Origin of the sequence: Consotaella aegiceratis (assembly GCF_036541425.1) — a bacterium.
GTDB classification, from domain to species: domain Bacteria; phylum Pseudomonadota; class Alphaproteobacteria; order Rhizobiales; family Rhizobiaceae; genus Consotaella; species Consotaella aegiceratis.
On record NZ_JAZHFT010000004.1, the window covers coordinates 57672 to 171036 of the forward strand.

The window sequence follows — 113365 nt, forward strand, 5'->3', positions numbered from 1 at the left end:
CACCACCGTCGAGGATTGCGGAATCTCGCGCTGGGGACGCGCTTCCTTCTCGCCGACGCTGATCAGCTCCGTCGTATAGCTGTCGGATCCCTCGGTCTCGTAGCTCGACCCGGTGATCAGGATGCCGCCGAGCTCGACGGTCCCGTCCGCTGCGGCATCGCTCCCCGCCAGATCGGCCGAGGTCTGCGCCGCATCGGTGTCCTCGTCCACCTCCTGCGCCGAAGCGGACAGAGCCCCGCACCCCACCAGAATCGTCGACGCCAGAAGCGCGCGCAGCCAGCGCGCCCGGTCCCCCGACCGGATCGCGGAAATCGTCATTACCATGGTCCCCTCTTACCCCTCACGCAGCCGCCGCCAGCCGGCCGCCACAACTGCAACACAAAATTTTCCTCTGATTGTCATGTTTTAATTTGACGGCCGGCGGCATGCCACCGCAAAGAGTTTTGGGAGGCAGTCAAAGACGTTTGCGCGGTGGGCAAACCGCGACGGTCTGTCCACGATGCGCCGAGATGAGAAAGGGCCCCTCGATGAGCGCAGAACCGCCGAGCGGGGCATCCCTGGTGGAAGCGGGAACGATCGCCAGCGCCTCTCGGATCATCGGCCGCGGGTTCCAGCTCGGATCGGACATCCCGGCGTCAAGCGCGACGCTGGCCGGACACTACCGGCTGATACGGCTGCGATCCGGCCTGCATCTGCACTCGTCCGATGCCTTCGAACTGCATGATCTCGAGACCCGGATCGAGCAACAGCCGGGCCTGACCGTCTATCTGTTTCTCAAGGGACGTGTCGACGCGCAGATCGGCGGCCGTCCGGTCATGCCGCCGATCGGAGAGAACGACGAAGGCCCGCGCGCGGCGATGATGGTTCGCGCGCGCCCTGCCCTCTTCGAACGGCATTCGCGCCGCGGCGAGCACATTCGCAAGGTGAACGTCACGGTCTCCCCCGACTGGCTTGCCGATTGCGACCTCGTCGGCGCAGATCAGGCAAGCGCTGTGGAGCGCTTCACCGGCTCGCATCTCGCACAGCGGAGCTGGAAGCCCGGTCGAAGCATGATCGCCATCGCCGAGCAGATCCTGAATCCGCCGCCTTACCAGCCGGCCCTGCAAAAGCTCTATCTCGAAAGCCGAGCGCTCGAACTCGTCGCGGAAGGTCTGGCGCAGCTGTCGCACCAGAGTTCCTGCTGGGCGACGGGCATCGTCGGCACGCGGGACCAGCATCGCATGCGGATGATCGAAGAGTATCTGGAGACGCGCCACCAGCCCGCGGATTCGCTCGACGATATCGCCCGGCAGGCCGGCCTCAGCGTCAGCACGCTTCAACGGCTCTTCCACAGCGTGCATGGCATGAGCGCGTTTGAATGGATTCGGCGCCGGAGCCTCGAACGGGCGCGCTTCGCCCTGGAGAAGGACGGCCTTTCCATCGCCGAAGCGGCGCACCTGGCCGGCTACAGCAACCCCGCGAATTTTTCGACCGCGTTCAAGCGGCTGTTCGGCGTCTCGCCGAAAAGCGTGCGATGAGCGGGTTGCCACGCAGCCGGACCGGTGTGTTGCAGGCCGAGCCCGAAATCGGCGGCGACCGGCCATATTCGCAAGGTTGAAAGATGCCAGCGCCGGCTCGCCCAAGCGGCAGGCGCCGGCACGTCTCAGATGCTCGCCTGCGCCTTGTAGAGCATGGCATAGACGCCGTCGGCCGCGATCAGTGCGTCGTGGGTTCCTTCCTCCGCGATGCCCCGTTCGGTCAGCACCAGGATGCGATCGGCGCGGCGAACCGTCGACAGCCGATGCGCGATGACGATCGTCGTGCGGCCTTTGACGAGATCGAGCAGTGCCGTCTGGATCGCCCGTTCGCTTTCGTTGTCGAGGGCGCTGGTCGCCTCGTCGAAGATCAGGATGGCAGGGTCCTTGAGGAAGGCGCGGGCGATCGTCAGCCGTTGCTTCTGGCCGCCTGAGAGCTTGACGCCCCGTTGGCCGATGTCGGTCTCGTAGCCGCTCGGCAGGGCCATGATGAAGTCGTGGGCGTTCGCCGCCTTGGCGGCCGCAACGATGTCGGCCTCCGAGGCATCGGGTCGCCCATAGCGGATGTTCTCGACGACCGAGCCGGCGAACAGATAGACGTCCTGCTGCACGACGCTGATGCTCTGCCGCAGCGATTTCAACCTCACGTCGCGGATATCGATGCCGTCGATGCAAATCTCGCCCGCCACGACGTCGTAGAAGCGCGGGATCAACGAGCACAGCGTGCTCTTGCCCGCGCCCGAGGCCCCGACGAGCGCGACGAGCTCGCCGGCGGCGACCTCGAACGACAGCTTGTCGAGAACGTCCCGTCCATCGTCCTCATAGCGGAACCGGACATCGCGAAACGACACGGCACCGCGCGGCCGGATGAGATCGGCGGCGCCCGGCCGGTCCACGACGTCCGGAGCGACTTCGAGAATCTCCATGGCTCGCACCAGCCCGGTATAGCCGTCCTGATAACGCTCCATGACATTGGCAAGCCGTTTGACCGGATCGACGAGCACGCCGACGCACAGCAGGAAGGTCAGCATGTCCGCGATGCTTAGTTGCTCGTCGACGATGCGGACGGCACCCAGCACGATAACAGAGATGGTGATCAGCTGCGTGAAGGTCGTGTTGCCGACCGAGAACAGCGCCATGTTCCGATACTCGTCGCGGCGGCTGTCGAGGAACCGCAGGTTCTCCGTCTCGAAGCGGTCGATTTCCAGCGTCTCGTTGGCAAAGGACTGCACCACGCGGATGCCGGCCAGCGAATCCTCGACCTGCTCATTGACGCGTCCGATCCTCCTCTTGCTGCGTGCAAGCGCCTTGTTCATGCGCATGTTGAAGTGGAGCGCGTAGACCAGAGCGATCGGCGTGAGCCCGAGGATCATAGCCGTCAAGGGCAGGTCCAGCGTGGACAGGATGGCGATCGCCCCGGTGAACTTCAAAATGGCGATCACCAGATCCTCCGGCCCGTGGTGGCAGAGTTCGCCCAGCCAGAACAGGTCGTTGGTGATGCGGCTCATCAACTGCCCCACCCGCTGCCGGTCGTAATAGCTGAACGACAGCTTCTGGCAGTGTTCGAACACGTCCCTGCGCAGCGCCGCTTCGATCTTGGCGCCCATGAGGTGGCCCTGATAGTCGACGAACAGCGTGCCCAGCGCTTCGACCACCAACAGGCACAGCATGGCGCCGCCCATCAGGTAGATCTGATGGAGAGCGTCCGGAGCTTCGGGAAGCTGCACCAGCCGTTTGGTGACGTAGTTGGCGCTGAGAGGCAGAAGCAGCGCCGTCATCGACACCAGGAGCGCGCAGCCGAGGTCGGCCGCCAGCAGAGGCAGATGCGGTCTATAATAGGACAGCACCCGTCGAACGCGCGACCAGCCCGTTGCAGAACGTCGCGGCGCTGCGTGCGGTGCGCCGTCTATAGCCCTGTCTTCGAAAGCATCCGCCGCCTCGGCGGCGATGGAAAAGGAGGGAGGAAATCCGTAGCCGTTACGGCGCAAGCCTCCGCGAGAGTTGGCCCGTTGAAACGGTGACCACATGATGCTTCATATCCTGTTGAAAATTCTCTCCTTTCTGCTCGGATAGGAAGCTTCTCATCGGTCTCTCCTGGCCTTTGGCTCGTTTGGCGGGACGACTATGCCGTCTCCCCTTGTGAAAGACAACGTCGAACCCCGGTGCCACGAGACGCTGTAGCTGTCGGCCCCTGGAAGGCCCCAACGAAAAACGCCGGCACGAGGCCGGCGTCCTGAACGTCGATCGAAAGGATGGTCAGCCGACGATCTCGGTCTCGGAAAACCAGTAGGCGATCTCGACCTTGGCCGTTTCGGGCGCGTCGGATCCGTGTACCGAGTTCTCGCCGATCGACATGGCGTGGGTCTTGCGGATCGTGCCTTCGGCCGCGTCCGTCGGGTTGGTCGCGCCCATCACCTCGCGGTTCCGGGCAATGGCGTTCTCGCCCTGGAGTACCTGCACCACCGTCGGCCCCGACGTCATCGTCTCGACCAGTTCGCCGAAGAACGGCCGCTCCTTGTGCACGGCGTAGAAGCCTTCCGCCTCGCGGCGGCTCATCCACACGCGCTTGGAGGCGATCACCGTCAGGCCCGCGTCCTCCAGCATCTTGGTGATCGCGCCAGTCAGATTGCGCCGCGTCGCGTCCGGCTTGATCATCGAAAAGGTGCGTTCGATCGCCATGGTCGGTTTCCTCTCTGTTTGAGCGTGCCGGCTCTATAACGGGCGCCCTGCGGCGCGGCAAGGCGCCGCGTCTCGTGTCAGGCGGCCGCCGCGACCGTACGAGCGTAGCCCTCATGAAGGCCAAGGCAGCGCTCGAACCACTCGGCCACGGGATCGCCGTCCGGCAAGACACGGAACGGCGAAGCGATGCGCAGCCACTGGAACGCGCCGAAGACGATATAGTCGGCGAACAGCGGCGCTTCTCCGCCGAGGAACGGCTGGCGCTGCAGCGTGGCCCGCAGCGGCTCGATCGCCTTGAGAAAATCGTCGACCCGTCCCTCGCGTCCGGCCTGCACATCTTCCAGTGCTCGCCCCAGCTTGGCTTCGCGGTCGCCGCGGAAATAAGCCTGATCGACGTCACCCAGGATGTCGTGAATGTCGAGCACCGCGAACGTCGTGATCCGCGAGTGGATGGTGCGCTGCGACCACGATTCGACGAAGCGCGACAGGGCGCGACCGCCCTCGCCGCCGAACAGCGTCGGCCGTTCCGAATAGGCTTCGTCGAGATATTCGGCGATGGCAAAGGAGTCGACGACAAGGCGGTCGCCGTCCCTGAGCAGCGGAACGGTCTTGGTCGCGCCGCCCTCGATCGCCGGGATCTGGGTAAACGGCACTGGCACGGTCTCGAACGCGAGACCCTTGTGCTTCAGCGCCATGCGCACCTTCCAGCAATGCGGCGAAAACGGGCGCGCAGCATCGCGGCCAACGAGATCGTAGAGAAGGACGGACATAAGCGGGATCTCCGGCGGTTAGCTTGCAATCGGATAGACGCGCAGCCCAAGGGCATCTTCCATGGCGCGCAAGTCGCGATCGTTATGGATGATCTGGGCGTCGTTTTCGATGCACCATGTGGCGATGATAACGTCGATCGTGCCGCGAACAATCACGCCCCGACGACGAAGGGAACGATAGTTCTCGGCCGCGATCGGCGCCAGGGTAGGCCCGCAGAGGGTTTCCTGGCGACAGCGGCCGATGACCTCGCCGATTTCAGCCCGATGCCGGTCGTTCCGGATTCCCTGCAGCAGTTCGACGGCAACGAGGTCGCCGACAACGATCACCTCTCTACGCAGAGCGGCTTCAAGGGCGCCCGCGACAGGCGTTCTGGATCGCGCGAAGAATTCGATCCAGGCCGACGTGTCGGCCAGGATCACCGGCCGCCGAGCGCATGCGATCGGTCGCGCCGCATGGCGGCAAGGTCTCCCTCCCACTCGACCTTGCCGCGCAATCCGAGAAGGTCCTGCTGCGCCCGAAGGTGGCTCTGCTCTTTCCGACGCATTTCCACGACCTGACGAAGGGCGGCTTCCACGGTTTCGCGCTTGGTCTTCAGGCCGGTCGCCTCCATCGCGTCCTTCATCAGGTCGTCGTCGATTACGATGTTGGTGCGCATGGCCATCCCGATGTGTATATCTGGCCGCAATATACACATTCCCTCGTGGTCCACCAACGCCTCTTTCGCAGGGCCGCAAAGGATGGCAAAAGCCGACGATGCTGCAGATCACCGACCTTTCGGCCCGCATCGCCGGCCGCCTCCTGATCGACCACGCCAGCCTGACGCTGCCGGCGGGGGTGAAGGCGGGGCTCGTCGGTCGCAATGGTGCCGGCAAATCGACGCTCTTCCGGGTCGTGACGGGGGAACTGGCGGCGGAAAGCGGCTCGGTTTCGGTGCCGAAAGGGACCCGGATCGGACAGGTCGCGCAGGAGGCTCCGGGCACCGAAGATTCGCTGATAGAGATCGTGCTCGCCGCCGACGAGGAGCGCGCCGCATTGCTCGCGGCCGCGGAGACGGAAACCGATCCGATGCGGATCGCCGAAATCCAGATGCGGCTCACCGACATCGACGCCCATTCGGCCGAGGCGCGCGCCGCCGCGATCCTGTCCGGCCTTGGCTTCAACCACCAGGCGCAGCAGCGCCCCGTCGGGTCGTTCTCCGGCGGCTGGCGGATGCGCGTAGCGCTGGCGGCGGTCTTGTTCTCGCGGCCCGACCTGCTGCTCCTTGACGAGCCGACCAACTATCTCGACCTCGAAGGCACGCTGTGGCTGGAGAATTTCGTCGCGCGCTACCCCTACACGGTGCTGCTCATCAGCCATGACCGCGACGTCCTCAACAACGCCGTCCAGTCGATCGTCCATCTCGACCAGAAGAAGCTCGTCTTCTATCGCGGCGGCTACGACCAGTTCGAGCAGCAGCGTGCGGCCAAGTTGGAGCTTCTGGAAAAGCAGATCGTCAAGCAGCAGGCCGAGCGCGCCCATATGGAGGCGTTCGTCGCGCGGTTCCGCGCCAAGGCGACCAAGGCCCGCCAGGCGCAATCGCGCTTGAAGGCGCTGGAGCGCATGAAACCGCTGGTCTCGGTGGTCGAGGAAGAGGTCATTCCGATCCGCTTTCCGGCACCGGAAAAGACGGCGGCCTCGCCGATCATCCATATGCAGAAGGTGGCGGTCGGCTATCAGCCTGACGAGCCGATATTGTCGCGCCTCAACCTGCGGATCGACACCGACGACCGGATTGCGCTTCTCGGCGCCAACGGCAACGGCAAGTCGACCTTCGCCAAGCTGCTGGCCGAACGGCTGGAGGCGCAGGACGGCACGATGACGCGCGCGCCGGGGCTGAAGATCTCCTATTTCGCCCAGCACCAGATCGACGACCTGCGACCCGATGAAAGCGCCGTCCAGCACGTGCGCCGGCTGATGCCGGAGGCGCCTGAGGCCAGGGTGCGGGCCCGCGTCGCCAACATGGGGCTGAGAACCGAGAAGATGGACACGGTCGCCGCCAATCTTTCGGGCGGCGAGAAGGCACGGCTTCTGATGGGGCTCGCCACCTTCGAGGGACCGAACCTCCTGATCCTCGACGAACCGACCAACCACCTCGACATCGAGGCGCGCGAGTCGCTGATCCGGGCGCTCAACGACTTTGCCGGAGCGGTCCTCCTGATCAGCCACGACCGGCACATTCTGGAGGCCACCGTCGATCGCCTCTGGCTGGTCGCCGACGGTACGGTCGGCCCGTTCGATGGCGACCTCGACGACTACCGAAGGCTGATCCTCTCCGGCAACAAGGACCAGGGCGGCAACGCCCCCTACGCCGTCGAGACCGCGCCCCAGGCTTCCAAGGCCGACCAGCGCCGCGCTGCGGCCGAAAAGCGCGAGGCGCTGAAGCCGCTCAAGAAGAAGATCGACGCCACCGAGATTCAGATCAGCCGGCTGCAGCGCACGATCGCCGGTCTCGACGACCAGCTCGCCGACGCAGGGCTCTACACCAAGGACCCGGCCAAGGCCGCCGATCTCGCCAAGCAGCGCGCCGATGCCGCCAAGACGCTGGCGGCGGCCGAAGAGGAATGGCTAGCGCTGACCGAGGAACACGAGATGGCGATGGCCGCCGAGTAGCGAGCGCCTGCCATGATCGCTGCCGTGCGGCCCGGCGTGCGATGGCGATCGATGACCGCAGTCAGTCGCTCGCCTGCGCGGTCCAGTTGCTCGGCGTGGTACCCGTGACGCGCGAGAACTCACGATTGAAGTTGGATTTGGTGTTGAAGCCGCTCGCCAGCATCGCGGCGGTGACACTGTCGCCGGCAACCAGCCGCTCGCAGGCGTGGTGAATGCGAAAGCCGTTGATGTAGCGTGAGACATTGTCGCCGGTCGTCTGATTGACCGCTGCCGAGAGTTGCTTGGCTGGAACGCGCAGCCGCTTGGCGAGACGTGCAAGCGTGAGATCGGGATCGAGGAAGAGCCTTTCGCAGCGGATCATCTGCTCGAGCCGTGGCATCAGATCGGGATCGGGAGGCCGAGCGACCGATGCCTTCGGCTCGATCTCCTCCGGCGCCTCGCCCATCCCGTCGCGTGCCAAGCTCAGGATGCCGACGGCTGCCAGCGACGCCGACGAGAACAGGCTGATGAACCACGGCCGCAGCCATGCTTCCCCGCCGGCTAAGGCAAGCGCGATCAGAGCATCGGCGAAGGCCGAAAGGATCAGCGCGCAGGCGATCGCCTTCCAGATCAGGGCCGGCTGATCCCCGGCCTCGAGACGCGTGAACGCCAGCGCATCGCTGCCCCGGCGCAGATGCCAGAGGATCGCGGCGCCATAGCCCAGAAAGATCGCGCAGACGACGACGTCGACCGTCATCGGGGCAAAGAGGACGCAGAAGGCGGTGAAGGCGGGCGCGGCCAGATGCACGAGATCGCGCCGCCGGATGATCGCCGACACCGCCGCCGAGCGGAAGGCAATCCAGGCCAGCGGCGGAATCAGCGTCGCGGTGACCGGCTGAATCCAGGACAACTGAGCAATTCCGTAATACTGGCGCAGGGAAACGATCACCGACTGCAGCGCGCAGATCGCCAGGAGCGAGGAAAACAGCCAGGGACGCTTGTCGACGATCCACGACCGGACGAAGAACATACCCAGCACGAGCGCCACGATCATCGGTATCGGCAGGACAAGCATTCGAAATCCAAGACGGTGTTGGCTTCCTGTGAACTTGGCTTCCTGTGAACGAAGTCCGGTTCCAGCACGACCTCGAACCGGTTTCAGGACGCAAAAAGCCAGCGGCCGGTCAAGTGTACCGCATTCCCGTTCCAAGGAGACATGGACATGAAGCGTGCACTCACCGCCCTGCTGCTGATGCTGGCCGGCTCGACCGGCGTCCTCGCCGATCCGCTGGCCGGCTACGACCGGATCGCCGTGGAAGCACCCCACCGGGCGCGCCTGGTGGATGCCTCGATCTGGTATCCCGCAGCCACCGCCACCTACCGCGTTCCGATCGGCGAAAACCTCGTGTTCAAAGGCACCGATGGGCTCGTCGGCGCGGGAATCGCGGACGGCAAGTTTCCTCTCGTCCTGCTCTCACACGGCTCCGGCGGCAACATGGACGGGCTGTCATGGCTGTCCTCCGCGCTAGCACTGAAGGGCGCCCTGGTGCTCGGCGTCAATCATCCGGGCAGCACGTCGGGCGATTCCTCGCCGCGCCGCTCCTTGCGTCTCGGCGAACGGGCGGCGGACCTGAGCCGGGCTCTCGATCAGATCCTGACCGATCCCGACTTCGGCCCGCACATCGATCACTCGCGGATCGCCGTCCTCGGGTTCTCGCTCGGCGGCACCACGGCGCTCAATCTTGCCGGCGCCCGTTTCGACCCGGCGGGCTTCCGCGACTATTGCGCCCGGCTTCACAACGACGCGGCCGACTGCGCCTTCTTCGTCAAAGGCGGCGTCGACTTTGACCATTTGCCGGATGATTTCGCGGCAGCGGCTGGCGATCCTCGCATCACGAGCACCATCGCCGTCGATCCCGGCATGACCGGCACAATCACGCCGGAGAGCCTTGCCGCCATGACGCAACCGATCCTCCTGATCAATCTGGGCGACGAACACCGCTGGCCGGCGATCGACGTCAGCGCGGCAGGCAGCGGGTTGGTCGACCACCTGCCGAACGCGACCTACGACGTCGTCCAGCCGGCCATCCACTTCACCTTTCTGGCCGAATGCAAGCCTCAGGCAGCAGCTCTGCTGGAAGAGGAACACGACGATCCGGTCTGTACCGACCCCGCGGGCGCCGACCGGGCCGAGATCCACAAGGAGATCATCACGGATGTCGCCGGCTTCCTGAACCTTTGAACGCACATGGCCGGATCGGCGCGATCCGGAGGCGGCGGACGCGAATGAGTTCCGCCCGCCGCTCTGCTGTCACTTGAGGAAGGGCTCGATCAGCGACAGGTCCGCCGGGGACAGCCGGTCGCGCGCCGTCTTCGCCTGATGCCAGTAGGGATATTGCAGCGGCATTTGGCTGGCTTTGTCGAGCTTGGCGCGGGCTTCGTCCGGCAGCTTGAGATCGGCCGCAGCCAGATTGTCCTTCAGCTGCTCCTCCGTACGAGCCCCGATGATCAGCGTCGCTACGCTTTGACGCCCCAGCAGCCAAGCCAGTGCCACCTGAGCCGGCGTCGCGCCAAGTCCGTTCGCCACCTCGACCAGCGCGTCGACGATATCGTAGAGCTTCTCCTCGTCGTGGACCGGCGGCTCGTTCCACTGGCCGGCATGGCGGGTGCCGTCCGGTTGCGGCTGATTGCGGCGGTATTTGCCGCTGAGCAGACCGCCGGCGAGCGGCGACCAGACCACCAGCGGCACGTCGGCGTCGATGGCGATCGGGATCAATTCGTTCTCGGCGTCGCGGGCCTGAAGCGTATAGTGGATCTGCTGGGCGCACGGGCGCGGGAGGCCGAGGCGCTCAGAGGCGCCGATCATCTTCATCAGATGCCAGCCGGAGAAGTTCGAGACGCCGAAGGTGCCGATCTTGCCGGCCCTGACCAGATCCTCGATGGCGCGGAGCATCTCCTCGACCGCCACCTGGCCGTCCCACTCGTGCAACCAATAGAGATCGATGTGGTCGGTCTTCAGCCGCTTGAGGCTCGCCTCGCAGGCCTTGACCAGGTGATAGCGCGACAGGCCGGCGTCGTTCGGCCCTTCGCCCATGGGGAACCTGGCCTTGGTGGCCAGGACGACCTGGTCGCGCCGGCCGGCGATCACCTCGCCCAGAATCTCCTCCGACTGGCCGCCCGAATAGACGTCGGCCGTGTCGATGGAGTTGATGCCGGCATCCAGACACATGTCGATCTGCCGCCGGGCGCCGTCGACATCCGTTGCCCCGACGTCGCGAAAAGGGCCGCTGCCGGCGAAGGTCATGGTGCCGAAGGTCAGCGTCGAGACCCGCAGACCGGTGCGGCCGAGCGTGCGATATTCCATTTCGATGTCCTCTCCCTGTCTTGCTTCCGTTCGCCCTGGCGGAATCGTCCGCCAGGGATCCTCTCGATGGGCGTTCAGGCGCCGTCGACGACGGAGACTTGGCCTTCGAACGGCAAGGGTTTTCCGATGCCGGTCACAGGGTGCGGCACGTAAGGCGCTTCGAGCCGCGCGATCTCCTCGGGCGTGAGCGTGAGGTCGAGCGCCGCGACCGCGTCGACGATGTGACGCTCCTTGGTGGCACCGACGATCGGCGCGGTGATGCCGGGTTTGGCGAGCAGCCAGGCCAACGCGACCTGAGCCATGGGCACGCCGCGCTCGGAGGCGACGGCCTGAACCGCCTCCACCACCTTGCGATCCTGTTCGGTGGTGGCGCCATAGATCGATTTGCCGAACTGGTCGGTCTCGGAACGTGCGGTGGACTCGTCCCACGGTCGCGTGACCTTGCCGCGACCGAGCGGGCTCCACGGGATGACGCCCACGCCTTGGTCGATGCAGAGCGGGATCATCTCGCGCTCCTCTTCGCGATAGATGAGGTTGACCTGCGGCTGCATGGTGACGAACCGCGTCCAACCGTTCTTTTCGGCGACATGCTGCGCCTTGGCGAAACGCCAAGCCTCCATGGAAGAGGCGCCGATATAACGCGTCTTGCCCGCCTTCACGAGGTCGTGCAGCGCCTCCATCGTCTCTTCTATAGGCGTAAAGAAGTCCCATCGATGGATCTGGTAGAGATCGACATAGTCGGTGCCGAGACGCTTCAGGCTGTCGTCGATCGCCTGAAAGATCGCCTTGCGCGACAGGCCGCGAGTGTTCGGTGCGTTGCGCCAGATGCCATGGACCTTGGTGGCCAGCACGATCTCGTCGCGCCGGGCCATATCCTTGAGCGCCCGTCCGGTGATCTCTTCCGATGTTCCGGCGGAATAGACGTTGGCGGTGTCGAAGAAATTGATCCCCGCTTCCAGTGCCTGACGGAAGAATGGCCGGCTCGTCGCCTCGTCGAGGGTCCATTCGTGGGTTCCCATCGACGACACGCCGAAGCTCATGCATCCGAGGCACAGACGCGAGACTGTCAGGCCGGTTCGGCCCAAATTCGTATATTGCATGGTGAAATCTCCGCTTGGAGATGAAACGAAGGCCGCCGGCGAGCGAGAAGCGTACGGCGCTGACGCCGACGGCGCACATTGAGCGGGATCAGACATAGGGCGGCCGGACGAGCCGTCTGCCCCGGAAAGCCACCCTCGCCTATTTTTTGTCAGACAGATGAATCGCGCCGATTATCGACATCCGGTCGTCCAGACCTCGGACGACGCTCAGGCCTTCTTGACCCAGCGGCGATCCTCGGTCTGCTGCCAGTAGGTGACGGTGTGGCCGGCGGCCTTTTCCGCAGCCCAGCGCAGGCGCGCGGACGCCACCTGATCGGGATCGTGCCCGTCGAACATGTAGACGCCACGGTCGTAGGCGGACAATGACGCGGGCACGGCGCCGTCGACCATGAAACGCACCTGCGGATCGTTGGCTGCCTGGTCGTCGGAGACCGTCAACAGGATCGGCTGCAGCGCCCCGCTCGTCTCAGTGTCGGTGCCGTGCGGCAGAAAGGAATCGTCGCGAAACGTCCAGAGGAGATGGTCCAGAGCGTCCCGCCGCTCCTCGCTCGCCGTCTGCACGACGACGCGCCAGCCGCGTGCCAGGCTGCGCTCCAGAAGGTCCGGTAGCGCCTCCTCCATCCGGCTCTCGGTCAGATGATAGAACAGAACCTCCGCCATGCACTGACGCCCCGAAATGCCATGCGATGTGTCCCGCATAGCATCTATCACAAAGAAGCGCCGAGCCGATACGGGCCGGCCCGGCGCTCGTTTCATTCTGTCGCGGCGATCCCGCCCGTCAGGACCGGATGACACTGCAATCCGACGGTCTCACAACCGCCAGGCCGAGATCTACCGGCCCTCGTAGTATGCTTCGATCATCCGGTTCAGCAGTCGCACACCGAAGCCCGAGCCCCACGACTGGTTGTATTCGTTGGCCGGCGAGCCCATCGCCGTGCCGGCGATGTCGAGATGAGCCCAGGGCACCTTGTTGACGAAGCGCTGCAGGAACTGGGCCGCGGTGATGCTGCCGCCCGCCCGGCCGCCGCCGATATTCTTGATATCGGCAAACCGGCCCTCGATCGCTTTGTCGTATTCGGCGCCGAGCGGCATGCGCCAGACCTTTTCGCCGGTCGCCCTGCCCGCCGCCGTCAGATGCTCCGCCAGCATGTCGTCGTTGGAGAACAGGCCCGCATGGTGATGGCCGAGCGCGACGATGATCGCGCCCGTCAGCGTCGCCAGATCGACCATCAGCCGCGGTTTGAAGCGGTCCTGGCAGTACCAGAGGGCATCGGCCAGAACCAGCCGGCCCTCGGCATCGGTGTTGAGCACCTCGATGGTCGTGCCGGACATCGCCTTGACGATGTCGCCCGGCCGCTGGGCTCGGCCGTCCACGGCGTTTTCCACCAGACCGACGATGCCCACAACGTTGACCTTGGCGTTGCGCCCGGCGAGCGCCCGCATCAGTCCGGTCACCGCCGCGGCGCCGCCCATGTCCCCCTTCATGTCCTCCATGCTGGCCGCCGGCTTGATGGAGATGCCGCCGGTATCGAAGACCACGCCCTTGCCGACGAAGGCGAGCGGCGGCTCGTCCTCGTTTTCGGCGCCGTTCCAGCGCATGATCGCCAGAAGCGGCGAGCGCGGAGAGCCTTGTGCGACGCCCAGCAGAGCATTCATGCCAAGCTTGCGCATTTCGACTTCGGTCAGCAGTTCGACATCCACGCCGACCTGCGACAGCTCGGCGATCCGCTCGCCAAACTCGAGCGGCCCCAGCGCGTTGGCCGGTTCGTTGACGAGATCGCGCGCCAGCGCCACGCCGGACGCCACGGCTTCGCTGATCTCGAAGACCGGGCCGGCAGCCTCCGGCTCGGCAACCGCGAACACCACCTCGGCAGGCATGCCGTTCGTCTCGTCGGCCTCGCCCTCCTCCGGCTCCTTCACCGATTTATATCGTTTGAATTCGTAGGCACGCATCAACAGGCCTTGGGCGATCTCGGCCACCGCTTCGGCGGGAATGGGCCCACCCTGCGGCCGATCGATCCACAACGTTGCCTCTTCGCTCCCCTTGACCCGGGCAGCGATCAGTCCGCCGAGCTTCAGCCAGTCCTCCTCGCCATAGTCCTTGTCGCTCTTCGTTCCGACCACGAGCACCCGGTCGAAAGGCACGCCGGCCGGCGCGATGAGGTCGAGCGTCGAAAGGCTCTTGCCCTTGAACTTGCCAATCCTCGCGGCGCGGGCGACGAGTTCGGCGAGATCGCCGGGCAGCGACGAAGCCAAAGTGGCGTCGCTGCCCGCCAGGATGACGAGCACGCCCCTGGACGGCAGATCGAGCGGGGTGAAACGGACAGTGGGAAGCACAGCCATGAAAACTCCAGTGCGGATGGCGGGGCGGCGTCGGGGGTCAGCACGTCAGCGTCGTTGCGCGTTACCGCCGCCCGGCCGAAACAGCCTGCGCGGTCGCACCTATGATGAGGACGCAACACACGCATTGCAAGATCGCCTCAGGGCGGTGACATCCCGTTAACCGCGTTCTTTTGCCCTTCTTTAGCCAAGCTGTTTCACTCTAGGCTGCTGAGAGCCAGAGGAGTCGGCCGAACACAAAACGCGTCGGGTTCTTGTACAACACCGCGGATTAAATTACCGCAAGCTTCTTCGAGCGGATTTTCGGCTTTATGACGCCTTTTGAGAGATCAGAGCACTCTTTCGAGACCCGCCGACCGCTGATCGCGCTGTGCTGTGGCCGGATGGTCACGGGCGCTGACGTTTCGGTTAAACCGAGGACGGGGATCTCTTGGCGAATCTGATCCTTAGCCGGTACTTCCTGCGGCGATATCTGACCAGCGTGTTGTCCACGCTGGTCGGCGTGTTTGTGCTCATCTACCTCATTGACATGATCGAACTCAGCCGGCGAAGCGCCTACAACGAACTCGGTCTGGTGGCGCTGGCCACCATTTCCGGCCTTCGGATTCCGGCCTTTCTTCAGCAGGCGTTTCCCTTCGTGATCCTGTTCTCCTCGGTCTTCACGCTGCTGTCGCTGAACCGCCGTCTCGAACTGGTGATCGCGCGCGCCGCCGGTGTGTCGATCTGGCAGATCCTGGCGCCGTTCATCGCCGGCTCGCTGATCGTCGGGGTCGCCGCTACGACGCTCTATAGCCCGCTGGCGGCCTGGGGACTGTCGGCCTCCGAGCGGTTCGAGGCGCAGTTCACCGGTCACCATGCGAGCAGCAGCGCGGAAGACCGCATTCCCTGGTTCAGGCAGAACGCCGACGGTGTCGTATCCGTGATCGGCGCCTCCACTGTCGCCAAGGAAGGCCTGCAGCTTCGCAACGTCACTGCCTTCATTCTCAACGACAACGATATCGCGCGCGAAAGGATCGACGCCCCGGTCGCCGATCTCGACCAGGGCGCCTGGGAGATGAAGAATGCGACGGTGACGCGGATCGGCTATGCGCCGGAGCGCCGCGACGTCGTGCGGCTGCCCACCAGCTTGCGCCCGGAATATGTCGAGCAGCAGCTTGCCAATCCCGAGACCATTCCCTTCTGGGCGCTTTATTCGAAGATCGACGCGGCCCGCAGCCTTGGCTACAACGCCGACGCCTTTTCGATGCAGTACAACACGTTGATCGCCATGCCGGCTCTTTTTGCAGCGATGACGCTGGTGGCGGCCACGGTTTCCGTAAAATTTGCCAGGATGGGGCAGTCTGCCAGGACGGTTGTCGGTGGCGTCGCGGCCGGCTTCGTGCTTTATGTCGTCACGTTTCTGGCGAAGTCGCTGGGAAGCCACGCCGTCGTTCCTCCTGTGGTGGCGGCATGGTTTCCCGCAGTTGCGGCAGGGCTGTTTGGGGTAACAATCCTGCTGCACCAGGAGGATGGGTAATGACATCGAGGGGGACTGACCGACTGGCGCCGCGCGGGAAACCGCGCTTTGCGGCCGGTGTCCTGTTGGCGGGTGTCGCCGCCGGCGCCATCGTCGCTGCCGCACCGCTTTATGCGCAGGAGACCGCCGACAGCCTGGCCGCGGCCGTCAACGTGCCCGCCGGCGCCCAGATGTTTCTGGAAGCCGACACCGTCACCTACGACACAAAGACGCGGGTGGTGACGGCCTCGGGCGGCGTGCGGATCGACTATGGCGGCTACAAGCTCGTTGGACGCCAGGTCGCTTACGACCAGAACACCGGCCGCCTCGTCGCTACGGGCGACATCGAGCTCGTGCAGCCCGACGGCAATCGCGTTTATGCCGATGTCGCCGATCTGACCGAGGATTTCGCCGAGGGTTTCGTCACCGCGCTCAGGATCGAGACGCCCGACAACACGCGCTTCGCGGCAGCCAGCGCCACCCGCCAGGGCGGCCGGGTCACGACGTTCGAGCGCGGCCTCTACACTGCTTGCCAAGCCTGTGCCGAGCACCCGGAACGAGCCCCACTCTGGCAGGTCAAGGCCCGCCGGATTGTCTGGGACCAGCAGGAGAAGGAAGTTCGGTACTACGGCGCCAAGTTCGAGCTGTTCGGCGCTCCCATCGCCTATATGCCGTATTTCCAGTCGGCCGACCCGACGGTGAAGCGCAAGAGCGGCTTCCTGACGCCCTCGTTCAAAAGCTCGAGCGATCTGGGCTACGGCGTCAGCGTTCCGTATTTCCTGGTGACCTCCGACAGCACCGACGCGACGTTCACCGGGACCTACTATTCCAAGCAGGGCTTCCTCGGCGAGGTGGAGTGGCGCCAGGCACTGGAGAACGGCGGCTATACGCTCCAGATCGCCGGAATTTCGCAGCAGAGCCCTGGGGAATTCTATGCGGATACGGCGGATGACACCGATACCCGCGGGATGATCGGAACTACCGGCCGGTTCGAGCTCAGCGACCGCTGGACACTGGGCTGGGACATCCTTGCGCAGACCGATCAGGACTTTGCCAACACCTACGACATCAATCGCTTTTCGAGCACCTACCACACGTCCGAGATCTATTTGACGGGGCTCGGGGATCGCAGCTTCTTCGACCTTCGGGCTCAAAAATTCGACGTTCAGACTTACAAGGAAAACGCTGACGCACAGCGACTGGACGAAGATACCCAGCCTACGGTGCTGCCGGTTCTCGATTACGAATACATTGCCGAAGATCCGGTGCTCGGCGGTGAAGCCGGCCTGCGCGCCAATCTCACGAGCTTGCATCGCGATGACAGCGATCCAACAAGTTCTCTGGTTTGCCTGGAACGTAGCGAAAACAACAAATGCACGCGTTACAGCACAGAGTATTTCAGGCGGAACGCGCTTGAAGGCGACTATACGCGCACGTCGCTAGAGGCCTATTGGTCTCGCACTGATGCGGTTCTCGGCGGACTCCTCATTACGCCAACGCTACAATTGCGTGGCGACCTCTACAGCGCCGACATGAGTCTTGACGACTATAATAGCACGTATACGTCGAGCACAGATGTAGACTCTTCCGGAGCGCGTTTCATGCCGACGGCGGCCATCGAGGCGCGCTACCCCTATCTGATCCAGACCGCATCGGCTTCGCATGTGATCGAGCCGATCGGTCAGTTGATCGTCCGACCCGACGAGACCGATATCGGCGTGCTGCCGAACGAGGACGCTGAAAGCCTCGTCTTCAATACCGGCAACCTGTTCGAGCTCGACAAGTTCTCCGGCTACGACCGGATCGAAGGCGGGACGCGCGCCAATGTCGGGCTGCGCTATGTCGGAACCTACGAGACCGGCTATACGGTCGACGCGATGGTCGGCCAGTCCTACCATCTGGCCGGCACGAACTCGTTCGCCGAGCAAGATCTGGCGCTCGTCGGTTATAGTTCAGGTCTAGAAACGGACATTTCCGATTATGTCACCTCAGCTTCACTGACGACCCCTTTCGGCTTTTCGCTGGGTGTGCAAGGGCGCCTCGACGAAGAGGACTTCGACGTCGAGCGAATGGATTGGAAAGCGGGATGGAATCGCCCCGGATATTCCGCATCCGTGACCTATTCCGACATCGCCGCGCAACCCCTCTACGGCTTTGCCAACGATCGGCGCCAGGTCACGACAAGCGGATCGGTGCGATTTGCGGATCATTGGACTGCGGCTGCATCCTTGTCCTACGATCTCGAGTACGAAGAACTGATCTCGCAGAAATATGCCCTCAGCTACGCCGACGAGTGCTTCAGCCTGAGTGCGACCTATAAGGAAACGGCTGATCGGTACACCAATGAGACCAATTCCAAAACGGTGCTGTTCCGGCTCGGCCTGCGCACAATCGCCGATTTCGACTATTCGTACGATCTCGATGACGACGATGACGATTAAAGCGAAGAGGCTTCACGGTTTCGCCAAAGCTGCGGTATAGACGCTCTCGAATCTTGGGCTCGAAGGGCCCTGGAGCTACGGGAGATTGGAGCTGGCCCCGCGATGAACGTCCGCACCTTCGTAATCCGCGCCGCTTTGGCAGGCCTATTGGCAGCGCCTCTGGTTCCGGCGTCGGCCTTGATCGACGGAACCAGCTGGGCTGCGTCCGAGGTCAAGGTCGTCGTCAACAGCACCCCGATCACCAGCTATGCCATTCGGCAGCGCACGGCCTTTCTGCGCTTGCGGCATGTGAGCGGCAATCTCGAAGCCGCTGCTGAAAAGGAATTGATCGACGAGGCCTTGAAGAAGCAGGAGATGCGTCGTCGCGGCATCACGGTGCCCGACGCGACCGTCGACCAGGCCTTTGCGAAGTTCGCGTCCGACAACAAGCTGACGCAAAGCCAGCTCGGTCAGGTCCTGTCTCAGGCCGGCTTCTCCGCCGATGCCTTCAAGGACTATATCCGCGTTCAGATCGGCTGGGGCGAAGCCGTTCGGCTGCACGTCCGTTCGGAGGAACAGGTCAGCGAGCGCGACGCCGTCCAGCGTATGCTGGCCCAAGGCGGACAGAAGCCCTCGACCACCGAATACACGCTACAGCAGGTGATCTTCGTGGTGCCGGAGAGCGAGCGCGGCACGATCCCGCGTCGCATGCAGGAGGCCAACGCGCTTCGCAACCGCTTCACCAACTGCCAGTCCACCTACGACTTTGCCAAGGGCTTGCGCGACGTCACCGTGCGCGAGTTGGGACGCATCGCTCAACCGGAGCTGCCGTCGCTCTGGAAGGATGCGATCATCGATACGCCGGTAGGCAAGGCGACGCCGCCCAAACAGACCGACCGTGGCGTCGAGTTCATCGCCGTCTGCGACACCCGCACGGTTTCCGACGATCACATCGCCGCCATGGTCTACGAGCAGCAGGACCTTGAGGCGCTCGGCAAACAGGAGCCTGCCGAACAGTTCCTGAAAGAATTGAGAGACAAGGCGCAGATCGTCAAGAAATGACCGTCAGCCGCATGCCGCCGGCGCCGTTGGCGGTCTCGGTGGGCGAGCCGTCTGGCATCGGCCCCGACGTGGCGCTCGCTGCATTCCGAGATCGTCAGGAGCTCGACCTGCCGTGCTTCTTCATGCTGGCCGATCCGGAGATGCTGCTCCGGCGGGCGCAGCGGCTGGGCATCGACAGCCCGCTACAGGTAATTGAGACGCCACGACAGGCTACCGCCACCTTCGCGCATCGGCTGCCGGTCCTGTCCTTGGACAATCCACACCGGGACGCACCCGGCCGGATCGACCCGGCAAATGCCGCCGGAACCATCGAGGCGATCGACCGTGCGACCAGCCTCGCCTTGTCCGGCGAGGCTGCGGCGGTCGTCACCTGCCCGATCGACAAGAAGGCGCTCTATGACGCCGGCTTCCGCCATCCGGGCCATACCGAATATCTGGCCGATTTGTGCCGCCGGCACACAGGCACCGATGCAATGCCGGTCATGTTGCTCACCGGACCCGAACTCGCCTGCGTGCCGCTGACCATCCACATTCCGTTGGCCGACGTTGCGCGCTCGATCAGCCGTGAGCTCATCGAGGAAACAGCAGGCATCATCGACCGGGATCTGCGTCACCGCCTCGGCATCGCTCAGCCGCGCATCGCCGTCTCGGGGCTCAACCCGCATGCCGGCGAGAAGGGTGCGATGGGAGCCGAGGACGAGACCGTCATCCGTCCCGCCGTCGAAGCCCTGCAGGCGGCCGGGATCGATGCGTTCGGCCCGCTTCCAGCCGATACGATGTTTCACCCGGCGGCCCGTCGTCGCTACGACGTGGCGCTGTGCATGTATCACGATCAGGCGCTCATTCCGGCCAAGACACTGGCCTTCGACGAAACGGTGAACTGCACGCTCGGCCTGCCGATCATCCGCACCTCGCCCGACCACGGCACGGCCGCCGATATCGCGGGGACCGGCACCGCGCGCCCCGACAGCTTCGTCGCTGCCTTGCGGCTGGCCGCGCGGATGGCAAGCCACGCCGCCGCTGAAGACGGCTCGTCATCGGCCGACCGCTCGTGAGCGCCATCGACGATCTGCCGCCCTTGCGCGCCGTCATGGCCGAGCATGGGCTGGAACCGAAAAAGGCGCTCGGACAGAATTTTCTGCTCGACCTGAACCTGACGTTCAAGATCGCGCGTCAGGCCCAGCCTTTTGATGGAGCCACTGTCGTCGAAGTGGGGCCCGGCCCCGGCGGTCTGACCCGCGCCTTGCTGGCAGCGGGTGCCGAACGCGTCGTAGCCATCGAGAAGGATCAGCGGTGCCGTCCGGCGCTCGACGCAATCGCCGCGCGCTACGACGGCCGCCTCACCCTCGTCGATGCCGACGCGCTGACGGTCGATCTCGACAGCGTGGCCGAAGGACGCCCGATCAAGGTGGTCGCCAATCTGCCCTACAATGTCGGCACCCGATTGCTCTTGAACTGGATCGCCGAGCCGGATTGGCCGCCGGCTTGGAGCGATCTCACCTTGATGTTTCAGCGCGAGGTGGCCGAGCGCATCGTCGCGGCGCCAGGCTCGTCCCACTATGGCCGGCTCGGCGTTCTGGCCGGCTGGCGAACGCAGGCGCGCATTCTCTTCGACGTCCCGCCCCAGGCCTTCACACCGCCGCCCAAGGTGGTCTCGTCGGTGGTGCGGATCGAACCCCGGCTGTCGCCCCATCCCGCTCCGCTGGCCGGACTGGAGGCGGTAACGGCCGCCGCGTTCGGCCAACGTCGAAAGATGCTGCGCCAGAGCCTGAAAGCCCTCGGCGGCGAGGCCCTGCTCGACAGGGCCGGCATCGATCCCACACGGCGCGCCGAAACACTGAGTGTCGATGAATTCTGCCGATTGGCCAATCTGGTTCAGTAGCGCCTTGGCCGGATCAGCCGTTGTCTTCGGCGAGCAGCTTGGCGGTGAAGTCGAACAGCCCGGGCCGCCGGTCGCGACGCAGGCGCTCCGCCTCGATGATCGCCCGAACTGATTGGAAGGCGCGGTTCAAGTCGTCGTTGACCACCACATAGTCGTAATCGCGCCAGCGCTCGATCTCGACCTTGGCGTTGTTCAGACGGGTGGCGATGGTATCGCCCGAGTCCTCGGCACGGCGCAGGAGACGGGTCTTCAGCTCGGCCATGTTCGGCGGCAGGATGAAGATCGAGACGACATCGGCCGTGGCCTGCTCCTGCAGCTGCTGCGCGCCTTGCCAGTCGATGTCGAAGAGCATGTCCCGGCCTTCGCGCATGGCGGTCTCTGCCGGCTCGCGCGGGGTTCCGTAGAGATTGCCGTGCACTTCGGCCCATTCCAGCAGGGCGTCGTCCTTCCTCAGGCGGTCGAACTCGCTTGGCGAAATGAAGTGATAGTGCACACCGTCGATCTCGCTGCCCCGCCGCTTGCGCGTGGTCACGCTGACCGACAGCGAAAACTGCGCATCGGCCTCGAGCAGATTGCGCGCGATCGTCGACTTTCCCGCCCCCGATGGGGACGAGAGCACGAGCAAGATGCCACGGCGGGCGATGACGGCGGCAGGCGCCACCTCGGTGTCTGACCTCATTCTATATTCTGTACCTGTTCGCGGAACTGATCGACGATGACCTTCAGGTCCAGTCCGATGGCGGTCAGCGACGCGGCATTGGACTTGGAGCAGATCGTATTCGATTCGCGATGAAATTCCTGTGCCAAAAAGTCGAGACGACGGCCGATCGGACCACCCTTCGCCAACAGATCGCGCGCCGCCGCGACGTGCGCCGCCAAGCGGTCGATCTCTTCGCGAATATCCGCCTTGGCGGCAAGCAGGGCGGCCTCCTGATGCAGGCGGCCCACATCCAGGCGGTCGTCGGCGTCGAGCAAGAGAGCGACCTGGACGGCAATCCGCTGGCGGATGGCCTCGGGCGTGCGGGCTTCGTCGGCTTCGGCTTGCGCCACCAGGGCGCCAATTTCCGAAAGCCGCGCCTCAAGCACGGCCTTCAGCGCCTTGCCCTCGGCCTGCCGGGCGCCGACGAGCCGGTCCAGCGCCGTCTCGAATCCGGCAACGGCAACGCGTTGGCGCTCCTCCTGCACCTCCGGCGCGACCTGCCCCTCGACCACGTCGACCACGCCCTTGATGGAGAGAAGGCCGTCGGCCGTCGGCGCCGCCGCATGCCCGTCGGAGACAAGCGTACGCGACAGGGCCAGAATCTGGCCGAGCATCGGCTGATTGATCGAGAAGGCCGGCGCCTCACCGTCGCGGCGCAGCTGGAGCGACACCTGGACGTTGCCGCGCGCCAGGCGCGAGGCAGCGATCCGTCGCACGTCGAGTTCGATCGCTTCGAAACCTTGCGGCAGCCGAAGCTTGAGGTCGAGCCCCTTGCCGTTGACGGACCGGATCTCCCAGGCGAAATCGAGGCCTGCCGCCTGATCCTCGAACCGGGAGAATCCGGTCATGCTCGCGACGGACATCGCCGTACCTCCGATCGTCATTGGATGGCCTTACTGGCCCGCTGCGTCTTCGCCGGCCGCCCGCTGGCGCTCGACTTCGCGGTAGCGCCGGACGTTGGCGTTGTGCTCGTCCAGCGTGGCCGAAAAGACGTGCCCTCCGGTGCCGTCCGCAACGAAATAGAGAGCGTCGGTGTCGGCCGGGTGCGCAACCGCCTCCAGCGCCGCGCGGCCCGGATTGGCGATCGGCCCCGGCGGCAGACCACCATGGACATAGGTGTTGTAGGGATTGTCGTCCTTCAGATGTGACTGGCGGATAGGTTCGCCCGCCGGCTTTCCGGCGCCGCCCCACACACCATAGATCACCGTCGGATCGGATTGCAGACGCATCCCCTTGCGTAGACGGTTGACGAAGACGGCAGCAACCTGAGGCCGCTCGCCGGCGATGCCGGTCTCGCGCTCGACGATGGAGGCGAGGGTCACGAACTGATTGACGTCTTCGACCGGCAGATCGGGATCGCGATCCTGCCAGATCGATTCGACCAGAGCCCGCTGGTCGGCCGCCATCTTGTCGATCAGCTCCTTGCGGGCCATGCCGCGGGTGAAGGTATAGGTTTCCGGCCGCAACGATCCTTCCGCCACTTCCGGAGGCATGTCGCCGGACAAGGCCTCCTCGGCGGCGACGCGCTGATAGATCTGATCGACGGTCCAGCCCTCGGGCACCGTCAGCGTATGCAGGATCGACTGGCCGCTCTTCAGCTTCTCCATAACGTCGCGCATCGAGGCGCCCGGCGCGAAGGCGTATTCGCCGGCCTTGAGCTGGCCACTCGCGCGCGAAAGGCGGACGCCGTACTGGAAGATCGAGTCGTCATAGATGATGCCGGCGTCTTCCAGACCCGTCGCGATGGTGGACAGGCCGGCATTGCGCGGCACCAGATAGGTCGCTTCCTGCTTGAGCGGGCCGGGTCCCTGGAAGGTCCAATAGAAGCCGGCCGCAGCCAGAGCCGCGAACAGCGCCACCGTCAGGCAGAAACTGAGGAAGATGACCAGGCCGTTGTTGCGCCAGTAGCGGGACCGACGCCGTCGCCGGGGCTTGGCTTCGATCGCCGGGTCCTGGCTGGGGGGCTCGTGCGGTCCCTCGGTGCCGTTCGTGTGGTCCGTCACGACAGTCTCCCATAGAAGGTGCTTCGTTCGCCGAAGCACCATTCCATTATGGCAAAAGGCAGGATGTCAGAGCGCCGCTAGGCCGCCCTCAATCCTGCAGACGGCGAAGCACCAGCGAGGCATTGGTGCCGCCGAAGCCGAAGGAATTCGACAGGGCGACATCGATCTTGCGCTCACGCTTGGTGTGCGGCACCAGGTCGATCTTCGTCTCGACGGACGGGTTGTCCAGATTGAGCGTCGGCGGCGCGACGTTGTCGCGAATCGCCAACGCGCTGAAGATCGCTTCCACGGCGCCGGCAGCGCCCAGCAGGTGGCCGATCGCCGACTTGGTGGACGACATCGACACAGTCGACGCCGCATCGCCGAGAGCCCGCTCCAACGCGCGCAACTCGATCTCGTCACCCATCGGCGTCGAGGTGCCGTGAGCGTTGACGTAATCGATATCGCTCGGCGAGATGCCCGCGCGCTTCATCGCCGCCGAAATGCAGCGATAGGCGCCATCGCCGTTCTCGGCCGGAGCGGTGATGTGATAGGCGTCGCCCGACAGGCCGTAGCCGATGACCTCGGCATAGATCTTGGCACCGCGCGCCCGCGCATGCTCCAGTTCCTCGAGCACGACGACGCCGGCGCCCTCGCCCATGACGAAACCGTCGCGATCGCGGTCGTAAGGCCGCGATGCCCGGTCGGGCTCGTCGTTGAAATGGGTCGACAGCGCCTTGCAGGCCGCAAAACCGGCGACCGACAGACGGCAGACGGGCGATTCCGCACCGCCGGCCACCATGACGTCGGCATCGCCGAGCCCGATCAGCCGCGACGCGTCACCGATCGCATGGGCGCCGGTGGAACAGGCCGTCACCACCGAGTGGTTCGGCCCCTTCAGCGAGTGGCGGATGGAGACGTGGCCCGAGGCCAGATTGATGAGGCTGCCCGGAATGAAGAACGGGCTGACACGGCGCGGCCCCTTCTCGGCAAGGATCAGGGAGGTCTTTTCGATTCCCTGAAGCCCGCCGATGCCGGAACCGATCAGCACCCCTGTCGTGGCCTGGTCCTCATAGCTCTCGGGATGCCAGTCGGCATCGTCGAGAGCCTCTGTGGCAGCGGCCACGGCATAGACGATGAAATCATCGACCTTACGCTGCTCCTTCGGCTCCATCCAGAGATCCGGATCGTAGGTGCCGTCGCTGCCATCTCCCCGCGGGATCTGGCAGGCGATCTTGCAGGCAAGGTCGCTGGTTTCGAAGTTTTCGATACGGCGACCGGCGCTTTTGCCCGCCAGCAGCCGCTTCCAGGTCACATCGGCGCCAACACCCAGAGGGCTGACCATGCCGACGCCGGTGATGACGACTCGTCTCATGCGTCTCCCTTGTGCATTGGCAGACCGGGCTGCCGCCGCCTCAGGACTGGTTCTTCTCGATGAAGGAAACGGCGTCGCCGACCGTCAGGATCGTCTCGGCGGCATCGTCGGGAATCTCGACGCCGAACTCTTCTTCGAAAGCCATGACGAGTTCGACCGTATCGAGGCTGTCCGCGCCGAGATCATCGATGAAGCTGGCGTTGTCGGTAACCTTTTCCGGCTCGACGCCGAGATGCTCGACGACGATCTTCTTCACCCGTTCAGCGGTATCGCTCATTGTCAGTCCTCTGTTTGGTTATGTGCCCTCGTTAGACGCGAGCAGGCGTGGAATCAAGCTACCGGGCCACGCGCAGATTCGTCTGCCTGAGTGACCGTCCGGATTTGCGGTTATCATGATGGCTGGATATGGCCAAGCGCGAGCGTTGCGCACCCCTGGCCGGCGAAGGCGGCTGATGGCCGCACATGCTGAATCAAACCATGGCCATCCCGCCGTTCACATGGAGCGTCTGGCCGGTGATATAGGACGCCTCGTTGGAGGCGAGAAAGACCGCCGCGGCGGCGATCTCGTCAGTGTTGCCCATACGCCGCATCGGAATCGCGGCCATGATCGAATCGCGCTGCTTGTCGTTGAGCTTGTCGGTCATGGCGCTGGCGATGAAACCGGGCGCGATGCAATTGACGGTGACGTTGCGCGACGCGATTTCCTGCGCCAGCGACTTCGAAAAGCCGATCATGCCGGCCTTGGCGGCGCAATAATTCGCCTGACCGGGGTTTCCGGTGACGCCCACCACCGAGGTGATGTTGATGATCCGGCCGAAGCGGCGGCGCATCATCGGCTGCGTGAGGTCGCGCGTCAGCCGAAAGGCGGCGGTCAGATCGACTTCGATCACGCTGTCCCAATCGGCATCGGACATGCGGACGAACAATCCGTCCTTGGTGATGCCGGCGTTGTTGATCAGGATGTCGATGCCGTCCATCGCCTCGACGGCCGCTTCCGCCAGCGAGGACTGTTCGTCGCGGGACGAAAGGTTGGCGGGAAAGACGTGCACCCGTTCGCCGAGCTCGCTCGCCAGCGCGTCGAGCTTCTCCCTGCGGGTTCCATGCAGGCCGATCACCGCGCCGGCGCCATGAAGAGCCTTCGCGATCGCCTCGCCGATGCCTCCGCTGGCACCGGTCACGAGAGCCTTGCGGCCGGACAGATCGAACATTGGGTTTGCCTCCTCGCTAGGCCGGTTACGCCCACAAATGGTTCGCCCGGGGGGCAATTGCCAGAAAATCGCCGTGGCGCGATCGGCTCAGTCCTGGGACGAAAGCGCCGTTTCGATATCCGCAGGCGTGCCCACAGGGATCGCCTTGAGACTGCGGTCGATTCGTTTGGCGAGCCCCGAGAGCACTTTGCCGCTTCCCATCTCCCACAGCGTATCGACGCCCTCGCCGGCCAGATATTCCATGCTCTCGCGCCACCGCACCTGGCCCGTCACCTGCTCCACCAGGCGCCAGCGAATCTCGTCCGGATCGCGGATCGGAGCGGCAAGAACGTTGGCCACGACCGGCAGGGCCGGCGCGGTCACCTCGGCCGCCGCCAGAGCCTCCGCCATCCTGTCGGCAGCCGGCTGCATCAGCCGGCAGTGGAACGGAGCGGAAACCGGCAAAGGGATGGCGCGCTTGGCGCCGCGCTCGGTGGCCAGCGCAACGGCCCGTTCGATCGCTCCGCGATGCCCGGAAATGACGATCTGGCCACCGCCATTGTCGTTGGCGAGTTCGCAGACGTCGCCCTCGGCCGCATCGGCACAGAGCGCGGCGACCGCGTCGTGATCGAGGCCGATGACCGCCGCCATGCCGCCCTCACCCGCCGGCACCGCCTTCTGCATGGCCTCGCCGCGGATGCGCAGGAGCTTGGCCGTCGTCTCGACGGTGAGCGCGCCGGCCGCCGCCAGCGCCGAATATTCGCCGAGCGAATGCCCGGCCACGAAGCTGGCGCTGTCGAGCTTGAATCCCTGCGCTTCGGCGGCTCGAACGCACGCCAGCGAAACCGCCATTAGCGCCGGCTGGGCGTTGGCGGTCAGCGTGAGCTGGTCCTCAGGACCATTCCACATCAGCTCGGAAAGCTTCTCTCCCAGCGCCGCGTCGACCTCGTCGAAGACCCGGCGGGCTTCTGGAAAGGCCTCGGCCAGCTCCCGACCCATACCGACCGTCTGGCTGCCCTGTCCCGGAAAGATCAATGCGAGTTTCATCGGACCCGTTGTTCTGTCTGACGCAATGTCTACGATTGGCGCCGTGAATGATCACCAGCCGGCGGCCTGTCAAGGCGAAAGCGCGAATGTCACAGGCAAGTCTTGTCTTTCATGGCGAAATCGTCTAACTGCCGCCCCGTCAATGCCCGGTCTCAGCCGGGGGCTGAACGGAAGGCGGCCGGATATCGTCCGGCTGAAGGTGTGGTGAAGATCGCGCCGGCTTCCCGTGTCTCCGCTCTCGACCGTTCTCAGACGCGCCTTTCCTGCTCTCGTCCGTCCGGACGATCGCTTTCACGGAGAGTCGCAGAGGCTTAGCCGCTGAACCCGGGCAGAATGCGAACGAAGCAACGGAAAGGCATAGCGATGGCTCTTTACGAGCACGTATTTCTTGCCCGCCAGGATGTCTCGAGCCAGCAGGTCGAACAGCTCGTCGACCAGTATCGTGGCGTCATCGAGGGTCTGGGCGGTTCGGTCGGCAAGGTCGAGAACTGGGGTCTGAAGACCCTGACCTACCGCATCAAGAAGAACCGCAAGGCGCATTATACTCTGATGAACATCGACGCACCGTCGGAAGCGGTGCAGGAGATGGAGCGTCAGATGCGCTTCAACGAGGATATCCTGCGCTACATGACGATCCGCGTCGAAGAGCACGAGGATGGTCCTTCCGCGATGATGCAAAAGCGTGACGACCGGCCGCGCCGCGGTGGCCGCGACGACCGGCCGCGCCGGGATGGCGATGACCGCCCCCGTCGCGATGACGATCGCCCGCGCCGCGACAGCGACGATCGGCCCCGTCGTTCCCGCGATCAGGATTCGGAGTAAGCCCCAATGGTCGATATCGCTCAGCTTCCCACGCGCCGCCCGTTCCACCGTCGCCGCAAGGCCGACCCGTTCTCCGGCAGCGATTCGCCGAAGATCGACTACAAGGACATCCGGCTGCTGCAACGCTATATCTCCGAGCGCGGCAAGATCGTGCCGTCGCGCATCACCGCCGTGTCGCAGAAGAACCAGCGCGAGCTGGCCCGTGCCATCAAGCGGGCGCGCTTCCTGGGCCTGCTGCCCTACGTTCTGAAGTAGCGGACACGAGGCGGCATCCGGCGCACCGCGATCGGCCCAAGGGCGATTTCGCGGGATCGGCGCCGGAGCCGCCTCCTTCTCCCGCGGTCGGGCCGCGAGAGAAACTTCAAAGTCCCGAGTTGGGGCCTGCTGCACCCGGTTGCGCTCGCCCCTAACTGCCGTGTTCGAGCAGGACAGCGCATTCGATGAGACCGTCCACCATCCTGATCGGCCTTGCTGCCGGCGCCGCCAGCGCTCTTCTGTTCGCGGGGCTGGTGCTGCAGTCGTGGACGGCGTTCAGCCTGGCGCTCATCTCTCCCGTTCCGATCTACATCGCCAGCCTCGGCTGGGGCTCCTGGGCCGGCTTCATCGCCGCGGCCTCCGCAGCCATGGTTCTAGGCCTGATCACGCTCTCGCCGCACGGCGCACTGATTCTGCTGGCCGTCATGACGCTTCCGGCCGCCATCGTGGGTCATCTGGCGGGTCTTGCCCGCCCGACCGTCGGCCGTCCGGCCACTGACGCGCCATCGATCGCCGTCACGCCTCGGCAGGCGCCGGAGCCCCGCCTCGACTGGTATCCGCTCGGCCGCGTTCTCTTCGCTCTGGCGCTCTGCATCTCGGCGGCCTGCCTGTTCACCGGCTGGCTCGTCGGCATGAGCCTGGAACAGTTGGCCGACAAGGTGATGGAGGCCCTGCTCGCGCGGGATGCCGGCGAGATGCAGGCGGCCAGCGAGATGCAGGCGGCCAGCGAGGAGCAGTTGCGCGAGTTCGGGCGTCTCCTGATGGCGTTGATTCCGTTTCTCCAGCCGGCCGTGCTGTTGTTCGTGCACGTCGCCGGCCTCTACATTGCGGCGGCGGTCGCCCGTCAGTCCGGACGGCTGCCACGTCCTCGCGACGATATCCCGACCGCCGTGCGCCTGCCGGCCGTTAGCCTGGCGATCCTAGCAGCAGCGTTCGCCGGCTCGTTTCTGTCGGGATTCGTAGGCGCTGCCTTTGCTGTCGTCGCCGGCGCCTTTTTGGCGGCCGTGACGCTGATCGGGCTGGCGACCCTCCATCGCTCGACGCGCGGACGATCCGGACGCGGCCTGCTTCTGTTCACGAGCTACGCGGCCATCGTCGTTCTCAATGCCCCCATCCTGATCTTCACCGTGCTCGGCGTCGTCGAAACGGCCAAGCATCCCGGTGAGGTCGGACCGAACTAGTCGAACCCTCAATCGAAAGGACCATCCCATGGAAGTCATTCTCCTCGAACGCATCGCCAAGCTCGGACAGATGGGCGAGACCGTCAAAGTCCGCGACGGCTACGCCCGCAACTACCTTCTCCCCACCGGTCGGGCGCTGCGCGCCAACGACGCCAACCGCGCCCGCTTCGAGGCCGAGAAGACCCAGCTGATCGCCCGCAACGAAGAGCGTCGCGGCGAGGCCCAGGAGATCGCCGAGCAGCTCAACGGCAAGCACTTCATCGTCGTGCGCTCCGCCGGCGAGACCGGCCAGCTTTACGGCTCCGTCTCCACACGCGACATCTCCGACCTGCTCAAGCAGGAAGGCTTCGCGGTCGGCCGCAACCAGGTCGAGCTCAACAGCCCGATCAAGACCATCGGCCTCCATCGCGTGCTGATCGCGCTCCATCCGGAAGTCGAGGTGACGATCCAGCTCAACGTCGCCCGCTCGCAGGACGAAGCCGAGCGCCAGGCACGCGGCGAGGACCTGACCTCGGCCGAGGCGATCTACGGCGTGGAGGAAGAAGAAGAGGACCTCGAAGAGGGCGCCGAAGACGCCGTCGAAGCGGAAGCCGAGACCAGCGAGGAGGCTCCTGCAGAGGAAATTTGAGACCTCGCTTGATCAGCGAATTTGATGCAGCATGTGTCATAAATTGGCCCCGGAGATGACTCCGGGGCCTTTTCGTTTTCGCGGATAGAGCTAAAGTTGGCTTATTGAAGGCGCGTCGTTTGTCGAAAAGCGTTGTAATTTGTTTGTTTGTCCTGGAGTAGCAATCCCATGAATCGGCTCCTTGATTTCTACCTTGACCGGCTGATCAAGGTCGGCAGCCTCACCATCACAGATGCAAACGGGCGAGCGAAAAGTTGGGGAGACGGTACGGGAGAACCGGTGCATGCCCGCTTCAGCAGCAAGGCGGCAGAACGAAAGGTCGCGTTGAACCCCGCCCTGCAGTTGGGCGAATGCTACATGAACGGAGAGATCAGCTTCGTCTCCGGCTCCATTTTCGAGCTGTTGAAGGTGGTCTTCCAGAATGCCGGCCGTGATGCCGCCAACGCCACCTGGATGCGTGCCATCGAGCGGATCCGGCTTACCTATCGCCGGCTCATCCAGAACAACACGCCGGTCCGTGCCCGCCGCAACGTCCAGCATCACTACGACCTGTCCGGCGCCATGTACTCGCTGTTCCTGGACGCCGACCGGCAGTACTCGTGCGCCTATTTCGAGACCGCCGAGGCAAGCCTCGACGAAGCGCAGCTGGCCAAGAAGCGTCACCTGGCCTCCAAGTTGCTGATGGACCGTCCGGGGCTGAAGACGCTCGACATCGGCTGTGGCTGGGGCGGCCTGGGGCTCTATCTCGCACAGCGCTGCGAAGCCGATATCACCGGCATTACCCTGTCGGATGAGCAGTTTCGCGTTGCCAACAGGCGGGCCGCGGAGAACGGATTGACCGACCGCGCCCAGTTCAGGATCGAGGATTATCGCAAGACCGAGGGTCCGTTCGACCGAATCATCTCGGTGGGCATGTTCGAGCATGTCGGGCGCGACTTCTATGACGAGTATTTCAGCCAGTGCGCGCGGCTTTTGGCTAACGACGGCGTCGCGCTGATCCATTCGATCGGCCAGTTCGATCCGCCGTCGAACACCAACAGCTTCATTTCCAAGTACATCTTTCCCGGCGGCTACATTCCGTCGCTGTCGGAGGTGCTGCCGGCGATTGAGCGCTCGGGGCTGATGGTCACCGACATCGAGATCTTGCGCCTGCACTACGCTGAAACGCTGCTCCATTGGCGCGAGCGCTTTCTCGCCCATTGGGAGCAGGCCAAGGCGATCTACGACGAGCGCTTCTGCCGCATGTGGGAGTTCTATCTCGCGGCATCCGAAAGCGCCTTCCGCTGGCAGGGCCTCATGGTTTTCCAGATCCAGCTCGCCAAGAAGGTCGATGCCGTCCCGCTCACCCGCGACTACATGTTCAAGGCGGAGCAGGTGCTGCGCGCAGCTGATTCGCAGCTTGACGCCGGCGCATGGACCCAGGCCCACGCAGCCGAATAGCGACCGAACGTCGCCCTGCCCTTCCACGTCGTCTTTCCCCGATTTGCACAAGACAGGTTGTGGGTGAACCGTGAACATCGGCCGGACCGGTCGCATCCGGGTTTTGCCGGTCACGGGAATTCATTCTGCCATTTGACGGTGCCTCGTCCTCGGGTATGACGAGGGTTCAACCGAACGGGAGACGACGCGGCATGGCGGATGCGGCGCGCAAATTCGAGGAAGAGGCCGCGCTCTATCGCGAGGCCCCCAACAACATCGAGGCCGAGCAGGCTCTGCTCGGCGCGATGCTGGTCAACAACGACGCCTATTACGTCGTCCACGACTTCCTGAAGCCGGATCACTTCTTCGAGCCGCTCCATCGGGAGATTTTCGCCAAGACCGGCGAGATGATCCGCATGGGCAAAATCGCCAATCCGGTGACGGTGAAGACCTTCCTGCCGGCGAACGACCGGGTCGGCGATCTGACGGTCGCCCAGTATCTCGCGCGGCTCGCGGCAGAAGCGACGACCATCATCAACGCCAGCGACTATGGCCGGGCGATCTACGATCTGGCGCTTCGCCGCTCGTTGATTCGCATCGGCGAGGACATGGTCAACATCGCCTACGACGCGCCGCTCGACATGGAGCCGAAGGCGCAGATCGAGGATGCCGAGCGTCGCCTGTTCGAGCTCGCCGAGACCGGCCGCTACGACGGTGGCTTCCAGTCCTTCACCGATGCGCTGACGCTGGCGGTCCAGATGGCCACTGCGGCCAAGGACCGCGACGGCGGCCTGTCCGGTGTTTCGACCGGCATTCAGGGCATGGATGCACGCATGGGCGGCCTGCAGCCGTCCGACCTGATCATCCTCGCCGGCCGCCCAGCCATGGGTAAGACGTCGCTGGCCACCAACATCGCGTTCAACATCGCCAATGCCTACGAGGCCGCCGATCAGTCCGATGGCACCTTCGTCGCCAAAAACGGCGGTGTGGTCGGCTTCTTCAGCCTGGAAATGTCGGCGGAGCAGCTCGCCACGCGTATCGTGTCGGAGCAGACGGAAATTTCCTCATCCAAGATCCGGCGCGGCGAGATCAACGATACCGAACTGGTGAAGCTCATCGCCTGTTCGGAGACGATGCAGAAGATCCCGCTCTATATCGACCAGACCGGCGGCATCTCGATCGCCCAGCTCGCCGCCCGTGCACGGCGGCTGAAGCGCCAGCGCGGGCTCGACGTGATGGTCATCGACTACGTTCAGCTGATGCAGGGCTCGTCGAAGGCCTCGGCGCAGAATCGCGTCCAGGAAATCACTGAAATCACCACAGGTCTCAAGGCCTTGGCGAAGGAACTTAATGTTCCGATCATCGCCTTGTCGCAGCTCTCGCGTCAAGTCGAGGCGCGTGACGACAAGAGGCCGCAGCTATCCGACCTTCGCGAATCCGGCTCGATCGAACAGGACGCCGACGTCGTTCTGTTCGTCTATCGTGAGGAATACTACCTGCAGAGCCGCGAGCCCAAGGAGGGCACGCCCGAACACCAGCAATGGGAGCTGGACATGAACGCGGCGCGCGGCAAGGCCGAGGTCATCATCGCCAAGCAGCGCCACGGTCCCACGGGCTCGGTGCCGCTTGCCTTCCAGGCCCAGTTCACCCGGTTTTCGGATCTTGCCGATGAAAGCTATCTGCCCGAACGTTTCGAATAGCGCGACCGCATGCCTGAACTAACCGTGCCCGCTACCCCCGCCACGGAGCGGATGCCGCATGTCGCGATCGATCGCGACGCGCTCAAGGCGAACTGGCGGCTGCTGGCCTCTCGCACGCCCGACGCGCGCACCGGGGCGGCAGTCAAAGCCAACGGCTACGGGCTGGGCGCGAGCGATGTCGCCGAGGCGCTTTACGAGGAGGGATGTCGCGACTTCTTCGTGGCCTGGGCGAGCGAGGGCGCCGAAGTGCGCCGACGGCTCGCGCATCGCCCCTGCCATATCTTCGTCCTTCAGGGCATGGACCGCAGCGCCGCCGCGCTTTGCCGCGAGGCGTCGCTGGTGCCGGTTCTGTCGACCCCGGACGACGTGGCGATCTGGATCGAGGCCGGCGGGTCCGAGCGCCACGCTCCTGCCGCGCTTCAGCTCGAGACCGGCATGAACCGCCTGGGTCTCGACGAAGCGGAGGCCCGTCGTGCATCCGAACTGGCCCGCGACGGCCGGCTGCACCTCGATTTGGTGATGAGCCACCTGGCGTCGGGCGACGATCGCGCCTCGCCGCAGAGCGAAGAGCAGCTTGTCCGCTTCCGCGATCTGGTGCGGCTTTTTCCCGGCGTCTCGCGCTCGCTCGCCAACTCGGCGGGAGTGTTTCTCGGCGAAGCCTTCCATTTCGACGTCACCCGGCCCGGCATCGCCCTCTACGGCGGAGAAGCCGGGCTCGCCGAGACCGGCCTCATCCGGCCCGTCGCCACGCTGACCGCGCACGTGCTCCAGGTCCGCACGGGGCGCAAAGGTGAGGCTGCGGGCTATGGCGCCGCCGCCAAACTCACGCGCGACACGCGGATCGCCACGGTGGGTCTCGGCTACGCCGACGGCTATCTGCGTGCGGAGTCCGGCGCCGGCACGCCGATCCGCAGCCAATTGGAAGGGCCGCACGTCTTCGTTGCTGGCGCCAGGGCGCCGGTGCTCGGCCGCATCTCCATGGACCTGACTTTGATCGATGTGACCGACCTGCCGGAAGGCGCCGTCAAGCCGGGCGATCCGGTGGAGTTTTTCGGCCTGAATATCGCGATCGATACCGTCGCGCGCTCCGCCGGCACGATTTCCTACGAGTTGCTGACGGGGCTCGGCCCTCGCGTCAAGCGGCTGTGGACCTGAAGGCCCATGGCGAGGACCAAGACGAGCTTCATCTGTCAGAACTGCGGCTCGGTTTACGCCCGCTGGCAGGGCCGCTGCGACGCCTGCGGCGAATGGAACACCATCGTCGAGGAAAACGCCGGAGCGGGCATCGGCGGCGGTCCGCAGCGTTCGCGCCGCAAGGGCCGGCCCGCCGCGCTGCTGCCGCTGGCCGGCGAGATGGAGGAAGCGCCGCGCATCGTCACCCGCATCGAAGAGTTCGACCGGGCCACCGGCGGCGGTATCGTGCGTGGTTCGGCCCTCTTGGTGGGCGGCGATCCCGGCATCGGCAAGTCGACGCTGCTGATGCAGGCCTCGGCGGCGCTCAGCCGTGGCGGCCATAAGGTCATCTACGTTTCCGGCGAAGAGGCCGTGGCGCAGGTCCGCCTTCGCGCCCAGCGGCTGGGCGCCGAGGACACCGGCGTCCTGCTGATGGCCGAGACCAACGTCGAGGATATCCTGGCGACCCTCGGCGAAGAGCGGCGGCCGGATCTGCTCGTGGTCGACTCGATCCAGACGCTGTGGACCGATCTGGCGGAATCGGCGCCGGGCACCGTCACCCAGGTTCGCGGCGCCGTGCAGGCGCTGATCCGCTACGCCAAGTCGACCGGCGCGGCGGTGATCCTGGTCGGCCACGTCACCAAGGAAGGCCAGATCGCCGGCCCCCGCGTAGTCGAGCACATGGTCGACGCCGTGCTCTATTTCGAAGGTGAAGGCGGCCATCACTACCGCATCCTACGTACCGTGAAGAACCGCTTCGGGCCGACCGACGAGATCGGCGTCTTCGAAATGTCCGATATCGGTCTGCGCGAGGTGTCGAATCCGTCCGAACTGTTTCTGGGAGAGCGCAACGCCTCGTCTCCCGGCGCCGCGGTGTTTGCCGGAATGGAAGGCACGCGCCCCGTGCTCGTCGAGATCCAGGCCCTGGTCGCGCCCTCGACTCTCGGCACGCCGCGACGGGCCGTCGTCGGCTGGGATTCGGCGCGTCTGGCGATGGTGCTGGCGGTGCTCGAGGCCCGCTGCGGGGTGCGGATGGGCCAACATGACGTCTATCTCAACGTGGCCGGCGGCTTTCGAATTTCGGAGCCGGCTGCCGATCTGGCGGTGGCCGCCGCGCTCGTCTCGTCGCTGTCGGGCCTTGCCCTGCCGAGCGATGGCGTCTATTTCGGCGAGATCAGCCTGTCGGGTGGCATCAGGGCGGTCTCGCACACCGCTCAGCGGTTGAAGGAAGCGGCCAAGCTCGGCTTTCGGCGAGCTGTCGTCCCCTCGGCGGCGGTGGATCTTCCGAAGGAATCGGATGTCGCTGCCCGACCGATCGATGCTCTGCAGCAACTGGTGGACGCCGTAGCCGGCGAAGTCTCGATGGGATCTTGATTTTGTCCTGTTGTGCGAGTGTAACACGTCGATGATCGACCTTCGGACGAGGCCGCTGCTTTAGATGACCGTCACGCTTCTCGATGCGATCCTGATCGGGATCATGCTGGTCTCGGGCTTTCTGGCGATGGTCCGCGGCTTTTCCCGCGAGGTCCTCTCGGTCCTGTCGTGGCTGGCGGCAGCCGTTGCCGCCTACATGTTCTATGGGCCGGTGATGCCCTATGCCCAGCGCTACATCTCCAACGAGATGGTGGCGATGGGCGTTTCGGCGCTCATCGTGTTCCTGGTGACGCTGATCATCGTCTCCTTCATCACGCTCAGGATCGCCGATTTCATCATCGATAGCCGGGTCGGTCCGCTCGATCGGGCGCTCGGCTTCATCTTCGGCGCGGTGCGCGGCCTGCTGCTCGTGGTCGTGGCCATTCTGTTCTTCAATTGGCTGGCTCCGGCCGAAACCCAGCCGGCCTGGGTTGCGAACGCTCAGTCCAAGCCCTGGCTCGACGATCTCGGCCAGCGTCTGGTGACGGCCCTGCCCGAAAACCCCGAGCGAATGATCCTGGGTCGCCTGGACGACGACGCCGAAGGCTCCGACGAGCCGACGTCGATCGAAGGCGCGATCGAGAACGGCACCCCGGCGGAAGGCACGACCGAGTGACGGGTCGCTGACACATGGCCCTGCCCTGGCCGCAGTTGAATGCTTTTACGGCTGGGCAAGCATGACTTGTGAATCGCGGGGCATGGAGCCTTGCGGCATCGTCCGGTGCATGGCTGGATAGGTCCTGCCCACGCCGGCGCGGAACGAGTGAGCGAATGGACGAAACGCCTTTTGGCGACACCGACTCCTTGCACGAGGAGTGCGGTGTCTTTGGTATTTTCCAACGGACCGACGCGGCCGCGCTGGTGACGCTCGGCTTGCACGCCCTGCAGCACAGAGGGCAGGAGGCGGCCGGCATCGTCGCCTTCGACGGCAGCCAGTTCCATGTCGAGCGCCATGCCGGCCTGATCGGCGACACCTTCACGCAGCAGTCGGTCTTGGAGCGGCTGCCGGGTGAATGCGCCATCGGCCACACCCGCTATTCGACCACCGGCGGCGGCGGCCTGCGCAATGTCCAACCGTTCTTTGCCGAGCTCTCGGCCGGCGGGTTCGCGGTCGCCCATAACGGCAACATCACCAACGCCCGCACGGTGCAGCGCGAGTTGCAGCGGCGCGGCTCGATCTTCTCCTCGACGTCCGACACGGAGACGATCCTGCATCTGATCGCCACCAGCGGCGCGCGGCTGTTCGTCGACAAGCTGATCGATGCGCTGTCGCGCCTGGAAGGCGCCTTCTCGCTGGTCGGCCTATCACCCAAACAGATGATCGGCGTGCGCGATCCGCTGGGTATTCGGCCCCTGGTTCTGGGCGAACTGGAAGGCTCGCCGATTCTCGCCTCGGAGACCTGCGCGCTCGACATCATCGGTGCCGACTTCGTGCGCGACATCCAGCCGGGCGAACTGGTGGTCATCACCGCCGAGGGCATCGAGAGCCTGTTCCCCTTCCAGGCCCGCCGGCCGCGGCTGTGCCTGTTCGAATATGTCTATTTCGCCCGTCCCGACTCCATCGTCGAGGGCCGGAACGTCTACGAGGTCCGCAAGAGGATCGGTGCGGAACTGGCGCGGGAAAGCGCGGTCGAGGCCGACGTCGTGGTTCCCGTGCCCGATTCGGGCGTGCCGGCGGCCATCGGCTACGCCCAGGAGGCGAACCTGCCGTTCGAGCTCGGCATCATTCGCAACCACTATGTCGGGCGCACCTTCATTCAGCCGACGGACGCCATCCGCCACATGGGCGTGAAGCTCAAGCACAATGCCAATCGCGAAGCCCTGGAAGGCAAACGCATCGTGCTGGTCGACGATTCGATCGTGCGCGGCACGACCTCGCAGAAGATCGTGCAGATGGTACGCGAGGCTGGTGCCCGCGAGGTGCACATGCGCATTGCCAGTCCGCCGACGCGGGGCAGCTGCTTCTATGGCGTGGACACGCCCGAAAAGGCCAAACTGCTCGCCTCGCGCATGAGCATCGAGGAAATGGCGGAGTTCATTCACGCCGATTCGCTGGCTTTCCTGTCGATCGACGGCCTTTACCGGGCCGCCGGAGAGCTGGAGCGCCATGCGATCGCGCCGCAATTCTGCGATGCGTGCTTCACTGGCGACTATCCGACGGCGCTGACCGACCACGACGACACAGAAAACAACGTCCATCAACTGCCGCTCTTGGGAGGGATCGTGTAGATGACCGGCCGCCTATCGGGACGCGTTGCGCTCGTCACCGGCGCTTCGCGCGGCATCGGGTTTCAGCTGGCGCGGCTTCTCGCCGCCGAGGGCGCGCATGTCCTCGCCGTGGCGCGCACCGTGGGCGGGCTGGAAGAACTCGACGACATCATCAAACGCGAAGGCGGCAGCGCCACGCTGGTGCCGCTCGACCTGACGGACATGGGCGGCATCGATCGCCTGGGTGGCGCCATCGCCGAGCGATGGGAAAAGCTCGACGTCCTGGTCGTCAATGCCGGCCTGCTCGGCGTTCTGGCGCCGATCGGCCACATCGAAGCGAAGACCTTCGAGCAGACGATGGCGGTCAACGTCACTTCGGCCTGGCGGCTGATCCGTTCGACCGACCCGCTGCTGCGCCGCTCCGACGCGGGCCGCGCGATCCTGATGTCGTCCGGCGCCGCCCACTCCTGCAAGGCGTTCTGGGGGCTATACGCCTCGAGCAAGGCGGCGATCGAGGCGCTGGGCCGCTCGTGGGCGGCCGAGACCGAGAACCTGCCGCTGCGCGTCAACATGGTCAATCCGGGCGCCACGCGCACCGGCATGCGCGCCCAGGCGATGCCCGGCGAGGACCCGAAGACGCTGCCGACGGCGCGCGAGGTGGCCGAAAAGATCCTGCCGCTCGCCCTGCCAGACCTCACCGAGACCGGCATGTATTTTGAGGTGCGCGAAGACCGCTTCAAGGCCTATCGCCAACCGGAATGACGGACGTCGGAGGGCCGGTTTCACCGCCCTCCGTTCAATGCACCATACCGTGGCATTTCTTGAACTTCTTGCCCGAGCCGCAAGGGCACGGATCGTTGCGCCCGACGCCGTCGAACTGCGACAACCTCGAATTCGGATCGGGACCTGCGACGCTCATGCGGTGGTCGTACAGCATCTGAACGCAGGGGGGGATCAAGTCCGGTGCATCGCGCGTCAGCCCATCGGCCTCGTCGTCCGGCAGATTGCTCTCGCCTTCGGCGATGACCGTCATGTGAACCAGCATCGAGACAGACGCCCCCACATCGTCCTTGACCGCGGCCAGCTTCTTCCAGCTGTCGAGGCGCAGGGCCATGGCCTTGCCGAATCCCGACGCCCAGAGCTCCCACATCGTCTCGTCATGCCGCAGATCGTAGTCGAGGATCGGCGAATACCGGCCTTCGTTCAACTCCGTGACGATCGAGTTGTAATGCTCCATCACGAGGCGGATCAGCTTGTTCGCCTCTTTCTCGTTCTCGAAGACCGGCTCCGCTTCGTCGTCGCCCTCGGTGTTCCAGACCAGACGCAGCCACTCGCCGGGCATGATCATGTCGGGGCATACGATGATCCCCGCCAGGAAGCCGTCGAGTTCCGACAGGAGCATCGGCTCGCACCGGTCGAGCAGGGCGGAAAGATGCTTGTCGAGAAGCTTCGCGTGACGCGGTATCTCGTCGGCCATCATATGTTCTCCGCGGGGTGTCCCGACCGCTGTTCTGCGGTCTCCTCAGCCTCGGGCATGCCGGTCGGCAGACCGTCCATGCTGACGGCGTTGTTCTTGCAGCGGTAGGCGACAAGGCCGTCGGGACCCTTGTTCTCGGCCCAGCGCGCCATGGTCGGCCGTTCGCCAACATAGTCGAAGAACGGCACTCCGTAGCCGCACGACGTCTGGACCAGATCGACGTCCAAAAACACGACCTGGCGCGCGCCGAGCGGCGCGACGCCGCCATAATGAGCGTCAAGAAACGCCTCGTACTCGTCCGAGCCATGAAAGGCGCTATGGCCGCGGCCATAGAGCCGCAGGATCAACGGTGCTCCCTCAAAGGCGCAGAACATCAGCGTCAGCCGCCCATCGGCGATGAGATGGGCCGAGGTCTCGCTGCCGCTCCCGGTCATATCGAGATAGGCGACCGCATTATCGGACAGGACATGCAGGTGGTCGGTGGAACGCGGCGAGATGTTGACCCGCGTTCCAGCGGCCGCCGAGGCGGTGAAAAAGATCTTCTGGCGCCCGATGAACTCGCGCCGGGTCGCATCGATCGCGGCAAACTGCTTGGCCATGGCGGTCCCCCTTGTGCAAGATCTGGCGCAGCCGCCGCATCTCTCAATATCGGAGGATCGTCAGTGGCCGTGTTCGCGCTCCCGCAAGGCGCGCTTGCGGTAGGCGCGCACCGAAAAACCGATCGAGATGAAATAGGCGATGCCGGTGACCACCAGCGTCTGCCACAGGAAGCTCATCAGCAGCGCGACGTAGAGCACGACGAGCAGGATCACCGGCATCACGATGTCGCGCCGCAGACGAAGCGCCACGGTCTTGCCCGACCAGGTCGGCAGTCGGCTCGCCATCAAAAGGCCGATGAAGACCAGGTAGATCGACGACAGCGTCGCGGTCACGGGATAGTAGCCGAGGTCGACGCCCATGAAGCTGACATACATCGGAAACAATGCCAGCCCAGCGCCAGCGGGCGCCGGGACGCCGACGAAGAACGCGGTCTGCCATTTCGGCCGATGCGGATCGTCGAGCATGGTGTTGAAACGGGCGAGCCGCAGCGCGCAGGTCGAGGCATAGAGCAGCGCCGCGATCCAGCCGATGGAGCCCGCCGGGCTCAGCGTGTGCGCATAGAGCACGAGCGCCGGCGCCACGCCGAAATTGACGATGTCGGCGAGTGAATCCATCTCGGCGCCGAACCGGCTCTGCCCTTTGAGCATCCGAGCGATGCGGCCGTCGATGCCGTCGAGCACCGCGGCGCCCAGCACCATGGCCACCGCGATCTCGAACCGACCTTCGAAGGCCAGCCGCACGCCAGTCATCCCGGCGCAGATCGCCAGGATCGTCACGACATTGGGAATGACGCTTCGGAAGGCGATGCGCCGCTTGGCTTCGGGCGTATCGTCGGGAGCGTCAAACGGCTGGAAGGGAGACGGGCCGGCCATCAGTCGCGCCGCGCCGGCCAGGAGGACAGACCGTCCCCGAATTCGGCAATGACGGTCTCGCCGGCAATGGCGGTCTGCCCTTCTGCGACGCGGGCCACCGCGCCATCGGGCAGATAGACGTCGAGCCGCGATCCGAAGCGGATCAGGCCGAAGCGCTCGCCGGCCTCCAGACGATCGCCAAGGCTGGCCCAGCAGACGATGCGGCGGGCGACGAGGCCCGCGATCTGAACCACGCCGATCTCGCCCTGGGCGGAGTCGATCACCAGCGAATTGCGCTCGTTCAACTCGCTCGCCTTGTCGAGTTCGGCATTTTGAAACTGGCCCTCGCGATAGACGATCCGGGCCACCTGACCGCGCATCGGCATCCGGTTCACATGGCAGCTGAAGACATCCATGAAGATCGAAATGCGCAGCATGGGGTCACTGCCGAGATCGAGTTCCTGCGGCGGCAGGACGTGGCCGACCAGCGACACGCGGCCATCGGCCGGGCTGACGACCAGTTGGTCGGCGAGCGGCGTCACCCGCTGCGGGTCGCGGAAGAAATAGGCGCACCAGAGCGTCAGGAGGAAACCGATCCAGAACAGCGGCTGCCAGAGGAAGCCGAGCACGATCGCCACGACGAAAAAGCCAGCGACGAACGGCCAACCGGCCCGGTGAACGGGCACCAGCACGTTGCGGATGGATGCAAGGATATGCAACGAGCCCTCCTCTGCTTGCGGGCCGGCCGGATGGCGCCGTCCCTTGATTGATCGCCGCATTGGGCGCCGTCAGACGATCTCCGGGCGCTTGCGTCGTTCTATAACGCCGAATTCGTCCGTTTCGCGAGCACGCCGCAGGGCTTCCTCGGCCTCGCTGGCCTCGCGCTGCATGGCCCACATCTCAGCATAAAGCCCCCCGGCTGCCAGAAGCGCCCGGTGATGGCCGCGTTCGACGATCTCGCCGTTGCGCAGAACGATGATCTCGTCGGAATCGATGATCGTCGACAGCCGGTGCGCGATGGTGAGCGTGGTGCGCTCTTGCGAGACCAGCGTCAAGGCGGACTGGATCTCCTGCTCCGTGTGCGTATCGAGGGCCGAGGTCGCCTCGTCGAGGATCAGGATCGGCGGCGCCTTCAAGATGGTCCGGGCGATGGCCACCCGCTGCTTTTCGCCGCCCGACAGCTTCAACCCGCGTTCGCCCACCATGGAATCGAAACCGGCAGGCAGGCTTTCGATGAAATCCGAGATCTGGGCCAGTTCGGCCGCCCGGCGCACCTCCTCGTCGCTGGCCTCGGGACGGCCGTAGCGGATGTTGTAGGCGATCGTGTCGTTGAACAGGACCGTGTCCTGGGGAACGATGCCGATCTTGGCGCGGAGGCTCTTCTGGCCGACCTGCGAGATGTCCTGGCCGTCGATCGTGATGCGGCCGCCGTGGACGTCGTAGAAGCGGAAGAGCAGGCGCGAGATCGTCGACTTGCCGGCGCCGGACGGACCGACGATGGCGACCGACTTGCCCGACGGCACCTCGAAGCTGATGCCCTTCAGGATCTCGCGGCCCGGCTCGTAGCCGAAGCGGACATCGTCGAAGCGGATGGCGCCGTCTGCGACCATCAGATCGGGTGCCCCTGGCCGATCCTTAACCTCCTGCTCGACGTCCAGCAGGTCGAACATCTGCTCGATATCGGTCAGGCCCTGGCGGATCTCGCGATAGACGAAGCCGATGAAGTTCAGCGGGATCGAGAGCTGCATCAGCAGTGCGTTGACGAAGACGAAATCGCCCAGCGTCTGCGTTCCGGCCCGCACCTCCAGGGCCGACATCACCATGACGATCGCCATGCCGACGCCGAAAATGACGCCCTGGCCGAAGTTGAGCCAGCCGAGCGAGGTCCAGATGCGCGTCGCCGCGACCTCGTAGCGCGCCATCGAGCGGTCGAAGCGCTCGGTCTCCATCGCCTCGTTGCCGAAATACTTGACCGTTTCGAAGTTGAGCAGCGAGTCGATCGCCTTGGTGTTGGCGTCGTTGTCGGAATCGTTCATGTCGCGCCGGATGCCGATGCGCCAATCGCTCGCCTTGACCGTGAACCAGCCATAGAGCCAGACCGTCACGGCGACGACGACCAGATAGGACACGCCATAGGCGAAGGCGAAGATTACCGCCGTCAGCGCGAATTCGAGGATGGTCGGCAGCGTGTTCAAAATGGTGAAGCGGACGATCGCCTCGATCCCCTTGGTGCCGCGCTCGATGATGCGCGACAGGCCGCCGGTGCGCCGCTCCAAATGAAAGCGCAAGGACAGCGCGTGCATATGTACGAAGGTGCGCCGCGCGAGTTGCCGGACCGCGTACTGCCCGACTTGCGCAAACAGAGCGTCGCGCAGCTGGTTGAAGCCGAGGGCGATGATCTTGGCGATGTTATAGGCAACGACCAGCGTCAGTGCCCCGGTGAGCGCCAGCGGCAGCCAGTCGCGCGCCGTGTTGCTGCCGTCGAGCGAATCGGTCGCCCATTTGTAGAAATAGGGAACCAGGACCGTCAGCACCTTGGCGAGAACCAGGAACACCGACGCCCAGAGAACCCGCGCCCGCAGGTCGGGCCGGTCGGCTGGCCACATGAAGGGCCAGAGGTTCCGCAGGGTCGAAAGCGTGGCGCCGCCCTCGGCCGATACGGTCTTGCTGGTTGCTGATGCCAAGTCTTCGTTCCGTCAAAATAGCGACGCGGCGAACCCGGCCGCCGCGTCGTATCGCACTCTCAAATCAGGTGGGCTCGGCGCTACTGCGAACGGACCGCGTTGCTGGCTTTATCGCCATCGTCGTGCGGCAGCCGAAACACCTGGCCGGGATAGATCAGGTCCGGATTGCGTATCTGGTCGTCGTTGGCCAGATAGATCACCGTATAGCGCCTGCCAAGGCCGTAGGTCTCCCGGGAGATCGCCCAAAGCGTATCGCCGCGACGAATGAGCGCCCTGCCCTCGCGAGGCGTCAAGGCCGGCTGACGGTAGACCGTCACCGTCTGACCATCGTCCGGCGCGGCGGCGTCCGGCGCCACATCCCGGGCGGCATGCCCATCGGCCGTGGGCCGCTGCGGCGCGGGCGACAGCGCATTGTCGCGTCCGGCGTCGAGCGTGGCGACTTGCTCGTTCGGGGTGGCCGGCGCATCGGCCGGAGGCTGCCCGCTCTTGGCGGTGGCCGGGTGGTCACTCCCCTGTGCGGCGCTCTCCACCACCGGACCGGACCGGTCACCTGCCGCATCCGGCGCCGTCGTTCTGTTCGGCTGCGAGGCGGCGGCGATCCGCGTCTCGTCGGGCGCCGGCGTGACGTTGGCCGCAGGCGCCGGCTCGCTCGGGCTCGGCGCGACCGCCGCCATCGAGCCATCCTGCGGCTTGAAGAACGGCACCTCTGCCCGTGCCGAAATCGACCCGTCGGGGCCGAGTTCATCGGCCCGAATCATGTGGTCGCCCGTCTCGATCAGCGCCTCGCCCGAAACGAGGAAGCGGCTGTGCGCCGATGCCCGGTCTTCACCCAGCAGACCGTTGTCGACATAGACACGCACGGTCGACCCACGGCTCGCCGCTCCGGCGACGAAGACATTGCCGTTTTCGACCTCGACCGCCTCGACCATGAGCTGGAGCACCGCTTCCGCATGGGCGTCGGTGGCGGCCTGGGCTTCGGTGGAAGGCTCGTTCCCATCGGCCAATGCCGCAGGATCGCCCGCTGGGCTCCGATCCAGAGCGGCGATGTCGGTCGAATCGTCTTGCGGCGCGGGTTCGTCCCCTGCCGCGATACCTTCGGCCGGCTCGGCCGGGGCCAGCGCACGATCGGCGTCCGCTGTCGCGGGCTGATCCACCGTTTCATCCGTCGACGCGACGAGGGACGGCTCTTTCTCCTCGCCGGCTCGGGCCGACCGGTTGGCGGCTTCGCCCGAGCTAGAGGAAGGTTGCTGCGACTCGGGGCCGGCTTTGGCTTCCGGCACGCTGACCAGCCGGGACGGCTGGTTCGGCGCCTCGATCATGGCGAGCAGTTGGTCCTCATGGCCGGCGGGCGGCACGCTGACGATCGCCACCTCGTCCGAAACCTGTTTGGAACCGTCTTCGCTCGCCGTGACAATTCGGATCTGATGATCGCCGACCGACAGCGGCTCATTGAGGAACAGCGCAAAGTCTCCGCCTGGGCCGACGTCGTCCGAGGCGAGTTCCCGTTCGTTCTCGACCAGGGAGACCCGAGACCCTGCGGGCGCCCGGCCGGCAACCACCGCCGATCCGTCAGGCTCGATGCGCAAGAGATCGAAGGTCGGCAGATCCGTCGAGGCCTTCTCCGCAGGCTGCTCATTTGCCGGGGTTTCGGCAGTGGGAGCCGATCCAGCCTCTTCATCCGATCCGGCGGCCGGCGCCCGATCCGACGCCTCGCCGCGGGACTTTCTGCCGTCGAGCACACGGCCGCCGGTCGCCGCCTTGTTCGACCCGGCGTCGGGGGGCGATGCCGACGGCCCGCCCGACGGAAGCGCCGCCGTCTTCGTGGCATCGGCGTCTGCGCCCGCGTGCGGGCCTGACGCAGGAACGGCGGAGCCAAGCTCCAGTCGCTCCGGCGCCTTGCCAGCGCCGAACCATTGTGGATCGAGGATACTCCAGTAGCCGACCAGTATCGCTCCACCCAGAACGATACCGGTGCTCAGGGCAGCTATTGCGTTGCGCTTCATGACAACCACTCAAGCCCCGCAAAACACGCAGCGGGTTCATTTTTCAATGGTTTATCCAAAAGTATCGGAAGGAACAAGCGATGCCAAATGACGCTGTTCGTCAGCTTCACCTTCGCATCGCGATCACCTCGCGAACTGTTCCGCCCTCGGCGCTCGGTCTGCAAACGACAATGCCTGTCAACTTGATGTTTTAGACCGGCAATCTCTCCCAACGACGGGTGGCCGAAGATCGTCACGGCCGCATATCCGGGCGCCCGCTCAGCATCGCGACCGGCCGCTCCGGCGGGGGCGATCGGCGGAAGCCTTCGACTCTGGCAAGCGTCGTCGGCAAGTATTCCCGGCGGCGCGGCGAATCGCTCATGCCGAAAGCCGACGCCCGGAAGCCGCAGACAACCCGTTCTACGCGACGGTGTCACCCATGTCTTAGGTACGGACTGTTACCTATGTCTCCGGGCCGGACAAAAGAATCATTGGCGACCCCGGCAGGATTCGAACCTGCGACCATCGGCTTAGAAGGCCGGTGCTCTATCCACTGAGCTACGGGGCCACGCGACGATGGCGGAAACGGCGCTGAACTCCGCGCCGGAACCCGCGACCGCAGGCCGGATCAATGCGTCCAGGGCTGGCGGCGATCGTATCGGAAATTGTCGGAATAGGACACCCGCATGCGCTTGGGATCCTGCGGCTCCTCCACGCGGTAGGCGATACCGTGCCGCTCGGCGTACTCGATCGCCTGTTCGCGCGTGTCGAAGGACAGCCGGATCTGTGCCTTCATGTCACCGGACGAGGTGTACCCCATCAAGGGCTCGACGCTCTTGGGCTCCTCCGGCTCGTAGGCCAGCACCCAGCGATGCGTCTTCGCCTTGCCGGACTGCATCGCATTGCGGGACGGGCGATAGATGCGCGCAACCATGAACTGTCTCCGTCAGCGGCCGCCTGCGGCCGCTCCCGATCAATGCCCTGCCGACTTGGTCGGAGCGGCAGGATTCGAACCTGCGACCCTCTGCTCCCAAAGCAGATGCGCTACCAGGCTGCGCTACGCTCCGATACCCCGGCGACCTGGGATTTGCAGGGTTTTATGACCGCAGTCAAGGTATCCGCTTCACGACAGGCCGCCGACACGATGGCCGGAGACGGCCACCGCCGTCAGCGTCCCACCTGCTCTGCACCATTGAGCTCGATGCCCCTTCGGCTCCGCCGTCTTCTTTAAAGACAGACCCGATCGACGGCTAGGGTTATTCGCCCTGGATGGCCGGATGGATCAGCTGGTCGCCCACGGCCGCGCCGTAGCGCGCCGCAGCACCGCCGTTGAGTTCGAGAACATAGCGCACCGGCTCGCCGGACGGGATCAACGCCAGCGACAGCGGCCGCGCGTTGACCGCGATCCGGGTCACCTTGCCATCCTCGTCCATGAACAGCATGTCGAGCGGAATCAGCGTATTCTTCATCCACATGGTGACGGGACGAGACTCGCCGAATTCGAACAGCATCCCGTGGTCGGCAGGCATCGAATTGCGGTTCATCAGCCCCGTGGCGCGCTCGTCCGGCGTGTCGGCGATCTCCACGTCGATGCGGTGATCGCCGCTCGCCGTGCGCAGAACAGCGTAGGAGTTCCCGCCGATCGCATAGGCGGCAAAACCGCTCACGAGAACGACGACGAGAATAACTCCCAGCCACCGCCGGCTGAACCAAGATCGAAACATGTCAGTGTGATGCCGGTTGCACAGGTCCTGTTTCAGGATGCACCTCGGCAGCCATGAGCCCCTTGCCGCCCTGTCCGAATCGGACCAGCACGGATTGCCCAGGGCGAAGTTCAGTCATGCCGAACCGCCGCAAGGTTTCCATATGGACAAAGATATCATCGGTTCCCTCGCCACGCGACAGGAAACCGTATCCCTTGGTCCGATTGAACCATTTGACCACCGCCCGTTCCATGGCGCTGGTCGGCACGACGTTGACGTGGGTCCGAGATGGCGGCATCTGCGAGGGATGCACCGCCGTCGACGTATCCATCGATAGGATCCGGAAGGCTTGCAGCCCTTTTTCGCTGCGCTGCACCTCGCAGACCAGACGCGCACCCTCCAGGGCGGTCGTATGACCGTCGCGACGAAGGCACGTCACATGCAACAAGATATCCGGACCATGATCGTCCGGCACGATAAAACCGAATCCCTTGGCGACATCAAACCACTTGATGTGGCCTGAAACGATCTCCAAACCGACAGCACCCTGTCCCTGAGACCGATCCTCGCCAAGAAATTTCGTAGAGGTTTTGCTCGGCATTCTCTACGACCGCCTCTTACGCCCGTTCGAATCACACTGAAAAAAGACAATAGCAGTTTATCTGAATCTGTCAGCACGCCATCTTGCTTATGAATAAATTTTGTTTTGCCGCACCGATAACCGCATGTTGAACGTATTTTTTGCAACCGTTCCTTTCGGCTCGACAATTCCGGCGCGCAGACAACGCACTTTTTCGCGTAAGCTCTGAAAGAAGCGCTTGTTCGACATGTCATACAACATGTATTCAGCCAAACATTTGTATGGCACGCCTTATTATCTGCATAATTGCCCGCGGACGTTTTCGTTCCATCCATCCGCATCGCCGCCCACCCTGCGCCCTCGCAAGAAGGCGGCGCTTGGCGGGCCGCGACATCACCCTACTCTCTGATCGCGCCAGCCAATGGAGATTTCACAATGCGCTACCTGCACACCATGGTTCGAGTTCGCGACCTCGATGAATCGCTCGACTTCTATTGCGGCAAGATGGGCTTCGTCGAAGTGCGTCGGTCCGAGAACGAATCCGGTCGCTACACGCTGGTCTTCCTGGCTGCGTCCGAGGACGTGGAAGCCGCGCGTCAGAACGCCGCGCCGCTGATCGAGCTGACCTACAATTGGGATCCGGAGGATTACAGCGGAGGCCGCAACTTCGGGCACATCGCCGTCGAGGTGGACGACATCTATGATCTCTGCCAGTCGTTGATGGATGCCGGCGTAACGATCAACCGGCCTCCGCGCGACGGCCGCATGGCATTCGTCCGCTCGCCCGACAACATCTCGTTTGAAATCCTGCAGAAAGGAAACAGCCTCGCCCCGGCCGAACCTTGGACATCCATGCAGAATACCGGCGCCTGGTAAGCGCGTGTCATGGTATTGCCGTATTGCCGCCGTAGCGGGCAAAGGATAAACATGCGTTAATGTTGTCTGCCTTGGCGGACGTGGAGTGGGGACTCCGCGACCGCCACCCCATCAAGGGCGCGGCCTCGTTTCGGGCAAGCCCGGCGTGATAGGCGATTGGCAGAGCGAGTGGATAGGAAGGGGCCGGTCCATACGGGACCGGGCAGAGAGGGGTTAGCCAGGTGACGAGCGATACGAGCCGAGCGCGCTGTTCGGCGTTGTCTTCCGTTACGGCAGTGATTGCCGTCGTCGCCATTCTCCCTCTGGTCGCCAGCTGCGTTTCGTCCGCCGACGATACTGCGACATTCGGCTTCGCTTCGCCGGACGGCGGTGATCTGGCAACCGGCATCGCCGGTGTATCGTCTGAAACCGCTGAAACCACGAGCGAGGATATCTCGGGTGCCGAGATCGCCGACACGGCCACCGCGACCGACGGCGTAGAGACCCAGGCCCAGACCGAGATGACGGCTGTCGAGCCAGCATCGGCATCTCTCCAAAAAACGGCCGAAGCGGAGCAGAAACCCGCAGCCGAAGCGCGGGACGCCGTCACCGCGGAATTGGCCGAGGCTTCGACGACCAGTGTCGGAACCCGGGCGAACAGTCCTGCATTGGCGGCCTTCGCCGCGTCCGGCAATCGCCAGCCCAAGCCGATCCAGGTCGCCGCGACCACGCCCAGCCAGTCGGACAAAACCTTTTTCGAATCGCTTTTTGCCGAATCGGAAGCCAAAGCCCCGATCCGCAACACCGACAAAAGCAAATCGCGCCGCGTCATCGTGAAGCGCGAGGGCGCCCCGGTTCCCGCCGATAGCGCCGCCCTTCCCGGCGTCGATCCGAAGTCCCTCTTCGAGATCGGCCAAAGGGCGTCCGCCGACGACGAGGACATGCTGGAGGACATGCAGCAGAGCTACGAGGTCGCGTCGCTTTCAGGTTTGGCGCGGCTTTCTCCCAGCGGCCTTCTGGTGCAGCGCGAAGACGTCGAGACCGGCTGCTTCCCACCCAAGCTCGTCTCCATGATCCGCGCCGTCGAGCGGCGGTTCGGCAAGCAGGCTGTGGTGACGTCGGGTTATCGCAGCCCGGCCCACAACCGCGCCGTCAACGGCGCGACCCACTCCATGCACATGGCCTGCAAGGCAGCCGACATCCAGGTGCCCGGTGTCAGCAACAAGGACATCGCCCAGTTCGTGCGGGCCATGCCCGACCGTGGCGGCGTCGGCACCTATTGCCATACGACTGCGGTCCACATCGACATCGGCCACAAGCGCGACTGGAACTGGGGCTGCAGCCGCCGGCGCGGCTGAGCCGAACGGACCGACGATCTTCGATCGGCCGGACGGACGCACAGGCCGAAGTTCGGGCCTCGCCTCGAGCCGATCGAACTTGGTACCGGATAAAGCCTTTTCGATGCTTGCGATCTCCGCCGAAGCATCTTATACACCCCCCCGCCGCGCCCATCGTCTAGCGGTCTAGGACGCCGCCCTTTCACGGCGGAAACAGGGGTTCGATTCCCCTTGGGCGTACCATCTCCCGGCTGGACCGGTCGTATGAGATGGCTCAAGCAGATACCTCCGAAATTTGGTCTTGCTAGCCCTCGTCGCGGGCTCATGCACGTCGACACTCACAGTGCGTTCCAGGCCGGCGATCTCTCGCTTCTCCACGACCCAACGAGCCGGCCAATGAGACGGGCGCGATATTCGATGGCCTGGCGGCCGGCCGTTCGCAAGATGCCGTCGATGCGCGGCCCCCAGCGGCCGAGAAACACCGGCCGCAAGCTCACCGCCACGAACAGCACCAGGATCCAGGCAATCAGCACATCGGAGAGGAAGTGGCCGCCGAAGGCGATGCGATTGAGCGAGAGCGCCAGCGCGACGGCGAACAGGGACGGGCCGATCGTCAAGCGATCGCCCCGTGGTGCGACGAAGATCAGGCAGAGCAGGGCGAAGGCCGACGCGCCCTCGCCCGAAACGAAGGAGCAATTGCTCAGGCAGCCGCCGAAGACGGTCCACACGCCGGTAAAATCGCTGCCGCCGCCAAACTCCCAGATTTCCCGGGGCCGCGCCCGGCCGACAACGTTCTTCAGGATGCCGTTGACCAGAAGCCCCGGCCCGAGGGCGTAAACCGCCAGAACGAAAAGCGCCTGATGCGGCCGCAGGCCGATGTGGCGTCCGATCCGCACGAACGGCGCGAACGCGGCGACGAGGCACGCCACGACAACCAACATCGTCAGATGGTTGCCGAGGCTGCGGACCAGCCGCAGCCTTGCATCCTCCGCCAGCCAGAACCCCATTCCATCCCGGTAGAAGGTGTCACTCAGGCGCAGGTCCAGCCCCGGAAACACGACGAAGACCGCGCTGACCGCCATCAGCGCGGCGATCAACGCCAGGCGTGGTCGGCGGACCAGTTCGTCGGCCGCATCCGAAGCGGCAGTCCATGCCCTCCGCCGCAGAACGAAAGATGGCGCAAGACCCGGCGTCAGACTGTCGAGAACCATCGCCAACCCGCCATCCAAACCAGCCGACCAAAAGCCGCCGGAAACAATGTCCGGAGCGCCTTGCGACTCGGCTGGACAAAGGACGCTCCAAGGGACCGGCGCCAGATCCCGCCGATGCGATCAAGCCTATCGTCCTTATGCCTAGGCGATATGACAGTCCGTCGAATGTCGCCGTTAGTGCCCATTGGGCTCGAAGGATTCTCAAGGCAGCAGGCAAAAACTCTTGCCGGGAACAGACGGCAACGGCCTTGTCAGTCCACCGTTTCCGCCATGTCGACGATGCGCAGGCGGATGTCCTCCCGGCCGCGATAGCGGTCCATCGTGACGGTGCCAGCGACGTGAAGCGGACCGCCGGCGCGGCCGAGCAGCCGCTGCCCCACCTCGCTGCCTTCCGCCCGGAAGGCGATGGCGGAGACGCTGGCACCGTCCTCGCCTCGAAGCGTCGCGCGGACATGGCCATTGCCCACCACAGAGGCCGAGGTGATCCGATGCCGCGGCAGCACCAGCACCGGCTGAGGGTGGCCGGCGCCATAGGGTCCCGCCTGTTCGAGCCGCTCCCACAGCGCACCGGTCAGGCCCATGGCGCTCACCGCGCCATCGAGCCGCAGGGCGTCGGCGCGGCGCAGGCTCGCGACTGACGACGTCGCCCGCTCCTCGACGAACGCACGGAAATCGCCGAGCCGCGGCCGTTCGATGGTGATGCCGGCGGCCATCGCATGGCCGCCTCCCTTGACGAGAAGTCCGTCCGCCACGGCGGCGCGGACCAGCGCGCCCAGGTCGAAGCCGTCGATAGAGCGCCCCGATCCCGTGCCTTTCCCATCCCGGCCGAAAGCGATGGCGAAGGCTGGGCGGCCATAGCGCTCCTTCAGGCGCGCCGCGATCAGCCCGACAATCCCCGGATGCCAGTGCTCGCGCGCCGCGACCAGCACCGGCGGCCCCTCGCTGCTGGCGCCGAGTTCGTTGGAAACCTCGGCTTCGGCCTCGGCCAGCATCTGGCGCTCCATCGCCTGCCGCTCTTCGTTGAGCTGATGCAGCTGTTCGGCGAGCACCACCGCGTCGCTGTCCTCGTCCATCGTCAGCAGCCTGCTGCCGAGAGACGCGTCGCCGATCCGGCCGCCGGCGTTGATGCGGGGACCGACGAGGAAGCCGAGATGGTAGCAATCCACCGGTCCCGAGATGCGCGCCAGACGGCACAGCGCCCGTATTCCCGGATTCTTCTGCTGACGCAGAACCTGCAGCCCTTTGACCACGAAGGCCCGGTTGAGCCCGATCAGCGGAACCACGTCGCAGACCGTCGCCAGCGCGACGAGGTCGAGCAGTGCCAGCAGGTCCGGGAGATCGCCGCTGCGCGCCCCACGCCGCCGCAACTCCCGCGAGACGGCGACCAGGGTCAGGAAGACGACGCCAGCCGCACACAGATGCCCCTGCCCCGACAGATCGTCCTGGCGGTTCGGATTGACGACCGCCCGCGCCGCCGGCAGCAGCGGGCCGGTCTGGTGATGGTCGAGGACAACCACATCGGCGCCGGCCTCGTTGGCCGCCGCCACGGCCTCATGGCTGGTGGTGCCGCAGTCGACGGTGACGATTAGCGTGGCCCCTGCCTGCGCGAGCTCGCGCATGGCCTGAGGATTGGGCCCGTAACCCTCCAGGATGCGGTCGGGAATGCGGATATCGGGGACGAGCCCGAACGCCGCGAGATAGCGTGTCATCAGTGCTGCCGAGGCGGCGCCGTCGACATCGTAATCGCCGAACACCGCGATCCGCTCGCGCCGCTCGATCGCGTCCGCAAGACGCGCCGCCGCCGGCTCCATGTCCGTCAGCGCCGACGGGTCGGGCATCAGGTCCCGCAAGGAGGGCGTCAGAAATGCAAGGGCATCGGCCGCAGCCACGCCGCGCGCCGCCAGGATCCGACCGACGATCTCCGGCAGGCCGTGCTCCTGGGCGATGCGCAGCGAAACGGCCTCGGCCGCCGTTTCCAGCGCATGGACCCAGCGCCGACCGCCGATCGAGCGCTCCACCCCGAGGAAAAGCCGTCCTGCCTCCGTCATGCCACCATGGATGCCTGCCCGCCTCCGCTCAGAAGCCGAACTTGGACCGGTCGTAATGCTTGGCGCGAATCCGCCGCACCGTCTGCGTCTGCGACCGCATGACGATGGTCTCCGTCTCCACGCAGGTGCGATGGAACTTCACGCCGTTGAGGAAATTGCCGTCGGTCACGCCGGTCGCAGCGAAGATGATGTCGCCTGAGGCCAGTTCGTCACGGCGGTAGATCTTGTAGGGATCGCTGATCCCCATCTTTTCGGCCCGCACCCGCTTTTCGTTGGTGGTGAGTTGCAGGCGGCCCTGCATCTGTCCGCCGATGCAGCGCAGCGCCGCCGCGGCCAGCACGCCCTCGGGCGCACCACCGATCCCCATATAGATATCGATGCCGGTGTCGTCGGGCTCGGCCGTGTGGATCACGCCGGCCACGTCGCCGTCACCGATCAGGCGGATGGCGGCGCCGGCCGAGCGGACCTCCTCGATCAGCTGGGCATGGCGCGGACGGTCGAGCACGCAGACGGTGACCTCGGTCACCGGCACGCCCTTCGCCGCGGCGAGAGCGTTCAGGTTTTCCTCAACCGACCGCTCCAGCGAAACGATGTCCTCCGGATAGCCCGGTCCGACGGCGATCTTGTCCATGTAGACGTCGGGCGCCTTCAGGAGGCTGCCATGCACCGCCACGGCGATCGCCGTGATCGCATTGGGAAGGTTCTTGGCGCAGAGCGTCGAGCCTTCGAGCGGATCGAGCGCGATGTCGACGGGCGCACCATGGCCGGAGCCGACCTTCTCGCCGATGAACAGCATCGGCGCCTCGTCGCGCTCGCCCTCGCCGATCACCACCGTGCCGTCGATATCCAGCCGATTGAGCTCGGAGCGCATGGCATCGACGGCCGACTGGTCGGCGGCCATCTCGTCACCCCGGCCGCGAAACAGAGCCGCGGCGACGGCGGCCTGTTCGGTCACCCGCGCAAGCTCGATCGTCAGCACACGATCGAGATGGGCCGCGTCGTTGGCCTTCCCGTTCATGATTCGGCCTCCTTCAGAATCGTCCCGAGATATCTCCCCCTAATGTGAAAACGCAATGTCGCCTCCCAAGGCCCGATGGAACCCGGACGCCGGCGGCGGCCCGCGACCGGCACGTTCCGCTCAGCTCAGCGCCTCGATCCTGATCATACGCGGTTCTCCCTGGAGATGGCCGTCTTTCGAGACCGCCTCAAGGGCCTTGCGCACGGCCGCTTCGGTCGTCGCATGGGTGATCAGGATGACCGGCGCCGTAGCGCCCTCCTGGCCACCGCGCCGTCGCTGCACGATCGACTGCAGCGAAATGCCGTTCTCCGCCATGCGACGCGCGATCGAAGCAAAAGCGCCGACCCGGTCGAGCACGCTGAGGCGAATATAGTACCCGCCTTCGTGCGCACGCATCCGCGCCCGCTTGAACGGGATGAGGTTGTTCGGCGGCACTCCGAGCGTCGGCACGGCCGATCCCCCCGCCAGATCGAGAATGTCCGACAGCACGGCCGACGCCGTGGCGTCGCCGCCAGCGCCGGGTCCCGCCAGCAGGATCGAACCCAGGAGGTCCGTATCGACGGCCACCGCGTTGGTGACGCCGTCCACCTGGGCGAGCGCGGCGCTCGCCGGGATCATCGTCGGATGAACCCGTTGCTCGATGCCGGTGTCGGTCTGCTGGGCCACCGCGAGCAGCTTGATGCGATAGCCGAGTTCGGCCGCCGCCTCGATGTCGGCGCTCTCGACCTTTTCGATGCCTTCGACGAAGACCGACGACAGGTCGATCTCGCTGCCGAACGCCAGCGACGTCAGGATTGCCAGCTTGTGCGCCGCATCGAAGCCGCCGATGTCGAAAGTCGGATCGGCCTCCGCGTAGCCGAGCCGCTGGGCCTCGGCCAAACAGGCGTCGAAGCTCATGCCTTCGCGCTCCATGCGCGTCAGCATGTAGTTGCAGGTGCCGTTCAATATGCCGTAGACGCGCCGCACCGTGTTGCCGGCGAGGCCCTCACGAAGCGTCTTGATGATCGGGATGCCGCCCGCCACGGCCGCCTCGAAGAGGATCGTCGTATTCTTGCGATGCGCCAGCTTGGCGAGCGCCACACCATGATAGGCAAGCAGCGCCTTGTTCGCCGTGACCACCGGAATGCCGCGGTTGAGCGCAGCCTTCACCGCCTCCAGCGCCACCCCTTCGGAACCGCCGATCAACTCGACGAAGACATCGACGTCGCCTCGGGCGGCGAGTTCCACCGGATCGTCGAACCAGGCGCAGGACGACATGTCGAAGCCGCGATCGCGGTTCCGATCGCGGGCCGACAGCGCCGTCAACTCGATCGAGCGCCCGGCACGCATGGCGAACGCATTGTGCTTCTGCTGTGTCAGACGCGCCAACGACGCGCCGACCGTTCCCAGTCCGGCGAGCCCAAGCTTCATCGGCCCAGTCATGGCAAACCCTTGTCTAGGGGAGCATGCGATCGCGTGGATCGTCCGTCCCCCTCTCCTTTGTGTCGTCCCTCATGCGCTGCGAGCCGAGATCGGACCCGACCCGCAGAGCATATCCTAAGGCATCGGACGGCGCGCGGCGGTCAACGCCGCACGCCGAGCGGTACGACGTTCTGCCCTGTCGTTTCGCTGCTGGCAAGAAAGCGGCGGATGTTTCGCGCCGCCTGCCGAATCCGATGCTCGTTCTCGACCAGCGCGATGCGCACATGGTCGTCGCCATGTTCGCCGAAGCCGATGCCCGGTGCGACGGCGACATCGGCCTTTTCGATCAAGAGCTTGGAAAATTCCAGCGAGCCCATCGCCCGATAGGCGGGCGGCAGAGGCGCCCAGGCGAACATCGTCGCCGAGGGGGCCGGCACATCCCAGCCGGCGCGTCCAAAAGCCTCAACCAGCACGTCGCGCCGCCGCCGATAAGTCGAGCGCACCTCGTCGATGGCGGCGTCGTCGGCGTTGAGCGCCGCCGTCGCAGCCACCTGGATCGGCGTGAAGGCGCCGTAATCCAGATAGGATTTGACGCGGGCCAGCGCCGCGATCAACCGCTCGTTGCCGACCGCGAAACCCATGCGCCAACCGGGCATCGAAAAGGTCTTCGACATCGAGGTGAACTCGACCGTCACGTCCATCGCGCCGGGAACCTGCAGCACCGAGACCGGCGGCGGGCCGTCGAAATAGATTTCCGCATAGGCGAGATCGGATAGGATCACGATCTCATGCTTTTTCGCGAAGGCCACGACATCCTTGTAGAAGTCGAGATCGGCCTGGAACGCCGTCGGGTTCGACGGGTAGTTGAGAATGATGGCGATCGGCTTGGGGATCGAGTGATGGATCGCCCGATCCACCGCCGAAATGAAGCTGTCGTCCGGTGCCACCGGAATCGACCGGATCACGCCGCCGGACATGATGAAGCCGAAGGCGTGGATCGGATAGGTCGGATTCGGGCACAACACCACGTCGCCCGGCGCCGTGATGGCCTGCGCCATGTTGGCGAAGCCCTCTTTCGAGCCCAGCGTCGCCACCACCTGGGTTTCGGGGTTGAGCTTCACGCCGAAGCGACGCTCGTAATAATGGGCCTGGGCCTTGCGCAGCCCTGCGATTCCCTTGGAGGCCGAATAGCGATGGGTGCGCGGATCGCGAATCGCTTCGCACATCTTGTCGACGACGAAGCTCGGGGTCGGCAGATCCGGATTGCCCATGCCGAGATCGATGATGTCGGCCCCGGCCGCCCGCGCCGAAGCCTTGAGCCGGTTGACCTGCTCGAAGACATAAGGGGGCAGTCGACGGATCTTGTGGAACTCTTCCATGGTCAATGTCCTCGGCGCCGAGGCCCATCGTGGGATGATGGCGCCCAGCCGTTTGGAAAGATTACGACAGCGGCAAAAGAATGTCGCGGTGCGCGGCCGTCTAAGCCGCTGAATTCGACATCGGATGGAACCCGGGAATCGGGCGCCAATCCGTATCGGAATTCGTCACGAACCGCTTTCGATCTCTTGCAGCACTTCTTCAGGAGTCGGGATGCGACGCGCGGCAGAGCCGGACGATCCGGATGCTGCAGCTGCGTTGGCCTGCCGCCGGGCAGCGGTGAGTTGCGCGATCGACTGCCCGTAAGGCGTCCCGCTCCGCGCGCCGGCGGCGGTGGTAGCTCGGGCCGACGTCTGCAAGGCGCTGCGCTGATGGACGACTTCAGCGTTGGACATCTGCCGGGTCGCTGCGGTGGGCATGGCGCCGAGCAGCGGATAGCCGTCGGGGCCGAGCCGCTGCGTCGATGCGACGACGGGCGCCGGTTGCGTGGCAAGCATCGGATCCGCGTCGCCGGAAACGCCCGACTGGCATGCGGCGGCCGGCAGGCAGCCCAGCACCGCCGCAATCCGGATCCAACGCCAAGTGATCATCGTCCCATACTCGTCTTGCTCGAATGAGGCATTCGTCATAGCCCATAGCCTCGTCATTTCAAACGACAATCACTTTGATCCAGAAAAACAGGAAGATCTTGACGATCGATGACCCGCAGACGGCCGACGACCGGGCATCCGCCACCATCGGCTATCCCCGACCGCTGATCCAGGGCCGCCTGATCCGGCGCTATAAGCGCTTTCTGGCCGATGTCCTGGTCGACGCGACGGGCGAAACGGTGACCGCGCACTGTCCCAATCCCGGCTCCATGCTGGGGCTCGCCAGACCGGAATCCCGCGTTTTCCTGTCCCGCTCCGACAACCCCAAGCGCAAGCTCGCCTTCACGCTGGAATTGGTGGAGGCCGGCGGCACCCTGGTCGGCGTCAACACCGGCCGCGCCAATCGCGTGGCGGAAGCCGCGATCGCCAACGGCCTCGTCCCTGCGCTCGCCAAGCTCGGCCCCGCCCGGCGCGAGGTCCGCTATGGCGACGCCTCGCGCGTCGACCTGCTGTTTTCGGACGGCGGTCGGCCGACCTATGTCGAGGTCAAGAGCGTGACCTTGAGCCGGCAACCGGGGATCGCCGAATTTCCCGACAGCGTAACCGCGCGCGGCGCCCGCCATCTGCTTGAACTCGCCGCCAGGGTCGAGGCCGGCGACCGCGCGGCGATGCTCTTTCTGGTCCAGCGTGCCGACTGTACGGCACTGATGCTCGCCGCCGATCTCGATCCGGCCTATGCCGGGGCCTTCGCCATCGCCACAAATCGGGGGGTTGAAGCCTACGCCGTTCGGTGCGACATCACATCCAATGCGATCACGCCGGCCGAGCCGCTTCCGATCCTGCCGATTCGTATGAGCTGATGACCACCTATATCGACGCCGACACCCTTCCGAACCGCAATACGGGCGCCATCCGGCTCTATGACGAGGCGGCGTTCGAGGGCATGCGCAAGGCCTGCCAACTGACCGCGCGCTGCCTCGACAGCTTGGCCGACCTGGTCAAGCCTGGCGTGACGACCGACGAGCTCGACACGCACGTCTTCCGCTTCGCGCTGGAGGCCGGCGCGCTGATCGCGACGCTGCATTATCGCGGCTACCGCAAGGCAGTCTGCACCTCGATCAACCACGTCGTGTGCCATGGCATTCCCAACGACAAGCCGCTTCGCGAGGGCGACATCGTCAATATCGACGTGACGTTGATCGTCGACGGCTACTATGGCGATTCCTCGCGCATGTACCCGGTCGGCAAGGTCAAGCGCGCCGCCGAACGGCTCTGCGAGGTCACCTATCGCTCGCTGTTGCTCGGCATCGAGGCCGTGCGCCCCGGCGGGCACATGGGCGACATCGGCGCGGCGATCCAGGACTATGCCGAGGGCGAGCGTTGCTCGGTGGTCCGCGATTTCTGCGGCCACGGCGTCGGCCGCATCTTCCACGACGCCCCCAACGTCCTGCATTACGGCCGCCGCGGCGAAGGCGTCGAGATGCGTCCGGGCATGATCTTCACCATCGAACCGATGATCAATCTCGGCCGGCCGCACGTGAAAATCCTCAACGACGGCTGGACGGCGGTCACCCGAGATCGCAGCCTTTCGGCCCAGTACGAGCACACCGTCGGCGTGACGGAGACGGGCTGCGAAGTCTTCACACTGTCGCCCGCGGGGCTCGACATGCCGGGTTTTACCGGCGAATCCGGCCCGGCCGGATAGGACGCTATGGGCGAGGATGGCGCTTCTCGCGGCCTCGCCGAGGCCGCTTCCGCTGGAGCCGCTCCGGATGAGGCAAGACAGCCTCGCGCCCTGAAGCATTACGACGGGCATCGCGACAGGCTGCGCCAGCGCTTTGCCGAAGGCGGCAGCGCCGCGCTCGCCGACTACGAGCTTTTGGAACTGGTGCTGTTTCGTTCGATCCCGCGCCGCGACGTCAAACCGATTGCCAAGGCGTTGCTATCCCGCTTCAAGACCCTGCCAGAAGTCCTGAGCGCGCCGACGCATCTTCTGGCCGAGGTTGAGGGTGTCGGCGAGGCCACGGCGCTCGATCTCAAGATCGTCGCCGCCTTCAACCAGCGCGCCATGCGCTCGGAAATCAAGGCGCGCGAAGTCCTGACGTCCTGGTCGGCGGTTCTCGACTATTGCCGCGCGGCGATGGCTTTCGAAGCGCGCGAACAATTCCGCATCCTGTTCCTCGACAAGAAGAACGCCCTCATTGCCGACGAGGTGCAGCAGGTCGGGACGGTAGACCATACGCCGGTCTATCCGCGCGAGGTGGTGCGCCGCGCGCTGGAGCTCTCGGCGACCGCGATAATCCTCGTCCACAACCATCCGTCTCGTGCTATTCTGGTCCCGTTTAGTCACGCTAGATACCATTGAGAATAAACGATTTTTTTCCTTGTCGTAGTTCTGGCTGCAATGGCATACTGGGGTCGGTTTTTAGGGGGATTGACGCCCCTTTTGATCCCAGTCGCCGGCCCCACGAGAGCGTCTGGCGACCCCACTCGAAACCCGATGGGAGAGCCCAGTGCCAAGCCTTACCGATGGAGAAATCCGCCGCGCCTTGAAAACGGTCGAGCAGACCGGAAAGCAACTTAGTCTTGTAGACGGCGAAGGTCACGGGACGGGCCGCCTCGTCCTCATCATCAAGCCCATGCCCACGCGCGTCACTGCCGATTGGATGGCGCAACAATGGCGCGACAAGAAACGCTTGAAGAAGAAGCTTGGATCGTATCCGTCCATGACCCTTGCCCAGGCGCGGGAAGTGTTCAATCGAGATTTCGCCGGCATGATCCAGAAGGGTCGCAGCATCAAGATCGCAGGCGATACGCGCCCTGGAACAGTTGCAGACCTTTTCGAGGCTTATGTCTCTGCGCTCAAGGATGCCGGCAAGCCATCCTGGAAGGAGGCTGAAAAAGGTTTGAACAAGATGGCCGACACTCTTGGACGGAACCGGCCTGCCCGTGACATTGAGCCTGAGGAGATCACGGCGCTAATCCGCCCGATCTACGAGCGCGGCAAGCGATCAATGGCTGACCACGTACGCTCCTACATCCGTTCAGCCTACAGCTGGGGCCTGAAATCCGAGCACGACTATCGCAACAACTCCGAACGGCGCTTCCGCCTCTTCTACAATCCGGCGGCGGGCATCCCGACCGAGCCCAAGACCGTCGGCACGCGCTGGCTCGACGAGGAGGAATTTGTCCGGCTCTATCGCTGGCTAGAATGCCCTGATACGCCCGTTCATCCGCCGTATACCCGCGCCGTTCGGGTTCTCATGCTGACCGGCCAGCGTGTCGAGGAGATCGCTCGCCTGCACATCGACCAATGGGATGGCAAGGAACGGATCATTGACTGGTCGAAGACCAAGAACGGTAAGCCGCACGCAATTCCGGTACCGAAGATTGCTGCCGAAATCATCGAGTCGATCAATGTCAACGAGCATGGCTGGTTCTTCCCTTCGGCCATGGATCCGAGAAAGCCGGTTAGCGCGGGCACGCTATACTCGTTCATGTGGCGCCAACGAGATCGCGAAGTGATCCCGTATGTCACCAACCGGGATTTGCGGCGGACCTGGAAGACCCTTGCTGGCAAGGCAGGACTGTCGAAGGAAATCCGCGACCGAATTCAGAACCACACGCTACAGGATGTCAGTTCGAAGCACTACGATCGATGGAACTACATGGCCGAGAAGCGGGCTGCGATGGCCAAGTGGGAGAAGTTCGCCCGGTTCATGCTGGCCAAAAAGCGCCTCAAGCCGGTCGCCTAATGTACGCATCCTGTTGGGTCAACCCAACTCTGCCATATGGACCAATACGACAATTAAAGGAAACTAAGTAACATATTGATATTCCACATGATCGACCGCTGGATTGAAGGCCGCAGACAGGTGCGCATTCGGTGGCAACGCGATGCGCGCATCCTGCTCGAACGCTACGGCAACAATGCCTATTACGAAGCGCAACGCCGCGCGGCGGGAGCCCGAATCCACAATCATCGAGACTTCTGGCACTGGGCCAAGGTTGCTGCGGAGGTTGCCCGCCTCTCTCCCGATGTCGGAATGGACGTGGAAACTGTCCAGGCAATTGTCGACGATGAACTAAATTGCCGGCGGAGGAACAAATAGCGTCGGCGACTACACTCGCTCCCAACGAATTCGGCTAATCCCTTCTATCCGCGAATGATCCAGCAAAGCCGGTCAGCCAGGGCACGCTCTATTCGTTCATGTGGCGCCAATGCGACCGAGAGGTCCTCCTGTCGTGACCAGTCGCGATCTTCGCCTCTTCGCCGAACATGGAAGACGCTTGCGGGCAAGGCCGGCCTGTCGAAGGAGATCCGGAATCGGTTGTAAATCACGCGCTTTAGGACGTCAGCTCCAAGGCCTATGACCGCTGGAACTATATGCCCGCAAAGCGAACAGTTTTGGCTGGATGGGAAAAGTTCGTACGCCGACTATTGTCAAGGAAGAGGCACAAACCCGAGCTGAAGGAAGTTGCGTGACAACGTCGATCACATCCGCGGTGCCCGCCGAACGGCCTACGGAAAAGTTTCCCTCACCTGCGAAGCTTTATCGGTTTATTGCGCAGCGATGCGGAGCGAATCGAGAACCTCCGGCGTGATCGTGCCGGTTACTCTTAAGTTCCAATCGGACTGCATCTTCTCCAAGGCCTTTCGCGTTTCGGGCCCGACTATGCCATCGATGGCGCCGCTGTAGTAGCCATAGGCGTAAAGGCCGAGTTGTACACTCTTGACGATCTCCGTGAACTTTCCTGAATTGCCCGGCAGGATCTTAAGCGGTGCCTGTCGGATTTCCGCTGGGGCCGTCCGAGTGGTGCTTGGAGCCGGAATGTTGATAATACTCGGGCTTGGCGGCGAAGGATTCGCTGGTGCTGAGGGCATCGAATTGCTGGTAGGCGGAGGCGTGTAGGCTGGAGCCGGCGGGATGTAGGGCCGTGTCGAATAGCCACCGCCGGCGGAGGAGCGGTGGCTCGAATGCGAAGCATGACTGGAATGGCTTGAATGCGACCGGTGCGCCGCCAGTGTATAGATGTGGTTGAGCCGGAACCGCTCGAACAGCCTGGGCGTCGGATCCGGCTTCGGTATACTTACTCCCGGCGCCAGGGCAGCCGCCTTTTGCGGCAGCAAGCCTGCGGCCAGCAACGAGGGGATCAGGAAAACCCGCTTCTTCATGGCGCCCCCACCTGCGCAAATCCCTTGTTTTCAGCGTACCATTCGAAAAAGCCGCCGCACTGCGGCTTCATCTCGCAGCCGTCGCAACACCCCAGATATTTCCTCTTCCAATCCGAAATCGTTGACAGCGCGAGCGCCCGGTAGGCTTCGGGAACTGTGCAGCGAGGGAAATTGAACAGGCCGACATCAATCCCGTGCGCCCGTGCGATGTCGATCGCCGCCGCAACCGGCGCAAAATCGATTGAGTTGTCATAGAAAAGCGCATCCCAGTTTTTGCGCCCGTAGCCAATACTCTCGAGCTGCATGATCGCCCACGAGGCAATGAACGGCAGATGGCGGCTGACATGGCGAGCCAGGGCGGGAAGCCCAGCGGCGTTGGGCTGCATGACCACCGTCCGCAGCTCGATCGCGGCGCCGGCATGCGCCAGGACCGCAAAGGAGGTCGTCAAGCGATCAAACGCGCCTTCCTTGGCGACGATCTCGTCATGACGTGTAGGCTCGTCCGCATACAGCGGAATCCCCCACAGCACCCGGTCAGCCGGCATGGCGCGCAGGCTCACCAGATCGCCCCAGCCGAAATGCTGCCCGTTGGTCAGAACGTGAAAGCGTAGATCGGGCCGCGCCTCAAGCACCGATCCCAGGAAGCCGAACAACTCTTCTTTGAACAGCGTCGGCTCGCCGCCCGAAACGCCGAGATAGACGTCGCGAGGCGCAAGAAGCGCTGCCTGCGCAAAAAGCGGGAAAAGATCGGCATGATGTTTCTTGGGCGGCTGTGAGCACATCACGCAGAGCTGGTCGCAGAGCTCGGTCACTAGGAAGGTGTTGTGGGTAGATTTCGCTCGGATCAGTCGGTGCGCCGACTTTTGGCCAGGCAGAAGCAGCAGGACATCATCGCGGATGTCTTCACGGCGCGCCCGGAGCCGCAGGGAAAAGCCTGACAGATCGTATTCCGCCACCGGCCCGTCCTGGCCGAGGAAAACGGCGTCGAAGGGACCGACATTATCTTCGGACGCGCGCAGCCGGACGATGGTCGGTTCGCATAGCGGCAGGGGATCGAGCGGGAGGCGTAGCGGGATCATGCGTGCACCGGCGCCAGCAGATCGGGGAAGTCCGGGATGCCCAGCCAAAGTGCCAGTGATCGGCGGACTTTCGGATCACGGCTGTAGATCAGCGCGAATATCTTGTCGAAGATGAAGGTGTGGCGCCGGCAGAAATCCGTCAGCGGCTTGGGTAGATCGATCCGACCCTCGCGTGATATCTCGTCGATTAGGTCGACCCCGCAATAGGCCTGATAGGGGCAATGAATGCAGTCGGGATCGAAGCTGTTGGTCGCGTTCTCGTTGAGCGCAGAGATTTTTTCCCGATCCAGCCCTGAGAACACCGAGCCGATCGAAAGATCTATCTGGCCCACGCGGGTCATCATCCGCGCCTCGTCGGTAGGATAGAAACGACCGTCGAAGTCGATCAGCAGATAGTCGCGGGCAAGGAAATCGGGATTGCGGATATTGACGTGGCCATCCAGCCCGCCCTTAAAAATCCGACGCAGGCAGTGAACAAAATAAAACTCCTCCAGCGGCTCGTCTTCTTCCGCGTTCCTATCGATCAGCAGATCGATGAAGGCGCCGTAATAGTCGTTCCACTTTTCGGCGATGTGGCGGGCGGCATGCCGTGAGCGCGCAAATCCCTGATAGTTGATCGGGCGCAGGTAGATCGAGCGGATGCCATAGGCCGTGAACGCCTCAATCACTGCTTCCATTGTGGGCGGGTTTTGCACATCGATGGTTGGTAGTGCGGAAACCCGACCCGATCCCAGACGGCCAACCGCTTCGCGCAGATTGGCGAAGAACGTCTCTGTGATGCCGGCCGTTTCCGTGCGCTGCCGCCGGTGCGTGGCCGGATCGCCATCGAGCGAGGTGCTCACAAAGGTATCGGCAGCGTCCAGAAAGGTCCATTCCGCCGGGCCTAACCGTTGCAGGTTGGTGCAGACGACAAATTCAGCATGAGCAAAGCGCTCCCGGCAAAAACGCCGAACTTCTTCCAGAAGATCGACGCGCAACAGCGGCTCGCCGCCCTGGAATTCAATCTTGATCCGGTCGCTCGTCAGACCGCTCAGATAGGTCAAAACCGCATCGAGCGTTTCCGGGGTCCAGTCATAGCCGACCGCCCGTTCGTCGGCGCGCGACACCTGGCAATAGGAGCAGGCCAGATTGCAACGCAGCGTCGGCACCAGCATCAGATAGTTGATGTCTGCCGCCTTGCTCTGCCGCGCCGACCAGCGATAAGCGAAAGCCGTATAGTCGAGGTCCCCGACTTGCTGAAAAGAGTGGCCGCCCGAGCCCAGAAAGCGGCAATCGGCTTGCGACAGCGTCCCTTTCGCGTACCGATCTAGAAAGTCCTCGCTGGCACGGAAGAAGCCGCCCGCGTCATCTGCGAACAACAGGCTGCCATCCGCTAACGATCGGAATTTCAGTGGCCAGACAGTCATTTCCCAAGCAGCCCGTCAATCAGGGTGCGTCGTAATGGCAGGGTTTCTGCATAAATCCGTTCCCTATAGACGATGTGCAGGACGTCCCGTCTTAAGGTGGGGCTATCCGAAGACGTCGCTCCGGAGACCTGGAGCCCTTTGGAAGTGATTGAAAATTCGAGGTGTGGGTAGAGGTAGCCCAGTCGTATCGCCGCGGCTGGCAAATAAGCGTCGAACGACGAGTCGATCAGGATCGGTACAGGATCCGCTGTGGACATTTATTCGCTCACACAATCACGCGCAGGTTGCACAACAAAATTGACCCAATTGTCAGTGAATGCAAGCAACATGTCAGCGGACGCGTGCGCTACCCAAGCCCGACCGATGATCCTCACGGCATCCTGCCAAAGCGCGACACGCACGGATAAGATGATGCACTTGGCAAGTTGCTTTGCCCCACCGCCAACGCCACGTTGAACCTTGCGAAGCGATCCTCCTGGTTTGCAAGTGCTGCGTCAGCCTCCCCGACACCCCGTTCGGTTCACCGGCTGACGGAAAGCTCTCCAGACACGACGAGATAGCAAACGGTGTGTCGCGTCAATTTTGGGCTGCCATCCACAGAATCCGGCCAGAACCGCCCTCCCCGCGATCAAAAGCAGCATTCGAATCCGGCATCAGCGCCCCGTTCCAACATTACGAACGAGAGACGCATGACTGCCACACCAAGACTGACCGCCCAGAAGATCGCCGCATACTGCCGCCAGCGGGCGGCTCCGGTGCTGACGCCGGAGGAGACGGAAGCGATCCGCGCCTATCTAGCGGATCTTCTCGCCGTGCGGGCTTTTCCGCCCTACCGCGGACGTTGGATCGACGTCGTCCCCATCGCTGAGACGACGGGGATAGCACCGGCGAGCCTGCTTGCTGCTCGAAACCATCTTCAGCCGGTCTTCGATGCCCTCTGCCGGGCGTTGGCCGCTCCGGAACAGAAGGCAGAACCGGTACAGAAGCCGCGTCCGGCCACTCGTCGCAAGCCGGGGCGAAAGCCGCGACCGATCGTTCAATATCCCGACCCCATCCAACCGGCCTCGGAAGATCCGGAGGACTTCGCGGCAGCGTTACGTCTTCAGATCGAGCGGCATGGTGAAACCGCCCACTATCTCCATCGGGCGATTGCCGATACCGGAATCGCCTTCGAACCACAGACGATCTCCAATTGGTGCAAAGGCGCCTCGGCGCCACGGACCGTGAAGAGCCTCGAGGTGCTGAAGCAGATCGAGGAGCGCTATCGGCTCCCCGACGGATACTTCGGGGCGAAGCTCCCCCGGCGAAACCACGCCGTTCGCGGTCACATGCTGGCGGACATCCCAGCCTCGGAACGGCGGCGGCTCGCCTGGCATCTGCCAGACGATTTCTCTCGCCGGTCCGCCGCCGAGCAGATCGAAATCCTCACCTGGGTCCGCACGGTCGTCATCAGCGGCAGCACCGAGTACCGGCGCTTCCAGGCCGCCGCGATGAAGCAGCGCTATGCTATCCGCTTCCGCAATTTCGACGGTACGCGGCGCCGCTGGAACCTGAAACCGACCTCTCTGTCGAATGGCGTCGTCGACGCTCCGGCTCGGCTACAGAGGGAAATGGACGACCTTCTGAGATTCAAGACGGCGACGCTGACGACATTCGGCTTCCATCGGAACGGTGTTTGGAATCCGGAAACCGCGGCGCAGAAGATCGAACACTTCGGACTGATGTTCGGCGCCCTCGCCGCATCTCGTGACGGCGAGATCGCAGGCTTCGGCGTCGACCTCGCCTCGCTCTCCTTCGGCATCTTCGTCTTCCCCGCCGTGTGGGACTGGTATCTGCAGTGGCGCGAGCAAAGACGCGGCTTCTACACCCAGTGGGAAGTCGACATGCTAAGTATCGTTCTCGGCCTGGTGCGGGAAAACACGGGCTGGCTGCGACAGACGCCACGGCTGGCCGAACACCTGACGCCGATTCCGGGCCTCGTCTCGAAAATCGACATTGCGGAGGCCCAGAGCGACTGGAACGCGGCCTGCGACGCCATGCATCGACACGGGCGTAGTCGAATTAAGGAGATCGAGCGCGTCGCCCGCGTTCACCGCGATCCGTTCGAGCCCATCCTTCCGATTCTGGAGGCCAAGAGCCCGGTCGGCGAATATCGGAAGATCACCGAGGAGATCCTCCGGCTGATGCCCGACGAGCGCCGATATCCGCGAGCTGCCGCCGAGGCTGTGCGGTCCTTCCTGATGCTCCGCCTCGGCCTCCATCTCGGCCTTCGCCAGAAAAACCTGAGGGAGCTTCTCGTCTGCCCGCTCGGGCGCCTTCCCACCGGTGAGCGCCGCCTGGAGGAGCTGCGTCGCGGTGAGCTTCGATGGAATTCTCGCGAGGCCGGATGGGAGGTGCTGATTCCGTCCGTGGCCTTCAAGAACGCCAACTCGTCCTTCTTCGGCTCCAAGCCGTTCCGGCTGATTCTGCCCGATCTTGGCAGCCTCTACGACATGATCTCCACCTACATCGTGCGTCACCGACATCGCCTTGTCGGCCCTGCTAAGGATCCCGGCACCTTTTTCGTCAAGACGGTGAAAATGCGCAGTGCGAACGCCGCGTATGACCAGAACACGTTCTACGAGGCCTGGCGCCTGACGATCCAGCGATACGGGATCTACAATCCCTATACCGGCAACGGGGTGATCAAAGGACTCCTGCCGCACGGCCCGCACAACGTCCGCGACGTGCTGGCGACGCACATCCTGAAGCAGACTGGGTCCTACGAACAGGCGAGCTACGCCATTCAGGACACTCCGGAGATGGTCGCCCAGCACTACGGCCGGTTCCTTCCGCAGGACAAGGCCGAGATCGCCGCGCAGATCCTGAACCGGGTCTGGGAAGCAGCTTAGGAGATTTCCCCGGCGTTTTTCGCGCCGGGGAAATTCAAGGATCTATGGTGATCGGGTTTAACCTGTGCACTCTCCTCCAATCCTACAGGTGTCACTCGATAGTATTCGTCCATCGTCGTACCGAAATACGCCAAAGTCGTTCTAATGCTCGCTATTTTCGAACTCGTTACTTACAAATACTGATATTCACTGCTCGCCTGAGAGGCTCGACACCCAGCGGCGCCACAGCATCCGTCTGCACAGTGAATCCGAGAAGATATAACGGGCCATAAAATAGTGGCGGATGACGACAAACCGGCCCCATCTGCTACCCTACGTTGATTCGATTGTCTCTGCTCATTCTGGGTTTTCGCGATACCAACGCGGTCTCATCGTGCACGAAATTTCCTGGAGGACCTCATGCGCCTTTGGCTCCCATTGTTTGCATCTCTCGTACTGCTATCCCTACCGACAATTGTGCACGGAGCAGGTTTTTCTGTCGGACAACAAGTTGTTCTCCGGGCGAGTAATGCACTGGGTGTACCGCTGCACCGCAAGGCGCAAAACAGCCTGTTCGGCCGAGGCGAAGATGGCTCGCTGGGCAAAATCACGGAAGTCGCGCATGGCGGTAAGTGGCTCCACGTTCAGATTGAACATGGAGCCATTGCTTGGATTGTCTCTAAGTACCTCGAAAGTGCATCAGACGAAGCAATGCCGATCACGCCTTCGGATGCCAGCGAACAGCTCGTCGGCCCTTTCTCGTCTCGAGCGAGTTGCGAACGTGCTGTGCAGAGCGGAGCTCGGTTCGAGCCGAAAGATCACAGCCAAATCCGTATCGCGACCTGGAACATTCGATGGTTTCCCATTGGGGATCCCCACGATAGCGGTAAAGAAACTGATTTGGCCTGGCTCGCTTGTGCGATCGCCTATCTCGAGCCCGACGTCGTCGCCCTGCAAGAAATCACGGCCGGACCAGAGGCCAATGTTGCCTGGGCGGTTGTCACCGACGGTGTACAGAAGCTGGTGGGTGGCGACTGGCGCGTCGACCTGCAGGAATGCGGTGGCGAGAGCTCACAGCATGTCGGCTTTCTCTACAATTCTAGGAGGGTGACACTGAGCGGAACTCGTGACATCTGGGAGATGAATGGCGCGGCCAAGGATCCACTCAACCCTTGTGCTGGAAATTTGCGCCCTGGACGCGCCGCTTACGTCCGGAAGGTTGGCACCGGAGCCGACTTTCATCTTGTTGCTGTTCATGCGGATTCTGGAACTTCCGAACGCGACTACAATCATCGCCAGGAAGCGATTGGACGCCTTGGCGCTCTTTTCGATGATCTTCAGCAGGATGTTTCCGACTCCGACATGGTTGTGCTCGGCGACTTTAATACGATGGGCGCGCAAGACATTATGAGCGGGCCCGCTGAAATCGACCGCCTTCGCCAACACGTCCGGACTGAAGCGCCAGGGTTTCGGCTCATCGACAATCCCCTACACTGTTCGGAATACTTCGATGGCGCCTGCAGCTGGCTAGACCAAGTTATCGTCACCGAGTCTATGGAGGAAGTTCGGGAAACAAAAATTGCCGTGAGCGGCTACTGCGCCATGCTGGAAGGTAGGCCATTCGGTAGTGCGGAGCCAGCCGCGTACAAGGCTCTCTCGGATCATTGCCCGATCGTCGTCGACGTGCTGGATCAGGACCTTGACTGACCCTCTATCAAGAGTCCCGTATTATCCCAATATTCCGGGGCCCTCGCGCCAATCGCGTCAGAGCCCACAAAAGCCGTTAAAGGTCGCTCGCAGCATTGTCGCACCGGGCGCGGGGCCGGCCCGCTGCGCAGGCCGTCAGCTTCTAGTCACTGGCAGGTGTGAAATCCATTCTGTCTGGTAACAGCGCGCATGCTTTGCTGCTGAGAGAGCAAGAGGTTGGCTGAGATTTCCGTGACGGGTTGGAAGCCAGAGAGAGGGTCTCCGGCGCCCGTCATGGAGATGTCAGATGACCCAGGTGGAGATTCTGAGCGGCGCTGGCGGCGAGCGCGGCAATGGCGGCTACAAGGTGGATGCGAGCCGCGGCGGAACGAGCGGCCGCGTGTCGTCGGAGTGGTTCTCGCGGCCCGCGGACGAACGCTATCTGTCGCTGTCGGAGCTTTATGCTGCCGTGCGCGGCCGGACCGACCACAGTCGCACGAGGACGGTCGAGAGTGCTGCCATTCGCGTCGAGGCTAGCCGCGAAGATCCCGAGCGCCTGGCGCTGATGCTGCCGGATGCAGAGACGCCGGTTGCGCCCACCCATTGGAGTTTTGGCCAGCTTTCGAGTCTCGTCGGCGCTCCGGCGGCCTATCTGCGCCAGCTTCCCGCGCCGCTCGCCGGCATCAACCTGCAATATGGCCTGACCTCGCACCGCGCCGAGCAAGTGAAGACGCTGGAGATCGAAGATGGCCGCGTCGAGCTGCGCGCCGTCACCGGCCCCGACTACGGCCGCATCTTCGACCATGAGTTGGTCGAGGCGGTGCAGCGGATCGCCGGCAACGGCACCGGCGACACGCGATGGAAGGTGCCGGGCGTGCTCGACTGGTCGACCGGCATCTACAATCCCCGCGTCGACATTACCCAGGACACGACAACGCTCTATGCCTCGGACCGCGACGTCTTCCTGTTCCTTGTCGACGATCTCAATCCCATTGAAGCAGGTCGGCTGCCGGATGGCTCGCCCGACCTCTACTTCCGGGGCTTCTACTGCTGGAACTCGGAGGTCGGCGCCAAGACGCTCGGTATTGCGAGCTTCTATCTCCGGGCGGTCTGCCAGAACCGCAATCTTTGGGGCGTGGAAGATTTCCAGGAGATCACCATCCGCCATTCGAAGTATGCCGCCTCGCGCTTTGCCCATGAGGCGGCGCCGGCACTGACCCGCTTCGCCAACTCCTCGCCCATGCCCTTCGTCAACGGCATTAAGGCGGCGCGCGAGACGGTCGTCGCCCGCAGCGACGAGGATCGCACCGACTTCCTGCGCAAGCGCGGCTTCTCCAAGGGCGAGACCGCGAAGATCATCGAGACGGTGCTCGCGGAGGAAGGCCGCAAGCCGGAAAGCGTGTTCGACTTCGTGCAAGGCATCACCGCCGTCGCGCGCGACAAGCCGCACCAGGATGCCCGGCTCGACATGGAAGCGCGGGCAAAGAAGCTGCTCGACCGAGCGGCGTGACGGTGCCGATGCCGGAGACGCGGAATGCCGTGTCTCCGGCTTTGCCGCTCAGCGTTCGTGAGTCGGTCTGCTTTCCGGCCCAACCAGACGGCCGACGACCTTGATAGCTTCGGCTCACGACATCATGTATGCTGTTGTCCTACAGCACTTCGGAGCATCGCCATGGCCAATCTCGCACCAGTGAGCGTCCGCATCTCGGCCCGCGAGCGCGAGCTTCTCGAAGCGGCGGCCGAGCAGTCCCGCACAAACTTGAGCGACTTCATCCGCCGCAAGGCGGTGGAGGCGGCCGAACTCGACCTCGTCCACCAGAACCGCGTAGTCATCCCCGCAGCCGAATGGGAGAAGGTTGAGGCGTGGGCGGCAAGCCCGGCCAAGGATGTGCCGGGTCTCAGCGATCTCGCCAAGACCGCGCCGGCATGGCGCGACTGAAACCGCCGCGGCCGCTCGACGAAAGCGACGATCGCGAGAGCTTCGACTGCGGCCGCGAATCCATGAACCAGTGGTTCCGGCGTCATGCCTGGCGCAATCAGCAGCTCGGCGTCTCCCGGACCACGGTGCTTCAAGACAGCGAAAGCGGCGCCATCGCCGGCTATGTCACGTTGAGCACCGGGCAGATCGAGCGCGAGTTCCTGCCCAAGGCGGCGCAGCGCAACAAGCCGGACCCGATCCCGATCTTCTTGCTTGGCCAGCTCGCCGTCGACCGGCGATTTCAGGGCGCTGGCGTTGCCCGATCGCTGCTGTTCTATGCCCTGACGACGTCGGTTCTGGTGTCCCGGCAGATCGGCAGCTTTGGCGTTCTCACTCATCCGCTCGACGACGAGGTCCGCGGCTTCTATCGCCGTTTCGGCTTCGAGGAGCTTCCCGGCGATCCGCGACACGCCATGATCGTCCGCATCAAGGACCTTGAGCGGAATGGCTTTGGCGCAAGCTGAAAGCCGCTGGTCTGGAGCGCTTTCAGCCACCCAGACCGCCGCTCCAGCTTCGTCGTTGCCGCCTTCTCGACCACCATTGCCGTGGCGCTGCCCTCCCAAAGGAAAAGGGCGGCGCTTCGCTTCGTGACGAGTTTCCCGTTCGAGAGAAAGGCTCTCGGCGCTCGTCGCGGAGCATCCCACCATGGCCAGTGCCGTTCGCAAGATTTCTCTGTCGTCCTCGCGCGACATCCTCTTCAACAAGCTCGTGCTCAGCCAGTCGAACGTCCGGCGCATCAAGGCCGGCGTCTCGATCGAGGAGCTCGCCGAGGACATTGCCCGGCGCGGTCTGCTGCAGGGCCTCAGTGTCCGCGCCGTCGTCGATGCCGATGGCGCCGAGACCGGGCTCTATGAGATTCCCGCCGGCGGGCGCCGTTATCGCGCGCTGGAGCTGCTGGTCAGGCAGAAGCGGCTGGCGAAGACCGCACCGGTGCCGTGCATCATCCGCGAGGCCGGCACCGAGATCGCGGCCGAGGAGGATTCGCTCGCCGAGAACGTCCAGCGCGCGCCGCTGCATCCGCTCGACCAGTTCCGAGCGTTCCTCGCCCTTCGCGAGAAGGGTCAGTCGGAAGAGGAGATCGCTGCCGCCTTCTTCGTCTCCGTCAACGTCGTCAAGCAGCGGCTGAAGCTCGCCTCGGTCTCGCCGAAGCTCCTCGACGTCTATGCCGAGGACGGCATGACGCTCGCGCAGCTGGAGGCGTTCTCCGTCTCCGGTGATCACGAGCGCCAGGAACAAGTGTTCGAGCGGTTGCAGCATGCCTATGACAAGCAGCCCTACACCATCCGCCGAATGCTGACCGAGGGCGCGGTGCGCGCCTCCGACAAGCGGGCGCAGTTCGTCGGTCTCGAAGCCTATGTCGAGGCCGGCGGCACGGTGCTGCGCGATCTCTTCCAGGGTGACGACGGCGGTTGGCTGCAGGATGTCGCCCTCGTCGACCGGCTGGTCACCGAGAAGCTCGCGACGGAAGCCGAGGCGATTTCCGCCGAGGGCTGGAAGTGGATCGAGGTCGCACCCGACTTTGCCTATGGCCACACCTTCGGCCTGCGCCAGCTGCGCGGCGAACCCGTGACGCTGACAGCCGATGAGGAAGCAGCGCGGGGCGCCCTCCAGGCGGAATACGATCGCCTGACGGAGGAGCACTCCAATGCCGACGAGCTTCCCGAGGCGGTCGATGAGCGGCTCGGCGAACTGGAGACGGCACTGGAAGCCTTCGAGACCCGGCCGCCGGCCTTCGAGTCCGACGTGGTCGCAAGTGCCGGCGCGTTCGTCAGCATCGGCTATGACGGCACGCTGCGCGTCGAGCGTGGTTTCGTTCGTCCCGAGGACGAGCGGCCCGTCGAACCGGAAGTGGCTCCGGCCGATGCGGAGAACGCCGACGGCGTGGCTGCGATCGGCGACGCTGACAGTGCGGCCGCCACGGTCGAGCCTTCGTCGCCATCCCCAGAACCAGAGGAAGATGAAGGCCTGACGCCGATCTCCGATCGGTTGATCACGGAGCTGACGGCGCATCGAACGCTGGCCTTGCGCCAAGCGCTGGGAGAACGTCCGGACGTCGCCTTCCTTGCCGCCCTGCATGCGCTGACGCTGAAGGTGTTCTACGCCTATGGCCTCGACAGCTGCCTGGAGCTCGATCTCAAGAGCGCCGGCTTCGGCATTCAGGTGCCCGGCCTTGCCGACAGCACTTCGGCCGAGGCGATCCGCATCCGGCACGAGGACTGGGCGAAGGCTCTGCCGAAGGAGCCCGTCGAACTCTGGGATGCGCTGCAGGCCTTCGACGCCGACAGCCGCTCGGTGCTATTCGCCCATGTCGTCTCCCTGTCGGTCAATGCGACCCATGAGACCTGGAACAGGCGGCCGCGAGCGCTCATCCATGCTGACCTGTTGGCCGCGTCCGTCGATCTCGACATGGCGGCGGCGGGCTGGACGCCGACGGTGGAAAGCTTCCTCGGCCGCGTCACCAAGGCCCGCATTCTCCAGGCCGTCGCGGAAGCGAAGGGCCAGCGCGCCGCCGATCGCATCGCCCATCTGAAGAAGGGCGACATGGCATCCGAAGCCGAGATGCTGCTGGCCGGCACACGCTGGTTGCCGGAGCCCCTGCGCACGCCGGGTCATGAACCGACACAGGTCAAGAGCGACGCCGAAGGCACCAGCGCCGGTGAGTACGTCGACATCACCGATGCAGCGGAGCCGGATGCAGCCATCGAGGAAACGGCGGCGGGCGACGGCGAAACGGCCGTGGGCGAAGAAGACGGTCTCGCCGACACTGACGAAGCCGACGCGGTCCGAACCATCGCCGCCGAATAGCTCACCGCGATCCAGTCTTGCCGGCCCGTCGGTCGGAGCCTTCGCGATGTGTTTCGTGGAGCTCCGCCGGCGGGCCTTTCCTTTGGAGGACCCCATCATGGCGGAGAGCCCGCATGAACTGGCATGCCGTCTTGCTCGGAACGTCGAAGCCGTCTGCCGGTACTATCTTTCCAGCGGTCGCCGCCAGGGTCGCTACTGGATTGTCGGCGACGTTCACAACACGCCCGGGCGGTCGATGTTCGTCCGGCTGAGCGGGCCAGATTCCGGCCCCGGCGCAGCCGGTCACTGGACCGATGCCGCCACCGGCGAGCATGGCGATCTCCTCGACATCATCCGCGAGAGCTGCGGCCTCGCCAACTTCGCCGGGGTTCTGGCAGAAGCGCGCCGCTTTCTCAGCCTGCCGGAACGGACGCCGGAGGCGACGCCGCCGAAGCACGGTGTCACACCCGCACCATCCGGCTCGCGGGAAGCGGCGCGGCGATTGTTCGCCATGAGCCAGCCGATCGCCAGCACACAGGCCGAGACCTACCTTCGCCGACGCGGCATAACCGCCGTGCGCGAAACCGCCGCCCTGCGGTTCCATCCACACTGCTTCTATCGGTCGGGCGAACACGAGCCTCTCGAGACATGGCCGGTGATGATCGCCGCCGTCACCGATCTCGCCGGTCATCTCACCGGCGTGCACCGCACCTATCTCGATCCCTCGGGCTTCAGCGAGGCGGCGCTCGGCAAGGCGCCGATCGACACACCGCGCCGCGCCATGGGTGATCTGGCCGGACGCGCCGTCCGCTTCGGTGTGCCCGGCGACGTTGTGGCGGCGGGCGAAGGCATCGAAACGGTGCTGTCGCTGCGCTGCGTCCTGCCCACCATGCCGATGGCGGCCGCTCTCTCCTCCGCCCATCTTGCTGCCCTACAATTTCCCGACACGTTGCGCCGGCTCTATCTCGTTCGCGACGATGATCCCGCGGGCATCGGCGCCTGCGAAGCGCTCGCCCAGCGAGCCCAAGCGGCCGGAATCGAGGCGTTGACGCTTGTGCCGAGCCTCGGCGACTTCAACGAAGATCTGCATCACCTCGGCGTCGATGCGCTCCGGTCCGCGATCCGCGTCCAGCTTGCCCCACAGGACGTCGTGCGCTTCCTGGATCGACCGGTGGTGGCCTGACGGAAGGATGCGGCGCCTGGGAGGGGCCGGTGTCGCTCTCTTCGTTGCTGATGCTTCCGTTCTCTTTGCGGAGAGCCGCACCCGGGCCTTCCTGAGAGGGCGACCGGACGGCAGACGGGAGAGGCCGGCAATGGCTCATGCCGGTTCTTTTCCGCCGGCCCTTCTACGAAGCCGTGGCAGGGCCTTTGCAGCGCGAGGCAAAACAACCGGCCATCGCCATCCTCCGCTGTCGCTCCGGCCCTTTCGCTCCGTTCCGGCATGATCCTTGTCCAATTCCGAAAGCCTGTCGGCGAGCATGCCGGTCGCTCCGGGTGCAGGCCCGTCCCGTCCACCGTCTTGCGGCGCCATGGAAGGCCGCGGCGGGCGCGGTCCACGCAAAGACGGGAGCATCCCATGACGAGCGAAGACGACACCTTCGAGCCCCACCACAGCGCATCCCCCACCAGCCACGTCCTCACCGAGCTTCAGCTCTATGGCTTCCGCCCCCTCGAGGACGAACCGGACCCGCGGCCTCTTCCCGAGGGCAACGCCGTCGCCGGCGCCATCGCCGACATCTTCGACGCTCTGATCGCCACGCTCGGCGAGACGCGCCTCGAACCCGATCTCGAGGATCTGCTCTGGTCGACGGTCAATCTCTTCCACCGCGCCACCGGTCGCATCGAGCGCGAGCTCGACGGCAACGAGCAGGCGCAGCGCCGCAGCCAGGAGGAGCAGGACGGCTCCGAGGTAAAGTCGGTCGAGCTGGAGCGCCTGACGGCCGAGGGCCAGACGCTGGTCGAGCGCCGAAACGCCTTCGAGCTGATGCGCGACCAGGCCGCCGAGCACTTCGAGCGCCACACCGGCTCATCCTGGCGTCCGCGCACCGGCTCCATGGTCAACCACAAGGCGCTCACCTCCGCGATGATCGACAGCCGCGACTTCCTCGCCGCGACGAAGCGGACCGAAACGCAAGTGCTCCTGCCGCCGGGACCGAAGGTCGCCGTCACCGGCGGTCTCGACTTCAACGACCACCGGCTGATCTGGGAAAAGCTCGACCAGGTCCGCGTCAAGCACCCCGACATGGTGCTGATGCATGGCGGCTCGCCCAAGGGCGCCGAACGGATCGCCGCCCGCTGGGCCGATCACCGCAACGTCCCGCAGATCGCCTTCAAGCCGGACTGGACCCGCCACGGCAAGGCAGCCCCCTTCAAGCGCAACGACCAGATACTGGAGGTGCTGCCGATCGGCGTCATCGTCTTTCCGGGCAGCGGCATCCAGGCCAACCTCGCCGACAAGGCTCGCAAGCTCGGCATTCCCGTCTGGCAGTTTGGCGGCGCGTGAACGCCGCTTCAGCCGAGCATCTCCGCCTTGAACAGCGAGCGGCGGTCGATGATCTCGCCCGACACCATGAAGACGCCGTCACCGGTGTAGTGCAGCGTCTCGGGATGCTCGGGCGATGGCGCAACATGCGCCTTCACCACCTCGAAGATGAAGAAGTTGTAGCGCTCGACCAGCGCGTCGTCATGAAGCCGGCATTCGAAGTTCGCGTGGCACTCGCCGATCAGCGGCGCGCCGACCTCCGACGCTTCCTGCGCCGTCAGCCCGAACTCGGCGAACTTGTCGATCGTCGCGCCGGTGGTGTTGCCGATGCCAGCCACCGTATCGGTCAGCGCCGTCGTCGGCAGGTTGATCACGCACTCGCCGCTCTCGCGGATCATGCGGAAGCTGTGGTTGCCGCCCGAAATCATCAGCCCCGCAAGCGAGGGCGAGAACTCCAACACCGTGTGCCAGCCGAGCGTCATGATGTTGGTCTTGTCCCGCCACTTCGACGAGACCAACACGATCGGCCCCGGCTCCAGGTAGCGGCGCACCTGGCTCACTGGAAAATCGCGCTTTTTGAGGATCTTGATCATCTCTCTACCCATCTCGGTTGAAAGCGTCGGTCGCCGATCGAACTGCGCTCAGATGGCGATTTCATGCCGGGGGCCTGCTGCGGGCGGGAGGCGAGCGTTCTTCCAGCCTCGGGATATCCGGATAGCGCCCATGCAGGTCGTAGGGCCCCCAAATCCGCTTGCCCAAAAGCTGCCCTTCATGCAGATGGCTGCTCAGATGCTTCCAAATGGGTGCATCAGACGCGGAACAGCCAAACAGTGGCCGAGCGCTCTCGCTCAGATGCCACCAAAACGGGTATTCTGCCTAGCATTGCGTTCCCGATAATCCTAAGCTGTGGGGTGGAGTGGGGTGAATGATTAAGCTTGCGAATATTCGGGTCGAGGGGTTTCGACTTCTTGAAAATATCGAAGTCTCGGTTGAGCCGACCTCGACAGTGATTGTCGGCCGCAACAATAGCGGAAAAACTTCCCTTACCGAGCTCTTCGAGAAATTTCTGGGCGAGCCCGCTGGGCAGTTTAGGCTGGAAGATTTCGCGTCTGCCATCCGACCGAAATTCATCGCGGCCAAAGCGCTCCGCGATGCCGGGGGAACCTCGGAGGACGTGCTGGCCGCCCTTCCCAAGATCGCGCTCCAGTTGACCTTCAGCTATGGCGCAGGGGGTGAGGATCTTGGTCCGTTATCGCCCTTCATAATTGATCTCGACCCAGACTGCACGACAGCAATAGCGCGCGTCGAATATGCGGCTTCCCCCAAAAGCCTCGCCAGATTGCTAGACATCCCATCGGCGGAAGAAGGCATCGATCAGAACCACGCGCTATTTCGGCATCTGCGCGACGCAATCGCTAGTGGCTATGCGGTCAAGGCGTCGGCGATCGACCCGACCGATGCGTCGAACAGGCGAGAGTTCGACACGCTCGCTCCGCTGCTCGCGCTGATCCAAACCGGCTTTGTGAAGGCGCAGCGCACGCTCGACGTAAGCAAGCGAGGGGACGCCGACGTAATCGGCAAGATTCTCAGCAAGCTGTTCCGAACTGCGAACGCACTGGGCTCATCGGAAGAAGACCAAAAGATCGCCAACCAGATCAAAGCATCCGTCGCTCAACTCGAGCAGTCGATGCAGGGCGATTTCGACAACCAGCTGAAAGGCTTGCTGCCAGCGCTCAACGCGTTCGGCTTTCCGAGTCTCAATGACACCCAGCTCCAGCCGCAGACAGCCATAAATGCGGAGGATCTGCTCAAGGAGAATACGCGCATCCTATATACCGGCGCGGATGGCGTGCACCTGCCTGAGGGCTACAACGGGCTGGGAACACGGAACCTAATCTATATTCTGCTCCAGCTGGAAACCTTGCACAAAACCTACCGCGGGACGACCTCCCGGCCCGGCACGCATCTCGTGTTCATTGAGGAGCCCGAAGCCCATCTCCATCCCCAAATGCAGGAAGTCTTCATAGCACAGCTCAAGGAGGCCATCGCGACCCTTTCAAGGAAATATCGAGACGAGCCGGTGTGGCAGGTCCAGTTCATCATCTCGACCCACTCGTCGCACCTCGCCAATGCGACGGAATTCACAGCAATCCGCTATTTCCTTAATGAGCAGACGCAGAATGTTGGCGTCCGGCGCACCCGGGTCAAGGATTTCCGGAGAGGTGCGGAAACGATCAGCCCAGAGGATCAGAAATTTCTTCACCAGTATATGACGCTGACTAAGTGTGACCTGTATTTCGCAGACAAGGCCATTCTGGTTGAAGGCGCCACTGAGCGTATCCTCATGCCCCGCATTATCAAGTCTGTTGATGCCGGGCTCCAGGACCAGGCCAAGCTCTCGCGACAATATATTACGACAATGGAAGTGGGCGGAGCTTACGCGCAAATATTCTATCCGCTGCTCGAGTTTCTTGAGCTAAAGGCGCTAGTAATTACCGACATCGATTCCGTGAGGCTCGTTGGCGAGAAATACAAGAAATGCCCCTGCGCCGCGGGAGAGCGTACGTCAAACAGCGCGATCAAGGCCTGGTTCGAAGACAATACAATCTCGATTGTCGCGCTGCGTGCGAAGACGACCGCAGAAAAAACCAAGCGCTTCGTCCGTATCGCATATCAGATGCCGGAAGATGGCTCCGAGCATTGCGCGCGCAGCTACGAGGATGCGCTGATCCTCGCGAACCTTCAGTTGTTCCAGATTCCGGACGACGATGCTGCTGCAACGAGTGCTTGGGAAACCGCAAAGGGATTCGGCAAGTCGGAGCAGGCGATCAAATACGCCATCATGCAGGAGGACTGGAACGTCCCGAAATACATCAAAGAAGGGCTCCGCTGGTTGTCCGAACCGCCTCCGCCGCCTGATGCGCCGCCGCCGCTCACGCCTGGAGATGGCACGGGAGTGACGTCAGCATGAACAGCAGAAGATCGCCTGCGGTGATTGCGGCTGAGGCGGCCCAAGCCAAGCTTGAAGCCTGCCTCGTCGCAGGATCCAATTTTCGACTTGAGGCTGGGGCCGGTGCCGGCAAGACCTATTCGCTCGTGGCCGCGCTTAGGAATATCATCGCGGAAAAAGGGCAAGCACTGATGCATGCTGGCCAGCATGTCGCATGCATTACTTATACCGAAGTGGCGCGAAAGGAGATCGCGAGCGAAATAGAGGAACATCCGGCAATCCTGGTGGATACCGTCCATGGGTTTGGTTGGTCGTTCATTTCTCGATTCCAGAAGACCTTGCTCGAGCTGATAGCCAATACAGCCGATGAAAAACGGCGAAAGCTTATAGAGGACGCCGGCGGAATCCATAGTCAGCGGGTTGAATATGACCTCGGCTATTTCGGAATCGATGAGACCCGGATCAAATTGCACCATGATGACGTGCCAGCCTTTCTCGCCGCGATGCTAGCCAATTCAAAATTCCAGCGAATATTCACAAGCCTGTATCCGATTCTTTTCATAGACGAATATCAGGACACGGATTCACGCGTGATGGCCGCCCTTTCGGAGCATTTCTTCGCACCGAAGATTGGCCCCATCACCGGGCTGTTTGGCGATCACTGGCAAACGATCTACCGGAAGGACTATGAGCTGGTGAAGTTTCCTCACGTCGAGGGCATCGACAAGGGTTCGAACTTTCGATCGGTGCAGGCTATAGTCGATGTTCTGAACCGTCTGCGCCCGGAGCTGAAACAGGAGGTGGATGATCCCGACGCGATAGGCGAAGCGCGCTTTTTTCATTGCAATGCATTTGCCGGAGCGCGTGTCGATAGCCGTAACGGTAAGCAGGAACTACCCGAGGCCGCGCTCAGCCAGGCGATTGAGCAAGTTGAACAGATCCTGCGCGCAGATGGTTGGGGATTTCGGCCCGAGGACACCAAGATCCTGATGCTAACGCACAATGCGATCGCAGCGGAAAGGGGCTATCCGACGCTTGCTAGTATCTATGATCAGAAAGACGATCTTGTGAAGAAGCAGGACGTGGCGATTGCGTTCCTCATCGACAAGGTTGAGCCAATCTGTGAAGCCTATGCGGCGGGAAATCATGGTCTGATGTTCGCCCTGATGGGTGGCATCCCGACGATCCGGAAGATGGCCGACAAAGCGAGCTGGCGCGAGGATATGGATCGGTTAATGAAGCTTCGCGCGAATGGCTCAGTCGGTCAGATTATCGACCACCTCAAGGTGACCAAGCGTCCACGGCTGCCGGATCGCGTCGCATCGCGAGAAGAGGATATCGGGCGCCTCGGTCCGGAGGTTACAGAGGGCGAACCGAATTCGCTAACGCGCCATCGCCGTTTGCGCGAAGTGGCTTTCGGCGAGATCCTCGCGCTAGCTGAGTTCATCAACGGCTTCACACCCTTTGCGACACAGCATAGCGTCAAAGGTGCGGAATTTGCTGACGTGCTGGTCATTCTGAGTGGTGGCTGGAACCACTACAACTGGCCGAAATTCCTTGAGCTGTTTGCGACTGGGAAAATCGGGGCTAAGGAGGAAGGCAGTTATTGTCGGGCTCGCAATCTTTTCTACGTAGCTATATCGCGACCGAAAAAACGATTGGCCGTGCTTGCCACTCAAGCCCTGAACGAACCGGCGATGGCGACGGTTGAGAAGCTGTTCGGTGTTGATCATGTCGTTGCCGTGCAGTTCGACAGCTGAGGTAATGCATGCTCGAATATGTTCCCGGGAAGCCGCTTGAGCTTGCTCTGTCGCAAACGCGCCAACCAGGTCACAATGAAGCCAACTTAGCCCGTGTCCGTTTCGGCTTAGTTTTGCCAGAAACCGGCCAGTCCGCTTTCGGCCCGTTGCTGGCGATTTCATGCGAGATGGGGATCTGCAGGACTGGCTCCTCCCAGCGATCCGATGCCGTCGATTACGACGCCCATGAGGGCAGTGGCAGAGCGTCTTGAATGCATCGTCGTCCTGATTCGGCCGCTTGTGCGTCCGATTGTCACTCGTGATGCGCGGCTTTTTTAATGCAGTTCGGGCAAGTCGAGGGCAAGTCCACAACCGAGGTCCTCTCGTTCTGCCGGCTTGTCACCTCCTCGCCTGCCGTGACGTCTCCATTGATGCTCCTGCAGATCGAACGCTCCCGGACGGCCTCTTCAATGGGCTGATCTGGCCGAAGGCCGGCTGCGCCTCGATCGTCTGGGCCGCAATGGCACCAACCAACTTTCTTCCCCTGCCGGATCCTCACCCCTCGCGGCAAGCCCGCGTGGGGCCCCGAGGACGCCGTCATTCCTCGCGGAACAAGAAAGCCGTCCGGCTGCCATCCTCCGCTGCCGCTGCGGCCCGCAAGCGGATGCGGCGCCGATCGCCTTCGGCCCGTCGATCGCCATCGAGGCCGCTGGGGTAGCGGGCTCGAAGACAAGAGATCAAGGAGAACCACCATGGCGACCATCGGCACCTTCAAGAAGACCGGCGACAACGAGTTCACCGGCGCAATCGTCACCCTTGCCGTCCAGGCCAAGAACGTCCGCATCGTTCCCGAGGCGCGCACCACCAGCGACAACGCCCCCAGCCACCGCGTCTACGCAGGACGAGTGGAAATCGGGGCCGCGTGGGCCAAGCGCTCCAGCGAGGGCCGCGACTATCTCGGTCTCAAGCTCGACGATCCGAGCTTCGCCGCTCCGATCTTTGCCAACCTCTTCGACGACGAGAACGGCGACGGATACAGTCTGATCTGGTCCCGCCCGAGCCGCCGCACCGGCGACTAACGGGCCGGGCTTCCTGGTCGGCTCCGGCCGGCCAGGGAGCTTTCACAGCGCTACGGAATGAAGCGTCAGCGATCGTCCTCATCGTCCGGCTGGACCAGATCGACATGGCTGACGCCCAAAGCCTGGGCGAGCTCGTAGAGCGTAATGATCGTCGGATTGCGTCGCCCGCGCTCCAGGCCGCTGAGATACTGCTGGCTGAAGCCGGAGCGCGCCTCGACATCCTCCTGCGTCAGGCCCTGAGCCCGACGCAGTCGGGCGAAGTTCCGGCCGACCAGCTTGCGCATATCCATGCGCAAGGCGTGCCGCGTTTACATACTATGAGTTTATCAACTATAGTGCGTATTCAACAGTCCGATGCGGGCGACGGGACCAAGCGCCGCGATCTGGCGCCGCTTCAATCCTTCTGCCGATCCCGTCGCCGTGCTATCGCACCGCCGACGCTGGAGCCTCTGCGAGGGCCGCCATGATCACTTCGCCATTGCACGACGCGCCGCCTGAGAGCGACGGACTGACCGACTACGACCGCGCGCATGTAAAACTCTACGTGCGGCTTCTCGACGCGGCGGCCGACGATGCCGGCTGGCAGGAGGTGGCTGCCATGCTGTTCGGGCTCGATCCGGCGCAGGAGCCGGAGCGCGCAAGGCAGGTGTATGAGGCCCATCTCGCCCGCGCGCGATGGATGAGCACGACCGGCTATCGGTTTCTCGCCCGCGAAGAGCAGTCCTGATCGCACCTCGTGATGCCGGCGCCGCATCGGGTGATGCCGGCAGGCGGACTTCCCAAGCACAATCGGAGCGGGAATCTTTCATGGCATCAGCAGCCGCGCGTTTTGCGGCAAGGAGGATGCCATGGTGCCCGATGCATCGCGATGGCGGTCTTCGTCCGATTACGACTATCTCGACGATCTCACCGGTTCCGATCTCGCCTGGGAGTGCCTGCGCCGCAACCCGGACTATCAGCGCGACTTTGCCGAGGTTCAGGATCATGCGCGCAACGCCGCGCATCTGGCGCGCCTGATGCGGCTGCGCTGGGGGATCCGATTTCCCGACGGCACCGGACGAGAGGGCAAGCGATGCGACGGTGTTCTGGACGGCCGAGGTCGATCCGGCGACGGTGCTGCTGACGCAGAAGCCGGTGCTTGCCGCTGTCGCCGACAAGGCCGCAACGCCGCCTGACGCCGGTGCCGCTCCGGCCGGCGCGGATGGCGTCGACCTTGCCTTCGGCGCCGGTCTCTCCTCCCTCCATGCCCTCGTCCTGCCGGGCATCGCAGCCGACGACGCGCTCGCCGCCATCGTTCCGCTGGATGCCGATCTGCCCGAGCGGCTTCGCGCGCTGGAGCGCTACCGGCGTGTGCTCGCCGGTCGCCGCATTCCGCCCGACGACCGGCTGACGCCGCAGCGGCGCCACACCATCCGCCAAGCCCTGCAGGCCTTCGATGGGCGAAGCTGCGGCGCCACCCATCGCGAGATCGCCGCGGCCCTGTTTGGCGCCGGGCGGCTTGCCGATGAGGTGTGGAAGTCCTCGTCTCTACGCGACAAGACCAAGCGGCTCGTGCGCGAGGGCAGCCGCCTGGTCGGCGGCGGCTATCGCGATCTCTTCCGCCATCGCCGCCGCGACTGACCCTTTGCCGCTGAGGGGGCGGTTTTGCGCTTTGCCTCTTCGCCCTCCCTCTGCGCTGCGCTTCTCCGCCACCGTGGCCTTCGTTCGCCGCCGATCGCCGGCGGCCTCATCCAACCCTCGAAGGCCCGATCATGACGCCCACCATCCCCGGCTTGCCGCCGCGCTATCTTCGCACGCCCGAAGCCGCCCGCTTTCTCGGCCTCTCCGGCCGCACGCTGGAGAAGCACCGCACCTATGGCACCGGTCCCGCCTATCGCAAGCTCGGCGGCCGCGTCGTCTATTCTCTCGACGATCTCCAGGCCTGGGCCGACCGCGGCGCCGTCACCTCGACCTCCGATCCGCGCGGCTCGCTGCTCCCCGCCAAACGGCATGCCTCGCCGCTGATGCAGCAGACCACCGTCCGCGATGCCCGCTGATGCCGTCGCACCTCCACAAGGCCGGGCGCGAGCAGCTTGATCTCTTCCGGGCGCTGCCCGGTGATCTCGCTCCGCGCGATGCCCAGGATCTCATGGCCTATCCGTTCTTCTCGCTGGCCAAGTCGAAGCGCCTGGCGCCGATCGACTACCGCGCCGGCACCATCGTCATCCGCGTCGAAGCCGTGCCGGAGCACGGCGTGGCCACCATCTGGGATGCCGACGTGCTGATCTGGGCAGCCTCGCAGATCGTGGGGGCCCGCGATGCCGGACTCCGCCCGTCGCGGCTGATGGCTGCTACACCCTACGACATCCTCACCTTCGCCGGCCGCGGTGTGTCGCTGCGCGACTATGCCCGCCTCAAGGCGGCGCTCGACCGGCTGCAGTCGACCACGATTGCCACCTCGATCCGCCAGCCGGCCGAGCGGCGGATGCACCGCTTCTCCTGGATCAACGAATGGAAGGAGAAGGCCGACGCCCATGGCCGGCCGCTCGGCCTGGAGCTGATCCTGCCGGATTGGTTCTATGCCGCCGTCCTCGATGATGCGCTCGTCCTCACCATCGACCGGGCATATTTCGCGCTGACGGGCGGGCTGGAACGCTGGCTCTATCGCCTCGTGCGCAAGCATGGCGGCCGGCAGCAATACGGCTGGAGCTTCGATCTCCGGCATCTTCACGCCAAGTCCGGCAGCCTCTCGCCGTTGAAGCACTTTGCCTACGACCTGCGCGAGATCGTCCGCCGACAGCGCCTGCCGGGCTACCGGCTCACGCTGGAGCAGATCGAGGATGCTCCCGTCCGGCTGTCCTTCGCGCCGATCGACGCGGCCCAACTCGGAACCCCACCACGCCCTCCATCCGCCTGTGCACAAGCTGGGGATAAGCTGTGAATCGTCTCGTGCTATCAGGGACCCGACCCGTCGTGCTATCGGGGACCGGACCCTCGTGCTATCGGGGACCCAAATCGGCCGTTTCCCAAACGCGATCAGCGGCTTGCGGCGTCCGTAACTTTACTAACATAGATTCCTTCGGAATCTTTCTAACGGACCCCGCGATTTGCCCACCGGTGGAAAAGGCCGGCGGAAGCGCGCTCGATAGGCCTCTGCAAAGGCCGGGGAACGGGCACGTTGGGCTTGGCCATGGAGCCGAGTTCGGCGGCCATAGCGGCTGCCATGAGAGCTTTCGGGAAGAAGAAAGAAGCAATCGTGGCGGGAGTGACCGACGCCCGCCCAACGGCGAGCTGCCCCATTCAGCGGGGCTGGGAAGCGACGTGCAGAAGGGGACCGAGGCGTCCCTGGCGCCAGGCGCGGGCGAGCCCCCGATGGCCGGGGGCTCGCCATATCGGAGAGCACCGACACGTCGCGGCCGCGACGCCTCGTCCGACCAGCACCCGGTCCGCCGCCATCTCGTCATCCAATGTGACGCAGTTCGCGAGCTCCCGCCAGCGTGCGCGTGGGACTGTGACGATGGAGGCGTCCGATGAGGAACGATCCATCTGCCGGAACAGGCTCGCAAACACAGCCGCTCGACGACCTGACCTGCGTCGAACTTACTTGGATCGCAAAGAAGATCGAGTTCTGGATCCGCTTCGGCCGCAAGGCGGACGAGCAGCGGATCGACCGCCGCCGGCGCCTGCTGTTCTTCGCTCCCGGAACCGTCTTTGCCTTCGTCCGCTGGGCAGCGAACGACTATGGCACGGTGATCTCGCGGATCGACATCGTGCGCGCCGTTGCGCCCGGCGAGCCCTATCAGACGTTGCCCTTCGTGCGTCCCGGCGGCGACATTCTGCTCAAGATCGCCGGCTGGCCAAAGGTGGAGCGGGTGCTGCAGGCGATCGATGCCGTCGAGGCTCTCGGCATCGATCCATGCGCCGTTGCGCCGGATTATTGGCGGCACGTTCACAACCGTCTCACCGCTGGCCACGAGCCGCGGGTCTACACCAGCGAACAGCATTCGGCGTACCAGCTGCGCCAAAGGATCGCCGGTGATCGGCAACGCGACGGAGGCGCGCGTGCCGATCAGCCGGAAGAGCGCACACCATGACGCGCACCGGCATCCTCGGCGCAATCGCTGTGTCGATAGCACTTGTCGGCGGTTCGCTTGCCACTCCGGTGGCGCCGAAACTGCTCTGGAACGCCTCGGCCAGCGCCCCGATCGGGCTTTACCGGATCATGCCGGTGAGTACGCTCATGACCGGCGATCTCGTCGCCGCAATGCCGCCGGAACCACTGGCCCGCTTCATGGCGGATCGCAGCTATCTCCCGCGCGGCGTGCCGCTGATCAAGCACGTGCTCGGCCTGCCTGGCCAGAACGTTTGCCGCAACGGCGGCAGCATCACGCTCGACGACAAAACCGTCGGAGAGGCACTCGACCGCGACCGCATGGGTCGCCCGCTGCCGGGTTGGCAGGGCTGCCGGCGCATCGCGAAAGACGAAGTCTTTCTGATGAACACGAGCGTCCGAGACAGCTTCGACGGGCGATATTTTGGCCCGCTTCCGGCACGCACCGTCATCGGCCGCGCCATTCCCATCGTCACCGACGAGGACGGCAACGGCCGCTTCGAATGGCGGAGGCCGGCATGGTGACCGGCGCGGATACCGTCTCTGCGACCGGTGCCGGAGGACGCGCTTTCGGCCCGCTCCCCTGCACAAAGACAACACTCGCGCCACTTGGCCGGAACCAAAGCAGGCGATGGTCACCGAGCTGTCGCTGGCCGCTTCTCCTCGTTCCAGGTCTCTTGCTAGCTGCAGCCGCGTCCGTCCCTGCTCAAGCGCAAGCGTTGCCGCCGGATCGCACCGCGACTGTTGATACGGTCGGTTCCGCGATCTCGGAAGCCGCTCAGCGCTTTGCCATCCCGCCGCATTGGATCCGCGCCGTCATCGCCGCCGAAAGCAACGGCGATGCTCGCGCCGTCTCACCGGCCGGTGCCATGGGGCTGATGCAGGTGGTACCAAGCACCTGGCGGGAGATGCGCACCGAAATGGGTCTGGGATCGGATCCGTTCGACACCCGCGATAACATCCTCGCCGGCACCGCCTATCTGCGCACGATGCTCGATCGCTACGGCTCGCCGGGCTTCCTCGCCGCCTACAATGCAGGACCGCAGCGCTACGAGGAGAGCCTGCTACTCGGTCGTCCGCTGCCGGCCGAGACGCAGGCGTACGTCGGCAAGCTCGCCCCGATGATCGGCAGCGAAGTGGCCGCCTCGTTCACCGAGGGCGCCATCGCCCCTGTCGACTGGACGCGGTCGCCGCTGTTCATTCGGAGCAGCAACGTCACGCCGGCTGCTGCCCCATGGCGCGCCGACGGGCAAACCGGTGCAGCCGCGGCAGCGTCCTTGCGGTACCCATCCTCTCTCTTGCAACCGCCGCCGGGCGGGCTGTTCGTGCGGATCACTCCGACGGAAGGCCAGCCATGAGGTCGATCGTGCTTCAGCGCGGCCCAGCGAGCCATCGGATACGGATTGCGTTGGGGTCAGCGTCGCGGGAGGACGCAGTGGGGTTACGGCAGGATAAAGGCGCGCGAGGTGCGCTGAGGGACGGTCGTGGATTGGCAGAGGTTTGCGCGGCAAAATCGCGAGGTGCACCTTATCACCGAAGCCTTTGGCGAGAGCTTCTTTGCAAGCGTATCAGCGCTTCGGTGCGAGGTGCGGCGCTCCGGCCATGACGAGCGAGGACGATTTCCGCATTCGGCCCGGCCGCATTCGCTCAAGCAAGGCGCAGCGTGCTCGGCCGTTCATCGCCCAGGCCCTTGCAGCCGTCGAACGCGCCGGCGGCACGGTGTCCCGCAGAGGCAAGATCGGCTCGGCGGCCCGCTCCCGCCTCGGGCGTGGCCAGCGAGCCTCGATCCAGGCCAACCGGCTGATCTCCTCGCGTTCGCGTGGCGCCGTCATCAAGGCGCGCGTCGTTCGGCACAGCGGACCCGCCGCAGCGCTCGCGACCCATCTCGGCTATCTCCGACGCGAGGGCGTCACCCGCGACGGCGAGAAGGCTCGCCTGTTCGGCCCGGGTGGTGATGACGTCGATGCGCGGGACTTTGCCGAGCGCTGCGAAGACGACCGCCACCACTTCCGCTTCATCATCTCGCCCGACGACGCGCTGGAGATGTCCGACCTCAAGGGCTTCACCCGTGATCTGGTCGGTCAGATGGAGACGGATCTCGCCACCAGGCTCGACTGGGCCGCCGTCGATCACTGGAACACCGAGCACCCGCACGTCCATCTGATCGTGCGCGGCGTGCGCGACGACGGCAAAAACCTCGTCATCGCCCGCGACTACATCAAGGAAGGCATGCGCGACCGGGCGCGCGATCTTATCACCCAGGAGCTTGGGCCGCGCACCGACCACGACATCCGGCAGACCCTTGAACGTCAGATCGATACTGAACGCTGGACCGATCTCGACCGCCAACTCGTGCTCGATGCCCATCAGACGGGGCTGATCGACTTGGCGCCTCGCGCCGATCGGCAGCCCGACGAATTCGACGTGCTGAAGGTCGGACGGCTGCGCAAGCTGGAGAGCCTTGGCCTCACACAGCAGATCGCGCCTGGCCAATGGACGCTCTCCGACCGCGCCGAGACGACGCTTCGGGATCTTGGTGAACGCAGCGACATCATCAAGCGCATCCATCGCGGTCTGACCGAGCGTGGCATCGAGCGTGGGGCAGCGAGCTATATCCTCGCGTCCGAAGTCCTTGCCAATCCGGTTATTGGCCGCCTCGTTACCCGCGGCCTCGATGACGAACTGAAGAGCACGGCTTATGCCGTGGTTGATGGTGTCGACGGCCACACCCACCATATCAGGCTGCCCGACCTCGATGCGGCAGGTGACAGCGCTCCAGGCTCGATTGTCGAGCTGCGCAAGTTCGAAGATGCGCGGGGCCAGCGTCGCGTTGCTCTTGCGGTTCGATCCGATCTCAGCATCGAGGCTCAGATTACCGCCACCGGCGCCACCTGGCTCGATCGGCAGGCCATTGCCCGCGAGCCGGTCCCCCTCGGCGGCGGTTTCGGCGCGGAGGTCCGCGACGCCATGGGTCGCCGTGCCGAGCATCTGATCGCCCAGGGTCTCGCCGAGCGGCAGGGCCAACGGCTCGTCTTCTCCCGCAATTTGATCGACACGCTCCGTCAGCGCGAGATCGAAGCTTTGAGTGAGAAGTTGACAGCCGAAACAGGTCTGCCGTTCAATCGCGCCAACAGCGGCGAGTACGTCGCCGGCACCTACCGCCGGCGCTTCGCGCTCGCCTCCGGCCGCTTCGCCATGATCGACGACGGCCTCGGCTTCCAGCTGGTGCCCTGGACGCCCTCACTCGAGAAGCAGCTCGGCCGCCACGTATCAGGCATCGTCCGCAGAGACCGTGGCGTCGACTGGACTTTTGGCCGAAAGCGCGGATTGGGAATATAAGCAGCAGGTCGCACGTTCTGCTTTCGGCAAAGATGTTTACGGACTGACCGCTTCTGGGCAACAAGGCGAGAAAACTGCCATAGAGTTGGCGTTTCAACCGACCCGTCGTTTTAACCTTATTCAGCAAGACGAGGCTCGTCTTGATTGAGCAGCACTTTGGCATCGCTGAGGGTCCAGACATCGCAGAATCGCAGTCTGGCGGGGTCGTGCCGATGAGGCTGCCGCACGCCCTTCGCCCACGTTTCAGCGGGTATGCTAGACCGACCAAAAGGATAAAAATGGGATCCACGCCCGAGGCGGCGGCGACTTGTCAGGTGGCGAGGAATGTTTGGCGCGGCCGATGCGGTGCTGATGATACGACTGTGTGGACCGTCGGCGTGATGATCCGCTGAAGCTAAGGCTATCCGTTTTGGATCGCCACGTCGTCGAGGCGGCGGGGCAGCCGGATGGCAGCGAGGAAGGTCAGCGCGTGGAGACCGCAAAGCAGCAGGAACGCCCAGGCATAAGCGGTCGAAGCCGCATGGCCCGTGGCTTGCGATCCCAATTCCCACGCAAGAAACGACGCGCAGAGCGTCGTCAGCGTCGGTCCGCCGAGCCGCTGGACGATGTTGAGTGAGGTCGTCGCCATCGGCAGGTCCTTTTTGCGGACCGAGGCATAGGCGGCGGCCATTGACGGCAGACCGACGGCGCTCATCCCCATCCCCCGCAGGAAAAGGGCCGACACGAGCACGAAGAGGTCGAGGCCATGGAGCGCGAGATAGAGAAAGGCCGTCGTGGCGACGAACGTCAGGAAGGCGCCTCCGGCTGAGACATGGCGTGTGCCGAACCTGTCCGTCAGCGTCCCCATCAAGGGATAGGTCACCATCATTCCGAGGCCGAGCGGTGCCAGCATCCAGCCCATTTCGGAGGGTGCGCGGCCGCAGGCGTCGATCAAGAAGGCCGGGATGAGCATCTGGCCTGCGAACTGGACGCCGTTGGACAGAAACTGGGTGATGGCGCTGGTCGAGAAGACACCGCCCTTGAACAGGCGCAGGTCGACCAGCGCGTCGTCGCCCTTCCGCCGGGCCGTCCAGAGAAAGCCGGCCATCATGACGATGCCGACTGCAAGGATTACACGGCCGGTCGTCTGGCCGATCTTGTCCGAGCCGTAGAGAAACAGCGCCAGCCCCGGCGACAGCAATGCGAGGCCGACCCAGTCCAGTTTCTTGTTTGTCGTCTCCTCGCGCTCGCCCGGCAGGAACAGGACGGCAAGCAGGAAGGCGAGCGCACCCACCGGCAGGTTGACGAAGAACAGCCAGCGCCAGGAGGCATATTGCAGGATGGTGCCGGCGACGACCGGTCCAAGAACCGGTGCCAACAAGACCGGCAGCACCATGTAACCGGCGACGCGGGCCATATGTTTGCCGGCCGCCCTGGCGATCATCATCTGCGCCATGGGAGCGAGCAGGCCGCCGCTGATGCCCTGAAGGACCCGGAACGCGATCAGCGAGTTGGCCGACCAGGCAAAGCCACACAAGGCCGACGACAGAGCGAAACCCGCAAAGCACCAGAGGTAAAGCGCCTTCGCGCCGATGCGGCCGACCAGCCAGCCATTCAGCGGCAGGACGAGGGTGAGCGCCAGGAGATAGCCGCTGGTGACCCACTGGATCGTCGACAGGCTGGTGTTGAGTTCGCTCGCCAAGTTCGACAGCGAGACGTTGACGATGGTCGCGTCGAGCTGCGCAAGCAGCCCGCCGAACAGCGCGACCCCCGCGATCTTCCATACGGAGGGGTCGAGCCGGTCGTCGGCAGCATTTGCTGACGCGCCACCCTTAGCGGACGTATCCTTGGTTGCGTCGTTAGGCATTTGTCGATGCGTTTCCGCCATGGAAGCGACCGAAATGCCGGGCGCTGAAAACGCCGATCAGCAGGACGCCCAGGCCGGCGGCGATGACCTGGTCCGCCGCATGAAAATCGAAATCGCCGACGCAGACGATGAGCAGATAGGCGATGACGAAGTTCGCAAAACCCCAGAGAACATTCACCGTCGAGGAGGACAGGCCGACGCCGGACGGCTTGGCGAATGGGCTCTGAAAGGCCCGCCCGGTCATACCGCTGACGAAATGCGGAACGGCATTGGCGAGAAAGGCGCCGCCGAGCAGATAGGATATGTCGCAAAGCCAGTTCATGGTCAGACGGTCCTTTCCAAAAGATCGACGATCTCCTGCGTCGCGCCGGTCTCGCCGATCCGGGGAAACACGCGCGTCACGCTCCAGGCGTGGGCGTCCTCCTCCATGTCGGTCATGGCATCGGTCGCCAGCGTGACGTTGAAGCCTAGCTCGTAGGCTTGGCGTGCGGTGACCTCGACGCCGTTGCTGGTGGCGATGCCGGCGATCACGACCTGCGTCACCCCGGACGACTTCAGAAGATCTTCGAGACTGGTGTTCGTGAAGGCACCCGGCGTGTGCTTCGTCACCGCATGGTCCTGCGGCTGCCGGTTCAGTTCGGCAATGAGCTCGGCCCAGTCGGCGGGAAGCTCTCGCGGGCTCCGCAACCGCTCTGTCCGACCAGGCGCACCGCCGGCGACATTGACCAGCACGACCGGCAGGTCGTGTGCGCGAAAGGCGTCCGCCAGCGCGGCGGTGCGCTGCACGACGCTGTCCATCAGATGAACGGTGGGGAGTGAAACGATGCCTTTCTGCAGATCGATGACGATGAGCGCAGATTTTGCGTCGAGAGCGGTCACGGTCACGGTGTTTTCCTTTTGACGATTGGGGCGACATCCGGACGCGCCGCCTTCGGGCTCGTTGGAGCGACCCGCAGCGCCGCGGCATCGTGATGGCCTAATCGGCCTCGGCAAGGCGCTTGATCAGGGCGACCGCGGACATCAGCGTCTCCCGTTCCTCCGGGGTGAACCCGGCCATCGCTTCCAACAGCCATTTCTGCTTGGCGGCGCTCCGCTTGCGCCGGGCTTCGACGCCATCCGCCGTCAGGGCGAACAGGACCTGCCGGCCATCGCTCGGATGCCGATGACGCTCGACCAGACCCGCGCGTTCCAGTTCGGAGAGCGTCGCACCCATGGATTGCGGCTTCACCACCTCCACCCGCGCGAGGTCGGCGGTGGTCATCGGTCCGGTCTTTGCCAGCCGACCCAGCGCCGTGGTCTGCGACCACGTCAGCCCGTCCTGGTTGGTTTCGGCGCGCAGACGCCGCAGCAGCAGGCCAACCGCCAGCGAAAGCTCGGTTACGGTCGTTTCAAGGGGCGTTGCGGTGTCGGGAGACGTGCTCATGTGCGGATACATAAACACGACAGGAAAACTTGCAAGTTTTCCTGTTATAATATCGTCAATGGCAGCAAGCCGAAAACCGGAAAAATCGCCGGCCGCAGACTGTCATCACCCGTTGCCGCCCGCCGGCCTCGCTTTCGAAAACCCGCTTCGGCGCGCAACCCTCGATCCGGCGTGGTTGTGAGACGGATCGCCCTATCGCAGACGAACATGTGGTCGAGACGGCTCCCTTCGGAATCGGGCCTCATTGACGGATGCGACCGGTCTCGATGCCGGCGAGAATGATATCGATCCCGGCGAGAAACTGCTCGCGATCATCGTGCTGGCGAAACTGTTCGGCGACCTTGTGCATGAACGGATAGCCGTCCGGGTCGAGCCCTTCCCATCCGGTGGCGACGTTGTTGAGAAAGGCCGATCGGAAGTGAGACTGGTCCGGACTTCGCTGCAAATGGCGGGCGTTGGCGGCGTTTTGAACGGCGATGCCGAAGATGAAGATCACCAGCGCCGACCATGAATCGAACAAGCTTGCCTCGGGCAAACCGAGCCCCAGCAGCTGCCCGCCGATCCCCTCGAATATCCGCAACATCGCCGCGCCGACCGGCGCGCGCGACAGTTCGGCACCGACCCAGGGGTGCGCCTCAACCGCGTCGAACAGGCCAAGCGCGATCGAGCGGATCGCCTCCCGCGGCTCGGCACCGTCCGAAACCTTTGTCATGACGCCGGCGATCACCTCGTCGGCGGCAGCCGCCAGAAGAGCCCCCTTGTTTTCGATGTGCCAGTAGATCGCGCCACTGCCCGTCGAGAGGCGCGCGCCGAGTTCTCGAAACGTCAGCGCATTCTCGCCCTCGGCGTCGAGGATGGCGATCGCCGTCTCGATGATCTTCGCCTTCGAGAGCGCGTCCTTGCGCCTCTCGGTTTTCCCGTCGCGGTTTTTCATGGGGCTGATCTTGACATCAATGGAACGACGTTCCAACTGAAAAGGTATGGAACGACGTTCCATTCACAAATCGTTAGGAGCAGATCGATGGAGTCAGTCACACGGTCCAGGACATGCTCTGGCCGAATTGCGCGAACGCTCACGCTGTTGAGCGCCGTATCGCTGTGGCCGATGTCGGCCATGGCGGACGAGCAGCCACGGGTCACCCTTGACCAGGGCGTTCTCGTCGGACAGTCCCGCGACGGCGCCCAGGAGTTTTTGGGCGTGCGCTATGGCGAGCCGCCGGTGGGAAATCTCCGGTGGAAGCCGCCGGTGCCGGTCCACGCAGGCTCTGCGACAGCCGACGCGACACATCCCGGCAAAGGCTGCGCCCAGGGCCCGAGCCCGTTCGGCACCGCCTCAAATGCCGAGGACTGTCTATTCCTCAACGTCGTCGTGCCCGACGGGGACAGGCACAAGCCATCCTCCAAGGGCAAGCCCGTCATGGTCTGGTTTCACGGCGGCGGCCTCACCAACGGGTCGGGCGACGTCTATGACGCCGAGGCCCTCGCCCGCGAGAACGACGTGATCGTCGTCACGGTGAACTACCGGCTCGGCGCTCTCGGCTTCTTCGCTCATCCCGCGCTCGATCGGGGCCAAGACCCGGTTGCCAATTATGGCTTTATGGACCAGCAGCAGGCGCTGCGCTGGGTGAAGGGCAATATCGCAGCCTTCGGCGGCGATCCGCGGAACGTGACGATCGCCGGGGAATCGGCGGGCGGCCTTGCGGTCTACACCCATCTCGTCTCGCCGCTCGCGATCGGGCTGTTCCAGCGCGCCATCATCGAAAGCGGCGTTCCGGCCGACGAGCCTTTGGCCAAGGCCGAGGAAGAGGGTGAGGCTTTGGCCACCAAAGTCGGCTGCCCATCCGACGCCAGCGCCGAGGCGGCAAAATGCCTTCGCGCGGTACCCGTTGGAAAGCTGCTGGCGGCGCAGGAGACGTCGAGCGCCGCCATCATCGACGGCAAACTGCTCCAAGAACCGATTACCGCCGCTCTGACCGCGGGCGACTTTGCCCACGTTCCGGTGCTGAACGGCAGCAATCACGACGAAGGCACGCTGATCGCCGCCTTCATGTTCGAGATCTTCGGCAAGCCGCTGCAGGCCGAGGACTTCGCCCAGGCGCTGGCGATGATCGGAAGCTTCATTCCGGGCTATTCCTACGCCGATGCAGCCCTTCCCGCGATCGAGACGGCGTATGACCCGGCCGACTACAAGGTGCCGGCCCTCGCTGCCGCGCAGGTTTTCACCGACAGCGTCATCGCCTGCCCCGCCTTTGAAGCCGACAAGGCGCTGGCGCGCCATACGCCGGTCTATGCCTACGAGCTGGCCGACGAGAACGCCCCCTCGATCGTCGCGCCGCCCGTCAGCTTTCCCTATGGCGCCGCCCACTTCAGCGAGTTGCAGTATCTCTTCGACATGAGCGCGATCACCATCGATGACGCGCCGGCGCTCACCCCTGCGCAGAAAACATTAGGGCATGAGATGCGGGCCTATTGGGCGGCCTTCGCCCAGTCTGGCGATCCCGGCAGTCAGGCGCTGCCCGAATGGCCGCGATTTGATCCGGCAAAGGGTGGCCCAGTGATGTCCTTGACCGTCGCGGCCCCTCAATCAAGCGATGCGTTCGCTACCACGCACCGTTGCAAGTTTTGGCAAACGGTTCAGCGGCGCTAGCGGATCAAATCTGACGAAAGAGTCTGTCGGGATTCACGTCCGAGGGGTGACCGTGCGCGCCAAATTCAAAAGGATAAGTCCATGCCTTACGACGTTATTATATCCGGCGGCGGTCCCGTCGGACTGTTTCTTGCCACCGAACTCGCGCTGCGGGATATCGGGGTTCTGGTCTTGGAGAAAACCAAGGAGCGACACGCTCCCATCAAAGCTGGTTGGATGGGCATGCGAGGGCTGAACGCGCCTTCGCTCGTGGCTCTCGATTGGCGTGGACTGCTCGATGAAGTCCGGGATGCAGCTCTCCTGTGGAAGGAGAACTCAACACCAGACGGTGATCGGGAGAACGCGAAACCCTCCTCGGGCGGGCACTTCGCCACCCTGCCCATCCAGGGAGACAAGATCGACGCGTTAAGCGACCCATTCGCTCTGCGGGCGCCGTCGGTGGCGATCAGCATGGAATCGTTGGAAGCAATCTTCGAACGGCGCGCGGAGCAACTGGGCGTGCTGGTTCGCCGAGGAGTCGAGGTCACTGAGATCGAGCAGGATGAAGGCGGCGTCACGGTCAGGGCGGATGGAGAAACCTTCCGCGGCTCCTGGCTTGTCGGTTGCGACGGTGCACGGAGCGTCGTCCGCAAACAGGGCGGCTTCAAATTCGACGGGACAGAGCCGCAGCTGACTGGCTATTTGGCTTCCGCCGTCATCGCCGATCCGGAAAAGCTTCAATCAGGCTTCACGCTCACTCCGTGCGGTGTATACGCACTCGGACCAGGGCCTGAACGCGTCGTATTGATGGATTTCGACGAGGGGACCGCCCATGACGGTCAAGAGGTAAGCCTCGATCATTTCCAATCGATCTTGCGCCGTATCTCAGGAACGGACGTCACAGTCCGGGAACTCAATTACGCCTCGACGTGGACCGATCGAGCGCGGCAGGCGGACACCTATCGCAAGGGCCGGATACTCCTGGCGGGAGATGCTGCCCACATCCATTCGCCGCTTGGAGCCCAAGGGCTGAACACTGGCTTGGCCGACGCTCTCAATCTCGGTTGGAAGCTCGCAGCAACGATCAAGGGATGGGCACCAGCCGGCTTGCTCGACACCTACACGCGAGAACGTCACCCTGCCGGAGCATGGGCGCTTCGATGGACCCTCGCGCAGGTAGCGGTGATGCGCCCCGATCCTTGGGGGCACGCGATTACCGAGGTCATGCGCGATCTCATCGCGACCCACGACGGAGCTACCTATTTTGCCGATAAAATCGCGGGGACCTCGCAACACTATGACTTGGGCGATGGCCACCCCCTCTGCGGCAGACCTTTCCCGGCATTCAAGATCAAGGATGGCGCACAGCTCAAGACGTTCTTGAAAGATGGCGCTGGGATTCTGCTGGATTTCCGAGGTGATCAGGAGCTGTGCGAACTCGCCAGTCGGTACGATGGCAGGCTAAAAATGGTCTCCGCTCAGGCCCTCGACACCAAAGGAATCGCAGCTCTGTTCATCAGGCCCGATGGGATCGTCGCCTGGGTCTGGGATGGCGACACGCCGCTCGACCGCTCGACCGCCAATAGCGTCATCTCTTCTTGGATGGGGAAGACCGAAACGGCTTAGCTTTCGCTAAAACGGTTGCGCTGGCTTGACGCCCATTGGGCCGTTCAATCGGGTATTGAGCCCGCGCCCGGATGATCTTCCTGGAAGTGCGTCCGCGACGTTGAATGAAGATGGGTGTCCTTACAGTCCTCGATCGATCCGGCGATCTGCACGAATAGTCGATCAAGGTCGCACCTAGCCATTCCCTGTCTTTCTGCGCCACAGCACGATCACGCCGCCGATCTCCCGACAGCCGCTTGAACCGCCCCGGCACCCCGCCCGACCTTCTCCGGAAAGGAGGCGCGCGTGCCGGCATCGAAGATCCTCTGGGGGCAGATCGTCATCGTCGTTGCGATCGTCCTGGTGACGACTTGGACGGCGACGGAGTGGACGGCCTGGCGGCTGGGGTTTCAGGCGCAGCTCGGGGTGCCATGGTTCGAGCTGTCGGGCTGGCCGGTCTATGCTCCGCCGGCCTATTTCTGGTGGTGGTACTTCTACGACGCCTATGCGCCGCCGATCTTCGTCGAAGGCGCGTACATCGCCGCCTCGGGTGGCTTCCTCGCGATCGCCGTGGCGATCGGCCTGTCGGTTTGGCGCGCGCGGGAGGCGAAGAACGCCGAGACTTTCGGCTCGGCTCGCTGGGCGCGGCCGGACGAGGTGAAGGCAGCGGGGCTGCTTGGGTCCGACGGCGTCGTACTCGGCAAGCTCGATCGCCAGTATCTCCGCCATGACGGTCCCGAGCACGTGCTGTGCTTCGCACCGACCCGCTCCGGCAAGGGCGTCGGCCTCGTGGTGCCCTCGCTGCTCACCTGGCCGGGCTCGGCGATCGTCCACGACATCAAGGGCGAGAACTGGCAGATCACCGCCGGCTTTCGGGCGCGGCACGGCCGCGCGCTGCTGTTCGACCCGACCAACGCGAAGTCGGCGGCCTACAATCCGCTGCTGGAAGTCCGTCGAGGCGAGTGGGAAGTGCGCGACGTCCAGAACATCGCCGACATCCTGGTCGATCCCGAAGGCAGTCTCGAGAAGCGGAACCACTGGGAGAAGACCAGCCACGCGCTCTTGGTCGGCGCCATCCTTCATGTGCTCTATGCCGAAGAGGACAAGACGCTCGCCAGTGTGGCAGCCTTCCTCTCCGATCCCCGTCGCCCGATCGAGGCGACGCTCGCCGCGATGATGAAGACGCCGCATCTGGGTGATGCAGGGCCGCATCCGGTCATTGCCAGCGCAGCGCGCGAACTCCTCAACAAGTCCGACAACGAACGATCCGGCGTTCTCTCCACCGCCATGTCATTCCTTGGGCTATACCGCGATCCGGTCGTCGCCGAGGTGACGCGGCGTTGCGACTGGCGCATTGCCGATATTGTGGGAGGCGCGCGGCCGGTGACGCTCTACCTCGTCGTGCCGCCCTCGGACATCGCCCGCACCAAGCCGCTGATCCGCCTGATCCTCAACCAGATCGGCCGTAGACTGACGGAGGATCTTGAGGCCAATGGCAAACGCCATCGGCTCCTGTTGATGCTGGACGAGTTTCCGGCGCTCGGGCGGCTCGACTTCTTCGAGAGCGCGCTCGCCTTCATGGCTGGTTACGGGCTGAAGGCCTTCCTCATTGCCCAGTCACTGAACCAGATCGAGAAGGCCTACGGGCCGAACAACTCGATCCTCGACAACTGCCATGTCCGGGTGAGCTTTGCGACCAACGACGAGCGCACGGCCAAGCGGGTGTCGGATGCGCTGGGCACAGCGACCGAGCTGCGGGCGATGAAGAACTATGCGGGCCATAGGCTGTCGCCCTGGCTCGGCCATCTGATGGTGTCGCGTTCAGAGACGGCGCGGCCGCTGCTGACGCCCGGTGAAGTCATGCAACTGCCGCCGGCGGACGAGATCGTCATGGTGGCGGGCACACCGCCGATCCGGGCGAAGAAGGCGCGGTACTTCGAGGACGCGCGGCTTGTCGAGCGTGTGCTGCCGCCGCCGACGCTGGTCAGAAAGGACGCTCCGTCCGCCGACGACTGGAGCACATTGCCTGTGACGACCCAGCCGACCAGCGTCGCAGAAAACGCCAACGGCGCCTCCGGCGACGATGAGGACCCCACAGGCTCAGAGCACCGCAAGCAGCCGGAACTGGCGCGCGAGGTAGCGATCGAGCAACCCGTGATGCCGCTCGCCACCGAATTCGATCTCGACTTCGATGCGGACGCCGCTGACGACGCGGCGCGGATCGGGCGCGTCGACAGGCTGATGCAAGGCGTGGCGCGGCAGGTTTCGCTTGATCCCGCCGACGGCATGGATTTGTGAGGCGCCGATGAGCAAGCCGCAGAAGAAGCAGCGCCTGTCCGTCTATCTCGATCCGCCGATCATGAAGGCGCTCGCCGAATATGCCGCCCGTCGCGATCATTCGCGATCGCTGGTCGCCGAAGCGGCGATCGCCTCCTTCCTGTCGCCGGATGCCGCCGAACGGCAGGAGGCGGCGACGACCAAGCGTCTCGACCAGCTCGACCGCCGGCTGACGCGGCTCGAGCGCGATCTCGGCATCTCAGTCGAGATGCTGGCTCTGTTCGTGCGCTTCTGGCTGATCTCCAATCCGCCGCTGCCCGAACCGGCGCAGGCGGCCGCCCGCGCTCAGGCGGGCGAGCGCTATGATGTCTTCGTCGCGGCGCTCGGCCGCCGCCTCGCCAAGGGGCCGAAGCTCCGGCACGAGATCTCCGAAGATATCGGACCATCGCAGAAGAACTGAGGATTATAGAGCTTTACTGCAGATTGTAAGCGATGTCGCTGATTGCCCGGTATTAAGAATCACAGCTTCGTACAACAGCATGAACAACGAACAATCCGGTTGGGTGGAAAGCTTCCGGTCCGCTTTGGAAGCGGCTTTGCAAAAAGTTGCCATCTGCAAGGCGTCATCGGCTGTCCCAAAAACATTTGGGACCGTTGCAGAAGCCCCGTCGTTTCTCCGCTTGCGTAGCTCGCAAGGGATCGAGTTTCGAGAATCGACACCGACGCTTGACGACCCTTCACACGACCCTGCTTGCTCGAAGTGCTTCCTTGAACAGTTCGAAGGCCGTCGTGCCTCGCCGATCGGGGTAATAGAGGTGGTAGCCGGCGAATGGCTCGCACCACGGCTCCAGCAGGCGGATGAGACGGCCATCGGCAATCGGCGCCGCCACCAGATCCTCCAGGATGTAGAGGATGCCGAAACCCTCAAGGGCGGCGGCCACCAGCAGGTCGCCGTCGTTGAACACCGGCCCGCGGCCCGGCGTGACCGTCACCGCATGGCCGTCGCGCTCGAACGACCAGGGCGACAGGTCGCCATGCGCGTCGCCGTAGGCGATACATCGATGCGCCGTGAGGTCGGCGGGCTTTATCGGCGCCGGATGGTCGCTCAGATAGCCGGGAGCGGCCACCACCGCGGCGCGAAGCGGAGGTCCGACCGCCAGCGCGATCATGTCCTTCTCCAATCGCTCGCCGAGCCGGATGCCCGCATCATATCGGCCCGCCACGACGTCACTCATCCCGCCCTCCACGCACACCTCCACCTCGACGCCGGGATGGAGGCGCATGAAGGATGGAAGCATCGGCCACAGCACTGTCGTCGCGGCGTGTTTGCCGATCGTGATCCGGATGGTGCCGATCGCTGCGCCGCGTGCCTGGGACAGCGCCTCGATCTCGCCGTCCAACCCGGCCAGTGCCGGCGACAGGGTGGCGAGCAGGCGCTCGCCGGCAGCGGTCGGGGCGACGCTGCGTGTCGTGCGGGACAGGAGGCGAAAACCAAGCTGACTCTCCAACCGCTTCATGGTCTGGCTCAACGCCGACTGCGTGACTCCGAGCCGCCTCGCAGCACGCGTGAAGCTGCGGTCGGAGGCGATCGTCGCGAAGATGGCGAGGTCGCCGAGCTGATCCGGACGCATTGATGATCCCTACTACTGGGGCCTATTACTGATTAGGTCATTATCTCAATCAATTAGCATGACTAACTAGTCAGTGATAGCGGAAGGAACGAGGCGCAGACGATGGGCAAGGTTTGGCTGGTGACGGGCGCAAGCCGGGGACTTGGACGCGAGATCGCGCGCGCGGCGCTCGATGCGGGCGAAACGGTCGTGGCGACGGCGCGGTCCGCCGACGCGCTGCGCGATGCCTTCGGGGGCGAACAGGATCGCCTGCACGCCCTCGCGCTCGATATCACCGACGCCGAAGCCGCGAACTCTGTTGCCGCGCAGACCGTCGAGCGGTTCGGTGCGATCGACGTGCTGGTCAACAATGCCGGCTATGCCGAACTGGGTTTCTTCGAAACCTTCACCGATACCGCAGTGCGGCGTCAGTTCGAGGTCAACCTGTTCGGCACGATGAATGTCGCGCGCGCAGTCGCGCCCCACATGCGTGAGCGGCGCTCAGGCCTGATCGTCACCATCTCGTCGGTCAGCGGGCTGGTCTCCAACGGCGGGGGTGCGGTCTACTCGGCGTCGAAGTTCGCGGTCGAAGGATGGATGGAGGGCTTTGCGCAGGAGCTGGCCCCGTTGGGCGTCCGCTCGCTCCTGGTCGAGCCGGGAATGCTGCGCACCGACTTCATGGATCCGAAGTCGGCGAGCTTCGGCAGCATCGACATTCCAGACTATGCCGAGGCGATCGCGCAGTATCGTGCGTTCGTGGACGGGGCCAGCGGCAACCAGCCGGGCGATCCGAAGCTGCTCGCCGTGCGGATCGTGGCCCTTGCTTCACAGGACGAGGCGCCATCGCGGCTCGTGTTCGGCGACGACGCCCGGCAGTGGGCCGATGCTAAGGTCGACCAATTGCGACGGGAGATCGCCCAGTCCGCCGATCGCAGCTGACACGACAGACCGAGGCGCCGGCAAGAGGAGCGATTGCCCAGCTCCAGCCGTGACCCTTGAGCGCTTCCCAAAAACGAACTTGGAATAGGATAGCGGAGGGGCAGCCTGTAACGCATCCCGTATGCAGTCCGGCCCTTCCCAAAATCTGCTCCCGATCGCCCTTTCCTCGAATGGACAATCACAGATGGAGAAATTGGTCTCTGTTCGGGTGTCCGAATGGCCGCATCGAGGAAGATGCTGCGGGACTTGGGACGGCGGTCCCAGCTCAAAACCTACCGATTCGATCGATGCGGGTGACCGCCGATCACCTGTCTTTCTTCGCCAGCCTACGACGGCTGTCCCTGACTTGTTGAACTCGTCCCTTTTCCGGTTCTCTTAATCGTCCCCGATCCGGAGCCGCCGTCGGCGGTCCGCCGGCAATGGGGACGAGATGGCGGTTTCTTCGCATCAGCACTCGGAGGCGGTCTCACGCGGCGCGCGCATGCTGCGCACGGCGCTGGGGCCGGCGATCGCCGGATACCTGGAGGATCCGGGCGTCGTCGAGGTGATGCTGAACCCCGACGGCCGGCTCTGGATCGACCGGCTCGCTGAGGGCCTCGCCGAGACGGGCGAGCAACTCTCTGCCGCCGACGGCGAGCGGATCATCCGGCTCGTCGCCCATCATGTCGGTGCGGAAGTCCACGCCGGAGCTCCCCGGGTTTCCGCCGAACTGCCGGAGACCGGCGAGCGCTTCGAGGGTCTGCTGCCGCCGGTCGTCGCCGCACCCGCCTTCGCCATCCGCAAGCCGGCGGTCGCCGTCTTCACGCTGGAGGACTACGTTGGCGCCGGCATCATGAGCGCCGATCAGGCTGCACAGCTGCGACAGGCGATCGCCGAGCGGAAGAACATCCTCGTTGCCGGCGGCACCTCCACCGGCAAGACGACGCTGACCAACGCGCTGCTTGCCGAAGTCGCCAAGACCACTGATCGCGTGGTGCTGATCGAGGATACGCGTGAGCTGCAATGCGCCGCGCCGAACCTCGTGGCGCTCCGCACCAAGGACGGTGTCGCCTCGCTCTCCGACCTCGTGCGCTCCTCGCTGCGGCTCAGGCCCGACCGCATCCCGATCGGCGAAGTGCGCGGGCCGGAGGCGCTCGACCTGCTCAAGGCCTGGGGCACGGGTCATCCCGGCGGCGTCGGCACCATCCATGCCGGCTCCGCCATCGGTGCGCTGCGGCGCCTGGAGCAGCTTATCCAGGAAGCCGTCGTCACCGTGCCGCGGTCGCTGATCGCCGAGACCATCGATCTCGTCGCCGTGCTCTCCGGCCGAGGCTTCTCGCGCCGCCTCGCCGAGCTTTCCCGCGTCGCCGGCCTCGACCGCCACGGCGACTACCGCATCACGCCTATCGTCCAGCCCCGCACCGGAGACCACGCATGATCTCGCGCCAACATTGCCTTCGTCGATCTCTTGGTCGGCGCATCATCGCAACAGCCGCGACCATCGGGGCCGCCAACATCGCCCTGGCCTCGGCCGCGCAGGCCGCCGGCTCATCGATGCCGTGGGAGGAGCCGCTGGAGCAGATCCTCGAATCCATCGAGGGGCCGGTGGCCAAGATCGTCGCGGTGATCATCATCATCGTCACTGGCCTGTCGCTGGCCTTCGGCGATACCTCGGGCGGCTTTCGCCGGCTGATCCAGATCGTCTTCGGCCTGTCGATCGCCTTTGCAGCCTCGAGCTTCTTCCTGTCGTTCTTCTCCTTCGGCGGCGGAGCGCTGGTCTGATGGCTGCCTCCTTCACCTCCGCTGGCGAGATCGTCGGCTTCAGCGTTCCTGTGCACCGCTCGCTGACCGAGCCAATCCTGCTCGGAGGCGCGCCGCGTTCGATCGCCATCCTCAACGGCACGCTCGCCGCCGCCCTCGGGCTCGGCCTACGCCTCTGGCTGGTCGGCCTGGCGCTGTGGGCCATCGGCCACTTCGTCGCTGTCTGGGCGGCGAGGCGCGATCCGCTGTTTGCCGACGTCGTGCGCCGGCATCTGCGCATTCCCGGCCATTTGGATCTTTGAGGAAGGCGCGCACGATGATGAACCTTGCCGAATATCGACGCACCGCCACCCGGCTCGCCGACTTCCTGCCGTGGGCGGCTTTGGTCGAGGCCGGAATCGTTCTCAACAAGGACGGCAGCCTGCAGAGAACCGCTCAGTTTCGCGGGCCCGACCTCGACAGTGCCGTGGAGGCTGAACTGGTGGCGGTGGCCGCCCGCCTCAACAACGCCTTCCGCCGCCTCGGCTCCGGCTGGGCACTCTTCGTCGAAGCCGTTCGGCTGGGCGCCGAGCACTATCCGGAAAGCACGTTTCCCGATCCCGCCTCGGCTCTCGTCGATGCCGAGCGCAAGGCCGAGTTCGAAGCCGAGGGCGCACACTACGAGTCGAGCTATTTTCTCACCTTCGTCTATCTGCCGCCGGCAGAGACGGCCGCGCGAACCGAGGGCTGGCTCTACGAGGGCAAGACCGGCAAGGGCATCAATGCCCGCGAGGTGCTGCGCGGCTTCATCGACCGCACCGACCGCGTCCTGCAGCTGATCGAGAGCTTCATGCCGGAATGCCAATGGCTCGATGACGGCGAGACGCTCTCCTACCTCCATTCCGCGATCTCGACCAAGCGCCAGCGCGTGCGCGTGCCCGAGGTGCCGATGCATCTCGATGCGCTGCTCGCCGACCAGCCGCTCACCGGCGGCCTGGAGCCGATGCTGGGAACCGCGCATCTGCGGGTGTTGACCATCGTCGGCTTTCCCACCGCCACCACGCCCGGCATTCTGGACGAACTGAACCGGCTCGCCTTCGCCTACCGCTGGTCGACGCGGGCCATCCTCCTCGACAAGATCGATGCCATAAGGCTGCTGACCAAAATCCGCCGGCAGTGGTTCGCCAAGCGCAAGTCCCTTGCGGCCATCCTCAAGGAGGTGCTGACCAACGAAGCCTCGGTGCTGGTCGACACCGATGCCGCCAACAAGGCCGCCGATGCCGACCTCGCCTTGCAGGAGCTGGGCGCCGACTATGCCGGGGCCGCCTTCGTCACCGCGACGGTCACCGTTTGGGACAAGGATCCCCGCATTGCCGAGGAGAAGCTGCGGCTGGTGGAGAAGGTCATCCAGGGCCGCGACTTCACCGCCATGCCGGAGACCATCAATGCTGTCGATGCCTGGCTCGGCTCGCTGCCCGGTCATGTCTATGCCAATGTCCGCCAGCCGCCGATCTCGACGCTGAACCTTGCCCATATGATCCCGCTCTCGGCGGTCTGGGCAGGACCCGACAAGGACGACCATCTCGGCGCACCGCCGCTGCTCTTTGGTCAGACCGAAGGCTCGACGCCGTTCCGGCTGTCGCTCCATGTCGGCGATGTCGGCCACACGCTGGTGGTCGGGCCGACGGGCGCCGGCAAGAGCGTGCTGCTCGCGCTGATGGCGCTGCAGTTCCGCCGCTACCAACAGGCCCAGGTCTTCGCCTTCGACTTCGGCGGGAGCATTCGCGCCGCCGCCCTGGCGATGGGCGGCGATTGGCATGATCTCGGTGGCGGCCTAACCGAGAGTGCCTCCGTCTCGCCGCAGCCGCTGGCACGCATTCCCGACACGCCCGAGCACGCCTGGACCGCCGACTGGATCGTCGCGATCCTCACGCGCGAAGGCATCGCCATCACGCCGGAGGTCAAGGAGCATCTCTGGACGGCACTGACCTCGCTCGGCACAGCCCCCGTTGCCGAGCGCACCATCACCGGTCTCTCCGTTCTCCTGCAGTCGAACGTCCTCAAGCGGGCGCTGCAGCCCTACTGCCTCGGCGGCGCCTATGGCCGGCTGCTCGATGCCGAGGCCGAACATCTGGGCGAGGCTTCCGTTCAGGCATTCGAGACCGAGGGCCTGATTGGCACCGGCGCGGCCTCCGCCGTTCTTGCCTATCTCTTCCACCGCATCGAGGATCGGCTCGACGGCTCACCGACGCTCCTCATCATCGATGAAGGCTGGCTGGCACTCGACGACGAGGGCTTTGCCGGACAGATCCGCGAGTGGCTGAAGACGCTCAGGAAGAAGAACGCCTCCGTCGTCTTCGCCACCCAGTCGCTCTCCGATATCGACGGCAGCCCGATCGCACCGGCGATCATCGAGAGCTGCCACACCCGCATCCTGTTGCCGAACGAGCGGGCGATCGAGCCGCAGATCGCATCGATCTATCGCAAGTTCGGCCTCAACGACCGCCAGATCGAGATTCTGGCGCGCGCCACACCGAAGCGCGACTACTACTGCCAGAGCCGGCGCGGCAACCGCCTGTTCGAGCTCGGCCTCGGCGAGGTCGCGCTCGCCCTTTGCGCCACCTCCGCCAAGACCGATCAGACCGAAATCGAGGACGTCCTCGCGCAATACGGCCCGGATGGCTTCCTGGCCGCCTGGCTGAAGCGCCGCGGCCTCGCCTGGGCCGCCGATCTCATTCCCGACCTTGCCAATCTGGAGATGCCGTCATGATTCCTCATGCTTTGCGTGGTCAGTTGTTGGCTGCGGCGCTCATCGCTCCCGTTGCTCTATCTCCGGCGATTGTCGCCCCGGCCTCGGCCGCCTGGCTCGTCTTCGATCCGACGAACTATGCGCAGAACGTGCTGCAGGCGGCCCGGGCGCTGGAGCAGATCAACAACCAGATCACTTCGCTCCAGAACGAGGCGCAGATGCTGATCAACCAGGCGCGCAATCTGGCGAGCCTGCCCTATTCCTCGCTGCAGCAGCTGCAGCAGTCGATCAGCCGCACCCAGCAGCTTCTCGATCAGGCCCAGAAGATCGCCTTCGATGTCGGCGAGATCGACCAGGCTTTCTCCTCCACCTATGGCGCGGCTTCCACCTCTGCTTCCGATCAGGACCTGATCGACGAAGCCAAGACGCGCTGGCAGAACACCGTGGCGGGACTGCAAGACGCGATGCGCGTTCAGGCCGGCGTCGTCGGCAATCTCGACACCAACCGAACCGAGATGTCGGCGCTCGTCGGTGAGAGCCAGGGCGCGACAGGCGCGCTCCAGGCGACGCAGGCCGGCAACCAGCTCCTGGCGCTGCAGGCCCAGCAGCTTGCCGATCTGGTGGCGGTCGTTGCCGCGGACGGGCGCGCCCGCGCGCTGCAATCGGCCGAACAGGCGGCAGCCGCCGATCAGGGCCGCGAGCAACGCCGGCGGTTCCTGACGCCGGGCACCGGCTATGAGCCCGGCAGCGCGCAGATGTTCTACGGCGATTGAGATGCAGGCGAAGCACCTTGCCCGGCTTGCCGCCAGCGCCTTCGTGGCGGCCGCTCTGGCCGTGGCGGCGCTGGGAGGGGCCGGAACGGACGAGGAACCAGCCTCGCCGGCTGCGGTCCCGAGCTCGGCTGCTCCGGTCGATCCGCTGCGGGCCGAGCTGATCCGCTGCGCCAGGATCGGAGAGGCCGCCATTCACGATGCCGCCTGCCTCGCGACCTGGGCGGAGAACCGCCGCCGCTTTCTGTCGGCGAATGATGACTGGATCCGCGACCGCCTGCCGGTCCCGCCGCGGATAAAGCCGGAGGCCCGCTAGCACCATGCAGGGCACCGGCGTCATCGACCACTTCCTCGAGGTCTTCACCCGTTACATCGATTCCGGCTTCGGCCTGCTCGGCGGCGAGGTCGCCTTCATCGCCACCACGCTGATCGTCGTCGACGTGACGCTCGCCGCCCTCTTCTGGTCCTGGGGCGCAGACGACGACATCATCGCGCGTCTCGTCCGAAAGACACTCTTCGTCGGCGTCTTCGCCTGGCTGATCGCCAACTGGAACAGCCTGGCGCGGATCATCTTCGAGAGCTTCGCCGGCCTCGGCCTGAAGGCGTCGGGCACCGGCTTTACCGCCGCCGACCTCTTGCGCCCCGGCAAGGTGGCGCAGACGGGTCTCGACGCGGGCCGCCCGCTGCTCGATTCGATCTCCGGTCTGATGGGCTATTGGTCGTTCTTCGAGAACTTCATCCAGATCGCCTGCATGTTCCTCGCCTGGGTGCTGGTGCTCTTTGCCTTCTTCATCCTCGCCGTCCAGCTCTTCGTCACCCTCATCGAGTTCAAGCTGACGACGCTCGCCGGCTTCGTCCTCATTCCCTTCGGCCTCTTCGGCAAGTCCGCCTTCATGGCCGAGCGGGTGCTTGGCAACGTCATCTCATCCGGCATCAAGGTGCTGGTGCTCGCTATCATCATCGGCATCGGCTCGACGCTGTTCTCCGAGTTCACCGCCGGTTTCGGCGACGTCAATCCGACCATCGATCAGGCAATGGCGATCGTGCTGGCGGCGCTGTCGCTGCTCGGCCTTGGGATCTTCGGTCCCGGCATTGCCAACGGCCTTGTCTCCGGTGGACCGCAACTCGGCGCGGGAGTCGCCATCGGCACCGGCCTTGCCGTCGGCGGGGCCATGGTGGCGGGCGGAGCCGCGATGGGGACCGCCGCCTCCGGCGCCGGCAGCATGATCGGTGGCACGGCAGCTGCAGCCCGGGGCGGTGCCGCACTCGCCGGTGGAGCTTCCACCGCCTATCGTCTCGGCGCTGGCGACCAGGCCGGCACGGCTGGCGTCGCCTCTGGCGTTGCCGGCGTCGGCCGTGCGGCCGGACAGGCTGCACTCTCGTCTCTCCGGCGCGCAGCGTCCGGCGCAGCAAACAGCCTGCGCTCCAGCTTTGCCGAAGGCGGCCGCTTCGTCACCGAGGCGAGCGGCGGCGACAAAGCGGCCGCCGGCAGCACCGTCAACGATAGTGCCGGGGCGGCTCCTTCACCCGCCGCCGCCGATAGCGGCCCGCCCGCCTGGGCCCAGCGCATGAAGCGCCACCAGGCGATGAGTCACGGCGTCACTCTGACCGCCCATTCCGTGCGCGCCGGCGACAGCCACGGCGCCGGCTCCTCCATCGATCTCTCCGAAGAGAAGCGCTGATGTTCAAGCGACCGGCCACCCACTACGGCAAGACGCCGGACCCCGAGACACCCTACCAAAAGGCGGCCCAGGTCTGGGACGAGCGCATCGGCTCGGCTCGTGTCCAGGCCAAAAACTGGCGGCTGATGGCCTTCGGCTGCCTGATCCTCACCGCCGGCTTTGCCTCCGCTCTCGTCTGGCAGTCGGCCCGCGGCACCGTCGTGCCCTGGGTGGTCCAGGTCGACAAGCTCGGCGAAGCACAAACCGTGGCGCCGGCCACCGCCGACTATCGCCCGACCGATCCGCAGATCGCCTTCCACCTCGCCCGCTTCATCGAGAATGTTCGCTCGATTCCCGCCGATCCGGTGGTGCTGCGCCAGAAATGGCTGCGGGCTTACGACTTCACCGCCGCCAGCGGCGCGCAGGCTCTCAACGACTACGCCCGCGCCAACGATCCTTTCGCCAAAGTCGGCAAGGAACAGGTCGCCGTCGATGTCTCCAGCGTCATCAGGGCTTCGCCCGACTCGTTCCGTATCGCCTGGAGCGAGCGGCACTACCAGGACGGCGCTCTCGCCGAGACCTCACGCTGGACCGCCATCGTCACGGTCGCCATCCGGCCGCCGCACGAGGCTGAACGTCTGCGCAAGAACCCCCTCGGCATCTTCGTCACCGCCATCAACTGGTCGAAGGAGCTCGGGCAATGAGGGGCGACGGCTGGAAGCGAACATTCGTGTCTCACGCTGGTTTCGCGGCGCTGCTGCTGTCTGCCTCAGCGCTTGCCGGCTGCGCCACGGCACAGAAGCCGCCGGCGATCAGCTATGACGACGACGCGCCGCCGCCGCCGGCACCGCCCGTTGCCGCGGACAAAACACCGAAGCCGCTGCACGTGCCGCCGACTTGGACACCGAGCCATGGCGGGGCCAGCGACGCCAAGGAGCCGACCGCGCGGGTGGAGCTTGCCAATGCCGCCGCCCGTGTCGAACCGCGCCGCGGCGGCTACTACAACGCCATCCAGATCTATCCCTTTAGCGAGGGCGCGCTCTACCAGGTCTATGCCGCGCCCGGCGAGATCACCGACATCGCGCTCGAGCCCGGCGAGACGCTTGCCGGCTCCGGTCCGATTGCTGCCGGCGACACCGCCCGCTGGATCATCGGCGACACGACAAGCGGCAGCGGCGAAAGCGAGCAAACTCATGTGCTGGTGAAGCCGACGCGGCCGGAGATTGCCACCAATCTCGTCATCAACACCGATCGGCGCACCTATCTGATCGAGCTCACCTCGCGCGATAAGCCGTATATGCCCGCCGTCGCCTGGGCCTATCCGCGGGTCGTGGCAAAGCAGGCAGCAACGGCACCAGCAACGCCCGTCCTGCCGGTGATGGCAATGCGGCGCTATCGCTATGCGCTCTCCGGCGACAGCCCGCCCTGGCGGCCCGTCACTGTCTATGACGACGGACGGCGGGTCTATGTTGAGTTCCCGCGTGGCATCGTCCAGGGCGAGATGCCGCCGCTCTTCGTCATCGGGTCCGACGGCGAGCCGCAGCTCGCCAACACCCGCGTCTTCGGCACCATCCTCATCGTCGATCGCCTGTTCGGCGCTGCCGAGCTGCGCCTCGGCGGCAAGCACCAGCAAACCGTCCGCATTCTCCGGGTCGATGGCGCGAGAAGCGGGAGCCGAGTCTGATGAGCGATCCGACCGACCGTCCTGCAGCGAACGACAGGGAGGGTTCGGCCCAGGCTTTCCGCCTGCGTCCTGCGCCGCCGCGCGTGACCCGCCTGTCGCGCAAGGTTCTCACCACCCTCGGCCTCGGCGCGGGCCTCCTCATCGGCGGCGCGCTGGTCTATGCCCTGCAGGGGCAACACCATTCGAACGCGCCGTCGGAGCTGCTGACCGCCGATCGCCAGCCGACACCGGACGGGCTGCGCAGTCTACCGTCCGATTACACGCAGGTGCCGAAGCTCGGGCCCCCGCTGCCCGGCGATCTCGGACGACCCATCGTGCGCGCCCGCGACGAGGGCAAGCCGGTGCCGGCGCCGGCCGTGCCCGGCGCGACCCGCGAGGAGCAGCGGCGCTTGCAGGAGCAGGAAGCAGCCCTCACCAGCCGCCTGTTCGTCGCCCAGCAGGCGGGCCGTGGAGCAGCAGAGAGCGACGGAGGAGCAGCGTCAGCGGCGCAAGGCACCGGCGCGCCGCTTGCTCAGGATCGGCAACTCGCCTTCGTCAACGCCCCGGCCGACCACCGCACCGTCTCGGCCGAACGCCTGGCCTCGCCCCCAAGCCCCTATGTCCTTCAGACCGGCGCCGTCATTGCCGCCGCGCTCGTCACCGGCATCCGCTCCGATCTGCCCGGCCAGATCACCGCCCAGGTGACGGAGAACGTCTTCGACAGTCCTACCGGCCGCTTCCTGCTGATCCCCCAGGGAACGCGCCTGATCGGCACCTACGACCACGGCGTCGAGTTCGGTCAGCGGCGCATTCTTCTCGTCTGGAACCGGCTGATCCTGCCGAACGGCAAGTCGATCGTGCTGGAACGCCTGCCGGGTGTCGATACCCAAGGCTATGCCGGTCTCGAAGACGACGTCGACCACCATTGGTGGGATCTTGCCAAGGCCGCCGGTCTCTCGACCCTCCTTGGGGTTGGCGCGGAACTCGCGACCGACGACGACGATCGCCTGGTCCAGGCGATCCAGAATGGCGCTGAGGACACCGTCAACGACGCCGGTCAGGAGATCATCCGCCGAGAACTCGACGTCGCCCCGACGCTCACCGTCCGCCCCGGATTCCCCGTCCGCATCATCGTCACCCGCGACCTCGTGCTCGAGCCTTACGGCAGTTGATGGGGTCGTTTGCGGGAGGGGGCGGAATCCTACGCTAAGCTCGAGAGCTGAACAGGACGCGCTCAGCAGCATCAATTCCGGCGGAGAAGTCGGCGCCGGTATCTACGAATGGGATGCCGAGAGCTTCACAATCGAAGCGCAACAGTCGGCTGAGGTCCCGGCTGACGCCGATATATCGACGAACGTTGTCGGGCCCGGTTCGATGAAGCCAGTCGTTCGGGAGCCCGGTATGGCGTGCGACTTCCAGCGCTTTGGCTTCGATCGTTATATCGGGATAACCGAGGAAGCAGGCTCTCACCGGCTGGTCACTCTCCTGGATGAACCGAGCCACAGTCTGCGGACGAAGATTGACGCCCTCGACGAGGTAATCGCGGCCATCGAAGATAAGATGGTCGAGAATGGGTTCGACGATCGGCCAGATCTGATCGGCAGTGCCAAGATCGGCGGCCTCAGGGTCCACAGCGAGCGTCGGCGCTCCGAGATGGAGGCCCATCTTCAAGGCGTCCAATGGGAACCAGGGAATGCCATGTTGAGCGCGCATGCGCTCGGCCAGCATCGACTTGCCGCTCCGGCTACATCCTCCAACAA

Annotated in this window: 106 protein-coding genes and 3 tRNA genes (1 of these 109 running past the window's edge); 62 read left to right on the forward strand and 47 right to left on the reverse strand. The window is 64.5% G+C overall.

Features of this window, described 5'->3' with window-relative positions:
* On the reverse strand, positions 1-318 hold the start of the coding sequence (locus tag SMD10_RS04755) for a TonB-dependent siderophore receptor (protein WP_331684510.1). It extends 1890 nt beyond the left edge of the window; only the first 318 of its 2208 coding nucleotides appear in the window; its start codon is at positions 316-318; its stop codon lies beyond the left edge, outside the window.
* Positions 319-527: 209 nt separating this feature from the next.
* On the opposite strand from SMD10_RS04755, the gene SMD10_RS04760 reads away from it, so the two are divergent.
* The gene (locus tag SMD10_RS04760) at positions 528-1517 is read left to right on the forward strand and encodes a helix-turn-helix transcriptional regulator (RefSeq protein ID WP_331684511.1); all 990 of its coding nucleotides are present in this window, start codon (positions 528-530) and stop codon (positions 1515-1517) included.
* A 125-nt stretch (positions 1518-1642) separates the two neighbouring features.
* Here the strand turns inward: SMD10_RS04760 and SMD10_RS04765 are convergent, their stop codons facing one another.
* The 5 genes from SMD10_RS04765 to SMD10_RS04785 all read right to left on the reverse strand — a co-directional run bounded on the left by SMD10_RS04765 (position 1643) and on the right by SMD10_RS04785 (position 5619).
* Entirely contained in the window at positions 1643-3424 is a 1782-nt protein-coding gene (locus SMD10_RS04765) for an ABC transporter ATP-binding protein (RefSeq protein ID WP_331684631.1), read from the reverse strand.
* A gap of 346 nt (positions 3425-3770) precedes the next feature.
* Positions 3771-4193: a nucleoside-diphosphate kinase gene (ndk, locus tag SMD10_RS04770; RefSeq protein ID WP_331684512.1), complete on the reverse strand. Its 423-nt coding sequence runs from the start codon at positions 4191-4193 to the stop codon at positions 3771-3773.
* Between the two features lie 77 nt (positions 4194-4270).
* Positions 4271-4963 carry a glutathione S-transferase family protein gene (locus SMD10_RS04775; RefSeq protein ID WP_331684513.1) on the reverse strand — a complete coding sequence of 231 codons (693 nt, stop codon included), beginning with the start codon at positions 4961-4963 and terminating at the stop codon, positions 4271-4273.
* A gap of 18 nt (positions 4964-4981) precedes the next feature.
* A complete protein-coding gene (vapC, locus tag SMD10_RS04780; protein WP_331684514.1) occupies positions 4982-5383 on the reverse strand; it encodes a type II toxin-antitoxin system VapC family toxin in 402 nt (133 codons plus the stop codon).
* On the reverse strand, positions 5380-5619 hold the full coding sequence (locus tag SMD10_RS04785) for a type II toxin-antitoxin system VapB family antitoxin (RefSeq protein WP_331684515.1): 240 nt from the start codon (positions 5617-5619) through the stop codon (positions 5380-5382). The genes vapC and SMD10_RS04785 overlap by 4 nt, the downstream gene beginning before the upstream one ends.
* A 98-nt stretch (positions 5620-5717) precedes the next feature.
* Here SMD10_RS04785 and SMD10_RS04790 point away from each other — a divergent pair, with 98 nt between their 5' ends.
* Positions 5718-7613 carry an ABC-F family ATP-binding cassette domain-containing protein gene (locus SMD10_RS04790; protein ID WP_331684516.1) on the forward strand — a complete coding sequence of 632 codons (1896 nt, stop codon included), beginning with the start codon at positions 5718-5720 and terminating at the stop codon, positions 7611-7613.
* Between the two features lie 61 nt (positions 7614-7674).
* Here SMD10_RS04790 and SMD10_RS04795 read toward each other — a convergent pair whose 3' ends face one another.
* Complete coding sequence (locus SMD10_RS04795; protein WP_331684517.1) at positions 7675-8667, reverse strand: helix-turn-helix domain-containing protein; 993 nt, start codon at positions 8665-8667, stop codon at positions 7675-7677.
* Positions 8668-8814: 147 nt separating this feature from the next.
* On the opposite strand from SMD10_RS04795, the gene SMD10_RS04800 reads away from it, so the two are divergent.
* On the forward strand, positions 8815-9834 hold the full coding sequence (locus tag SMD10_RS04800; RefSeq protein WP_331684518.1) for an alpha/beta hydrolase family protein: 1020 nt from the start codon (positions 8815-8817) through the stop codon (positions 9832-9834).
* Positions 9835-9903: 69 nt separating this feature from the next.
* Here the strand turns inward: SMD10_RS04800 and SMD10_RS04805 are convergent, their stop codons facing one another.
* The 4 genes from SMD10_RS04805 to SMD10_RS04820 form a co-directional block, all read right to left on the reverse strand.
* On the reverse strand, positions 9904-10956 hold the full coding sequence (locus SMD10_RS04805; RefSeq protein WP_331684519.1) for an aldo/keto reductase: 1053 nt from the start codon (positions 10954-10956) through the stop codon (positions 9904-9906).
* 74 nt (positions 10957-11030) lie between these two features.
* Positions 11031-12056, reverse strand: a complete 1026-nt coding sequence (locus SMD10_RS04810; protein WP_331684520.1) for an aldo/keto reductase — start codon at positions 12054-12056, stop codon at positions 11031-11033.
* Between the two features lie 207 nt (positions 12057-12263).
* Positions 12264-12716 carry a DNA polymerase III subunit chi gene (locus SMD10_RS04815; protein WP_331684521.1) on the reverse strand — a complete coding sequence of 151 codons (453 nt, stop codon included), beginning with the start codon at positions 12714-12716 and terminating at the stop codon, positions 12264-12266.
* A gap of 171 nt (positions 12717-12887) precedes the next feature.
* The gene (locus tag SMD10_RS04820; RefSeq protein ID WP_331684522.1) at positions 12888-14399 is read right to left on the reverse strand and encodes a leucyl aminopeptidase; all 1512 of its coding nucleotides are present in this window, start codon (positions 14397-14399) and stop codon (positions 12888-12890) included.
* Between the two features lie 427 nt (positions 14400-14826).
* Between SMD10_RS04820 and lptG the strand changes: the two genes are divergently transcribed.
* From lptG to rsmA, 5 genes are all read left to right on the forward strand, one after another.
* On the forward strand, positions 14827-15912 hold the full coding sequence (gene lptG / locus SMD10_RS04825) for an LPS export ABC transporter permease LptG (RefSeq protein ID WP_331684523.1): 1086 nt from the start codon (positions 14827-14829) through the stop codon (positions 15910-15912).
* Complete coding sequence (locus SMD10_RS04830; RefSeq protein WP_331684524.1) at positions 15912-18332, forward strand: LPS-assembly protein LptD; 2421 nt, start codon at positions 15912-15914, stop codon at positions 18330-18332. Before lptG ends, SMD10_RS04830 begins: the two co-directional genes overlap by 1 nt.
* Before the next feature lie 102 nt (positions 18333-18434).
* Positions 18435-19373: a SurA N-terminal domain-containing protein gene (locus SMD10_RS04835; RefSeq protein ID WP_331684525.1), complete on the forward strand. Its 939-nt coding sequence runs from the start codon at positions 18435-18437 to the stop codon at positions 19371-19373.
* A complete protein-coding gene (gene pdxA / locus SMD10_RS04840) occupies positions 19370-20428 on the forward strand; it encodes a 4-hydroxythreonine-4-phosphate dehydrogenase PdxA (RefSeq protein WP_331684526.1) in 1059 nt (352 codons plus the stop codon). The genes SMD10_RS04835 and pdxA overlap by 4 nt, the downstream gene beginning before the upstream one ends.
* Positions 20425-21255, forward strand: a complete 831-nt coding sequence (rsmA, locus tag SMD10_RS04845; protein WP_331684527.1) for a 16S rRNA (adenine(1518)-N(6)/adenine(1519)-N(6))-dimethyltransferase RsmA — start codon at positions 20425-20427, stop codon at positions 21253-21255. The genes pdxA and rsmA overlap by 4 nt, the downstream gene beginning before the upstream one ends.
* Before the next feature lie 13 nt (positions 21256-21268).
* Here rsmA and gmk read toward each other — a convergent pair whose 3' ends face one another.
* The 7 genes from gmk to fabD all read right to left on the reverse strand — a co-directional run bounded on the left by gmk (position 21269) and on the right by fabD (position 27546).
* Positions 21269-21916, reverse strand: a complete 648-nt coding sequence (gmk, locus tag SMD10_RS04850) for a guanylate kinase (RefSeq protein ID WP_432757188.1) — start codon at positions 21914-21916, stop codon at positions 21269-21271.
* Between the two features lie 14 nt (positions 21917-21930).
* Entirely contained in the window at positions 21931-22818 is an 888-nt protein-coding gene (locus SMD10_RS04855; RefSeq protein ID WP_331684529.1) for a YicC/YloC family endoribonuclease, read from the reverse strand.
* A gap of 30 nt (positions 22819-22848) precedes the next feature.
* Positions 22849-23958, reverse strand: coding sequence for an endolytic transglycosylase MltG (mltG, locus tag SMD10_RS04860; protein WP_331684530.1), 1110 nt, complete (start codon positions 23956-23958; stop codon positions 22849-22851).
* 88 nt (positions 23959-24046) lie between these two features.
* Positions 24047-25312: a beta-ketoacyl-ACP synthase II gene (fabF, locus tag SMD10_RS04865; RefSeq protein ID WP_331684531.1), complete on the reverse strand. Its 1266-nt coding sequence runs from the start codon at positions 25310-25312 to the stop codon at positions 24047-24049.
* A gap of 40 nt (positions 25313-25352) precedes the next feature.
* Complete coding sequence (locus tag SMD10_RS04870) at positions 25353-25589, reverse strand: acyl carrier protein (RefSeq protein ID WP_078709378.1); 237 nt, start codon at positions 25587-25589, stop codon at positions 25353-25355.
* A 193-nt stretch (positions 25590-25782) separates the two neighbouring features.
* Positions 25783-26520, reverse strand: coding sequence for a 3-oxoacyl-[acyl-carrier-protein] reductase (gene fabG, locus SMD10_RS04875; RefSeq protein WP_331684532.1), 738 nt, complete (start codon positions 26518-26520; stop codon positions 25783-25785).
* Positions 26521-26607: 87 nt separating this feature from the next.
* The gene (fabD, locus tag SMD10_RS04880; protein WP_331684533.1) at positions 26608-27546 is read right to left on the reverse strand and encodes an ACP S-malonyltransferase; all 939 of its coding nucleotides are present in this window, start codon (positions 27544-27546) and stop codon (positions 26608-26610) included.
* Between the two features lie 363 nt (positions 27547-27909).
* On the opposite strand from fabD, the gene rpsF reads away from it, so the two are divergent.
* The 11 genes from rpsF to SMD10_RS04935 all read left to right on the forward strand — a co-directional run bounded on the left by rpsF (position 27910) and on the right by SMD10_RS04935 (position 39107).
* A complete protein-coding gene (gene rpsF, locus SMD10_RS04885; RefSeq protein WP_331684534.1) occupies positions 27910-28368 on the forward strand; it encodes a 30S ribosomal protein S6 in 459 nt (152 codons plus the stop codon).
* Positions 28369-28374: 6 nt separating this feature from the next.
* Entirely contained in the window at positions 28375-28623 is a 249-nt protein-coding gene (rpsR, locus tag SMD10_RS04890; protein ID WP_331684535.1) for a 30S ribosomal protein S18, read from the forward strand.
* A gap of 185 nt (positions 28624-28808) precedes the next feature.
* Positions 28809-29804 carry a hypothetical protein gene (locus SMD10_RS04895; protein WP_331684536.1) on the forward strand — a complete coding sequence of 332 codons (996 nt, stop codon included), beginning with the start codon at positions 28809-28811 and terminating at the stop codon, positions 29802-29804.
* A 28-nt stretch (positions 29805-29832) separates the two neighbouring features.
* A complete protein-coding gene (gene rplI, locus SMD10_RS04900; protein ID WP_331684537.1) occupies positions 29833-30432 on the forward strand; it encodes a 50S ribosomal protein L9 in 600 nt (199 codons plus the stop codon).
* Between the two features lie 168 nt (positions 30433-30600).
* The gene (locus SMD10_RS04905) at positions 30601-31872 is read left to right on the forward strand and encodes a cyclopropane fatty acid synthase (RefSeq protein WP_331684538.1); all 1272 of its coding nucleotides are present in this window, start codon (positions 30601-30603) and stop codon (positions 31870-31872) included.
* Positions 31873-32063: 191 nt separating this feature from the next.
* Positions 32064-33551, forward strand: coding sequence for a replicative DNA helicase (locus SMD10_RS04910; protein ID WP_331684539.1), 1488 nt, complete (start codon positions 32064-32066; stop codon positions 33549-33551).
* A gap of 9 nt (positions 33552-33560) precedes the next feature.
* Positions 33561-34706, forward strand: coding sequence for an alanine racemase (gene alr, locus SMD10_RS04915; protein ID WP_331684540.1), 1146 nt, complete (start codon positions 33561-33563; stop codon positions 34704-34706).
* A 6-nt stretch (positions 34707-34712) separates the two neighbouring features.
* Entirely contained in the window at positions 34713-36098 is a 1386-nt protein-coding gene (radA, locus tag SMD10_RS04920; RefSeq protein ID WP_331684541.1) for a DNA repair protein RadA, read from the forward strand.
* Positions 36099-36162: 64 nt separating this feature from the next.
* Positions 36163-36753, forward strand: coding sequence for a CvpA family protein (locus SMD10_RS04925; protein WP_331684542.1), 591 nt, complete (start codon positions 36163-36165; stop codon positions 36751-36753).
* A 155-nt stretch (positions 36754-36908) separates the two neighbouring features.
* The gene (purF, locus tag SMD10_RS04930) at positions 36909-38366 is read left to right on the forward strand and encodes an amidophosphoribosyltransferase (RefSeq protein WP_331684543.1); all 1458 of its coding nucleotides are present in this window, start codon (positions 36909-36911) and stop codon (positions 38364-38366) included.
* Positions 38367-39107 (forward strand): SDR family NAD(P)-dependent oxidoreductase, encoded by a 741-nt coding sequence (locus SMD10_RS04935; RefSeq protein ID WP_331684544.1) that lies wholly within the window; start codon positions 38367-38369, stop codon positions 39105-39107.
* 34 nt (positions 39108-39141) lie between these two features.
* Here SMD10_RS04935 and SMD10_RS04940 read toward each other — a convergent pair whose 3' ends face one another.
* The 11 genes from SMD10_RS04940 to SMD10_RS04990 form a co-directional block, all read right to left on the reverse strand.
* Positions 39142-39825, reverse strand: coding sequence for a UPF0149 family protein (locus tag SMD10_RS04940; protein ID WP_331684545.1), 684 nt, complete (start codon positions 39823-39825; stop codon positions 39142-39144).
* Positions 39822-40421 carry a pyridoxamine 5'-phosphate oxidase family protein gene (locus SMD10_RS04945; RefSeq protein ID WP_331684546.1) on the reverse strand — a complete coding sequence of 200 codons (600 nt, stop codon included), beginning with the start codon at positions 40419-40421 and terminating at the stop codon, positions 39822-39824. Before SMD10_RS04945 ends, SMD10_RS04940 begins: the two co-directional genes overlap by 4 nt.
* A gap of 60 nt (positions 40422-40481) precedes the next feature.
* Complete coding sequence (locus tag SMD10_RS04950) at positions 40482-41294, reverse strand: CDP-alcohol phosphatidyltransferase family protein (protein ID WP_331684547.1); 813 nt, start codon at positions 41292-41294, stop codon at positions 40482-40484.
* The gene (locus tag SMD10_RS04955; RefSeq protein ID WP_331684548.1) at positions 41294-42052 is read right to left on the reverse strand and encodes a phosphatidylserine decarboxylase; all 759 of its coding nucleotides are present in this window, start codon (positions 42050-42052) and stop codon (positions 41294-41296) included. Before SMD10_RS04955 ends, SMD10_RS04950 begins: the two co-directional genes overlap by 1 nt.
* A 9-nt stretch (positions 42053-42061) precedes the next feature.
* Positions 42062-43957, reverse strand: a complete 1896-nt coding sequence (locus tag SMD10_RS04960; protein WP_331684549.1) for an ABCB family ABC transporter ATP-binding protein/permease — start codon at positions 43955-43957, stop codon at positions 42062-42064.
* Between the two features lie 80 nt (positions 43958-44037).
* Positions 44038-45960: a LysM peptidoglycan-binding domain-containing protein gene (locus SMD10_RS04965; RefSeq protein WP_331684550.1), complete on the reverse strand. Its 1923-nt coding sequence runs from the start codon at positions 45958-45960 to the stop codon at positions 44038-44040.
* 471 nt (positions 45961-46431) lie between these two features.
* Positions 46432-46507: transfer RNA gene (locus SMD10_RS04970), tRNA-Arg, on the reverse strand.
* Positions 46508-46567: 60 nt separating this feature from the next.
* Entirely contained in the window at positions 46568-46873 is a 306-nt protein-coding gene (locus SMD10_RS04975) for an ETC complex I subunit (RefSeq protein WP_331684551.1), read from the reverse strand.
* A gap of 56 nt (positions 46874-46929) precedes the next feature.
* Positions 46930-47006: transfer RNA gene (locus SMD10_RS04980), tRNA-Pro, on the reverse strand.
* A gap of 189 nt (positions 47007-47195) precedes the next feature.
* Complete coding sequence (locus SMD10_RS04985; RefSeq protein WP_331684552.1) at positions 47196-47663, reverse strand: DUF192 domain-containing protein; 468 nt, start codon at positions 47661-47663, stop codon at positions 47196-47198.
* A 1-nt stretch (position 47664) separates the two neighbouring features.
* Positions 47665-48243 carry a cold-shock protein gene (locus SMD10_RS04990; RefSeq protein WP_331684553.1) on the reverse strand — a complete coding sequence of 193 codons (579 nt, stop codon included), beginning with the start codon at positions 48241-48243 and terminating at the stop codon, positions 47665-47667.
* A 414-nt stretch (positions 48244-48657) separates the two neighbouring features.
* Between SMD10_RS04990 and SMD10_RS04995 the strand changes: the two genes are divergently transcribed.
* From SMD10_RS04995 to SMD10_RS05005, 3 genes are all read left to right on the forward strand, one after another.
* Entirely contained in the window at positions 48658-49098 is a 441-nt protein-coding gene (locus SMD10_RS04995; protein WP_331684554.1) for a VOC family protein, read from the forward strand.
* A 221-nt stretch (positions 49099-49319) separates the two neighbouring features.
* Positions 49320-50435: a YcbK family protein gene (locus SMD10_RS05000; protein ID WP_331684555.1), complete on the forward strand. Its 1116-nt coding sequence runs from the start codon at positions 49320-49322 to the stop codon at positions 50433-50435.
* 146 nt (positions 50436-50581) lie between these two features.
* Positions 50582-50657, forward strand: a tRNA-Glu gene (locus SMD10_RS05005).
* Between the two features lie 95 nt (positions 50658-50752).
* Here SMD10_RS05005 and SMD10_RS05010 read toward each other — a convergent pair.
* From SMD10_RS05010 to SMD10_RS05035, 6 genes are all read right to left on the reverse strand, one after another.
* Positions 50753-51625 carry a phosphatase PAP2 family protein gene (locus tag SMD10_RS05010; protein ID WP_331684556.1) on the reverse strand — a complete coding sequence of 291 codons (873 nt, stop codon included), beginning with the start codon at positions 51623-51625 and terminating at the stop codon, positions 50753-50755.
* 251 nt (positions 51626-51876) lie between these two features.
* Positions 51877-53673, reverse strand: a complete 1797-nt coding sequence (gene recJ, locus SMD10_RS05015; protein ID WP_331684557.1) for a single-stranded-DNA-specific exonuclease RecJ — start codon at positions 53671-53673, stop codon at positions 51877-51879.
* A 28-nt stretch (positions 53674-53701) separates the two neighbouring features.
* A complete protein-coding gene (glpX, locus tag SMD10_RS05020; protein WP_331684558.1) occupies positions 53702-54691 on the reverse strand; it encodes a class II fructose-bisphosphatase in 990 nt (329 codons plus the stop codon).
* Positions 54692-54811: 120 nt separating this feature from the next.
* A complete protein-coding gene (locus SMD10_RS05025) occupies positions 54812-56113 on the reverse strand; it encodes a homoserine dehydrogenase (protein WP_331684559.1) in 1302 nt (433 codons plus the stop codon).
* Positions 56114-56253: 140 nt separating this feature from the next.
* On the reverse strand, positions 56254-57471 hold the full coding sequence (locus SMD10_RS05030; protein ID WP_331684560.1) for an LL-diaminopimelate aminotransferase: 1218 nt from the start codon (positions 57469-57471) through the stop codon (positions 56254-56256).
* A 165-nt stretch (positions 57472-57636) separates the two neighbouring features.
* Positions 57637-58059 carry a hypothetical protein gene (locus SMD10_RS05035; protein ID WP_331684561.1) on the reverse strand — a complete coding sequence of 141 codons (423 nt, stop codon included), beginning with the start codon at positions 58057-58059 and terminating at the stop codon, positions 57637-57639.
* A 146-nt stretch (positions 58060-58205) separates the two neighbouring features.
* On the opposite strand from SMD10_RS05035, the gene sfsA reads away from it, so the two are divergent.
* The 5 genes from sfsA (at position 58206) to SMD10_RS05060 (ending at position 62171) form a co-directional block, all read left to right on the forward strand.
* Complete coding sequence (gene sfsA / locus SMD10_RS05040) at positions 58206-58919, forward strand: DNA/RNA nuclease SfsA (RefSeq protein WP_331684632.1); 714 nt, start codon at positions 58206-58208, stop codon at positions 58917-58919.
* Positions 58919-59764, forward strand: coding sequence for a type I methionyl aminopeptidase (map, locus tag SMD10_RS05045; RefSeq protein ID WP_331684562.1), 846 nt, complete (start codon positions 58919-58921; stop codon positions 59762-59764). Before sfsA ends, map begins: the two co-directional genes overlap by 1 nt.
* 6 nt (positions 59765-59770) lie before the next feature.
* Positions 59771-60424, forward strand: coding sequence for a JAB domain-containing protein (locus SMD10_RS05050; RefSeq protein ID WP_331684563.1), 654 nt, complete (start codon positions 59771-59773; stop codon positions 60422-60424).
* A gap of 148 nt (positions 60425-60572) precedes the next feature.
* A complete protein-coding gene (locus SMD10_RS05055; RefSeq protein ID WP_331684564.1) occupies positions 60573-61814 on the forward strand; it encodes a tyrosine-type recombinase/integrase in 1242 nt (413 codons plus the stop codon).
* An 87-nt stretch (positions 61815-61901) separates the two neighbouring features.
* Positions 61902-62171, forward strand: a complete 270-nt coding sequence (locus tag SMD10_RS05060) for a hypothetical protein (protein WP_331684565.1) — start codon at positions 61902-61904, stop codon at positions 62169-62171.
* Positions 62172-62620: 449 nt separating this feature from the next.
* On the opposite strand, the gene hxsA is transcribed toward SMD10_RS05060, so the two are convergent.
* The 3 genes from hxsA to hxsB are packed head-to-tail and all read right to left on the reverse strand — an operon-like array spanning position 62621 to position 65720.
* Positions 62621-63235, reverse strand: coding sequence for a His-Xaa-Ser repeat protein HxsA (hxsA, locus tag SMD10_RS05065; protein WP_331684566.1), 615 nt, complete (start codon positions 63233-63235; stop codon positions 62621-62623).
* Positions 63232-64314 (reverse strand): His-Xaa-Ser system radical SAM maturase HxsC, encoded by a 1083-nt coding sequence (hxsC, locus tag SMD10_RS05070; protein WP_331684567.1) that lies wholly within the window; start codon positions 64312-64314, stop codon positions 63232-63234. Before hxsC ends, hxsA begins: the two co-directional genes overlap by 4 nt.
* Complete coding sequence (gene hxsB / locus SMD10_RS05075; protein WP_331684568.1) at positions 64311-65720, reverse strand: His-Xaa-Ser system radical SAM maturase HxsB; 1410 nt, start codon at positions 65718-65720, stop codon at positions 64311-64313. The genes hxsC and hxsB overlap by 4 nt, the downstream gene beginning before the upstream one ends.
* Before the next feature lie 689 nt (positions 65721-66409).
* Between hxsB and SMD10_RS05080 the strand changes: the two genes are divergently transcribed.
* The 8 genes from SMD10_RS05080 (at position 66410) to SMD10_RS05115 (ending at position 77541) form a co-directional block, all read left to right on the forward strand.
* Positions 66410-68611: a hypothetical protein gene (locus tag SMD10_RS05080; protein WP_331684569.1), complete on the forward strand. Its 2202-nt coding sequence runs from the start codon at positions 66410-66412 to the stop codon at positions 68609-68611.
* Between the two features lie 399 nt (positions 68612-69010).
* Complete coding sequence (locus SMD10_RS05085; RefSeq protein WP_331684570.1) at positions 69011-70297, forward strand: endonuclease/exonuclease/phosphatase family protein; 1287 nt, start codon at positions 69011-69013, stop codon at positions 70295-70297.
* A 286-nt stretch (positions 70298-70583) separates the two neighbouring features.
* Positions 70584-71786: a DUF932 domain-containing protein gene (locus tag SMD10_RS05090; protein WP_331684571.1), complete on the forward strand. Its 1203-nt coding sequence runs from the start codon at positions 70584-70586 to the stop codon at positions 71784-71786.
* Positions 71787-71948: 162 nt separating this feature from the next.
* Complete coding sequence (locus SMD10_RS05095; RefSeq protein WP_331684572.1) at positions 71949-72215, forward strand: type II toxin-antitoxin system TacA family antitoxin; 267 nt, start codon at positions 71949-71951, stop codon at positions 72213-72215.
* Positions 72203-72718, forward strand: coding sequence for a GNAT family N-acetyltransferase (locus SMD10_RS05100; protein ID WP_331684573.1), 516 nt, complete (start codon positions 72203-72205; stop codon positions 72716-72718). The genes SMD10_RS05095 and SMD10_RS05100 overlap by 13 nt, the downstream gene beginning before the upstream one ends.
* Before the next feature lie 181 nt (positions 72719-72899).
* Entirely contained in the window at positions 72900-75059 is a 2160-nt protein-coding gene (locus SMD10_RS05105) for a ParB/RepB/Spo0J family partition protein (protein ID WP_331684574.1), read from the forward strand.
* Positions 75060-75156: 97 nt separating this feature from the next.
* Positions 75157-76221 carry a DUF7146 domain-containing protein gene (locus SMD10_RS05110; protein WP_331684575.1) on the forward strand — a complete coding sequence of 355 codons (1065 nt, stop codon included), beginning with the start codon at positions 75157-75159 and terminating at the stop codon, positions 76219-76221.
* A gap of 393 nt (positions 76222-76614) precedes the next feature.
* Positions 76615-77541: a DUF2493 domain-containing protein gene (locus SMD10_RS05115; RefSeq protein WP_331684576.1), complete on the forward strand. Its 927-nt coding sequence runs from the start codon at positions 76615-76617 to the stop codon at positions 77539-77541.
* Between the two features lie 8 nt (positions 77542-77549).
* Here the strand turns inward: SMD10_RS05115 and SMD10_RS05120 are convergent, their stop codons facing one another.
* Positions 77550-78113 (reverse strand): flavin reductase family protein, encoded by a 564-nt coding sequence (locus SMD10_RS05120; protein WP_331684577.1) that lies wholly within the window; start codon positions 78111-78113, stop codon positions 77550-77552.
* 332 nt (positions 78114-78445) lie between these two features.
* Here SMD10_RS05120 and SMD10_RS05125 point away from each other — a divergent pair, with 332 nt between their 5' ends.
* The 3 genes from SMD10_RS05125 (at position 78446) to SMD10_RS05135 (ending at position 83288) form a co-directional block, all read left to right on the forward strand.
* Positions 78446-80491, forward strand: coding sequence for an ATP-dependent nuclease (locus SMD10_RS05125; RefSeq protein WP_331684578.1), 2046 nt, complete (start codon positions 78446-78448; stop codon positions 80489-80491).
* Positions 80488-82230 carry a UvrD-helicase domain-containing protein gene (locus tag SMD10_RS05130; RefSeq protein WP_331684579.1) on the forward strand — a complete coding sequence of 581 codons (1743 nt, stop codon included), beginning with the start codon at positions 80488-80490 and terminating at the stop codon, positions 82228-82230. Before SMD10_RS05125 ends, SMD10_RS05130 begins: the two co-directional genes overlap by 4 nt.
* A 731-nt stretch (positions 82231-82961) precedes the next feature.
* A complete protein-coding gene (locus SMD10_RS05135; RefSeq protein ID WP_331684580.1) occupies positions 82962-83288 on the forward strand; it encodes a DUF736 domain-containing protein in 327 nt (108 codons plus the stop codon).
* Between the two features lie 65 nt (positions 83289-83353).
* On the opposite strand, the gene SMD10_RS05140 is transcribed toward SMD10_RS05135, so the two are convergent.
* Positions 83354-83578 (reverse strand): helix-turn-helix domain-containing protein, encoded by a 225-nt coding sequence (locus tag SMD10_RS05140; RefSeq protein ID WP_078707142.1) that lies wholly within the window; start codon positions 83576-83578, stop codon positions 83354-83356.
* Positions 83579-83754: 176 nt separating this feature from the next.
* On the opposite strand from SMD10_RS05140, the gene SMD10_RS05145 reads away from it, so the two are divergent.
* The 9 genes from SMD10_RS05145 (at position 83755) to SMD10_RS05185 (ending at position 90717) form a co-directional block, all read left to right on the forward strand.
* On the forward strand, positions 83755-84015 hold the full coding sequence (locus SMD10_RS05145; RefSeq protein ID WP_432757189.1) for a DUF2285 domain-containing protein: 261 nt from the start codon (positions 83755-83757) through the stop codon (positions 84013-84015).
* 121 nt (positions 84016-84136) lie between these two features.
* On the forward strand, positions 84137-84463 hold the full coding sequence (locus SMD10_RS05150) for a transcriptional regulator domain-containing protein (RefSeq protein ID WP_331684582.1): 327 nt from the start codon (positions 84137-84139) through the stop codon (positions 84461-84463).
* Positions 84369-84908 (forward strand): DUF2285 domain-containing protein, encoded by a 540-nt coding sequence (locus SMD10_RS05155; RefSeq protein WP_331684583.1) that lies wholly within the window; start codon positions 84369-84371, stop codon positions 84906-84908. Before SMD10_RS05150 ends, SMD10_RS05155 begins: the two co-directional genes overlap by 95 nt.
* A gap of 131 nt (positions 84909-85039) precedes the next feature.
* Positions 85040-85324 (forward strand): helix-turn-helix transcriptional regulator, encoded by a 285-nt coding sequence (locus SMD10_RS05160; RefSeq protein WP_331684584.1) that lies wholly within the window; start codon positions 85040-85042, stop codon positions 85322-85324.
* Positions 85324-86208, forward strand: coding sequence for a replication initiator protein A (locus SMD10_RS05165; RefSeq protein ID WP_331684585.1), 885 nt, complete (start codon positions 85324-85326; stop codon positions 86206-86208). The genes SMD10_RS05160 and SMD10_RS05165 overlap by 1 nt, the downstream gene beginning before the upstream one ends.
* Before the next feature lie 589 nt (positions 86209-86797).
* Positions 86798-87361, forward strand: a complete 564-nt coding sequence (locus SMD10_RS05170; RefSeq protein WP_331684586.1) for a DUF2840 domain-containing protein — start codon at positions 86798-86800, stop codon at positions 87359-87361.
* Entirely contained in the window at positions 87358-87903 is a 546-nt protein-coding gene (locus SMD10_RS05175; RefSeq protein ID WP_331684587.1) for a S26 family signal peptidase, read from the forward strand. The genes SMD10_RS05170 and SMD10_RS05175 overlap by 4 nt, the downstream gene beginning before the upstream one ends.
* A gap of 194 nt (positions 87904-88097) precedes the next feature.
* The gene (locus SMD10_RS05180; protein ID WP_331684588.1) at positions 88098-88736 is read left to right on the forward strand and encodes a lytic transglycosylase domain-containing protein; all 639 of its coding nucleotides are present in this window, start codon (positions 88098-88100) and stop codon (positions 88734-88736) included.
* A gap of 244 nt (positions 88737-88980) precedes the next feature.
* A complete protein-coding gene (locus SMD10_RS05185) occupies positions 88981-90717 on the forward strand; it encodes a relaxase/mobilization nuclease domain-containing protein (protein ID WP_331684589.1) in 1737 nt (578 codons plus the stop codon).
* 400 nt (positions 90718-91117) lie between these two features.
* Here SMD10_RS05185 and SMD10_RS05190 read toward each other — a convergent pair whose 3' ends face one another.
* The 5 genes from SMD10_RS05190 to SMD10_RS05210 form a co-directional block, all read right to left on the reverse strand.
* Complete coding sequence (locus SMD10_RS05190) at positions 91118-92563, reverse strand: DHA2 family efflux MFS transporter permease subunit (RefSeq protein WP_331684590.1); 1446 nt, start codon at positions 92561-92563, stop codon at positions 91118-91120.
* Positions 92556-92885 carry a hypothetical protein gene (locus SMD10_RS05195; protein WP_331684591.1) on the reverse strand — a complete coding sequence of 110 codons (330 nt, stop codon included), beginning with the start codon at positions 92883-92885 and terminating at the stop codon, positions 92556-92558. Before SMD10_RS05195 ends, SMD10_RS05190 begins: the two co-directional genes overlap by 8 nt.
* 2 nt (positions 92886-92887) lie before the next feature.
* A complete protein-coding gene (locus SMD10_RS05200; protein ID WP_331684592.1) occupies positions 92888-93448 on the reverse strand; it encodes an isochorismatase family protein in 561 nt (186 codons plus the stop codon).
* 91 nt (positions 93449-93539) lie between these two features.
* Positions 93540-93986: a MarR family winged helix-turn-helix transcriptional regulator gene (locus tag SMD10_RS05205; RefSeq protein WP_331684593.1), complete on the reverse strand. Its 447-nt coding sequence runs from the start codon at positions 93984-93986 to the stop codon at positions 93540-93542.
* Positions 93987-94227: 241 nt separating this feature from the next.
* Complete coding sequence (locus SMD10_RS05210; protein ID WP_331684594.1) at positions 94228-94920, reverse strand: TetR/AcrR family transcriptional regulator; 693 nt, start codon at positions 94918-94920, stop codon at positions 94228-94230.
* A gap of 147 nt (positions 94921-95067) precedes the next feature.
* Between SMD10_RS05210 and SMD10_RS05215 the strand changes: the two genes are divergently transcribed.
* The 4 genes from SMD10_RS05215 (at position 95068) to SMD10_RS05230 (ending at position 100954) form a co-directional block, all read left to right on the forward strand.
* Positions 95068-96633, forward strand: a complete 1566-nt coding sequence (locus tag SMD10_RS05215) for a carboxylesterase/lipase family protein (protein ID WP_331684595.1) — start codon at positions 95068-95070, stop codon at positions 96631-96633.
* Between the two features lie 81 nt (positions 96634-96714).
* Positions 96715-98238, forward strand: coding sequence for an FAD-dependent monooxygenase (locus SMD10_RS05220; RefSeq protein WP_331684596.1), 1524 nt, complete (start codon positions 96715-96717; stop codon positions 98236-98238).
* A 285-nt stretch (positions 98239-98523) separates the two neighbouring features.
* Positions 98524-100515 (forward strand): conjugal transfer protein TraG, encoded by a 1992-nt coding sequence (locus SMD10_RS05225; protein WP_331684597.1) that lies wholly within the window; start codon positions 98524-98526, stop codon positions 100513-100515.
* A 7-nt stretch (positions 100516-100522) separates the two neighbouring features.
* Positions 100523-100954 (forward strand): CopG family transcriptional regulator, encoded by a 432-nt coding sequence (locus SMD10_RS05230; protein WP_331684598.1) that lies wholly within the window; start codon positions 100523-100525, stop codon positions 100952-100954.
* A 277-nt stretch (positions 100955-101231) separates the two neighbouring features.
* On the opposite strand, the gene SMD10_RS05235 is transcribed toward SMD10_RS05230, so the two are convergent.
* Positions 101232-102125, reverse strand: a complete 894-nt coding sequence (locus tag SMD10_RS05235; RefSeq protein WP_331684599.1) for a LysR family transcriptional regulator — start codon at positions 102123-102125, stop codon at positions 101232-101234.
* Positions 102126-102227: 102 nt separating this feature from the next.
* Here SMD10_RS05235 and SMD10_RS05240 point away from each other — a divergent pair, with 102 nt between their 5' ends.
* The 11 genes from SMD10_RS05240 (at position 102228) to SMD10_RS05290 (ending at position 112777) form a co-directional block, all read left to right on the forward strand.
* Positions 102228-103043 (forward strand): SDR family NAD(P)-dependent oxidoreductase, encoded by an 816-nt coding sequence (locus SMD10_RS05240; RefSeq protein WP_331684600.1) that lies wholly within the window; start codon positions 102228-102230, stop codon positions 103041-103043.
* 430 nt (positions 103044-103473) lie between these two features.
* A complete protein-coding gene (gene trbB / locus SMD10_RS05245) occupies positions 103474-104460 on the forward strand; it encodes a P-type conjugative transfer ATPase TrbB (protein ID WP_331684601.1) in 987 nt (328 codons plus the stop codon).
* A complete protein-coding gene (locus SMD10_RS05250; protein WP_331684602.1) occupies positions 104457-104804 on the forward strand; it encodes a TrbC/VirB2 family type IV secretion system protein in 348 nt (115 codons plus the stop codon). The genes trbB and SMD10_RS05250 overlap by 4 nt, the downstream gene beginning before the upstream one ends.
* The gene (locus tag SMD10_RS05255) at positions 104804-105085 is read left to right on the forward strand and encodes a VirB3 family type IV secretion system protein (RefSeq protein WP_331684603.1); all 282 of its coding nucleotides are present in this window, start codon (positions 104804-104806) and stop codon (positions 105083-105085) included. Before SMD10_RS05250 ends, SMD10_RS05255 begins: the two co-directional genes overlap by 1 nt.
* A 14-nt stretch (positions 105086-105099) precedes the next feature.
* Complete coding sequence (trbE, locus tag SMD10_RS05260) at positions 105100-107532, forward strand: conjugal transfer protein TrbE (RefSeq protein WP_331684604.1); 2433 nt, start codon at positions 105100-105102, stop codon at positions 107530-107532.
* Positions 107529-108284 (forward strand): P-type conjugative transfer protein TrbJ, encoded by a 756-nt coding sequence (gene trbJ, locus SMD10_RS05265; RefSeq protein ID WP_331684605.1) that lies wholly within the window; start codon positions 107529-107531, stop codon positions 108282-108284. Before trbE ends, trbJ begins: the two co-directional genes overlap by 4 nt.
* A 1-nt stretch (position 108285) precedes the next feature.
* Positions 108286-108597, forward strand: coding sequence for a putative entry exclusion protein TrbK-alt (gene trbK-alt, locus SMD10_RS05270; RefSeq protein ID WP_331684606.1), 312 nt, complete (start codon positions 108286-108288; stop codon positions 108595-108597).
* Positions 108598-108601: 4 nt separating this feature from the next.
* Positions 108602-109963 (forward strand): P-type conjugative transfer protein TrbL, encoded by a 1362-nt coding sequence (gene trbL, locus SMD10_RS05275; protein WP_331684607.1) that lies wholly within the window; start codon positions 108602-108604, stop codon positions 109961-109963.
* Positions 109963-110646: a conjugal transfer protein TrbF gene (trbF, locus tag SMD10_RS05280; protein WP_331684608.1), complete on the forward strand. Its 684-nt coding sequence runs from the start codon at positions 109963-109965 to the stop codon at positions 110644-110646. The genes trbL and trbF overlap by 1 nt, the downstream gene beginning before the upstream one ends.
* Positions 110643-111626 carry a P-type conjugative transfer protein TrbG gene (gene trbG, locus SMD10_RS05285; protein ID WP_331684609.1) on the forward strand — a complete coding sequence of 328 codons (984 nt, stop codon included), beginning with the start codon at positions 110643-110645 and terminating at the stop codon, positions 111624-111626. Before trbF ends, trbG begins: the two co-directional genes overlap by 4 nt.
* Complete coding sequence (locus tag SMD10_RS05290; RefSeq protein WP_331684610.1) at positions 111626-112777, forward strand: TraB/TrbI/VirB10 family type IV secretion system protein; 1152 nt, start codon at positions 111626-111628, stop codon at positions 112775-112777. The genes trbG and SMD10_RS05290 overlap by 1 nt, the downstream gene beginning before the upstream one ends.
* Positions 112778-112811: 34 nt before the next feature.
* Here SMD10_RS05290 and SMD10_RS05295 read toward each other — a convergent pair whose 3' ends face one another.
* Positions 112812-113333, reverse strand: coding sequence for a hypothetical protein (locus SMD10_RS05295; RefSeq protein ID WP_331684611.1), 522 nt, complete (start codon positions 113331-113333; stop codon positions 112812-112814).
* Positions 113334-113365: the final 32 nt, after the last annotated feature.

What these genes read in the sequence shown, in the direction of transcription:
- SMD10_RS04760 (WP_331684511.1), top strand. Translation starts at nt 528, where the DNA reads ATGAGCGCAGAACCGCCGAGCGGGGCATCCCTGGTGGAAGCGGGAACG.
- ndk (WP_331684512.1), bottom strand. Translation starts at nt 4,193, where the DNA reads ATGGCGATCGAACGCACCTTTTCGATGATCAAGCCGGACGCGACGCGG.
- SMD10_RS04775 (WP_331684513.1), bottom strand. Translation starts at nt 4,963, where the DNA reads ATGTCCGTCCTTCTCTACGATCTCGTTGGCCGCGATGCTGCGCGCCCG.
- SMD10_RS04785 (WP_331684515.1), bottom strand. Translation starts at nt 5,619, where the DNA reads ATGCGCACCAACATCGTAATCGACGACGACCTGATGAAGGACGCGATG.
- SMD10_RS04790 (WP_331684516.1), top strand. Translation starts at nt 5,718, where the DNA reads ATGCTGCAGATCACCGACCTTTCGGCCCGCATCGCCGGCCGCCTCCTG.
- SMD10_RS04795 (WP_331684517.1), bottom strand. Translation starts at nt 8,667, where the DNA reads ATGCTTGTCCTGCCGATACCGATGATCGTGGCGCTCGTGCTGGGTATG.
- SMD10_RS04800 (WP_331684518.1), top strand. Translation starts at nt 8,815, where the DNA reads ATGAAGCGTGCACTCACCGCCCTGCTGCTGATGCTGGCCGGCTCGACC.
- SMD10_RS04805 (WP_331684519.1), bottom strand. Translation starts at nt 10,956, where the DNA reads ATGGAATATCGCACGCTCGGCCGCACCGGTCTGCGGGTCTCGACGCTG.
- SMD10_RS04810 (WP_331684520.1), bottom strand. Translation starts at nt 12,056, where the DNA reads ATGCAATATACGAATTTGGGCCGAACCGGCCTGACAGTCTCGCGTCTG.
- SMD10_RS04815 (WP_331684521.1), bottom strand. Translation starts at nt 12,716, where the DNA reads ATGGCGGAGGTTCTGTTCTATCATCTGACCGAGAGCCGGATGGAGGAG.
- SMD10_RS04820 (WP_331684522.1), bottom strand. Translation starts at nt 14,399, where the DNA reads ATGGCTGTGCTTCCCACTGTCCGTTTCACCCCGCTCGATCTGCCGTCC.
- SMD10_RS04830 (WP_331684524.1), top strand. Translation starts at nt 15,912, where the DNA reads ATGACATCGAGGGGGACTGACCGACTGGCGCCGCGCGGGAAACCGCGC.
- SMD10_RS04835 (WP_331684525.1), top strand. Translation starts at nt 18,435, where the DNA reads ATGAACGTCCGCACCTTCGTAATCCGCGCCGCTTTGGCAGGCCTATTG.
- pdxA (WP_331684526.1), top strand. Translation starts at nt 19,370, where the DNA reads ATGACCGTCAGCCGCATGCCGCCGGCGCCGTTGGCGGTCTCGGTGGGC.
- SMD10_RS04855 (WP_331684529.1), bottom strand. Translation starts at nt 22,818, where the DNA reads ATGTCCGTCGCGAGCATGACCGGATTCTCCCGGTTCGAGGATCAGGCG.
- fabF (WP_331684531.1), bottom strand. Translation starts at nt 25,312, where the DNA reads ATGAGACGAGTCGTCATCACCGGCGTCGGCATGGTCAGCCCTCTGGGT.
- SMD10_RS04870 (WP_078709378.1), bottom strand. Translation starts at nt 25,589, where the DNA reads ATGAGCGATACCGCTGAACGGGTGAAGAAGATCGTCGTCGAGCATCTC.
- fabG (WP_331684532.1), bottom strand. Translation starts at nt 26,520, where the DNA reads ATGTTCGATCTGTCCGGCCGCAAGGCTCTCGTGACCGGTGCCAGCGGA.
- fabD (WP_331684533.1), bottom strand. Translation starts at nt 27,546, where the DNA reads ATGAAACTCGCATTGATCTTTCCGGGACAGGGCAGCCAGACGGTCGGT.
- rpsF (WP_331684534.1), top strand. Translation starts at nt 27,910, where the DNA reads ATGGCTCTTTACGAGCACGTATTTCTTGCCCGCCAGGATGTCTCGAGC.
- rpsR (WP_331684535.1), top strand. Translation starts at nt 28,375, where the DNA reads ATGGTCGATATCGCTCAGCTTCCCACGCGCCGCCCGTTCCACCGTCGC.
- SMD10_RS04895 (WP_331684536.1), top strand. Translation starts at nt 28,809, where the DNA reads ATGAGACCGTCCACCATCCTGATCGGCCTTGCTGCCGGCGCCGCCAGC.
- rplI (WP_331684537.1), top strand. Translation starts at nt 29,833, where the DNA reads ATGGAAGTCATTCTCCTCGAACGCATCGCCAAGCTCGGACAGATGGGC.
- SMD10_RS04905 (WP_331684538.1), top strand. Translation starts at nt 30,601, where the DNA reads ATGAATCGGCTCCTTGATTTCTACCTTGACCGGCTGATCAAGGTCGGC.
- SMD10_RS04910 (WP_331684539.1), top strand. Translation starts at nt 32,064, where the DNA reads ATGGCGGATGCGGCGCGCAAATTCGAGGAAGAGGCCGCGCTCTATCGC.
- alr (WP_331684540.1), top strand. Translation starts at nt 33,561, where the DNA reads ATGCCTGAACTAACCGTGCCCGCTACCCCCGCCACGGAGCGGATGCCG.
- radA (WP_331684541.1), top strand. Translation starts at nt 34,713, where the DNA reads ATGGCGAGGACCAAGACGAGCTTCATCTGTCAGAACTGCGGCTCGGTT.
- SMD10_RS04925 (WP_331684542.1), top strand. Translation starts at nt 36,163, where the DNA reads ATGACCGTCACGCTTCTCGATGCGATCCTGATCGGGATCATGCTGGTC.
- purF (WP_331684543.1), top strand. Translation starts at nt 36,909, where the DNA reads ATGGACGAAACGCCTTTTGGCGACACCGACTCCTTGCACGAGGAGTGC.
- SMD10_RS04935 (WP_331684544.1), top strand. Translation starts at nt 38,367, where the DNA reads ATGACCGGCCGCCTATCGGGACGCGTTGCGCTCGTCACCGGCGCTTCG.
- SMD10_RS04940 (WP_331684545.1), bottom strand. Translation starts at nt 39,825, where the DNA reads ATGATGGCCGACGAGATACCGCGTCACGCGAAGCTTCTCGACAAGCAT.
- SMD10_RS04945 (WP_331684546.1), bottom strand. Translation starts at nt 40,421, where the DNA reads ATGGCCAAGCAGTTTGCCGCGATCGATGCGACCCGGCGCGAGTTCATC.
- SMD10_RS04950 (WP_331684547.1), bottom strand. Translation starts at nt 41,294, where the DNA reads ATGGCCGGCCCGTCTCCCTTCCAGCCGTTTGACGCTCCCGACGATACG.
- SMD10_RS04955 (WP_331684548.1), bottom strand. Translation starts at nt 42,052, where the DNA reads ATGCGGCGATCAATCAAGGGACGGCGCCATCCGGCCGGCCCGCAAGCA.
- SMD10_RS04965 (WP_331684550.1), bottom strand. Translation starts at nt 45,960, where the DNA reads ATGAAGCGCAACGCAATAGCTGCCCTGAGCACCGGTATCGTTCTGGGT.
- SMD10_RS04975 (WP_331684551.1), bottom strand. Translation starts at nt 46,873, where the DNA reads ATGGTTGCGCGCATCTATCGCCCGTCCCGCAATGCGATGCAGTCCGGC.
- SMD10_RS04985 (WP_331684552.1), bottom strand. Translation starts at nt 47,663, where the DNA reads ATGTTTCGATCTTGGTTCAGCCGGCGGTGGCTGGGAGTTATTCTCGTC.
- SMD10_RS04990 (WP_331684553.1), bottom strand. Translation starts at nt 48,243, where the DNA reads ATGCCGAGCAAAACCTCTACGAAATTTCTTGGCGAGGATCGGTCTCAG.
- SMD10_RS04995 (WP_331684554.1), top strand. Translation starts at nt 48,658, where the DNA reads ATGCGCTACCTGCACACCATGGTTCGAGTTCGCGACCTCGATGAATCG.
- SMD10_RS05010 (WP_331684556.1), bottom strand. Translation starts at nt 51,625, where the DNA reads ATGGTTCTCGACAGTCTGACGCCGGGTCTTGCGCCATCTTTCGTTCTG.
- recJ (WP_331684557.1), bottom strand. Translation starts at nt 53,673, where the DNA reads ATGACGGAGGCAGGACGGCTTTTCCTCGGGGTGGAGCGCTCGATCGGC.
- glpX (WP_331684558.1), bottom strand. Translation starts at nt 54,691, where the DNA reads ATGAACGGGAAGGCCAACGACGCGGCCCATCTCGATCGTGTGCTGACG.
- SMD10_RS05025 (WP_331684559.1), bottom strand. Translation starts at nt 56,113, where the DNA reads ATGACTGGGCCGATGAAGCTTGGGCTCGCCGGACTGGGAACGGTCGGC.
- SMD10_RS05030 (WP_331684560.1), bottom strand. Translation starts at nt 57,471, where the DNA reads ATGGAAGAGTTCCACAAGATCCGTCGACTGCCCCCTTATGTCTTCGAG.
- SMD10_RS05035 (WP_331684561.1), bottom strand. Translation starts at nt 58,059, where the DNA reads ATGATCACTTGGCGTTGGATCCGGATTGCGGCGGTGCTGGGCTGCCTG.
- map (WP_331684562.1), top strand. Translation starts at nt 58,919, where the DNA reads ATGACCACCTATATCGACGCCGACACCCTTCCGAACCGCAATACGGGC.
- SMD10_RS05050 (WP_331684563.1), top strand. Translation starts at nt 59,771, where the DNA reads ATGGGCGAGGATGGCGCTTCTCGCGGCCTCGCCGAGGCCGCTTCCGCT.
- SMD10_RS05060 (WP_331684565.1), top strand. Translation starts at nt 61,902, where the DNA reads ATGATCGACCGCTGGATTGAAGGCCGCAGACAGGTGCGCATTCGGTGG.
- hxsA (WP_331684566.1), bottom strand. Translation starts at nt 63,235, where the DNA reads ATGAAGAAGCGGGTTTTCCTGATCCCCTCGTTGCTGGCCGCAGGCTTG.
- hxsC (WP_331684567.1), bottom strand. Translation starts at nt 64,314, where the DNA reads ATGATCCCGCTACGCCTCCCGCTCGATCCCCTGCCGCTATGCGAACCG.
- hxsB (WP_331684568.1), bottom strand. Translation starts at nt 65,720, where the DNA reads ATGACTGTCTGGCCACTGAAATTCCGATCGTTAGCGGATGGCAGCCTG.
- SMD10_RS05080 (WP_331684569.1), top strand. Translation starts at nt 66,410, where the DNA reads ATGACTGCCACACCAAGACTGACCGCCCAGAAGATCGCCGCATACTGC.
- SMD10_RS05085 (WP_331684570.1), top strand. Translation starts at nt 69,011, where the DNA reads ATGCGCCTTTGGCTCCCATTGTTTGCATCTCTCGTACTGCTATCCCTA.
- SMD10_RS05090 (WP_331684571.1), top strand. Translation starts at nt 70,584, where the DNA reads ATGACCCAGGTGGAGATTCTGAGCGGCGCTGGCGGCGAGCGCGGCAAT.
- SMD10_RS05095 (WP_331684572.1), top strand. Translation starts at nt 71,949, where the DNA reads ATGGCCAATCTCGCACCAGTGAGCGTCCGCATCTCGGCCCGCGAGCGC.
- SMD10_RS05100 (WP_331684573.1), top strand. Translation starts at nt 72,203, where the DNA reads ATGGCGCGACTGAAACCGCCGCGGCCGCTCGACGAAAGCGACGATCGC.
- SMD10_RS05105 (WP_331684574.1), top strand. Translation starts at nt 72,900, where the DNA reads ATGGCCAGTGCCGTTCGCAAGATTTCTCTGTCGTCCTCGCGCGACATC.
- SMD10_RS05110 (WP_331684575.1), top strand. Translation starts at nt 75,157, where the DNA reads ATGGCGGAGAGCCCGCATGAACTGGCATGCCGTCTTGCTCGGAACGTC.
- SMD10_RS05115 (WP_331684576.1), top strand. Translation starts at nt 76,615, where the DNA reads ATGACGAGCGAAGACGACACCTTCGAGCCCCACCACAGCGCATCCCCC.
- SMD10_RS05120 (WP_331684577.1), bottom strand. Translation starts at nt 78,113, where the DNA reads ATGATCAAGATCCTCAAAAAGCGCGATTTTCCAGTGAGCCAGGTGCGC.
- SMD10_RS05125 (WP_331684578.1), top strand. Translation starts at nt 78,446, where the DNA reads ATGATTAAGCTTGCGAATATTCGGGTCGAGGGGTTTCGACTTCTTGAA.
- SMD10_RS05130 (WP_331684579.1), top strand. Translation starts at nt 80,488, where the DNA reads ATGAACAGCAGAAGATCGCCTGCGGTGATTGCGGCTGAGGCGGCCCAA.
- SMD10_RS05135 (WP_331684580.1), top strand. Translation starts at nt 82,962, where the DNA reads ATGGCGACCATCGGCACCTTCAAGAAGACCGGCGACAACGAGTTCACC.
- SMD10_RS05140 (WP_078707142.1), bottom strand. Translation starts at nt 83,578, where the DNA reads ATGGATATGCGCAAGCTGGTCGGCCGGAACTTCGCCCGACTGCGTCGG.
- SMD10_RS05150 (WP_331684582.1), top strand. Translation starts at nt 84,137, where the DNA reads ATGGTGCCCGATGCATCGCGATGGCGGTCTTCGTCCGATTACGACTAT.
- SMD10_RS05160 (WP_331684584.1), top strand. Translation starts at nt 85,040, where the DNA reads ATGACGCCCACCATCCCCGGCTTGCCGCCGCGCTATCTTCGCACGCCC.
- SMD10_RS05165 (WP_331684585.1), top strand. Translation starts at nt 85,324, where the DNA reads ATGCCGTCGCACCTCCACAAGGCCGGGCGCGAGCAGCTTGATCTCTTC.
- SMD10_RS05170 (WP_331684586.1), top strand. Translation starts at nt 86,798, where the DNA reads ATGAGGAACGATCCATCTGCCGGAACAGGCTCGCAAACACAGCCGCTC.
- SMD10_RS05175 (WP_331684587.1), top strand. Translation starts at nt 87,358, where the DNA reads ATGACGCGCACCGGCATCCTCGGCGCAATCGCTGTGTCGATAGCACTT.
- SMD10_RS05185 (WP_331684589.1), top strand. Translation starts at nt 88,981, where the DNA reads ATGACGAGCGAGGACGATTTCCGCATTCGGCCCGGCCGCATTCGCTCA.
- SMD10_RS05190 (WP_331684590.1), bottom strand. Translation starts at nt 92,563, where the DNA reads ATGCCTAACGACGCAACCAAGGATACGTCCGCTAAGGGTGGCGCGTCA.
- SMD10_RS05195 (WP_331684591.1), bottom strand. Translation starts at nt 92,885, where the DNA reads ATGAACTGGCTTTGCGACATATCCTATCTGCTCGGCGGCGCCTTTCTC.
- SMD10_RS05205 (WP_331684593.1), bottom strand. Translation starts at nt 93,986, where the DNA reads ATGAGCACGTCTCCCGACACCGCAACGCCCCTTGAAACGACCGTAACC.
- SMD10_RS05210 (WP_331684594.1), bottom strand. Translation starts at nt 94,920, where the DNA reads ATGAAAAACCGCGACGGGAAAACCGAGAGGCGCAAGGACGCGCTCTCG.
- SMD10_RS05220 (WP_331684596.1), top strand. Translation starts at nt 96,715, where the DNA reads ATGCCTTACGACGTTATTATATCCGGCGGCGGTCCCGTCGGACTGTTT.
- SMD10_RS05230 (WP_331684598.1), top strand. Translation starts at nt 100,523, where the DNA reads ATGAGCAAGCCGCAGAAGAAGCAGCGCCTGTCCGTCTATCTCGATCCG.
- SMD10_RS05235 (WP_331684599.1), bottom strand. Translation starts at nt 102,125, where the DNA reads ATGCGTCCGGATCAGCTCGGCGACCTCGCCATCTTCGCGACGATCGCC.
- SMD10_RS05240 (WP_331684600.1), top strand. Translation starts at nt 102,228, where the DNA reads ATGGGCAAGGTTTGGCTGGTGACGGGCGCAAGCCGGGGACTTGGACGC.
- trbB (WP_331684601.1), top strand. Translation starts at nt 103,474, where the DNA reads ATGGCGGTTTCTTCGCATCAGCACTCGGAGGCGGTCTCACGCGGCGCG.
- SMD10_RS05250 (WP_331684602.1), top strand. Translation starts at nt 104,457, where the DNA reads ATGATCTCGCGCCAACATTGCCTTCGTCGATCTCTTGGTCGGCGCATC.
- SMD10_RS05255 (WP_331684603.1), top strand. Translation starts at nt 104,804, where the DNA reads ATGGCTGCCTCCTTCACCTCCGCTGGCGAGATCGTCGGCTTCAGCGTT.
- trbE (WP_331684604.1), top strand. Translation starts at nt 105,100, where the DNA reads ATGATGAACCTTGCCGAATATCGACGCACCGCCACCCGGCTCGCCGAC.
- trbJ (WP_331684605.1), top strand. Translation starts at nt 107,529, where the DNA reads ATGATTCCTCATGCTTTGCGTGGTCAGTTGTTGGCTGCGGCGCTCATC.
- trbK-alt (WP_331684606.1), top strand. Translation starts at nt 108,286, where the DNA reads ATGCAGGCGAAGCACCTTGCCCGGCTTGCCGCCAGCGCCTTCGTGGCG.
- trbL (WP_331684607.1), top strand. Translation starts at nt 108,602, where the DNA reads ATGCAGGGCACCGGCGTCATCGACCACTTCCTCGAGGTCTTCACCCGT.
- trbF (WP_331684608.1), top strand. Translation starts at nt 109,963, where the DNA reads ATGTTCAAGCGACCGGCCACCCACTACGGCAAGACGCCGGACCCCGAG.
- trbG (WP_331684609.1), top strand. Translation starts at nt 110,643, where the DNA reads ATGAGGGGCGACGGCTGGAAGCGAACATTCGTGTCTCACGCTGGTTTC.
- SMD10_RS05290 (WP_331684610.1), top strand. Translation starts at nt 111,626, where the DNA reads ATGAGCGATCCGACCGACCGTCCTGCAGCGAACGACAGGGAGGGTTCG.
- SMD10_RS05295 (WP_331684611.1), bottom strand. Translation starts at nt 113,333, where the DNA reads ATGCTGGCCGAGCGCATGCGCGCTCAACATGGCATTCCCTGGTTCCCA.